This is a genomic window from Kitasatospora aureofaciens, from assembly GCF_019192735.1.
GTDB classification, from domain to species: Bacteria; Actinomycetota; Actinomycetes; order Streptomycetales; family Streptomycetaceae; genus Kitasatospora; species Kitasatospora aureofaciens_A.
This window is the reverse complement of the sequence record NZ_JAHTKP010000004.1, coordinates 113,410-228,752: the sequence shown is the minus strand read 5'-3', so window position 1 is coordinate 228,752 and position 115,343 is coordinate 113,410. Positions and strand designations below refer to the sequence as shown.

Here is a 115,343-nt window from a genome sequence, read left to right as displayed (position 1 = left end):
CACCGCCGCGAGCGACAGCCCGACACTGGCCAGGTCCAGCCGCCCGGCCCGGTCGCTGCGGAACTCCGGCAGCAGGACCGGCCCGGCGAGCAGCAACAACGCCATCGCGGGCACGGCGGTCAGGAACACCGATCCCCACCAGAAGTGCTGGAGCAGGAACCCGGCGAGCACCGGTCCCAGCGCGCCGCCGGTGAACTGGCAGGTCGCCCAGATCGCGATGGCCCGGCCGCACTGCCGTTCGTCGCGGAACATGTTGGTGATCAAGGCCAGGGTGGCCGGTGCCAGGGTCGCGCCGGCGACGCCCAGGAGCGCACGCGCGACGATCAGCATCAGCGGGCCGGTCGCGAAGGCGGCCACGACCGACAGCACCGCGAACGCCGCTCCGCCGATCATCAGCAGCCGCCGGCGGCCGATCCGGTCACCGAGCGTGCCCATCGTGATGACCAGGCCGGCCACCATGAGCCCGTAGCTGTCGCTGATCCACAGCTGCTGGACGTTGGTGGCTCCCAGATCGGCGCTCAGCCGTGGGAGCGCGAGGAGCAACGCCGTCATGTCCATCGCGACGAGCAGTGTCGGCAGCATGAGGACGACCAGTCCCAGCCATGCCCGGTTGACTCGCATCTCGGAAACTCCCTGTTCTCTCGACGTTTCGCCGGTTGGTCGGAGCCGGCGGGAGCTTCTTGACAGGTCGACGATGCAGTGGCGGGAGAATCATGCGAACTTTCTCGCGCGGGATGTCAAGACGACGGCGGCGGCTCCGACCAACCCGTAGACCAACCGGTCGAAGGGCCCTGCCGGGGCTCGCGAACCACGAGGAGTACGCGATGAAGTTCCTGATCAGCCTGCACATCAACCCGGCCGTGCTGGACGCGCTGACCGACGAGGAGAAGGCGGCGATCGGCGCCGGCCACGGCGCGTTCATCGAGGCCTTGAAGTCGTCCGGCGAGCTGATCACCACGCAGGCGCTGGTCGACCCGTCCCAGGCCGCCGTGGTGACCGTGCGCAACGGCCAGCCGGTGGTGACCGACGGCCCCTTCCTGGAGGCCAAGGAGTACCTGGGCGGCTTCTACCTGATCGACTGCGAGAACAAGGAACGGGCGATCGAGCTGGCGGCGCAGATCCCGGACGCCGCGATCGCGGGTCTGGGGGTCGAGGTGCGGCAGGTCATGTTCGCTGACGGACAATTGGAGGCATGACAGCACCAGACTTCGAGGGCCTGCTGCGTGAACTCACGCCGCAGGTCCTCGGCACGTTGGTACGGCGGTACGGCCAGTTCGAAGGGTGCGAGGACGCCGTCCAGGAGGCCGTCCTCGCCGCCACCCTGCAGTGGCCGGACGAGGGCGTGCCGAACAACCCGCGCGGCTGGCTGGTGACCGTCGCGTCCCGGCGGCTCATCGACCAGATGCGCAGCGACCACGCGCGCCGCGAGCGGGAGTCGGCGACGGCCTACGAGGTGGTGCCCGAGGACGTACCGGACACCGACGACACGCTCGTCCTGCTCTTCCTGTGCTGCCATCCGACGCTGACCGCGACCTCCCAGACCGCCCTGACGCTGCGGGCGGTCGGCGGCCTGACCACGGCCGAGATCGCCCGCGCGTTCCTGGTGCCGGAGGCCACGATGGCGGCCAGGATCAGCCGGGCCAAGCAGCGCATCAAGGCCGCCGGCAGCTCGTTCGCCCTGCCGGAGGGCGCGGAGCGCGAGGAGCGGCTCCGGGTCGTCCTGCACGTGCTCTACCTGGTCTTCAACGAGGGCTACACCGCTTCCTCCGGCAGCGAGTTGCACCGCGCCGACCTCGCGCGCGAGGCGATCCGGCTGACCAGGATCGTGCACGCGCAGTTGCCGGAAGACGGCGAGGTGGCCGGGCTGCTCGCGCTGATGCTGCTGACCCACGCGCGCCGGGAGGCCCGTACGACGGCGGCCGGTGACCTGGTGCCGCTGGACGAGCAGGACCGTACGAAGTGGGACCGCGGACTGATCGACGAGGGGATAGCGCTGGTCAAGGCGTCGCTGGCCGGCCCGACGCTGGGGCCCTACCAGCTGCAGGCCGCCATCGCCGCCACGCACGCCGACGCGGCCACGGCCGAGGAGACCGACTGGCCACAGGTGCACGCCCTCTACCTGGTCCTGGAACGGATCGCCCCCAACCCGATGGTCACCCTGAACCGGGCGATCGCCCTCGCCGAGACCGAGGGCCCGGCGGCCGGGCTGGCCCTGCTGTCCACCCTGGACAGCGACGAACGGATGGCCCGCCATCACCGGCTGCTGTCCGTCCGGGCGCACCTGCTGGAGAGGACCGGCGACAAGGCCGGCGCATACGACCACTACCGCCGCGCCGCGAAGGCCACCGCCAGCCTCGCCGAGCAACGCTACCTGGAGTCCCGCGCCGGCCGGGTGAGACCGTAGATTCGCTCGCATCCCCACTGGGGAGTGCGTGCGGCTCAACGAGCCCACGGGCCCCACCACTTCGGCGGCAGCGGGTCCGCCGGCGCAGATGTCGGCTGGTCCGGATGCAGCCCGAGCCGCCGAAGAGCATCCGCCCGGAGGCGGACGGCATACGTGCCGTGCCAGTGCCCGTCCGAGCGCACACCGCACATCAGGTCGATCCTGACATCACCCTCGGCGAACGGGTGCCAGTCGATGCCTCGGTCACGCAGTCAAACCGCGATCAGCCGGCCCGGCCGCGGGCAGCCGGCAACGTTCTCGTAGCAGAAGAGGGTCACCCATTCGAAAGCCTGATCGTCCATACCTGCCATCCTGCCGCACCGCTGGAACCAGCTGCTCGGCTTTTTGGGCCTGAAGTCGGCGGGGCCGACTTCCCACTCCTCCCGTCAGCGCAGGTGCAGGGCTGCCATCGTCCGGTCGGCCATCTTCGACTCGCCCAGTGGGTTGGGGTGGACGAGGGCCAGGCTGGTGCTGAACAGCAGCGGTTCGATCCAGCGGGTGCCGATCGGCGCGCAGGCGTCGTGGCCCTCGGAGGCGGTGGCCATGTCGACGAAGACAGCCCCTGTGGCGGCTGCCTCCTGCTGGACGACCCGGTTGAGGTGGCCCTGCAGGGCGCGCAGGTAGGGGACGTCGCCCGAGGCCACCGGCATCTTCGGGTAGCAGGACGGGTCGGCGGTGGCGGGCACGATCCACGGGTAGCCGAGGATCGCGACCTTGGCCCGGGGTGCCTTGTTCTTGACGGCCCGCAGGGCGGCCTCGACGGCGGGGCGGGTCTTCGACTCGATCGCGTCGTCGAAGGTGCTCCCGTACACGTCCTTGCACGGGCTGCCGTAGCCGGCGGTGAGGACGCCGAGGCTGCCGCAGGCGAGGATCGAGCTGATGAAGGTGTTGTTGTCGTTGCCGCCTATGGTCATCGTCACGACGTCGGTGCCAGGCCCTACGGCATCGAGCTGCGGCGCCACGCCGAGGTACTGCGACCCGGCGAAGTCCTTGGTCTGCGCGCCACCGCAGCTGACGTCGGTGAGCCGCGCGCCGATGCGGCCGGCGATGACGTGCGCGTAGTTCTTCGTCGACCGGGCGCAGAGCAGCGGGGCGGACGGGTCGAGAGGGAAGTTCCCGGAGGCGGCGCTGTAGCTGTCGCCCAGGGCAACGTAGGACAGGTTCGCCGCGGAGGCCGGGGTCGCCCCGGTGAGGGCGAGGGCGGCGGCGGTACCAGTGGCAACGGCGACGGCGGACAGACGGGTTGCGGCAGCGCGGAACGGCATCGGGCGCTCCTTCGGATGTGTCAGGCGCAGGTGGGGGAAGCCGCCCGTCCGGAGCTGTTGGGGGATGCCGGGTGGGGGCGGCACGAAGTGCGGCGCCGGCTCAACTCCCCCGCTCGTGGCGGGGTTTCGCTGGCATGTCCTTGAAGTTACCGACGGGTTAGACAGCGCGTCAATAACGAGGACAGGACCGGCGATCCGTCAGATCTGAGAGGAGCCCGGCGTGATCAACCCCCTCAGGTTCCTCCAGCGCGGGCTGTACACCACCCGGACGCGGTCGCCGACCGCCACCTGCGCCCACTGCTGCCGGTCGACCTTGAAGGACCACGCCTGCGCCCGCTCGCCGTCGTCGAACGCGCAGTAGTACACCGTCGTGGTCTGCGACTGCGCCGCACGGTGGATGCCGGTCCAGCGCCGCACCACCACCGCGTCGAAGGCCTCGCACTCGGGCAGGGCGCAGATCCGGCGGTAGGCGGGCACCCAGAAGCCGAAGAGGACGGCGAAGAGCGCGACGGGGATCGCGGCGGCGACCGGGCCGATCGCGGCCCCCAGGATGATCGCGGGCACCACGGCCGGGATGGCGAGCATCACGAGGGCGCCCGGTTCACCCCAGAACGGCGGCACCGGCGGCGCGCCCACCTCGACCACGCGCCACCGGCCCCCGAACGAGGACCAGGCCTGGTTCTCCGGCAGCGTCTCCACTGCGGGCGCGGGTACGTCCGCCGTGGGCACGTCCGCCGTGGGCTCGGAGGCCCTGCTTTCGGTTCCGGCGGTGCGCCACCACTCGGCGGCCTTGCGGCCCGGCTCGGGGAGAGCGGGCGAGGCCGTGCCGTGGTCGATCGGGATGTAGAGGAAGATGAGGCTGAGGACGGCGAGAAGAACGTCGAGGACGAGGGGCATGCCGATCCGGTAGTAGAGGTAGACGAGCGCGAGTCCGGTCAGCCCCAGTGCCGACGACTCGGCCGCCTTCTCGACGCGGTCCGGCTTCGGCCAGAGCACGCCCAGTGCGACAGCTTCGCTCCGGACGTCCGCCTCGAACTCCTGCCACCAGCTCCCGAAGTCCTCCTTGTCCGGGCCGAGTGCGGAGGCCGGCATCCACTCGGAGCCGCCCTGGCGCTGCTCGACCTGCCGGAGCAGCAACCGCTCGCACTCCCGCAACGGGCCGTCGCACGCCCCTTCGACCGCCGCGACGACGAGGCCGCCGCTCTCCGAACGGGCGGTGCGGAGGCGGCCGGCTGCGGCCAGGTCGAGGGCGACGGCAACGATGGCGCCCGTGGGGAGCTTCCCCTCGCCGAGCAGCAGTTGCACCACGGCGGGCGGGAGCTCGTCGGCGGGCGGCGCGGGAGGGAGGGCAAGGCGCGAACGCCGACGCCTGAGCGCCAGGCGGACGACCGTGCAGAGCAGGATGCAAGCCATCACGAGAAGCAGTGGATTGTCCATCCGAGCAGCATCGAGCTGGTCTGATGCAGTGTCAATTGCCGTGCAAAGGCGGAGAAACGGGATTGACCCGGCGGCCCGCTGCTGTGGGGGGGTAGCGAGCGGACCGCCGGGGCGTACCGGCCGGAAGGGGAGAACCGCCGGCACGGTGGGATACGAACGCGCTCGGGGCAGCCCCATCTTGCAAGCCCCAGACCCTCGCTGCAGACCCTCCAGCCGCGACGAGGGCCGCGCTCGTTCCCACGCCTTGGAGACCCTGGCCGGTCTCGCGGATAACACTTTTCTTCAGCGATTGGCGGGAGGGCTGGTCGGGGCGGGTGGCGGTGGTGATCGGTGATGGCGATGGGCGATGGGGTAGGCCCAGGCGATGAGGGCGAGGAGGAGAGTGAAGGGGAGGACGGTGTAGGTGGCGGCGCTGGCGGGGGTGACGTCAGGACGCATCGGCGGCGGGGAGGTCGAGTTCGGTCCAGATGGTCTTGCCGTTGGGGTGGCGCGGGATGGTGCCCCAGCGGTCCGCGAGAGCGTTCACGAGGGTGAGGCCGCGGCCGGACTGGGAGTTGGGGTTGAGTCTAGCGGGCAGGACGGGGAGGCGGTCGCCCCGGCAGTCGGAGACCTCGATACGCAGGGTGGTGGTGCCCCGGCGCGCGGAGGTGGTGACGGAGAGGTGCAGCTCGAAGCCGCGCCCCGGAACGCGTCCGTGCGTGATCGCGTTGGCGGCGAGCTCGGCGACGATCAGGAGGGCGGCGTAGTACGGCTCGGTGTGGCTGAAGTTGAGCCCCCAGGCGGTGAGTTGACGCCTGGCGATCCGCCGGCCGATCGCCGCGCCCTTGGGAGAGGCGGCGAGGACGGAGGTGTGGCGACGGGGGTTGTCGAGAGACGTTTCGGACTTCATGGACCAAAGCGTGGACTCTGCGACGTACGCTGACCATGAACTCGGCGAGCACGGAGAGTGCTTGTGCGAGTGCCGAGGGTTGGCTTGTCGGGCGGCCCGGATCAATCGGTCGAAAGCGCAGCAAGGGGCGGGTGATTGCCATGGGCAGCGTCGAGAAGACGGTCTTCGACGACGGCGAGACGGCGGAGAACTCCGACGGGGTCGCGGAGTTCTACAGCGCGATCGGGAAGCAGATCAAGATCTTCCGCGAGCGGGCCGGCCTGACGCAGCGCCAGCTGGCGGAGAGGATCGGGTACAGCGAGGACATGGTCGGGGCGATCGAGCGCGGCACCCGGACTCCGAGGGTGGAGTTTCTGACGGCGGTGGACGAACTGCTCGGCGCCGGAGGGATCTTGAAGGCGGTCGCGGATGACGTGATGAGGGCGAAGATCCGGGTGAGCACGCGTCACCCCGCCTTCTCCAAGGCCTTCACGTACGAAGAGGCCAGGGCCATCGAGATCCACGACTACAGCACGATGGTGATTCCAGGCCTGCTCCAGACGGAGGCCTACATCCGCGCGCTGTACGAGATGCGCCGACCGCTGCTCTCTGGCGAGCAGATCGACGAGTGGGTGGAAGCGCGACTGGCACGGCAGGAGATCCTCGCGAAGTGGCCGCTGCCAGTCATCAGTTGGGTGATCGACGAGAGCGTCCTGAGGCGCCCGCTGGGAGGCTGGGACGTGCAGAAGGAACAGCTCGAACACCTGCTCAAGGTGGGGCAGATGCGAGGACCTGAGCTTCAGATCATGCCGCTGGCCCGCATGTCACACGCTGGCATGGGGGGATCGTTCATCCTGCTCACGCCCAACGGCAGCCCCCCTATTGGGTATGTGGCAGCACAGCACGTCAACCGGCTGATCACCGACCCGGTGGAGGTACGTAATATGGCCGCACGGTACAGCAGTATCCGAGCCCAGGCCCTGAGCCTGAGCGAGTCCCTGGCCCTGATCGAGCAGATTCTGGGAGAGCGGTGAGCATGGCCGAGTTGGCATGGTTCAAGAGCAGTCACAGCACCAACGAAGACGCAGCCTGCATCGAAGTCGCCGAGACGCCCGGCGTCGTTCACGTTCGCGACTCGAAGGACAAGAGCGGCCCGCAGCTGGCGTTCGAGCCGGCGGCGTGGAAGGCGTTCGTAGACTTCGCCGCGACCGCCGAGGTCTGAAACCGGCCTCCCGCTGGCCCGCCGCTTCCGAGCGTCGGGCCAGCGGCGTACCGTCAGAACCATGACCGACGAGCTGACCTGGTTCAAGAGCAGCCACAGCGGCAACGAGGGTGCCAACTGCATCGAAATCGCCTGGCGAAAGAGCAGCTACAGCACCAACGAAGGCGCAGAGTGCGTCGAGGTCGCCGAGACCACCACCGCCGTCCTCGTCCGCGACTCCAAGGACAAGGCCAGCCCGCACCTCACCTTCTCCCCCACCGCCTGGCAGGCCTTCGTCGACCTCGCCCGCACCCTCTAACCTCCGCCCGACAACCGGCCCTTGTACGGCTCAGGTCACTGGCCCACCCTTCCGTCGATGCACTCGCGCAACAGGTCGGCGTGCCCGCAGTGGCGGGCGTACTCGTCGATCCTGTGCACCATCAGCTCCCGAACTGCGATCCTGCTCTTCCCCACACGCGCGCTCAGGTCCGGGTGCTCGGCGAGCGCAGCGTCGGTCGCGGCCTGCTCGCGCTCCAGATCGCCGAACGCAGCGTCAACCACGGCCTGCTCGGCGACAGCCCCGTCGAAGTCCGCGTCGCGCTTGCCGTACAGCTTCGGCAGCGGGTCGCCGTCGGTGATCCAGTTGCGCCAGTCCCGTTCCACCTCGGCGAGGTGCCGCACCAGGCCGAGCAGCGACATCGTCGACGGCGGGACCGACCGACGGACCAGTTGCTCCGCATCAAGGCCCTCGCACTTCATCCGCAGGGTCATGCGGTAGTTCGTCAGGAAGTCCTGCAGCGTCGCAAGCTCGCCGTCCGGACTGTTTTCGCTGTTGCGGGGGTCGTCATCCGGATCGGCCCACATGTCGCGGTAGACGGTTGCCTGGCTCCATCGCGCGGGTTGGTCACTCATGCGTTGCATGCTCGCCCGTAACGGCCCAAGATCGCTACTGAGTTACGAAGCCCTCCAGGACGCCGGGCCGGTACGCCGGACAGGACCCAACCCCCGCCCGACAACCGGCCCTTGTACGGCGCAGGGCCCACCCCCGTACGGTCCGGGGGCGCAGCAGGCACCGGCGCCCGGCTGGTGGCCGGGCGCCGATACCCCGTCACGTCAGGCCGATGGCGTGGCGGCCCGGGTGAGGTGGCGGGCGAAGAAGTGCACAGCGCTGTCGGCCTCGAACCTGGGCAGTTCCTTGTGCCGGCCCGCGTTGGCGTGCAGCGTCTTCTCCTTCGAGGCGAAGGCGTCGAACAGCGCGAGCCCGGCCTCGCGCGGGATGTGCTCGTCGTCCCACTGCAGGTCGAACTCGATCGGGATGGTGATCTGCTTCGCCTTCTCGACCAGGACATCGGGCCAGTGCTGGCCGAAGACCGCGGCGGTGATCCTGGGTTCGATCGCCACGAACGGCACCCCGATCGCGGTGCCCATGTTGAGGCCGAAGTAGCCGACCGGGCCGTCGGCGCCGATCTCCGGAAGTGCCTGGAGGGCGTCCAGGGTCGCCTGCCACTCCGGCACCGCACGCTCCGCCAGGTGAGCGTTGTAGCGGACGACGATCGGGCCGACCGGCTCGCCCGCCGCCATCGTCCGCTGCATCACGGCGATCTCTTGCTCGTCGTGCGCCGTGAGCGGCCGGCCGCCGTGACCGGGCGCGTCGATGGTGGCGACGTTGAAACCGCACTTGGTCACGAGGCGGTGTGCCCGCCCCGTCATGGCCGGTGACTTCCTGTGGTTGCCGCCGCCGTGCCCCATCAGCACCAGGGGCGCGCGATCGGCGCCGGATGCCGGCGACCAGAGCGCGCCGGTGATCTCACCCACGGTGAAGTCGCGTTCGATGACACCGTTCGACGATGTCTCAGCAGTGAACTGTACAGAATGCATGGGTTGTTGCCCTTCGGGAGTGCCTTGTTGTCAACGGCGCTCCCGGGCGACGCTACGTCAGCCGCCCGACCGTGAGGGAAGAGGGAGCACCCATATGCCTACAGCGTTCACGGGTCTCACCTCCTTGCACGACGTCACGATCTTCAGAACGGGACACTACCAGCGGAGTGTCAGCGCGCCCAAGCCCTTTTTCCTCAGAGGAGGTCGGCCACGCCGACGTCCTGCTCCGGGCGGGTGCCGCCCCTCCAGCCGCCCACGCCGCCTCTGCTGCTCGGAAATTGATGGGCAACCCCTGGTAAAAGCAGCGAACGTGGCCTTGTAGCCCCCGACTGCCAGCCCTAACCTCAAGGCCGCAGCACTCGGCAACAACCCGATGTGGTGCGGTCCCTGACATGCGATCACATGTCATGAACCTGGCATTCCGTTCTCGTGAACGCCCAGCTCCCGTACAGCGCGAGCACACCGCCGGCCCGCGGCCGTCCCCATCGGCCGAGGCCGGCCAGCACCTGCCGAGATCCGTCAGCACGGGCCCGAGCCCGTACCGGCGAGAACCCCCTGCCGGCACCGGCTGCGCCCTCACCCCCACCGGAGGGTCGACTCTTGCGCTCCCACCTCCCCCGCAGCCCGCGGCTGCCCAGAGCCCGCAGACTGTCCGCCGCCCTGCCGGCCCTGGCCCTGGTGGCCACCGGCCTGCTCGCGGTCACCGCCCCCACGGCCACCGCGACCGACGCCGCGCCGCACTCCGCCGCGACCACCAAGCGGCTGTGCGCGGCCCCGAGCCACCCCGGCGAGATGGCCTGCCTCGCGCTCGCCCGCACCGACCTCGCCCAGCACGACCTGGCGCCGAACCTCACCCCGTCCGGGTACGGCCCGAGCGACCTGGCCTCCGCCTACAACCTGCCCACCTCGGCCGGTACCGGCGCCACCGTCGCCATCGTGGACGCCAACGACGACCCCAACGCCGAGTCCGACCTCGCCGCCTACCGCTCCCAGTACGGCCTGCCGGCCTGCACCACCTCCAACGGCTGCTTCAAGAAGGTCGACCAGCGCGGCGGGACGACCTACCCGACCGCCGACAGCGGCTGGGCGGGTGAGATCTCGCTCGACGTCGACATGGTCAGCGCGGTCTGCCCGAACTGCCACATCCTCCTGGTCGAGGCCGACAGCGCGACCATGGACAACCTGGGCACCGCCGTCAACACCGCCGTCAGCATGGGCGCCAAGTACGTGTCCAACAGCTACGGCGGCCCCGAGGACGCCACCGACACGACCTCGGACTCCAGCTACTTCAACCACCCCGGCGTCGCCATCACCGTCTCCTCCGGCGACTCCGGCTACGGCGCCCAGTACCCGGCCGCGTCCCAGTACGTCACCGCGGTCGGCGGCACCAGCCTCAACCGCGCCTCCAACGCCCGTGGTTGGAGCGAGACTGTGTGGGGCAGCAGCGCGGGCGGCAACGGCGCCGGCTCCGGCTGCTCCGCCTACGACCCCAAGCCGAGCTGGCAGAAGGACACCGGCTGCGCCAACCGCACCGTCGCCGACGTCTCCGCCGTCGCCGACCCGGCCACCGGCGTCGCCGTCTACCAGACCTACGGCGGCAGCGGCTGGAACGTGTACGGCGGCACCAGCGCCTCCTCCCCGATCATCGCGGCCGTCTACGCGCTCGCCGGCACCCCGGCCGCCGGCACCAACCCGGCCTCCTACCCGTACGCGCACCCGGGCTCGCTGAACGACGTGACCAGCGGCGCCAACGGCAGCTGCTCCCCGTCCTACCTGTGCACGGCCGGCGCCGGCTACGACGGCCCGACCGGCCTCGGCACCCCCAACGGCACCGCCGCCTTCACCTCCGGCGGCAGCACCGGCGGCAACACCGTCACCGTCACCAACCCGGGCTCCCAGACCACGGCCCAGGGCTCCGCGGTCAGCCTGCAGATCAAGGCCAGTGACTCGGGCTCCGGCCAGACCCTCACCTACAGGGCGACCGGCCTGCCCGCCGGGCTGTCCGTCAACTCCTCCACCGGCCTGATCACCGGCACCGCGAGCACCGCCGGCACCTCCACCGTGACGGTGACCGCGACCGACGGAACCGGCGCCGCCGGCTCCACGACGTTCAGCTGGACCGTCACCGGCAGCGGTGGCGGCTGCACCGCCGCCCAGCTGCTCGGCAACCCCGGCTTCGAGACCGGCACCGCCACGCCCTGGACGGCCACCGCCGGCGTCATCGACAACTCCAGCAGCGAGCCCGCCCACAGCGGCAGCTGGAAGGCCTGGCTCGACGGCTACGGAACCACCCACACCGACACGCTGTCCCAGTCGGTGACCATCCCGGCCGGCTGCAAGGCCACCCTGAGCTTCTACCTGCACATCGACACCGCCGAGACCAGCACCACCAACGCGTACGACAAGCTGACCGTCCAGGCGGGCTCCACCACCCTGGCCACCTTCAGCAACCTCAACGCGGGCGCCGGGTACACCCTGCGCAGCTACGACGTCTCCTCCCTCGCCGGCCAGACCGTCACCGTCAAGTTCACCGGCACCGAGGACAGCTCCCTCCAGACCAGCTTCGTCATCGACGACACGGCCCTCACCACCTCCTGACGCCCCAACCACAGGGAGCCGCGGGGTTCGCCCCGCGGCTCCTCCGCGTTCACGGGTCTCGGGACTGGGGTGTCGGGACGCTACGGTCCGACGACGGCGGTCCAGTTGGGCGCCGGGAATTGTCAGACACGCCCTTGGGCGCGAAGGTGGTTCAGGACGGCCGGATCCTGGGCGTCGAGCCAGTCGGCGAGCTGGCGGAAGGAGACGCAGCGCACCCCGTCGCGGTGGCAGAGGTCCTTCATCGTGGCTTCGGCGACCTGGAGTTGGGAACTGTTGCCGGGGTCGAGCCGGGTGTCGATCACGAGCGGCGCGCGGCTGCCGTGATAGCTCCGTTCGAAAGCGTTGAGGTAGGTCTGCTCGGTCTGGTCGGCCGAGAGCACCTCGCGAGCCCCAGAGGCGTCGGGGATCCGCTGGAGCGGGAAGTCCCAGATCCCGTCGGTCTGCGCCGGCCAGTGCTGAACGTCGCCCGGCGAGCCGGCGTCGTACCGCCAGCCGGCCTCCTTCTCCGCCGGGAGCAGGTTCTGCCGCCCCTCCAGGCACGGGGCGCGGCCGCCGACCAGCTCGGTCTGGTAGTCGAAGGGCAGCGGGGGGAGGTCGGTGAAGCCGGTCCCGGTCTTCCAGAAGTTCACCATCGAGTAGCCCTGGCCGATCTCGCTCTGCCAGTCGGCGGTCGACCAGTCGCGGCCGCCCTTCGGCCCGCAGAACTGGCCGATGAAGCCGTCGGCGATCTCGTCGCCCGCCAGCCACGCCTGGCCGAGCTGTTGCAGGGTCGCGCGGACCTGGGCGTCGGCGGGGAAGGGGACGGCGGCGGTACCGGCGTCGTGCTGCGGCGGCTGGTACTGCCAGCGCGCGGCGGCGGGAAGCAGGTCGATGCCGCGCAGGAAGAAGGTCACCTGGGCGCCGCTCGCCCCGGCCGCCAGGCGCGTGCGGGAGAACAGGTGGTTGTCGTCCTCGGTGGGGGCGTCGAAGGAGAAGACCACGAACTGCGGTGGCACCTCACCGGGCTTGAGCCTGGCCACGGGTGGCTGCGCCGGCTGCGGGCCGGTGTCGGAGGTCGAACCGTCGCCGAGCACGGTGACCGTGGAGCCGGCCGCCTCGGCGCGGGGTGTCGGCGAGGCGTCGGGGGCGGCGGGTGTGCTCCGGCGGTCCGGGGTGGCGGGCATGAAGGCGAGCGCGACGGCCACGCCCAGCGCGAGCAGCGCGGCGGTGCCGCGGTGGGATCCCATGCGTCCTCCGGTCCGGGCTGACGGGTGCTCGCTCAACGGGTGCTCGATCAAAGGGGGCTCACTCATACGGATCGCCCGGTTCGGTGATCCCGCGGACCCGGTCCGCCGTCAGGACGGGGACGGCGCTGTCCTGGCCGGTCCGCCCGTCCGGCTGCCAGTGCCCGGTCACCTCGACCCAGGCGCCCTTGGGCGGTGCGTCGCCGCCGCGGATCTCGACCTTGCTGGTCAGCGCGTCGGCGGCGCAGCAGGTGATGGTCAGCCGGGTGAGGTACCAGCCCCCTGCGCCGGCGGCGGGGGTGGCGAAGCCGGTGAGGACGACCTGCCGGCCCTTGAGCGAACCACCGGTGTCCCAGACGGCGCGGGCGTCGAAGTCGGCGAGCCGCATGGGGACCGGGCCGGTCGCGGGCAGCGGTGCGAAGCCGCCCGTCGCCGCTGCGGGCCTGACGGTGGTGCTGTCCGAGTGCTGCGCGGTGTAGGCGCCGAGCGCCTGGGGCTGGAGCAGGTAGATCGCGAGGACGGGCAGGAGCAGGAGCCAGGCGGTGCGGGGCGTGCCGTGGCTGTGCCCGTGGTGGGCGTCGTGCCCGCTGTGCCCGTCGTCGGTGGGCCGCAGCAGTTCACGAGCCGCGACGGCCGCGCCGACCAGGCCGACCACGACGAGCAGCGCGCCGCTCGCGATCAGGTACGGCCGCAGGCCCCTGCGCACGTACCGCAGATAGAGCTCGCTGAAGAGCGAGATGTGCAGCACCGCCGCACCGACCAGGATGTGCAGCAGCGCGCGGACCTCGCGGCTCACAGCAGCCACCAGCCGGTCAGGGCCGCCGCCGTCACGGCGACGGCGAACGTGGCGGCGGAGAAGCGCCAGGCGAAGGCCCGTCCGAAGGTGCCGGCCTGAAGGGCGATCAGCTTGGCGTCCACCATCGGCCCGACGACCATGAACGCCAGCTTGGCGGTGGTGGAGAAGCCGCTGAGTCCGGCCGCGACGAAGGCGTCCGCCTCCGAGCAGACCGCGAGCAGGACCGCCAGCACGGCCAGCACCAGGACCGAGACGCCGGGCAGCCCGGCCAGGTCCTTGAGCAGCCCGCGCGGCACGGCGACGTTGAGGGTGGCCGCCGTCATCCCGCCGATCACCAGGAAGCCGCCGGCGTGCAGGAAGTCGTGTTCCAGCGAGGCGCGGAAGGCCGCCCGGCCGGTCGGGCCGTCCGACGGTACCCGGGGCCTCAGCCACTCGGGCCGGCCGAACCGTGACCAGAGCAGCCCCATCACCACGGCGGTGGCGAGGGAGGCGAGAAAGCGTGCGGCCACCAGCTCGGGCTGCCCGCGGAAGGCGACGGCGGTGGCCACCAGGACCACCGGGTTGATGGCGGGTGAGGAGAGCAGGAAGGCCAGCGCGGCCGCCGGAGCCACCCCGCGCGCGATCAACCGCCCGGCCACCGGCACGGAGGCGCACTCGCAGCCGGGCAGCACCACCCCGGCCGCGCCGGCGATCGGCACGGCGAGCAGCGGGTTCCGCGGCAGCGCCCGCTCCAGCAGCCGGGCCGGGACGAACGCGGCGATCGCGGCCGACAGCACCACACCGAGCAACAGGAAGGGCAGCGCCTGCACGCAGACGGCGACGAAGACCGCCCCCCACGCCTCCAGCCACGCCGGGCCCGTCCAGCCGTCCAGGAAGCGGCGTCCGACCAGCACGGCCAGCATTCCGGCGACCAGCGCGCCGAGCGAGCCGCCCCGGAGGCGGGCGCGGCCCGCGGGGGCCGTGGGGACCGCGTCCGGGTTCGGCCGGGCCTCGACGGTGATCTCGTCAGCCATGGCGGCCGGACGCTCCTTCACTCGGCGTGCTGGGGTGAAGCCGCACCCCCGTGCGGCCGGGGGCGAGTCTAGGGGGTCACCTCTGCCATGCGTCCCCCAGGACGGGGTGGGCGGGCTTCCAGCCGTGAACGGCCGGAGCAGGAAGTCGGCCTGGCCGACTTCCTGCTCCAGGAACCGGGACTCAGCGAGCCGCGTAGACGTCCTCGACGTAGCGGCCGGCCTCGATCAGGCTCTGCAGCCAGGCCTGGGCCTGCTGCTCGTCGACGCCGGGGGTGTGGTGCAGGTAGAGCGAGCGGAATGCGGCGCGGACGCCCGGGGCCATGCGGGCACCGTCGCCGCAGACGTACACCTCTCCCCCGGCGTCCAGCAGCTCCCAGACCTCCGCGCCCTCGGCCGCGATGCGGTCCTGGACGAAGCGCCGGCCCTCGACCGGCGCCTCGCTGAAGGCGGGCCGCATCGAGACGGCGCCCGCCTGCTCGGCCGCGTGCAGCTCGTCGTGGTGGAGGTAGTCGGCGTCGGGCGCGTCGCAGCCGAAGTAGAGCAGGGCCGGGGCGAGTTCCACCGCGTCACGACGCAGCGTGCACCGGTCGGCGACCGCGCCGCGGAACGGGGCCAGGCCCGTCCCGGCCGCGATCATGATCACCGGGGTGGCGCGGTGGTCGATCCGGAACGCCTCCCGGCACGGCTGCACCCGCGCCAGCACGGTGTCCCCCTCCGCGACCCGGGCGAGGTAACCCGAGCCGGTGCCCCGGAAGGTGCCCCGGCCCGAACGGGCGGGGGCGCTGAGCACGGAGACCATCAGGTCGACGTGCGCGGGGTCTCCGCTGGGCGAGGACGAGATCGAGTAGTGCCGCGGCCGGATCGGCGGCAGCAGCTCCAGCAGCACCGGCCAGGTCAGGGCCTCCCGCAGGGCCGGGTGGTCCTCGATCAGGTCGAGCAGCGTGCGCGGGTCGTCGTCCGGCAGGGCCCGCAGCGCGGCCTGCTCGGGCGGGCACGGGTTGAGGGCGGCCAGCGCGGCCCGCTGCCCGGCAGTCGGGCGGTCCTGCAACTCGACGTGGTGGGTGAGGAGTTCGCGCACCGTCAGCGGCCGGTCCACGGCGAGGCCGTTGCGCCGGTGCGACACGACGGAGAGCACGGTGTCGGCGTCCGCGCCGAACAGCTTCGCGGCCCGCTCGACGAGGGCCGGGTCGTTGGCCGGCAGCACGGTGAGGTGGTCGGCGGTGCGGTAGTCGACCCCGTCGGGCAGGGCGAGCCGCACCAGCCGCTTCACCCGCGGGTACGCCGGGTCGGTGAGGCTGCCGACCGCCGTCACCGTCAGCGCGGTCATGCCGTGCCGCGCGGCCAGGGCGTCCAGCGGCCCGCCGACCACCTCGGTCACCGTGTACGCCGCCTCCGGCTGCCCGGACGCGGCGGCGGGGGCGTCCGTGTCGCCGTACCGCTCCAGCAGCAGAGTGCGCAGCGCCGTCGTGAACGCCCGGACCCCGCCCGCCAGATCGCCCGAGGCGTCGGCCTCGCCGGGGGCGAGCAGCCGGGTGCCGCCGAGGGCGGCGAGCCGCTCGTCGATCAGGGTCGGGATGCGCTGGTAGGTGGCGGCGTACGTCCGGTCGCCGATGCCGAGCACCGCGAAGTCCACGCCGCCGGCGGCCCCCTCCTCGGCCTCCTGGAGCCACCGGACGAAGGCCGCTGCGTCGTCCGTCGGCTGCCCGTTGTAGGAGGCGGCGGTGATCACCACGGGACGGTCGGTGGGCAGCCCGCCCGCGTAGGCGTCCAGCGGGGCGACGGCGGTGTCGCAGCCGAGTTCGGCCGCCGTCTCGGCCAGCTGCCGGGTGAAGTCGCGGGAGGCGCCGTAGTTGGAGCCGTGCAGGAACAGCACCCCGGCGCCCTGGCGGACCCGCCCGGGCAGTTCGGCGGCACGGGCGGCGGCACGGCCCGGCGCCTCGGTGGCGGCCGGGGGTACAGGCGTGCGCGGGGCGAGGGCGAGGGTGAACTCGTCCGGCTTGATCGTGAGCGTCTGCTTGATCGTCAGTTGGTAGTCGGCGTGGTCGATCAGCCGGTAGCGGTGGACCAGCATGCCGAGCAGCATCGTCGCCTCGTGCAGCGCGAACTGCCGTCCGATGCAGGCGCGTTCGCCGGTGCCGAAGGGCTTGAAGGCGTGCGGCGAGCGGACCGCCTCGACCTCCGGGTCGAAGCGGGACGGGTCGAACAGCTCGGGGTTGTCGCCCCAGGCCGGGTCGCGGTGCAGCATCGTGGTCGCCACCATGACGGTCTGCCCGGCGCGGAGCGGGATCCGGCCGCCGAGCAGGGTGTCCTCGCGCGCCTCGCGGCCGAACGCGGGGGCCGTCGGCCACAGCCGCAGCGCCTCGTTGAGCACCTGCCGGGTGTAGCGCAGCCGTCCGACGTCCTCGTACGACGGCTCCGGGTCGGCCTGGTCCCCCCAGAGCGCGTCCACCTCCCGCTGCACCTCGCGGAGCACGGCCGGGTGCTTGGCCAGGTAGTACAGCGCGAAGGACAGCGCGCCCGAGGTGGTCTCGTGGCCGGCGATCAGGAAGGTGATCACCTGGTTGCGGATGTTCTCGGTGTCCAGTCTGCTGCCGTCACCGGGGTGCACGGCGCCGAGCATCAGGCCGAGCAGGTCCTCGGCCGGACCCTCCTCGGGGCTCCCGGCGCGGGTGGCGATCACCTCGTCCACCACCGCGGCCAGGTAGTCGGCGTCCGCCCGGAACGCCGCGTCGCGCTCGCTGTGGTCGAGCTCCGGCGAGCGGATGATCTTCGTCATCGCCCACTCCAGGCAGTTGACCATCGCCTCGACGAAGGGATGCGGCTCGTCCCGCTCGAACGAGCCGAAGTCGAAGCCGAAACCGGCCAGGCCGATGGTGTCCAGGGTCATCCGGGTCATGTCGCCGGGCACGTCCACGGGCAGCCCGGCGGCCGAACTGCGGTCCCACGCGTCGATCAGGCGGCGGGCCACCTTCAGCATCACCGGGTGGTACGTGCGCATCGAGCCGAGCGCGAAGGCGGGCATCAGGATGTCGTGCGCCCGGGCCCAGCTGGGCTCGTCGTTGTACGCCGTGAAGAGGCCGTCCCCGGTGAACTCGCGGACGTTCACCAGGCCCGGTCCGATCGACTTGGTGAACCGCTCCTCGTCGGCCAGCTCGGTGACCAGGTCCAGGCCGCTGACCATCAGGAGGTCACGCCCGTGCAAACGCTGGACGAAGGCGGAGCCGTACTTCCGCGCCAGCTCGATGGTGCGCAGCACGGGGGCGGCGATCGGCGGCGCCGAGGAGATGTCGACCAGGGGGACGGTGTCCTCCAGGGGGGCGGTGGCAGTGGCGGCCCGCACGGGTTCCAGGGTGTCGGTCATGGGTGAATCGCCTTCCGTGGCAGGAGATATGTCGACGCTTTCCACTCTGCACCTGCGATGGATGGTGCCCACCCCCGGCGACTACATGATTGTGTAGTACCGGCACCGTCGAGAGCCTTGCCCACCGACCGTCAGATCTGCCCTGGAGGGGAACCGGCATGCAGCTGACCGACTGCGGTCCCGGCGCGACCACCTGGTACGACCGCGCCGTCGTCTGGCGCAATCGGACGCTGCGCCTGCTCGACCACATCCCGGTGCCGATCGCGGTGTGCGAGTTCGGCGGCCGGATCCTGATCGTCAACCGCGCGATGGCCGCCGAGTTCGGGTTGCTGACCGGGCAGTTGCACCACCGCAAGATCCTGGAGTTCTTCACGCTCCACGACAGGGCCACGCTCCAGGGGCTCGCCGAGGCCGTCCGCCTGCACCGGCGCTCGCAGTTCGCGGCCCGGGTCTCCTGGACGACCGGCGACGGCGCCGAGCGGCACGGCGAGATGACCGTCGCCCTGACCAGCGACACCCCCGAGGAGACCCCGACCTTGCTGCTCTCGCTGCGCACCCTCGACGAGCCCGCCGCCGCACCCGCCGCGCCGCCGGCCGTACCGCGCGCCGAGGTGAGCCCGACCGAGGCCCGCATCCTCGCTGCCGCCGCGCGGGGCGCCACCACGGCCCAGATCGCCAAGGAGATCGGCCTCACCCCGGACGGCGTCAACTACCACCTCACCCGCCTCACCCGGCGATGGCACGTCCCCAACCGCACGGCGCTGGTCGCCCGCGCGTACGCCACCGGCGTGCTGGCCGCGGACACCTGGCCCCCGGAGCCGGCCTGCATGGAGTGATCACCATGGCTCTACGCCGGGGTGACCGGTCGCCGGGGGACCGATGCGGTGGGGCGTCACTATTTAGGTTAGCCTTACCTCATGAGCACTGCCCTGTTGGCCGCGAACACGGCCGGATACGCCATGCCCCAGCTCTGGCGGATCCTCACCAAGACCGGCTACTTCCTCGGCCTCAGCGGGGCCATCGGCGCCACCGTCACCTACGCCACCACTGTCCGCCCGGCACTCCGCGCGCCGGAGAGCACGGCAGAGGACACCGCGGTTCTCCGTGGACGATCGGCGGCCTGCCTCGGCTGGGCCGGCGTGGTCCTGCTGGTCGCGGGCTACTTCCAGCTCGCGGCCCGCGTCGCCCGCGCCGGCAAGGGCATGCCGTTCGGCGATGCCCTCGGCCCGGGCCGGATATGGGACTTCCTGCGGGCGCCCGCCGCCAAGGGCGCCTGGATCGCCCAGGGCACGATCTACCTCGTCCAGAACGCGGTCCTCGTCGCGACGGCCGCCGCCCTGATCGCCCTGTTCGCGCCCGCCGCCCGACGTCACGTGGACCGGATCGCCCTCATCGCGCTGCCGCTCTCACTGGCGGTCACCCTGATCGCCGCCGTCCCGGCCACCGCCCCTGCCACCACCGATCAGTGGCTGAACATCCTCTTCGACCAGGCCCACATCGTCTCCGGCACCGTCTGGCTCGGCGGCCTCGCCCTGCTGGCCGTCCTGGCCGGCACGCGCAAGCGTCTCGGCGACGGCGCCGGCCTGCTCTGGGCCGACCTGTGGCGCCGCTTCGGGCTCGTCGCCATGGTCTGCGTCGCCGTCGTCGTCCTCTCCGGCCTCTGGCTGAGCTGGAATCACGTCGGCGGGATCTCCCAGCTGTGGACCACCGGCTACGGCATCGCCCTGCTCGTCAAGATCGTGCTCGTCCTCGCCCTCGTCACCGCCGGCGCCTTCAACCAGTTCTGGCTGATGCCCCGCATCGCCCGGGCTCGCCGGGCCGACGACAGCGCCTCACTGCTGCACCTGACGCTGCGGCACTTCCCCGCGGTGGTCTGGGGCGAGGTGGTCCTCGGGGTCGCCGTGCTCGCCGTCCTGCCGTTCATCTCCGGCTCGGCCCGTACCGAGGCCGGCAGCCCGAAGGCCGTCTCCTCCGGCACCGTCTTCGCCGGGGGCGCCGCCCTCACGCTGGCCCTGGTCCTCTCGCTCTACGCCACGGCCAAGGCCTCCGAGGCGTTGTCCCGGCGGCAGGCCGCCGCCGTCTGACCCATCCCCCGACGCCCCTCCGGCCCGTGCCGGAGGGGCGTCCGGCGCGGGCGCGGTCAGCAGGTCTGGCGCAGGTGGCCGGACTTGCCCTGGGGCTGGACGTTCCTGTCGCGCCGCACGATGCTCAGCTTGTCGCCCCAGCCCTTGCAGGCCTTCGACAGGCCCTTCTCGGTGTACTCGATGACGTACACCAGGTTCCCGAACGCGTCGACGTAGCCGTTGCACTCGTCCTGCTCGCCGCACTCCTCCGCGACGGCGAAGTCCAGACCGACCTTCTGGCGGTCCCCCGCCAGCTCCACCGTGTTCTTCTGGCCGATGGCCAGCTTCTTCTCGTGCGCGTGCGCGGCGATCACGGTCTCCAGCGCCTCGACGTCGGCCGCCGTCAGCAGGCCGGCCGAGCGCGTGTAGCTGTCGTAGTTGTCCGGCTCGACGGCGTTGTAGCCCTTCGCGGCGCACTCGTCGATCCAGGCGTCCACCTTCTGGGCCACCCGCTGGCGCTTGGCGTCCGTCCGGATGTCCAGGACGGCCTCGTTCCAGTTCGTGTCGTAGACGATCTTGCCGTTCGCCTCGCGCAGCAGCAGATCCGGGTCCCACTCCTTCTCGGCGCCGGACTGGGCCTGGAAGGCGTTGACGTAGCAGATGTTGTACATGCCGGGGGCCGGGGCCACGGCGTGGTCGCGGCTCACCACCGTCACCCCGGCGGGCGGCTGGTAGGGCCCGGCGATCTGGTAGTCGAACCCGGCGTGCGCCGGCGGCAACGTCACGCTCGACGGCGGCGGCAGCGCCGGGCCGGAGGACGACTCGGTGGTGTCCGGCTCGGAGGTGTCGCCGTCGTCCGAGGACGAGCTGCACGAGGAGAGCACGAGCGCGGCCGCCGCGGAGACCGCCAGCGCGGCGGCCACCCGGCGCCGCGAACGACCGGAACGGACGGGGTGGTTGGACATCGTCGGACTCCAGGGAGGACAGGCCCCCGCAGGTGCTGCCCTCGACGGTGATGGCGGCCCGGTCGGGGCGTACGGCGCTGAGGCTCACCTTACCGGCCGGCGGATCGTGTCCGAGCGGTCGTACCGGACTGGGACGAAATCCCAATGACCGCTTAACACTCCGTTCACTCCGCGCCCGGCCCTGGGAGGCCCTGAGACTCTCAGGCCTCGGGGCCGTAGGCGCCGAGGCCGCGGCAGACCAGATCGTCGCGGAAGGTCAGAACCTCGGCGACGGGGCGGCCTTGCTCGTTGCGGTAGTTGATGACCAGCGTGTCGACGGAGGCGCGGACGTCCTCGATCGTGAAGTGCAGGTCGGGGAGGTGCTGGAGGCCCTTGGCCCAGTAGGCGCGCAGGGCCTCCTTGCCGCGGACCTCACCGGACGGGTCGCCGAGGATTTCGAGGATCCGGGGGGAGGCGAAGACGACGTCGTCGGTGAAGTGGGCGAGGATGCGCTCCAGGTCGTGGGCGTTCCAGGCGGCGGCCCACTCCTGGGCGAAGGTGGTGGCGAAGGCGTGATCCATAACCGTGGACGGTACGACAATCGGGCTACGCCTGCTGGGCATTCCGGCATCCGGTCACCAGGTGACCGGCAGGTGGTCGGCCGGGGCGGCTGCGCGGGGGTGAAGGGGAGCCGGTGCAGCGGGGGGAGGGTGGAGCCGGGGGTGGCGGGCGCGATGGGGAGCCTCCTGGTTCGGCGTGCGGGGTGTACGGGACGGGAGGGTGACGGAAGGGTCAATGTCCAACTGTCGTATTTTCACCGGCACTTGGCTCATCTGCGGTGCTTTTGACCTTCCGCCCAGATGGTACCGAAAGATCACGATCCGGTCCTTCAGTGCGCTACGGGCCAGCGCGCCGACCGGTCGGTGCGGCCCGCGTTCTTCTCCCGCAGTCGGCAGTGGCCGCGCACGGACGGGATCACTGGGCGTCCCTGCGCAGGTGGCCGCCGTCGGACCTCTCGCACCGTTCGAGCACCTCGGCACCGTCCCAGGCCAGGCGCTCGACCCCGTGCGAAGGTTCCGGGACCGTCACTGGTGCGTCACGGCGGCCGTTCAGCGGTGTGCATGGACGGTGACGCCGCCGTGATGGCCGGTGCGGACGGTAGGCGGTACTGCGGTACTTGCGGTACTGACTGCGGGCGTTGCGAAGGCCTTGCGAAGCCCTTGCGAAGGGAGCCACGATGCCCATCAGCCCCACCTATCCGGGCGTCTACATCGACGAGCTGCCGAGCGCGGTGCGCACCATCGTCGGGGTGCCGACCTCAATCGCCGCCTTCGTCGGCACGGCGCCGCGCGGATCGGTGACGGACCCGGTGCACATCACCAGCTGGGCGGACTACGAGCGCGAGTTCGGCGGCCTCGACCCCGCCAGTGACATGAGCTACGCGGTCTACCAGTTCTTCCAGAACGGGGGCGCGGAGGCGGAGATCGTCCGCATCGTCGCCGTGAAGCCGGCCAACGCCTCGGCCGACGCCTTGACGGACGCGCCCACGTACCCGGCGTACGCCACGATCGTCCTCGCCGCAGCCTCCGGCGCCGCAGCCGACGCGGTCACCCTCACCGCCGTCAGCCCCGGTGACTGGGGCAACCACCTGCGCGCCCGGGTCAACTACCAGACCCGGGACAAGGCGGCGAACCCGGCCGACCAGAAGAGCTTCAACCTGACCCTGCGCGACACGGTCACCGGCGTCACCGAGAGCTACCTCAACATCGGCACAGCGCTCGGCAGCGTCGACCGGCTGAGCGTCGCGCTGGCCGCCTCCGCGCTCGTCACCGTCCCGGCCTCGGCGGACGGCAGGCTGCTCGCGAGCAACGCGGACGTCCCGGCCGGCCAGGATCCGTTCCCCGACGGCAAGGGCGCCGGCCACGGGGACTGGTACGTCGACTCCAAGGGCGGCCTGGACGGCACCGCCACCCCGGTCAGCGCCGACTACCTGGGCGACAGCTCCCCGGTCAAGGACGGCAAGCAGGGCATCTACCAACTGCTGAAGACCGACATCTTCAACATCCTGTGCCTGCCGGGACCGCCCGGCCAGGTCGGCGACACCGCCCATCCGGCCGGGATCCTCACCCAGGCCGCCAAGCTCTGCCTGGACCGGCGGGCGATGCTCCTGGTGGACCCGCCCGACGCCTGGCACAGCGTCGCGGACGTCGCCAGGGCCGCCGCGCCCGGCGGCAGCGGGCTACCGCTCACCGGCGACGTCGCCCGCAACGCGGCGGTCTACTTCCCGCGCGTCCTGATCGCCGACACCGAACAGCAGAACCTCGTCCGCGACTTCCCGCCCTGCGGGGTCGTCGCCGGCGTGTGGGCCCGTACGGACGTCGCCCGCGGCGTGTGGAAGGCCCCGGCGGGGACGGACGCGGGCCTCAACGGCGTCATCGCGCCGCAGGTGCCGATGACCGACCCGGAGAACGGCATCCTCAACCCGCTCGGCGTCAACTGCCTGCGCCGGCGCCCGGTGTTCGGCAACGTCGTCTGGGGCGCGCGCACGTTGCGCGGCGCCGACGTCCTGGCCGACCAGTGGAAGTACGTACCGGTGCGGCGGCTCGCGCTGTTCATCGAGGAGAGCCTCTTCCGGGGCACCCAGTGGGTGGTCTTCGAACCGAACGACGAGCCGCTGTGGTCCTCGATCCGGATCAACGTCGGCGCGTTCATGAACACCCTGTTCCGCCAGGGCGCCTTCCAGGGCCGCACCCCCGGGGACGCGTACCAGGTGGTGTGCGACGCGACCAACAACCCGCAGAACGACATCGATCGCGGGATCGTCAACATCCAGGTCGGCTTCGCCCCGCTCAAGCCCGCCGAGTTCGTGATCATCCACATCCAGCAACTCGCCGGCCAGATCCAGGTCTGAGCCATATCCAGGTCTGAGCCAAATCCAGGTCTGAGGAAAGGCACGTCATGGCCGACAGCAGGACCAAGCGCCGCGACCCGTACAAGAACTTCCGCTTCCGGGTGAAGTTCGGCGGCGGCACCGACTACATCGCCGGTGTCAGCAAGGTGACCGGGTTCAAGCGCAGCACCGAGGTGATCAAGCACCGCAGCGGCGGCGACCCGGCCACCAGCACCAAGCTCCCCGGGCGCACCGAGTACGACCCGATCATGCTGGAGCGCGGGGTCACCAGCGACAAGGTCTTCGAGCAGTGGGCGAACCGGGTGTGGAGCCTGCACAACTCCGGTAGCGGGCTGGAGTCCTCGCTCAAGGACTTCCGCCGCGACATCATCGTCGACGTCTTCAACGAGGCCGGCCAGAAGGTGCTCTCCTACCAGGTGTTCAACTGCTGGGTGTCGGAGTACCAGCCGCTCTCCGACCTCGACGCCAACGCCAACGCCGTCGCCATCCAGCACATCAAGCTGGAGAACGAGGGCTGGGTCCGCGAGGACCTGCCCGAGCCCGTCGAGTCCGGCTTCGAAGACCCGGCCTGACGGATGAGCGCGCTCACCGAGGCGGGACTGCACACCGACGCTGGACCGCTCACCGAGGCGGGGCTGCTCACCGAGGCGGGACTGCTCGCCGTCTGGGAGGCCGGGCGCGGCCAGGACGCCGTCCGCCGCGCCCTCGTGCTCGCCGCGGCCGGCGGCGGCGACCCGTCGGCCGTCGCGGACCTCGCCGTCGGCCGGCGCGAGGAGCTCGTCCTCGCCCTGCGGGAACGCTGCTTCGGGCCGGGGCTGCCGTGCGCGGTCACGTGTCCGTCCTGCCGCACGGAACTCGAACTGGAGCTCACCGCCGCCGACGTGACCGCCGGACCGGCCAGTGGCTCGCATCGGATCCAACTGGGCTGCTACGAGGTCGATTTCCGCCCGATCACCAGCCGGGACCTGCTCGCCGTCGGATCCTCGCCCCGCGACGCCGCCCGGCGGGCGCTGCTCGGACGGGTCCTCACCTCGGCCACCGCGGACGGCGCGCCGGTGGCCGCCGGAGACCTCCCGGCGGCCGTCCTGGACACGCTGGCCGGCGCCCTCGCCGCTCACGACCCCCAGGCGGACATCCGCCTGGACCTGGACTGCCCGGACTGCGGCCACACTTGGACGTCCCCGTTCGATGCCGCCGCCTACCTGTGGGCCGAACTCGACGCCCACGCACGCCGGTTGCTCCACGACGTCCACGTCCTCGCGACCGCCTACGGCTGGTCCGAGGCCGAGGTGCTGGCCGTCGGACCCGAACGGCGGCAGCTCTACCTGGAGTTGGTGACGGGATGACCGATTTCGTGAGCCGCCTGCTCGGCCACACCGACGCGGGCGCACCGCCGATCCGGCCGCTGATCGGGTCGATCTTCGAGCCCCGGCGGGGGCGAATGCGGTACGCCGAAGGCGAGTTGACATCGCTGACGGGTGGAGCGGACGGCCTGTCCTGGGCCGTCGAAGTGCCGCAGCTGGCGGGCCCGGCTGGGGCGGCCGAACGTCGGGCGGCGTCTGATGCGCCACCGATTCGCGCCGAGGCCTCGCCGGCGGAGCGTCCGGTGCAGGACGGGACGGCCCTACGGGGACGGGAGTCCGTAGCGAAGGAGGGAGCCGGAACGCCGGGAGAGCCTGTGCCCGAACGGCAGCAGGAGACCGTCGCCCTGCCGAAGCCCCGGCGGGGGCCGTACGCCGAGGACGACTTGCCGCCGCTGACGGGCGGAACGGCCGGCCTGCCCGAGGTGCCGGAGGAGCACGCCACGCCCGTCGAGCCGGCCGGTACGGACGCGCCGACGCCAGCCGCCTCCCACCCCATCCGGGCACAGCACTCGGCCCCACCGCACCCCGCCACCCCGCCGCCCACACCCCGGCGCGAGCGCGCCGCCGCGCCGAGCGTGCACATCACCATCGGCCGCGTCGAGGTCCGGGCGCAGCGCGAGGCCCCCGTGCCGCCGCCGCGCAAACTGCCCGAGCGGCGGCCCTCGATGAGCCTGGAGGACTACCTCCGCACCCGCGCGCAAGGGGAGGGCCGATGAGCGAGCACAGCGAGCGACCCATCGAACGGCGCGTGCAAAGCGAGGCCGGCGCATGAGCGACGAGGAGGCGATCGCCGCCGTCACCAAGACCCTCAGCGGCCTCATCCTCCACGCCCTCGCCGACGTCCCCGGGGCGGGCGTGGACACCCGGCCGCTCGACGAACTCGCCGACGGCACCCGGGACAAGCTCGTCAACGTCTACCTCTTCCAGGCCGACGTCGACGGCTCCCTGCGCAACGCCGACCGGCTCGACCTGGCGCCGGGCGAGAGCGGCGGCCCGCCGTTCCCGCTCGTGCTGCACTACCTCGTCACGCCGTTCGTCAAGCGCGACCCCGGCCTCGACGCGCACCGGCTGCTCGCCCGGGCCGTCCGCGTCCTGCACGACAACCCGGTGCTGCAGCGCAGCGAACTGGCCGCGTTCGCACCCGAGAGCGACGTCGCCAAGCAGCTGGACCGCATCAGGATCACGTGGCAGCCGTTCGGAGAGAAGGACATCTACTCGCTCTGGACGGCGTTCCAGACGCCGTACCGGATGTCGGTGGCCTACGAGGTGAGCGCGGTGCTGATCGACGGCCACCGCCCGCCCGCCGCGCCGGTGCCGGTGCTCAGCCGGGGGCCGGACGACCGCGGTCCAACCGCGCAGGCCGGGCTGCCGCTCGGGCTGCCGGCCCTGGCCGGGGCCGTGCCGCCGGACGGGCAGCCCGCGGTCCGGCCCGGCGATCGGGTCGTGCTGCGCGGCGGCGGCCTGACGGCCCGGTCCGCCGAGGCCCGGCTGAACCATCCGATGCTGCCGGCCCCGGTCGTGGTGCCGCTGGCGCCGGGGTCGCTCACCGATGGCGAGGCACGGTTCACCGTCCCCGCCGGGACCCCGGCCGGGCTCTGGTCGGCCGGGCTCGCCCTGACCCGGCAGGTCACCGAGGGCGGGGTGTCCCGGCAGGTCGTGACGGTCACCAACGAGGTCCCGCTCGCGGTCGCACCCCGGATCACTCACCTGCCCGCGCAGGTGCCCCGGACCACCGACGGCAGCGCGGTGATCGAGCTGCGGTACTCCCCCGCCGCGCTGCCCGGCCAGCCGGTGCTGCTGATCTTCGACGGCCGCGCGATCCCGCCCGACCTGCCCGGTCACGGCGCGCCCCGGCCGCCGGACCACCCCCGGTTCACGGTGCCGCACGCGGCCACCGGCCGGCACCTGGTGCGGCTGCGGGTGGCGGGCGTGGACAGCCTGCTGGTCGACCGCTCGGGCCCCCGGCCGGTGTTCGACCCGACCCAGGCGGTGACGGTGACATGACCGAGCAGAGGGAGGCCGCCAACGGCCGGTTCCTCGCCGCGTCGCTGGCCTGGCTGCGCCTGGTGCTGCGACGGGCGATCGCGGAGAGTCCGACGCCCCCGCAGCCCGCGGCCACCCGTCCCCGAGGCTTCCGTCGAACCGAGGCACCGCCGCAAGTTACCAACAGAGAATCGAAAGTGACTGATCGTCACATCACCGATGCCACCGAGGCCGTACGCGCAGCCGAAGCCGAGGCGACCCCGCCCCTCGCCGAACTCGCCGACCGCCTCGGCCTCTCCCGCTTCGAGCGCGACACCCTCCTCCTCTGCGTGGCCGTCGAGTTGGACCCGTCCATCACCCGCCTGTACGCCCTCGCCCACGGCGACGAGCGCATGACCTACCCCACCTTCGGCCTGGCCCTCACCGCCCTCCCCGACCCCGCCTGGGAGGTGGTCTCCCCGCAGGGCGGCCTGCGGTACTGGCGGCTGGTCGAGCTCGCCCGGCACCCCGGCCAGAGCCTGGTCGGCAGCGCCCTGCGCGCCGACGAGCGGATCGTCCACCACGTCAAGGGCCTGAACGACCTCGACGACCGACTCGCCCCGCTGGTCGAACGCCTCACCCCCGGCTCCCCGGCGGACCTGCCGCCCTCCCAGCAGGCCGTCGCCGACGAGCTCGCCCGCGCCTGGCGGCGGCCCGGCGCACCCGTCGTCCAGCTCGTCGGCCCCGACGGGCCCGGCAAGCGGCTGGTCGCCGCCCGGGCGGCGGCGGAGCGCGGACTGCTCGCCTGCCGACTGCCCGCCGCGCTGCTGCCCGCCGAACCGGCCGAACTCGACCACCTGGCCCGGCTGTGGCGGCGCGAGGCCGCGCTGCTGCCGCTCGCGCTCTACCTCGACGCCGAGGACGCCGACCCCGCCGACCCCCTGCCCGGCCGGTTCCTCGCCCGCACCGGCGGCGCCCGGCTGCTCGCCGTCCGGGAGGGCCGCCCCGACCCGGAGGGTGGCGCGCAGCTGCTCGACGTCGCGCCGCCCACCCCGGCCGAACGCGCCCGCGCCTGGCGGGAGTTCTACGGCCCGGGGCCGGACGCGGACGCGCTCGCCGCCCAGTTCGGGCTGGCCCTGCCCGCCATCCGGGAGGCCGCCGCCACCGCCGACGGCGACCCGGCCGGCGCCTGGCGGGCCTGCCGGATCCGCACCCGGCCCCGGCTGGACGCCCTCGCGCAGCGCCTGGAGCCGAAGGTGAGCTGGGACGACATCGTGCTGCCCGCGGACGCCCGCCGGGCGCTGGAGCGGATCGCCGACCAGGTCGCGCACCGCACCACCGTCCACGAGGCCTGGGGCTTCGGCGCGCGCATCACCCGGGGGCTCGGCGTGGGCGCCCTGTTCGCCGGGCCGAGCGGCTCCGGCAAGACGATGGCCGCCGAGGTGCTCGCCCACCACCTGCGGCTCGACCTCTACCGGATCGACCTGTCCGCCGTCGTCAGCAAGTACATCGGCGAGACGGAGAAGAACCTGCGCCGCCTGTTCGACGCGGCCGAGGACGGCGGCGCGCTGCTGTTCTTCGACGAGGCGGACGCGCTGTTCGGCAAGCGCAGCGAGGTCCGCGACGCGCACGACCGGTACGCCAACATCGAGGTCGACTACCTGCTCCAGCGCATGGAGGGCTACCGGGGCCTGGCCGTGCTGGCCACCAACCTGCGCTCGGCGCTGGACGGGGCGTTCCTGCGGCGGCTGCGGTTCGTCGTCGAGTTCGAGTTCCCCGGCCCCGAGCTGCGCCGCACGATCTGGGCGAAGGCCTTCCCGCCCGCCGCGCCGCGCGACGACCTCGATCTCGACCGGCTCGCGCGGCTCCAGGCCAGCGGCGGCATGATCCGCAACATCGCGGTCAACGCGGCCTTCCTCGCCGCCTCGGCGGGCACACCGATCGGCATGCCGCACGTGCTGGCGGCCGCCCGCAGCGAGTTCGAGAAGCTCGAACTCCCCATGACCAAACGGGACTTCCGCTGGGAGGGGGCTTCCTCGTGACGAGCATCGAGCTGCACATCGACCACCTGGTCCTGGACGGTGTCGACGGGGACCCCGGCGAGATCGCCGACGCCCTGCGGTCCGAGCTGGCCAGGCTGCTCGCATCGGCGCCGGCGGCGGACTGGCGGCCGGGACGGGCACACCTGCGGCGCGGCCCCGAGGTCAGCGTCGGCCCTGCGGCGACGACCGGCCGCGACCTCGCCGCGTCCGTCTACCGGGCGGTGCGCGATGGGCACTGAGCACCTGCCCGAACGCCGGCCCGCCGGTCGCGCCCCGGAGAAGGCCGGGACCGCCGGAGCCCCGCTTCCCGCGCAGGCCGCGGATCGGATGGGGGCGGCCTTCGGCCAGGACTTCAGCGAGGTCCGCGTCCACACCGACGCCGCAGCCGACCGGGAGGCCCGCGCGATCGACGCCCAGGCCTTCACCGTCGACCACGACATCGTCTTCGCCGCCGGCGGCTTCGCCCCGGACACCGAGCACGGCGAGCGGCTGCTCGCCCACGAGCTCGGCCACGTCGTCGAACAGCGCACCACCGGCCCCCGGCTCGCCCGCCAGCCGGCCGGGCAGGTGGTCACCCCGCCGCAGACCGACCGGCGCAGCTACGTGGAGTCGGCGATCGGCTGGCTGCGCGGCTCCGCCGAGTTCCACGGGCAACCGGGCCTGCCGGACGCCGCCCACGGCCCGCGCCCGCTGGTACGGGTCGAACCCGGCGCTGTCCCGGGGCGGTTGACGGCCTACCTCCGGATCCGCGACGACGCGGCCACCACGATCACCGCCGCGCTCGGCGGCGACCAGGCGCTCACCGCCGACCTGCGCGCCGCCTACCGGGACGCCGTCCGCGCCCTGCTCACCGCTGCGGGCGCCACGCCGTCCGGGCCGTCCGGGCCGTCCGGGCCGTCCGGGCCGTCCGGGCCGTCCGGGCCGTCCGCCGACGAGTTGTACCTGCGGCACCAACAGCTGATCCATGCGTGGGCCTGGCCCACGGCGCGCCCGGACCCGCGCCGCAACGAGCTGCTGGACGCCGTTCCGCAGGCGGAGCGGGCCCGGGTCCAGGTGGACACCAGCGACCTCACCATCGACGGGCTCGCGAACGTGTTCGACCCGAACGCGGTCATCCCCGACCTGCCGGCGCACACGACCGTCACCGTCGCACCCGGCGTGCCGACCGGACAGCGGGCGGGCCTGGCCAACCTGGCGCGCTTCCTGGTCACCGGCAGGCCGCCGCTGCTGGCCGTCAACCGCAGCACTACGCTGCGGCTCGACGTCGGCGGGAAGGGCACCTACCGCTTCACCCAGGTCCAGCACCAGGACGAGCGGGGGCGGCCCACCGGGCGGGAGGTGCTGGTCGAACACCTGGCCACCCTCGGCCCGGAACGGGACGCGGCCGCACCGGGGCCCGGCGGCACGGACGTGTTCGCCCGGCACCACTTCCGCCGGGACGCGAGCTGGACGGACGACGGCCAGTTCGCCCAGCTGCTCGGTGCTCTGGCCGTCGTCCCCGAGGAGCTCCTCGCGCGGATCGACGGAATCACCTTCGCCCGGGTGCCCACGATCCCCGGCCACGAAGCGCGGTACCAGCTCGCGGACCACACCGTCGCGGTCGCCGACAGCGCCTTCCGCCCGCCGTCGCTCCGCGCCTTCCAGGGCCCGGACCGGACGGCGAACGGGTTCCAGCGGCTCATCGCGCACGAGCTCGGGCACGCGGTCGACTGGGCGGTGCTGCGCGGTGCGCAGACCGCCGCGGACGCCCGGGTGGCCCTTCGCACGGCCCGCGCCGAGTCCGGCGCCCGCTTTCAGGGCGGCACGCTCACCGACGCGCTGCCCGCCCGCGAGGCAAACGAGTTCCGCACCGCCGCAGGGCAGGACGGCGGCGCCCGGATCACCGCGTACGCCGACCACGACTGGCGCGAGTTCTACGCCGAGGCGTTCTCCCTCCACGTCACCGACCCGGACACTCTGCGGCTCCTGCGCCCGCACCTGTACGCGTACTTCACCCGCCACCTGCCCGCTCCGGGGAGGCAGCCATGACCGCCCAGGCCGAACCGCCCGCCCCGCGCCCCGTCCTCCGCCGCTGCGCGTGCGAGCCCGACGAGACCCACCTGCGGCGCTTCGCCACCTCCACCGGCCCGGCGCACGCGCCGCAGGCCGTCCACGACGTGCTCGGCACCCCGGGCGTCCCGCTCGACTCCGGTGCCCGCGCCGCGCTGGAGCCCCGCTTCGGCCGGGACTTCAGCCAGGTGCGCGTGCATGCCGACGCCGCTTCGGGCGCCTCGGCGCAAGCCGTCGGCGCGCGGGCCTACACCGTCGGGCAGGACATCGTGTTCGCCGCCGGCCGGTACGCGCCGGGCACCGCCGAGGGGCGGCGGCTGCTGGCCCACGAACTGACGCACGTCGTGCAGCAGAGCGCCGCCGGCCCGGCCGTGGCCACCTCGCCGCTCACGGTCGGCGCCGCCAACGACCCCGCCGAGCACGAGGCCGAGCGGGTCGCGGACCGCGTGACGGCCGGCCATTCCGCCGCCTTCACCGCGGCCCCCGCCGCCCGGGTGATCCGCCGCCAGGCCACCGGGACCTCCGTCATCGTCGACACCATCGCACCCGGCGGCCTCACCAGCCACGGCTTCGTCTTCGACGCCCGCGTGGACCGCACCCAGTACCGCAACCAGACCGACGCGGACCGCGCCCGGGCCAACCCGGCCGCCAACGTGCCGATCATGGACACCGGCCACGTCCGGGTCCGCTACGACGCGCTGAACCACCGCCTGACGCTGCCGCTCCAGGTCGCCGTCCGGGGCGCGACGCCCGCCGACATCACGGCTGCGGGCAAGCTCGTCAGCCCCGGCCAGACCGCCCCGGCCACCGTCGACCCGACGCTGGTGGAGCGGGTCGCCACCGAGTACATCACCGCGTGCAACAGCGCGCTCAACGGCTGGTACGAGGTGGTCCTCGAAGGCGGCACGGGGCTCTGCGCCGGTCCGCCGATCCCGATCGTCGCCGAGGTCACCCGGGTCACCGGCGGGACACCGGACTACACGATCGTCGTGAGCAACCTCCGGGGCCGATCCTCCGTCTCCCCCGGCGCCGGCCGGGTGCTGCTGCTCTCGGGCAGCACCGACCGGCTGACGTTCGCGCACGAGGCCACCCACATGGTGCTGGGCCACCCCGACGAGTACCGCGAGGACGACGCGCAGCTGCGCCGGGACTTCCCACTGCAGAAGGGGGACGAACGCGTCCGCACCGACTGGTCGCTCTCGGCGAGCCAGTTCGACGTCGGCAACTGGTTCCTCCTCCACGAGCGGCACTTCTCCTTCGTCCCGGTCTTCCTGCACGCCGTGTTCACCCAACTCGGCCAGCCGCAGTGCAATCCCGTCCTGCGCCCGGTCCGCCGCCCGGTCCTCCCCGAGTTCCGGATCTCCCTCGGCACCGGCTACGCCTCCTACGGCGGCGGCGCCGTCTCCGTGTCCGGCGGGCTCGACCTCGGGCTGGAGCTCAACCGCACGCGCGAGTGGCAGTTCTTCCTCGGCGCCCACGCGACCCTGCTGAGCGCCCTGGACTACCGCAGCGCCTCCGCCTTCCTCGCCGGCGCCCGCTTCGGGCTCGGCTACCGCTACCGTCCGGCGGATCAGGGGTTCCAGCTCGGCGGGTACGGCGAACTCGGGGCGGCCACCGAGTTCGGCGCGCGCACCAACCGCCCGGCGGCACCGTTCGTCGGCGGCGGCCTGCGGGCGGGCTACCACACCCCGCGGTTCGGCGGCGGCACCGCCATCGACGTCGGCCTGGACGTCGGCGCGGGGACGCGCCTGGAGGCCGATCCGGTGCGCTGGTACCGGATCGGCCTGGAAGCCGGGGTGTCCTTCTGATGCGAGCGACGGAGACGAACCCGATGGAGGTCACCAAGTGACGGCGTTCCCCGAGGCGTTCACCCCGGTGCGCGGCGGCTTCGTGCTCGTCGACCCCGACCGGGGCACCGTACTGCGCACGATCCCGTTCCAGTACAACCCCGACACCCTCACCCGCACGCTCACCCCGCAGGGCATCGGCAACGAGCCCGGCGACCGCCTGGAGGTGCTGCGGCTCAAGGGTCCGGCCCAGGAGCAGTTCCGGTTCGACGCCGAGTTCGATGCCACCGACGCACCCGAGAAGTACCCCGACGGGCTCCACCCGGTGCTCTCCGCCCTGGAGTTGAGCATGTACCCGACCGTGCAGCAGCTGCGGCACGAGGACGCCCTGGCGCGCAACGGGCAGATCGAGGTGGCGCCGATGGAGTCGCCGCTGCTGGTCCTCGTCCTCGGCCCCAGGCGGGTGGTGCCGGTGCGGATCACCGAGTTCACCGTCACCGAGGAGTTCTTCGACCAGGCCCTCAACCCGGTCCGGGCGAAGGTCGGCGTCAGTGTGCGGGTGCTCACCGTGGACGACCTCGGGCACCAGCACCACGGCGGGGTGCTCTACCTGACCTACCAGGGCCGCAAGGAGGGCTTCGCCCAGGCCGTCCGCAACCCGATCTCCGACGTCGGCACCCCGCGCGTCTGACCAACCCGCCGAGACTCGCCGTGACTTGCCGAGAGGAAGCCCATGTTCGCCCTCACCAGCCGCTACCGGTCCCTGCCGACCGCCACCCACCGCCTGCCGGACGGGCGCACGGTGACGTACGTCCGGCGCCGCTTCCTGCCGCACCCGGAGGAGCTGACCCTGCTGCGCGAGCACGTCGTCACGGCGGGCGAGCGGCTGGACCGGATCGCCTTCGCCGAACTGGGCGACGCCGAACTCGCCTGGCAGCTCGCCGACGCGAACCGGGCCGTCGACCCGGACGAACTCGCCGTCACCGGACGGCGGTTGCGCATCACCCTGCCCGCCACGGCCGGACCGGGCGCCGCCTCGCTGCTCGTCCCGGGAGCGCTCAATGGCTAGAAGTGTCCAACTCCTGCTGCGGATCGGCAACATCATCACCGCCCCCGCGCCCCAACCCCTCATGGACGCCCTGCAGTCCGTGCAGGTGACGTCGAGCACCGGCTCGCGCAGCGGCTTCCAACTCGCCTTCGCCGTCAGCAAGAAGTCCGTCATCACCCAGGTTCTGCTGCCCGCCGGACTGCTCGACCCGCCCGCCCGGGTGGTCATCGCGGCGATCGTCGCCGGCTCCACCGAGGTGCTGATGGACGGCGTGATCACCCGGCACGAGCTCAGCCCCGGCGACGCACCCGGCACCGCGACCCTCACCGTCACCGGTGAGGACCTCACCCTCCTGATGGACCTGCGCACCGAGCACGCCTGCTACCCGGCCATGCCGCACAACGTCCGGGCGACCCTCGTCCTGCTCAAGTACGCGCTGTACGGGGTGGTTCCGGTCGCGATCCCGCCGGTCATCCCGACCGTCCCCAACCCGCTCGACCAGATCCCCGTCCAGTCCAGCACCGACCTGGAGTACCTGCGCAGCCTCGGCGAGGAGGTCGGGTACACCTTCTACCTCGTGCCCGGCCCGGCCCCCGGCGCCAGCATCGCCTACTGGGGGCCGGAGATCCGCGTCGGCGTCCCGCAGCCCGCGCTCACCGTCGACTCCGGGGCGGCGGACAACGTCGAGCAGCTGTCCTTCACCTTCGACGGCCTGGCCCGCACCCAGTACACCGTCCGGATCACCGAGCCGAACACGAAGATCGGCATCTCCGTCCCGATCCCCAGCCCCAGCCTCCTCAAGCCGCCGCTCGCCGCCCGCCCGGCCGTCGCCCTCCGGGAGGAGCCGATCGTCAAGCTCACCGATCGCTCGATCACCGACGCGATGCTGCGCTCCGTCAGCGTCACCTCCAAGGCGGCCGACGCCGTCACCGGCCAGGGCAAGCTCGACGTGCTGCGCTACGGCCGGGTCCTCGCCGCCCGCGGCCTGGTCGGCGTCCGCGGCGCGGGCCTCGCCTACGACGGCCTGTACTACGTCAGCAGCGTCACCCACGACATCAAGCGCGGCGAGTACACCCAGAGCTTCAGTCTGGCCCGGGACGGCTTCGTCCCCTTCTCCGACCGGGTGGCACCATGACGGCGAGCAGCGCCAACCAGCAGCCGGACTTCCGCGACCTCTACCGGGGCGTCGTCGTCTCCAACTTCGACCCCCTGCAACAGAACCGGATCATGGTCCGGGTCGACGACGTGCTCGGCAACGACCCGTGCATCTGGGCCGTCCCGCAGTACGCGACGGCCGGCATGCACGTCGTCCCGTCCGTGCAGTCCGGCGTGTGGATCAAGTTCGAGGACGGGGACGTCAACCGGGCCGTGTGGACCGGGTTCTGGCGCGGCGGCACGATCGAGCAGCCGCCGGTCGCCGCGCTCGTGCCGCCCGAGGTGCCGCAGGTCGTGCTCAGCACGCCGGCCGGCAACTACGTGCTGCTCACCGACGCCACCGAGCCGACCGGCGGCATCCGGCTCCAACTGCGCGGCGCCGCCGGGCCGTACATCAAGCTCAGCGAGGCCGGCATCGAACTGTCCTGCGGCCCCGGGCTGGCGAGCATCCGCCTCGCCGGCACCTCCGTGATCATCAACAACGGCACCCTCGTCGTACCGAAGTAGTCGCACCGAAGTAACTGGGGGACCCATGCCCGGCCTCGCCCTCCACACGGGAATGACCATGACCTGCCCGCACGGCGGCACCGCCACCGTCCTGCCCGCCGGCCCGCCCGGCGCCCTGGTCGACGGACTGCCACTGGCGACCAGCGCCAACCGGATCGTGGTCGCCGGCTGCGCCGTGACGCCGCCGTGCGCGACGGTGCAGTGGGCCAACGTGTCCTCGGTGCTGGTCAACGGCGCGCCGCTGCTCACGCAGGCACCGCCACCGACCCCTCCCCCGGTCCCCGGCGGCGGCGTGTGCCTCGGCTCGCCCACCCCCGGGCCGCCGCTGGTCCTGGCGATGCAGACCCTCGTCACCGGGCTCTGAGCGGAGGACGCGCCATGGACCTCGCCTTCCCGTTCCGCATCGACGCCCGCGGCCGCACCGCCGAGGCCGACTACCCCGGCCACGTGCTCGGGATGATCGAGCAGCTGCTGTTCACCACCCCCGGCGAGCGCGTCAACCGCCCCGACTTCGGCTGCGGTCTGCTCGACCTGGTCTTCGAACCCGACAGCGTCGAACTCGCCGCCGCGCTCCAGGTCTCGGCCGAGGGCGCCCTGCACCGCTGGCTGGGCGACGTCATCGTGGTCGACTCGCTCCGGGTCACCGCCGAGGAGAGCACCCTGCGGATCGAACTGCGCTACCTGCTCATCGCCACCGGCGAGGTGCGCACCGACGTCCTCGAAGGGAGCGTGACCCGATGAGTGAGCCGATGACTGACCCGATGGGTGAGCCGATGACTGACCCGATGGGTGAGCCGATGACTGACCCGATGGGTGAGCCGATGACGTGCTCCGACGAGCGGCGGCGGGCCCGGCTGCGGGCGAGCGGCTTCAACGGCATCGACAGCGTGGACGTCCTCGACGAGGGCCCGGGCGACGAGCTGGTGGTCGTCCTGTTCGGCAAGGCGCCGGAGGGCCTGGCCCCGGCCAACTTCCGCATCGACGGCGGGGAGCGGATCACCGGGATCACCGTCCGGGAGGTGCGGCGCGAGGCCGCGGAGGACCGCGAGCTGGCGGACCGGCTGGTGCTCACCACCGACCGGCCCGGCGACCTGTCCACCTACCGGCTGAGCGTCGTGCGCACCGACCCGCACGGCCGGCCCGGCACCGACCCGTACCCGGGCTTCGACCCCCGGTACGCGAGCGCCGACTTCACCTTCCGGCCCGAGTGCGCGACGCTCGACTGCGCCGCGGACGACGGCTGCGCGCCCTCGTACCCGCCCGCGCCGGAGATCGACTACCTGGCCAAGGACTACCAGAGCTTCCGCCAACTCCTGCTCGACCGGCTGAGCCTGACCATGCCGGCCTGGATCGAGCGGCACGTGCCCGACCTCGGCATCACCCTGGTCGAGCTGCTCGCCTACGAGGCCGACCGGCTCAGCTACCGCCAGGACGCGGTCGCCACCGAGGCCTACCTCGACACCGCCCGGCTCCGGGTCTCGGTGCGCCGCCACGCCCGGCTGGTCGACTACGCGATGCACGACGGCTGCGCGGCCCGCGCGTGGGTCTGCCTGGAGACCGACGAGGACCTCACCCTGCCCGCCGGGGACTTCCGCTTCGCCACCCTGGCCCCCACCGTGCTGCCCGACCTCGGCGCCGCCGTGCTCACCTCCGACCTGGAACGCCGCCACCTGCCGCCGTACCAGGTGTTCGAGCCGGTCCACGACGAGGACGTCCCGCTCCACGCCGCCCACAATCTGATCCACGTCTGGACCTGGGGCGACGCCGAGTGCTGCCTCCCTACGGGGACGACCTCGGCGACGCTCGTCGACGGCACCTCGGGCGCTCGCACCCTTCGGCTCCGGCCCGGCGACGTCCTGGTCTTCGAGGAGATCCTCGGCGCGAGGACCGGCACGGCCGCCGACGCCGACCGCACCCACCGCCAGGCCGTCCGGCTGGTCTCCGTCACCGAGGACGTCGACCGGCTCTACGACCAGCCCGTCCTGCGGGTCGCCTGGGCGCGCGAGGACGCGCTGGCCTTCCCGTTCTGCGTCAGCGCCCGGGGCGGCCCCGGCTGCACGGATCTGGAGGTGGGCGTCGCCCGGGGCAACACCGTGCTGGTCGAGCACGGCGCGCGCATCGACTGGTGCCACCGGCCGCCCGAGACGATCGACGTCCCCGTCCTGCCGCCGAACGAACCCGGCTGCCCGGACCGGACGGGCTTCGGCTGCCCCGAGGACGGCACCGCCGGACGCCCGGCGTACCCGCCGCTGCCGGTCCGCTTCGCCCCCGCGCTGCGCCAGTCGCCGGTGACGCAGAGCGCGCCGTTCCCCACCGACGCCGTCATCGCCGCCGCCCAGGCCGACCGCCTGCTCGGCCTGCCCGAGCGGGCCCGGCGCCGGATCACCGCGATCTGGCACCGGCTGCCCCCGCAGGACGGCCGGCTCACCCCCGCCGAACGCGCCTATCTGGTCGTCCTGTTCGGTGAGGCCGTGCTGCAACGGGTCGACGCCGACGGCCGTCCGCGCGAGGCCCTGCGCACGCTGCTCGCGCGCTTCGACGAGCTGCTCGCGGCGAAGCTCGCGCGCTGGGCCGAACTCGTCCGGCGGGCGCGGGCCGGCCACGTGCTCCGGTGGGACGCCGAGGGCTGGGAGATCGGCCAGAGCTGGGGCGAGCACGAGCGCGAGCGCCTCCGCGAGAGCGACCCGGCGTTCCGGGGCCCGGCCGCCACGGCCACCGCCCCCGACCCCCGGGCCGCGTTGCCGGCCGTCCGGCTCACCGACCAGGACGGCCACGACTGGCGGCCCCGCCGCGACCTGCTCGACAGCGGGCCCGCCGACCGCGACTTCGTCGGCGAGACCGACGACGACGGCGTCCTGCGGCTGCGCTTCGGCGACGGCCTGGACGGCGCCGCATTCCCGCCGGCCGACGCCCCCGGCGTGCGCTGTACCGTCCGTTACCGGGTCGGCAACGGGACGGCGGGCAACGTCGGGCCCGAGGCGATCAGTCGGGTCGTGCTCTGCTCGACCCACCAGCACGGCATCCGCCTCGTCCGCAACCCGCGGCCCGCCACCGGCGGCGTCGACCCCGAACCCGTCGACGACGTCCGCCGCCTCGCCCCGATCGCACCGACCACGCGCCTGCTGCGCGCGATCACGGCGGACGACTACGCCACGCTCGCCGCCGCCGTCCCCGGCGTCCGGCGCGCGGCGGCCGACCTGCGCTGGACCGGCAGCTGGTACGAGGCGCAGGTGGCCGTCGAGGCCTTCGGCACCGAGACGGCGCCCGACCGGCTGCTCGACGCCGTCCGCGCGTCGCTGTTCCGCTACCGCCGGATCGGCCACGACCTCGCCGAGTTCAGCGCCACCCTCGTCCCGCTCGACGTCGCCCTCCGGGTGCAGGTCGAGCCCGACCACGTCGCCGGGCACGTCCGGGCCGGGCTGCCGGCCGCCTTCGCCGCCCTGTTCGCCCCGGACGCGCTGACGTTCGGCGCGCCCGTCCGCGTCAGCCGCCTGGTCGCGGCGGCGGTGTCCGTCCCCGGCGTGCAGCACGCCGAAGTCACCCGCCTGGACCGCCTGTTCGCCGGCCCCGCGGACCCCGGCGACGCCCTCACGACCGGCGTGCTGCCGATCGGGCCGCTGGAGGTCGCCCAGCTCGACAACGACCCGTCCCGGCCCGAACACGGCCGCCTCACCATCGACTTGGAGGGCGGACAATGACCTGCGACTGCGGCTGCTGCGCCGGTGTCGAAGCCGTCACGCCGACGCCGATCCTCAACCCGCCCGGCCTGCCTGCGCTGACCTACCGGGCCGGCACCTACGCGACGTTCCGCGCCTCCATGCTCGCCCGGCTCGCCGGCCGCCGCGCGCTCGACCCTCTCACCACCCGCGAGCCGGACGACCCGGCGATCGCCCTGCTCGACTGCTGGGCGATGGTCGGCGAGGTGCTGACCTTCTACCAGGAGCGCATCGCCAACGAGGGCTACCTCGGCACCGCCACCGAGCCCGAGTCCCTCGACCACCTCGGCCGGCTCGCCGGGCACCTCCCCCGCCCGCCGCTGGCGTCCGGCACCTACCTCGCGTACACCCTCGACCCGGGCGCGCGCAGCCTCATCCCGGCCGGGTCCGGCGTCAGGAGCCAGGCGGCGAACGGCCAGTTGCCGCAGACCTTCGAGACAGCCGAGGACCTCGTCGCCCGCGAGGAGTGGAACACCCTCGCCGTCCGGCTCACCGACCCGCCGGACATCACCCTCGGCAACGTCGACTCCGCCCTCGTCTCCTTCGCCGTGGACGGCACCACCGCGAACCTCCGCAAGGGCGACCGGCTGCTCTTCGCCTTCGCGCCCAGCGGCCTCGCGCCCGACCTCCACGCCCGCACCGTCGCCGACTCCACCGTCGACTTCCTCGCGAGCCGGACCGACGTGACCCTGGTGTCCCGCGCCACCCCGCTCGACGCCTTCACCACCGCCGTCACCGCGCTCGCCGACGCCGTGCGCGTAGCGACCGGGGACCCGGTGACGGGCGTGGACCCGGCCGCGGCCCGGATCGTCACCGACATCCTCACCCCGCTCGCCGCCCTCCTCACGCCCACCCTCACCCCGGCCGGCGCGCTGGGCACGGTCGCCGACTACCTGCAACGGCTGCCGGAGGCGATCGCGCTCGCCGCAAGGGGTGCCACCTGCGCGCTCACGGACTGGCTCGGCGGCGACCTCGACACCGTCCAGCGCGACGGCCGCACCCTGCTCACCCTCGCCGCCCAGCTCGCCCGCCGCAGCGACCCCGAGATGGCCCAACTGCGCGCGCTCGCCCGCTCCTTGGTCTGTCCGGACAACTGCAGCGGAGACTCCCAGCAGGACGAGGGCGGGCCCACGTGCAAGGACCCGTACCAGGCCGTCGGCCTGGTCGCCCTCACCCCCGTCCTCCCGGCGCTGCGCCGCCCGCCCTCCCGCCCGCCGCGCTCCGCCCGCGCCCTCGACACGCCCGTCCAGCAGCTGTTCCGGCCGGACTCGGACGTCCACCCCCGGCTGCTCGCCGCCGCCGACCCCCGCCTCGCCCCGGTGTACGACGCGTGGCGACGCGAGCGGATCACCGACCCGCCGCCGCTGGCCGGGCTGACCGTGCTGCGCCTCCGCGCGGCCATCGCGCTGGCCCGGAAGAAGCCGCAGCCGGCCGCGGCCGACACCCGGGTGGACCAGATCCTGCTCGACGCGGTCCACGACACCGTCCTGCCCGGCCGGCCGGTCCTCGTCGGCACCGGCGACGGCACGGACACGGTGGTGCTGTTCCCCGACCGCGTCCTGCCCGCCCAGCTCGACGTGACCGACCCGAGCGGCAGGAAGATCGGCGAAGTCACCGTCACCATGCTGGAGTTCGACACCCCGCTCGACCCCGCCAAGGGCCCGCTCGGCAAGGGCACCCCGGTGTGGGCGCAGGGCGAGCCGCTCACCCCGGTCGGCGCGCCGATCCCCGACGACGTCGGGCAGGCCGCGATCGACCTCGACCGGTGCCACGACGGCCTCAAGCCCGGCCGCTGGGTGATCGTGTCCGGCGAACGGACCGACGTGCCGCACACCAGCGGCGTGCGGGCCGCCGAACTCGCCATGGTCGCCGGGGTGAGCCAGCGCCTGGACCGGACCGTCGACGGCCGGCCCGTGCTGCAACGCGGCCAGGGCCCGCAGACCCGGCTGCTGCTCGCGGGCGACCTCGCCTACACCTACCGGCGCGCCACCGTGAGGATCCACGGCAACGTCGTCGCCGCCACCCAGGGCGAGACCCGCGACGACATCCTCGGCAACGGCGACGCGGGCGTGCCCGGCCAGGTGTTCCCGCTGCACCTGGTCGCCGACGCGACCCCGCTGACCTGGACCGCCGCCGACAACCCGCTCGGCGCACAGAACTCCCTCACCACCCGGGTCAACGGCGTCGCCTGGCACGAGACCCCCGCACTCGCGCTCTCCGGCCCGAACGACCACACCTACGAACTGCACGGCGCCTCCGTGGCGTTCGGCGACGGCGTGCACGGCGCCCGCCTGCCCTCCGGCAGCCAGAACGTCACCGCGCGGTACCGTACCGGCGCGGGCGCCTCGGGCAACCTCCCCGCCGACCGGGTCAACCAGCTCGCCGCCCGCCCGCTCGGCGTCAGCGCGGTCACCAACCCGCTGCCCGCCACCGGCGGCGCCGACGGGGACGGTCCGGAGGACGCGCGGACGGTCATCCCGCTGCGACTGCGCGCGCTCGACCGGCTGGTGTCCGTCCAGGACTACGAGGACTTCACCCGGGCCCGGGCCGGCATCGGCAAGGCGAGCGCGGTCAAGCTCTTCGACGGCACCCGCGAGGTCGTGCACATCACCGTCGCGGCGGTCGGCGACGCGCCGGTCGACCCGCTCTCCGATCTGTTCACCATGCTCGAACGCTCCCTGGTGGACTTCGGGGACGCCGGGGTGCCGGTCCGGGTGGCCGCGCGGGAGCTGCGGCTCATCGTGCTCGACGCCGGGGTCAAGGTGCTGCCCGACTACGCGTGGGAGCTCGTCGAACCGGCCGTCCGGGCCGCGCTGGCCGCCCGGTTCGGCTTCGCCGCGCGCACCCTCGGCCGGCCCGCGTTCCTCAGCGAGGCGATCGCCGCGATCCAGGCCGTCGAGGGCGTGGACTACACCGACGTGCACGTCTTCGCCGACGTCCCGGGCGACGTCACTCCGATCCAACTGGCCCAGCTGGCCGCGCAGTTGACAAACGCCAGTCCGTGCCTCCCTGCTCTCCCTGCCCACTTCGAGCAGACCGAGTACCGCGTCACGTCCGGCGACACCCTCACCACGGTGACCCAGCGGTTCGGCCTGCACCTCGACGAACTCGCCGCGCTGAACCCGCCGTTGACGAGTACCGACCTCCATCCCGGGCAACTCCTCACGGTCTTCCGCGGTGTCCGCCCCGCCCAGCTCGCCGTGCTCCCGGCCGACGTGCCGGAGGCGCTCACCCTGCGGAGGATCCCGTGACCGCCGACCGCGACCGCCTTTACGCCCTCCTCCCGTCCGTCGTCCGCCGCCGCGACGCCGAGCAGGGGTGGCCGCTGCGCGCGCTGCTCGGCGTGGTGCAGGAGCAGGCCGACGTCATCGAGGCCGACATCGAGCAGCTCTACGACGACTGGTTCATCGAGACCTGCCAGGGCTGGGTCGCGCCCTACCTCGGCGAGTTGGTCGGCTACCGCGTCCTGCCCGGCTCCGCCGAGGCGCTGACGAGCCCGACCAAGGCGGCGCAGCGGCTGCTCGCCGCGATCGCCGGGCGGCGCGACGTCGCCCACACGGTCGCCGACCGGCGCCGCAAAGGCACGCTCGCGCTGCTGGAGCAGCTGGCCGCGGACGTCGCCGGGTGGCCCGCCCGGGCGGTGGAGTTCCGCACCCTGCTCGGCCTCACCCAGCCGGTCCGGCTGCTCGGGCGCGACCCGCGCGCCGACCGCCGCAGCCTCGCCCGGGGCCGCACGGTGGACCTGCACGCGGTCGACGCGCTGGACCGGATCGACGGCCCGTTCGACCGGCTCGCCCGTACGGTCGACGTCCGACGCATCAACTCGGCGCGCACCCAAGGCCGTTACAACCTCCCCGAAGTGGGCCTGTTCCTGTGGCGGCTGCGCCCGTACCCGGTGACCCGCGCGCCCGCCCACTGCGACGACCGGGCCCGCACCCACTTCACGTTCAGCGTGCTCGGCAACAGCGCACCGCTGATCGTCAAGCCGGTCGGCGGCCCGTCACCGGCGCACCTCGCGGACGAGAGCACCGTGCCCGCATTCATCCGCCGCCTGGCCTTCGCCGAGCGGACCGCGCAGTTCTACGGACCGGGCAAGAGCCTGTGCGTCTACGTCGGCGGCGAGCCGGTGCCACTGCACCGGATCGTGCCGGCCGACCTGACCGGCTGGCGCCACCACCCGGCCAACGACCAGGTCGCGATCGACCCGGTGCTCGGCCGGATCGCCTTCCCCGCGCGCCACGCGCCGACCGAGGGCGTGTGGGTGGACTACCACTACGGCTTCAGCGCGGACCTGGGCGGCGGCGAGTACGTCCGGCCGCTCGACCTCCGGCGCCCGGCGGCGTTCTACCGGGTCGGCCGGAACGGCGAGTTCACCGAGATCGGCGCTGCGCTGCGCCAGTGGCAGGCCGACAAGGCGGCCGACCCCGGCAAGCGCGAGGCCGTCATCGAGATCACCGACGCCGGGGACTACCTGGAGCGGCTCGCCATCACCCTGGAACCGGACGACCGCCTCACCCTGCGCGCCGCGCAGGGCGCCCGCCCGGTGCTGCGGGTCCTGGACTGGAACAGCAACCGCCCGGACGCGTTGCACGTCGTGGGCCCGCCGGCAAAGGCGGCCGGGAAGCCGCCGCGGATCACGTTCGACGGTCTGCTCGTCGCCGGGCGCGGCCTGCGGATCTCCGGCGGCGTCGGCGCGGTCGTGCTGCGGCACTGCACCCTGGTACCCGGCTGGTCGCTCGACCAGGAGTGCAACCCCGAGCACGCCGAGGAGGCGAGCGTCGAACTGGCCGACACCCCGGCCTGCCTCCAGGTCGAGCACAGCATCCTCGGCCCGATCCTGGTCAACGCCGACGAGGTGCACGCCGAGCCCAACACGGTCTGGCTCTCCGACAGCATCCTCGACGCCACCGGCCCCGGCCCGGCCGCGCTATCCGCCCCGGACCGCCGACCCGCCCACGCCGTCGTCAGCATCCGCCGGACCACCGTGTTCGGCGCCGTCCTCACCCACGGCGTCGGCCTGGTGGAGAACTCGATCGTCACCGGCTGCCTGCGCGTGGACCGCCGCCAGTCGGGGTGCGTACGGTTCTGCTGGCTCGGACCGGGCTCGCGCACGCCCCGCCGCTTCCACTGCCTGCCCGCCGCGCCACCCCCCGGCGCCCCGCAGCCCGTCGTCCCGAGGTTCACCAGCACCCGGTACGGCACCCCCGGATACGCCCAACTCGCGCCGGACTGCCCGGAGGAGATCCGGCGCGGCGCCGACGACGGCTCCGAACCCGGCGCCTTCCACGACCTGTTCCAGCCGCAGCGCGAGGACAACCTCCGGCTGCGGCTCGCCGAGTACGTGCCGGCCGGCTGCGACGCCGGCCTGGTGCTCGTGACGTAGCTCGTGACGTAGATCTTGACCTAGATCGTTACCCAGGAGACAACCATGCAAGGCGACTTCTCGCGGACGACCTTCGACCCGCGCAAGCACTACTCGGCGGTGCTCGCCCAGCAGGGCCGGGTCCAGCTCGACGCCGACCTCAACGAGCAGGGCGCCCTCCTGCTGCACCAGCTGCGCACCACGATCGCCGACCTCCTCGGGCCCGCCGCGGCACCGGCCGTCGGGGGCGGCTTCGCGATCGACGCCGTCAGCGGCCGGAAGCCGCAGGAGGACCTGAAGATCTCGGCGGGACGCCTGTACGTCGACGGCATCCTGCTCGAGAACGAGGCCGACGCCACCTACTGGACCCAGCCGGACCTGCCCCTCGACCCGACCGATCCCACCGCCCAACTGCCGCAGGACAAGCCCTTCGTGGTGTACCTGCGGGTGTGGGAGCGGCTGATCACCGCCCTCCAGGACCCGGCGATCCGCGAGGTCGCGCTCGGCGACCCCGGCCCCGACACCGCCGCCCGGGCGAAGACCGTCTGGCAGGTGGCCGCGCTCCCGGTGGCCGCCACCACCACGGCGGACGCGCTGACGGAGTTCTCCACCCGGCTGGCCGCCTTCCGCCCGACCGGCCAACTGCGGGCCCGGGCCAAGCACCCGCCCGCCCCCTCGGAGGTCCGGTGCCAGCTACCGCCGGACAGCCGGTTCCGCGGCCCCGAGAACCAGCTGTACCGGATCGAGGTGCACACCGGCGGCCCCGCCTGGCCCGCCGGGACCACGAACAGGCGCCGCGGCACCCTCGCCGGCGCCACCTTCACGTGGTCCCGGGAGAACGCGTCCGTGGTGTTCCCGATCGCGTCGCTCCACGGCGCGGTGGCCACCGTCACCGCCCTGGGCCGGGACGGCAAGCTCGGCCTGGAGGTCGGCGACTGGGTGGAGCTCGTCGACGACACGATCGCCGGGCACGTGGCCGACGACGTGGTGCTCACCGACCCGCCGCGCCCGGCACCCCGGCTGCGGCAGGTCCTCGCGATCGACGCCGTCGACCTGCTGGTCACCCTCGACCGGCAGGACGGCGACGAGGACTGCGGGCTCGGCGCGCACCCCTTCCTGCGCCGCTGGGACCAGCGCCCGACGGCCCCCCTCGCCGACGACGGCGCCCTCCCGCTGGTCGAGGGCGTCTGGCTGGACCTGGAGGACGGCATCCAGATCTGGTTCCAGCCCGGCCAGGGCGCCAAGAAGGGCACCTACCGCCGCGGCGACCACTGGCTCGTCCCGGCCCGCACCGCCACCGGCGACGTCCTCTGGCCACAGGGCCCGGACGGCCCGGCCGCCGTCGACCCCGACGGCGTGCGCTACCAATACGCGCCACTCGCCTACGTCAACGGTTCGACCGTCGACCCGTCCCCGCGCAAGACCTTCCACCCCCTGGGAAGCTAGGCGAACCGGGCGCGGGCGGCCTCGCCGTCCGCGCCGGGGGCCGCCTCGACGGCCGCGTCCAGCAGTCGCCGCATCCCCGGGGACGGGTTCACCCCCAGCTCGCGGCTCAGCAGGATCCGGTACGCGTGGTAGGTGTGGATCGCCTCGCTGTAGTTGCCCTCGGCGAGGTGGATCTCCAGCAGCAGCCGGTGCGGGCTCTCCCGCAGCGGCTCGGCGCGCAGCGCGACGAGCACCGCCTCCATCGCGCCCGCGAAGTCCCCGGCCCGCAGGTCGCGCAGCGCCAGCTTCTCCATCGCGTGCAGGTAGAGCTGGCGCAGCCGCTCCCGTTCCAGCAGCACCCAGTCGTCGTACCAGCCCGGCAGCAGCTCGCGCGGCCCGCCGCTGTACAGCGCGCGGTGGTCGCCCGCTCCGCAATCGCGGACGCTGCGCAGCAGCTCGTCGACGTCGACGCGCACCGACGCGTGCAGCCGCAGCGTCTCGCCGTCGGCGGCGAGCACCGGCGCCCCGGACTGCTGCAGGCGCCACAGCGCGGTGCGCAGCCGGCCGAAGGCCTTGGCCTCGTCCGACTCCGGCCACAGCGTGCCCGCCACCACCGCCCGGTGCGCCTCCCGCCGCAGCGCGACGAACGCGAGCAGCCGTTGCAGCGTCCTGGTCAGATACACCGGCTTCGCGCCGCAGTCGAGCGCGAACCCGTCGAGCAGCCTCAGCCGAGCGAACTCGCCCACACCCCGCCTCCCGTCCCGTCCCCGGATCACGGTCACAGGCACCCCGGCTACGATCATGCCCCGCGGCCGCATCCTCACCCCCAGCAGCGGAAATTCACCCGCACGAGCGATGGCATTCGCATGACATGACGTCAGGCCTCATTGCCCGCCTGTGCCTGAGCCTGTGCCTGTGCCTGTGCCTGCGCCTGCGCCTGCGCCTGCGCCTGCGCGTACGCGGCCAGGACGGCCAGGTAGCGGCGGCGGACGTCCTCGCGGTCGGCGGCCTCGGCCACCGACTCCCGGTTGAGGCGTTCGATCATCTCGGCCTGGACGAGGAGCACCCGGCGCTGCCGCTCGGTCGTGGTCTCCGCCATGATCTCGGCGAGCGCGTCGAGCTGGCGGATCAGGACGGCCGGCATGCCGTGGGCGGCCTGGCGGATCTTCTCGAAGGCGCGCTGGACCAGCCGCTCGTAGCTGACGGGGACGGTCATCACCCGGATGTATCCGTCCTCGTCGCGGTGGACGGGGTTCGGGCTCCAGCGGGCGGCGATCCGGCACAGGCCCTCGCCGAGCCAGTCGACGCAGGTCAGCGCGGTGAAGGTGTCGTTCACCGCGCTGGAGAGCGCCCGGATGGCGATCTCCACGAGCTGGTCGACGGCGAAGGCGATGTCCTGGGCGAGCGTGCGGGACGAGCCGGTGATGTGGGCGCGGGCGAAGCTGCGGGCCACCTCGGGCGCCGCCTCGGCGGGCCAGACGGTGGCCAGCTGGTGCCCCTGGACCAGGAAGTGCCCGGGCCGGTGGTCCAGCCGGATGACGGCGTCGAGCCCCGCCGCCATCCGCACCAGCGTGCGGTGTCGGACGAACTGCAGGTAGCCGCTGGCCGGCGCCGGGACGGTCGCCCCCGAGGTGTCGAGCCGGACGTTCAGCTCCGCCACGCTGGGCCCCCGTGCGAGCGCGCCGACCGGCTCCGGCTCGCCCGCGCCCGCCTCGATCGCCTCGGACAGCTCCGCCGCGATGCTGGCGATCACCCGGGGCAGCTGGATGGAGGTGGCGATGTGGTGGATGAAGTAGATCAGGATGGCCAGGTCCGCCATCACCAGGACCATGCACACGGTGATCGACAGGTGCGGCACGAAGTCGCCGTGCGAGCCCGGTCCGATGACGACGAGCGAGAGGATCGCATAGGCGAACGTCCCGACGAAGGTGCCCAGTGTGAGCTGGGTGGTGCGGTCCCGGATGAAGGTCCGCAGCATTCGCGGGCCGAACTGGGTGGAGGCCAGCGTCAGCGTCACGATCATGATCGAGAAGACCACGCCCACGACCGTGATCAGCGCCGCGGCGATCGCGGCGAGAATCTGCCGAGCGGCGTCGGCCGTCCCGCTGATCACCCAGGACGGCAGCCCCAGGTCCCCCCGGTACGCGGCCTTGTCCAGGGCCAGGGTGGCCACGAACAGCACCCCGGCGAGCACGACCTCCAGGATCGGCACGACCCACAGGTTCGTCCGCAGCGCCTCCCGCCGCCACTGCGCCTCCAGGTGGACCCCACGGATCACCTCGCCCACCTCCCGGCACCGGCCATAGCGGAACATCTCCACCCTAAAGTGCCCGAATCGGTACCACCGCGCCGACGGCGAACGGCCTCCTCCCGGCTTGCGGGAGGAGGCCGTCATCGGGTTGTCGCGCGGATCAGCGGATCAGTCGGGCAGTTGGCGCTTCAGGAGGAAGTTCCAGCGGTCTCCGGTGTAGGGGTTCACCGGGGCCACCACCTCCCAGCCCTCCTTGCCGAGCTTCTCCAGGTCACCGACGTTCTTGCCGCCGGGCTGGGCGATGGCCCAGCGGTACTCCCAGTGCGGGACGGCCTGCGGCTTGGCGGCCGCGGGTGTCGACGCCGGGGTCGTGTCGGCCGTGGCGGCCACGGTGCCGGCGCACGCGAGCAGCACGGTGGCCGCGGCGCCGAGGACGGCGCGGCCGAGGTAGCGCCGGGGCGAGCGGACGGGGGATTCGTTCACGGGATCTCCGGGCTTCACGGGGTTCGCGGACTCCTGGGTAGGCATCAGGTGATGGTGATCGCGAAGGCGACCTGGGCCTTGTCGCCGGCGCTGGCGGTCACAAGATCCGGCCCGGCGTGACCGGCGGCGGTCAGGTCGGGCGCGGTCGCGTAGCCGTCCTGGTCGGTGACGACGGAGGCGTCGTCCGTGCCGTCCGGGAACTTCAGGCCGGGGCCCGGGGTGGAGAACCTGATGGTGGCGCCCTTGACCGCCTTGCGGTTCTTGTCGACGGCCTGGACCTTGAGGCGGACCGGCGCCTTCTTGCCGCTGGGCACCTTCTGGTCGTCGCCGTCGACCGCCCACAGCCGGTCCACCTGGGCGGTGGCGTCGGCGGCGGCCCGTGCGGCGGGCGCCGATGCGGCGGGGGCGGAGTGGGCCTGGCCGCCGGTGGCGGTCAGGACGACCCCGAGCACGGCGGTGGCCACGGCCGCCGCGCTGCGCTTGAGGGGGAGACTCACGGGCATTCCTTCCGGGGGCTGGAGAGGGCGGGAGCCGGGGTCAGCACGGCTTGAACGACTTCAGCGCGTCGTTGGGCTTGATGTGGTCCTCCTTGCCGAAGGCCGCGAACTCGTGGGAGCTGCCCTGGAACCCGGTGCTCTCGTACCAGCAGTAGCGCACCGGGGAGTTGTTGACCCAGGAGGAGACCCCGTCGCCCCCGGTGAAGGACCCGCCGTTGGTGAACCTGATCCGCTCGATGTTCTCGACCTGGCTGCCGGGCAGGACGGCGATCGCCCCGTACGAGTAGTCGAAGCCGCCGTAGAGGCACAGCCATCCCGCCGGGCACGGCGTCGTGTCGGTCTTCTTCATCTCCGGGTTCAGCAGGTGCACGCCGGGCGGGTTGCTCCCCTGGGACGTGTCGGCGGCGGCGGACGTGCCGCAGGTGAGTGCCGCCGCACCGGCCAGCGCGAGGGCGGCCTTGGCCAGGCGCGCCCCTCGGCCGGTGCGGGGGCGATCGATCGTCGCTGTGGTCATCTGGCTGCTCCTCACTTCGAGTTGGGCAGGGTCTCGGTCCACACGGCCTTGCCCTTGAGGGGCGCCTCCTCGGTGACCGGGCCGATGCGCTGGTAGCGCTGGCTCTTCTTGTCGCAGTCGAGGATCCGCTCGTAGTAGCCGGTGACCTGCACGGTCTCGATGCCGACGTAGCGCGTGTAGCCGACCCCGGCGCCGGCGGTCAGCCGGATCTCGGTCTCCTTCTCCACCGAGTTGGTCTCGGAGAAGGCGAAGCCGTAGGAGGCGGAGAACTTGCTCTTCACACTGGCCGAGAAGATGCCGAAGCTGGAGCTGGCCTCGGCCTCGACCTCGTAGCCCAGGTCGACCTTGTGGGAGAACTTCCTGGTCAGGGACTCCTTGGTCTTCACCGTCTGGTCCAGAGGTTCCGGCCCGTTGCGGTTGTCGAGGGTGAACTTGTCGGCGATCTCGCGCTTGAAGACGGGGTCGCCGACCGGGTCGAAGTGCCACTTGCCGTCGCACTCGACGGTGGGCTGCTGGGCCACGGCACTCTGCGGCGCGGCGAGCAGCGGGACGGAGCCGACGAGCAGTGCGGCGGCGAGCGCCGCGCGCGAACGGGTCAGGAGTTCCATGGCGTCCCCAGGAGCTTGAGGTCGGTGGCCTGGTCCGTCCGGTCGGCCGTCCACCAGACCTGGGCGTTGGAGCCCTTCTTGATGTCGAAGTCGGCGTGGACGCTCTCCTTCGACCTGATCTGCCGCCACATGACGTCGTCCATGCTCTTCATCGACTGCGCGCACTTCTTGAGGTCGGCGTTGGGCGCCTTGCCGCCGTCGCAGTCGTAGATCACCAGGGAGAGGTCGCGGTACGCGCGGCCGGTGTTGGTGAAGGTCAGCCGGCCACCCGCGGCGGTCGGGCACCAGGTGACGGTGCCGCCGGTGACCTGCATCTCCGGGCTCGCCTTACCGGTGCAGGCCGGTTCGTCGGCCGGGGTCTGGGCGCCGACGGCGGGTGCGCCGGTCGAGATGGCGAGTACACAGGCGGCGCCGGCCGCGGCGGCGATGATGCGGCCGCGGCGTCCGGGCATGGGGGGTGAGGGGAACACGGTCCTCCCAGGACGAAGGGTGGGCCCCGGGACTGCCGCGTGGAGCGGTCGGCCGCCACGTGCGGCCGGTCCCAGGGGGTGAGCACCCTGCCTAAGTGGGAGGAGCAGGTTGGAGTAACGGATGATCACCCTCCCGGTGATCATCGCAAGAACTGCTGTTCCCCTGATCTTCTGCTCACCTGCCGGTTCGCAGGCGCGATCGCAGACGTGTGCGAGGACTTGGGCTCGTCCTTGACAGCCAGAGGGGTGGGCTGACCGGGTCCGGCCGAGGAGGCCTACCGGTCCGAGTGGATCACCGCGAGGGCGTGTTCGCGGGCGCCGGTGCTCAGCATGGCGTTGAGTTCGTCGAACAGGGCGCCGGCGCTCACGCCGTTCCAGCCCGGGGGGAGCAGCGACAGCGGCAGTCCCGGGTCGCGGTAGGGCAGGCGGCGCCACTGGGTGAGCATCGGGACGTAGACCTGGAAGGCCTCCAGCGGCGACAGCCCGGAGGCCTTCGCCCTGTCCAGGACAGGGCGGTAGCGCCCGAGGAAGTCCGCGTACAGCTCGGTGAGTTCGTCGAGGTCCCACCAGCCGCGGACCTTCGAGCGGAGGTCGCCGAAGCCGTAGTGCTCGCCGGTGAACAGGTCGACGTAGGCGGAGAGCCCGCGGCGCTCCAGCGTCCGGCGGGTCTCGGCCGCCAGGTTCCCGGAGGCGACCCACACGCCGGGGGCGGCGGTGCCGAAGCCGAGCTGGGTCAGGGTGGTCCGGAGTTCGTGGCGCTTCTGGCGCTCGGACTCGGGGACGGAGAAGATCACCACGATCCAGCCGTCCTCGGCGACGGCCCGGACGCGCTCGAAGATCCGGACGTCGCCCTCGGCGAGCGTCTCCAGGACCGACGGCGCGAGGGAGTAGCCGGCCGCGCCCGCCTGGCGCTCGCTCTCCAGGACGCCGCGCCGTTTGAGGCGGGAGACCGACGAGCGGACGGCCGGCGGCTCGACGCCGAGGTCGCCCATGAGGCGGACCACCGACGCGACGGAGAGCCAGTTCTCCTCGCCCCGCGCGTACAGGCCGAAGGTGGTGATGATCAGCGGGCCGTGCCGCGCGTCGCGGCCGGCCCCGGGGGATTCCGCAAGCCCGGCCGTCACTCGTGTGCTCTCCTCGCCTCGGGCCGGTCACAGCCTCGGGACCCGTCGCCGGGCAGCCTATCGTCTCTCCCGATCACCCGATCACTCGATCGGAGCAGGTCAGACCAGGGATGTCCGCACCACCCGGTTGCGCAGCTCGCCGAGGCCGCCGACCCGGGTGACGACGGTGTCGCCGTCGCGCAGGAAGACCTGCGGGTCGCGCGCACTGCCGATGCCGCTCGGTGTACCGGTGAGGAGGACGTCCCCCGCGCGCAGGGTCATGCCGTGGCTCAGCTCGGCGATGAGCCGGGCGATCGGGAACGCCATCTGGGCGCTCGACGCGTCCTGCCGCAGCTCGCCGTTGACCTCGCACTGCACCCGGAGGCCGCCGGGGTCGGGCACCTCGTCGGCGGTGGTGAGCCAGGGGCCGAGCGGCATGGTGGCGTCGATGCTCTTGCCCTTGAGCCACTGCCCGCCGTGCGCCCGCTGGAGGTCGCGCTGGGAGACGTCGTTGGCGACGAGGTAGCCGAAGACGTGCCCCAGCGCCTCGGCCTCCGGGATCGACCGGCCGTCGCGGCCGATGACGAGGGCGATCTCGGCCTCGTAGTCCCACCGGTCGGAGAGCGCGGGGTCGTAGGCGATGTCGTCGGACGGGCCGATGACGGTGTCCGGGCCCTTGGTGAAGAAGGTCGGGCGGGTGGGGCGGTCGGCCGGGTCCTGGCCCCCGCGCTTGCCCCGGGACTCCTCGAAGTGGTCCCAGTAGTTCCAGCCGGTGCACAGGATGTCGCGGTTGAAGCGCTGCAGGGGCGCCTCCAGGCGGACGGCTGCGAGCGGCACCGTGGGCGCGCCGTCCACGGCACTCTGCGCCGCCGCCATGGCGGACGGGCCGCCGCGGACGAGGTCGTCGACCGTGCCGAGCGCCTCGGGCAGCAGCGCCACCGCCGTCCCGGCCTCGACGAGGACACCGGCCCGCCGGGCGCCGTCGATCGTGAGAGCTGCGAGTTTCATGCCTCCGCCTTTGTGAATATTCGTGTCGACCGTCGGAGAAGATCGATCAGGCCGGACGCACCAGCCGCTCGTCCGGGATCACGGCGACGCCGAGGATCTCGATCAGGGCCTCGGACTGCCAGAGGGCGGTGCAGCCGATGCCGGCCATGGCCGGGTAGACCGGACCGGCCAGTTCCCGCCAGACCTTGCCGATCTCCTTGCCGTGGGCCTGGTAGTCGGGGATGTCGGTGAGGTAGATGGTGATGCTGACCAGATCCCGCGGTTCGCCGCCCGCCTCGCGGAGCGTGGTGAGCAGATTGCCGAACGCCTGGCGGAACTGCTCGACGATGCCGCCCGGGACGATCCGCATGTCGGCGTCGAGGGCGGTCTGGCCGCCGAGGTGCAGGGTGTTGCCGGCCAGCGTGCCGTGCGAGTAGCCGCTCGGGGCGGGAAGGGAGCCGGGGTTCACGGGGACGGGCGTCATGCCACCTCCGGTCGGGGGGCGCGTCGGGCCGGTTCCGCCCGATCGGGGCGGGGCGCACGCGCGAGGTGTATTGACTGTAGATGACGGTCGTGAAAGAAACGAGATACCGATCGCGTCGACGTCCGCCCCCCAAGGAAAGTCCGCCCCAGGAAACGGAGCCGTCCGCATGGAGCCCGATCTCAGCAAGTACCGCCTTGAGGGCGACAATTCGATGTACCGCCTGCCGAGCGGCCTCGTCGCCCCCGTCGTGACGCGCCGCGGCCAGGAGGATCCGAGCACCGCCGACTCCGGCGGCGCCGTCCGGATCTCGGGCGTGAGCATCCAGCACACCCCGGCGCGCCGGCTCTGGTTCGGCCAGGTCAGCAACGAACCCGGCTACCGCTCGGTCACCCACCACCACGGCGAGGCCGAGACCGGCGGGTACGTCCTGTCCGGCCGCGGCCGCATCTACTTCGGCGAGCGGTTCGAGGACTACGTCGACATGGAGGAGGGCGACTGGGTCTTCGTACCGCCGTTCATGCCGCACATCGAGTGCAACCTCTCCCGCACCGAGCGGCTGGTGTGGATGACCACCCGGACGCCCGAGAACATCGTCGTCAACCTGCCGGATGTCGACGACGCCGACCTGCGCGACTGGACGGACCGTTGACCACCACCGACGGCCTGGTGACCTCCGCGGTCTTCACCTCGGCCGTCACCCTGACCCCGGCCGAACCCGAGCACTTCGACCTCGCCTTCACCGCCACCACCCAGCCCTGCCCCTGGCCCAAGGCCTACGGCGGCGACCTCGTCGCCCAGGCCGCCGCCGCGGCCATGCGCTCGGTGACCGACGGCAAGTCCCTGCACTCGATGCACAGTTACTTCCTCCGCCCGGCGGACATCGGCGCCACCGTGCGGTACGAGGTGGAGCTCCTGCGGGACGGCCGCGGCTACAGCACCCGCCAGGTGCGCGCTTTCGGGAACGGCAAGCCGGTCTACGTCTGCCTGGCCAACTTCGCCGCCGGCGAGCCCGGCGGGAGCTTCCACGCCGGCTTCGAGGACGATGTCCCCGCCCCGGAGGAGCTGCCCAGCTCGGCCGAGTACCTGGCGGGGCGCAGCGGCGGCACCATGACCGACGCCTCGAAGGCGTACTGGTCGGGCGGCCGCAGCTTCGACATGCGGCACGTGCCCGGCCCGGTCTACCTGACGGTCGAGGGCAAGCAGACACCCCACCAGGCCGTCTGGCTCAGGCCCTTCGACCGCCTGCGGCCCGTCGACGGCCTGAGCGACGCCCAGCGGGACCAGGCCGCCCTGGCGTACGTCTGCGACTACACAATCCTGGAGCCGGTCCTGCGGGTGCTCGGCCTGCCGTGGGCGAGGCCCGGGCTGGTCACGGCGAGCCTCGACCACGCCATGTGGTTCCACCGGCCCGGGCCGGTGGACGACTGGCTGCTCTACGTCCAGGAGGCGGTCGCCGCCGACACCGGGCGCGGTCTCGGCACCGGCCGCTTCTTCACCCGCGACCGCCGGCACCTCGCCACCGTGGCCCAGGAGGGCATGATCCGCACCGCCTGACCCCGCCGCGCCCCACGCGCCGGCGAGCCCCCGGAAGGACCCGTCCGTTGTCCCTGTCACCCTCGGCCCACCTGGACACCTTCACCCGCGACCACCTCCCGCCGGCCGAGCTGTGGCCGACGATCGAGTTCACCACGCCGGCGCTGCAGTACCCGGACCGGCTCAACGCCGCCACCGAGCTGATCGACCGCCCGGTGCTGACCCACGGCCCCGACCTGCCGGCGCTGCGCACGCCGGACGGGGAGACCTGGTCCTACGGCCTCCTGCAACGGCGGGCCAACCAGGTCGCCCAGGTGCTGACCGAGGATCTGGGCCTCGTCCCCGGCGGGCGCGTGCTGCTGCGCTCGCCGAACAACCCCTGGGCGGTGGCGGCCTGGCTGGGCGTCCTGAAGGCGGGCGGCGTGGCCGTGACCACCATGGCCGCGCTGCGCGCCCGGGAACTGGTACCGATCGTCGAGCGGACCAGGCCGTCGATAGCCCTGGTCGACTGCCGCTTCACCGAGGAGGTCGAGCACGTCCGGGAGACCACCCTCCCGTCGCTGACGGTCGTGGCCCACGGCAGCCGCAGCGTGAGCGACCTCCTGGCCCGCGCCGGCGCGAAGTCGGGCGAGTTCACCAACGTGCCGACCGCCGCCGACGACGTGGCGCTGCTCGGTCCGACGTCCGGCAGCACCGGCGTCCCGAAGATCACCATGCACTTCCACCGCGACGTGCTCTCCATCGACCACACCTTCGGCCGCCCGCTGCTGGGCCTCGCGCCCGGCGACACCGTCGCCTGCTCGGCGCCGCTCGCCTTCACCTTCGGCCTCGGCATGCTCGTCGTCTTCCCGCTGCGGGCGGGCGCCTGCGCGCTGCTGACCGAGTCGGCGACGCCGCCACAGCTCGCGGAACTCGTCGAGCGCCACGGCGTCACCGTCCTGGCCACCGCGCCCACCGCCTACAAGGCGATCCTGCGCGAAGGGCTGGAGCACCGGCTCTCGGGGCTGCGGGTCGCGGTCTCCGCCGGCGAGCACCTGCCGCAGAGCACCTGGGAGCAGCTGCGCGACCGGCTCGGGCTCCGCGTCATCGACGGCATCGGCGCCACCGAGCTGCTGCACATCTTCATCTCGGCCGCCGGCGACGACATCCGTCCCGGCGCCACCGGCCGCCCGCTGCCCGGCTACCGCGCCACCATCCTCGACCTCGACGGCCGCGAACTCGGCCCCGGCGAGCCGGGCCGGCTCGCCGTCATCGGCCCGGTCGGCTGCCGCTACCTCGACGACCCGCGCCAATTCGACTACGTCGTGGACGGCTGGAACGTCACCGGCGACCTCTTCTACCGGGACGGCGACGGCTACTTCTTCTACCAGGCCCGCAGCGACGCCATGATCGTCTCCTCCGGCTACAACATCGGCGGTCCCGAGGTCGAGGCCGCCATCGACACCCACCCGGACGTGGTCGAGTCCGGCGTGGTCGCCAAACCCGACCCCGAACGCGGCTCGATCGTCTGCGCCTTCGTCGTCCTGCGCGACGGCGTGCCGGGCGACAGCGCCAAGGCCAAGGAGATCCAGGACCACGTCAAACAGGTGCTGGCCCCCTACAAGTACCCGCGTGAGGTGCGCTTCTGCGAAGCCCTGCCGCGCAACACCAGCGGCAAGCTCCAGCGCTTCGTCCTGCGCCGGATCGTCGACGACCAGCATGACGGCCAGCATTGAGAAGAGGAACCCCGTGAAGATCGCGATCGTCGGCGGCGGGCCGGGCGGCCTCTACCTCGCCGCGCTGATGAAACAACTCGACCCCGCCCACGAGGTCACCGTCTGGGAGCGCAACGCCCCCGACGTCACCTTCGGCTTCGGCGTGGTCTTCTCCGACGAGACGCTCGGCGGCATCGAGAACGCCGACCCCGAGTTCGCCGCCGCCATGGCCGACCGCTTCGCCCGCTGGACCGACATCGACATCCACGTCGGCGGCCGCAGCCACACCGTCGGCGGGCAGGGCTTCGCCGCGATGAGCCGCCGGGAGCTGCTGCACCTGCTCCAGGAGCGCTGCCGGGGCCTCGGCGTCGACCTGCGCTTCGGCACGCCCGCCCCCGACACCGCCGTGCTGCGCGCCGACCACGATCTGACGGTCGCCGCGGACGGGCTCAACTCCCAGATCCGGCAGGCCTGTGCGGACGTCTTCCGGCCCAGCGTGGACACCCGCCGCAACAAGTACATGTGGCTCGGCACCGACCGGGTCTTCGAGGCCTTCCAGTTCTTCATCAAGCAGACCGAGTGGGGGACCATGCAGGTCCACGCCTACCCCTACTCCGCCACCGGCTCCACCTTCATCGTGGAGATGCACGAGGACGTCTGGCGCCGGGCCGGCTTCGACGCCACCGAGGGCGCCGACCTCCCGCCCGGCGCCTCGGACGAGCAGGCCGTCGAGCGGATCCGCGCGCTGTTCGCCGAGGAGCTCGACGGGCACCGACTGTCCGCCAACAACTCGAAGTGGCTCAACTTCTCCACCGTCCGCAACGAGCGCTGGCACGACGGCGACCTCGTCCTGCTCGGCGACGCCGCCCACACCGCGCACTTCTCGATCGGCTCCGGCACCAAGCTGGCCATGGAGGACGCCCTCGCGCTCGCCGCCTGCCTGCACGAACACCCGGGCCTGGACGAGGCGTTGACGGCCTACGAGACCGAGCGGCGCCCGGTCGTCGAGTCCACCCAGCGGGCCGCCCAGGCCTCGCTGGAGTGGTTCGAGAACATCGGGATGTACGTCCACCAGGAGCCCACGCAGTTCTGCTTCAACCTGCTGACCCGCTCCCGCCGCATCACCTACGACAACCTGCGCACCCGGGACCCGCAGTTCGCCGACCGCGTCGACGCCGCCTTCGCCGCCGCCCAGGGGGCCGCCGAGGTCGTCCCGGCGATGTTCCAGCCGTTCCGGCTCGGGCAGTTGGAGCTGAAGAACCGGGTCATCGTCTCCCCCATGGACATGTACTCCGCCACCGACGGCGTGCCCGGCGACCTCCACCTCGTCCACCTCGGCTCCAAGGCCATGGGTGGCGCCGGGCTGGTGATGACCGAGATGGTCTGCGTCTCCCCCGAGGGCCGCATCACCCCCGGCTGCACGGGCCTGTGGAGCGACGCCCAGCGCGACGCGTGGGGCCGGATCGTCTCCTATGTCCATGGGAACTCCACCGCCCGCATCGGCCTCCAGATTGGCCATTCGGGCCGCAAGGGCTCGACCCGGCTCATGTGGGACGGCATGGACGAGCCGCTGGCGGAGGGCAACTGGGAGGTCGTCGGGCCGTCGGAGGTGCCCTACGGCTTTGGGTCCGCGGTGCCGCGCGAGGCCACCCGCGCGGACCTCGACCGGATCACCGCCGAGTTCGTCGCCGCCGCCCGCCGGGGCGCCGAGGCCGGCTTCGACCTGCTCGAACTCCACTGCGCGCACGGCTACTTGCTCTCCTCCTTCCTCTCGCCGCTGGCCAACCGCCGCACCGACGAGTACGGCGGCCCGCTCGCGAACCGGCTCCGCTACCCCCTGGAGGTCTTCGACGCCGTCCGCGCCGTCTGGCCCGCCGAACGGCCCATGATCGTGCGCATCTCCGCCACCGACTGGGCGCCGGACGGCAACACCGAGCACGACGCCGTCGAGATCGCCCGCGCCTTCATCGCCCACGGCGCCGACGCCATCGACGTCTCCACCGGCCAGGTCACCAAGGACGAGCGCCCCGCCTACGGCCGCTCCTACCAGACCCCGTACGCCGACCGGATCCGCCACGAGGTCGCCGCCGCCACCGGCACCGCCGTCATCGCGGTGGGCGCCATCGCCTCCTACGACGACGTCAACTCCATCCTCATGGCCGGGCGCGCCGACCTCTGCGCCATCGGCCGCACCCACCTCTACGACCCGCACTGGACCCTGCACGCCGCCGCCGAGCAGAACTACCGTGGCCCGGCGGCCGATTGGCCCCTGCCGTTCCGCGCCGGGCGCCGCAAGCCGCCCACCTCCCGGACCGACGCCGTGCGCCCGCGCCTCACCCTGCTCCGGGCCGAGGACCCCGACCGCACCGTCCACCTGCGCTGGACCCCGCCCCGTGAGCCGGCCCCCGTCGCCTGACCCGGTGGACGGCACCGGGCTCGCCCGGGCCGTCCACCGGTGCCGCGTCGAGTGGATGGACACCGACGCGGCCGGCCACCACCACAACACCGCCGTCGTGCGCTACGTCGAGGCCGCGGAGGCCGCCCTGATGCGCGCGTACGGCGTCACCGGGTACTTCGGCGCCGCGCCGCGCGTGCGGTACGAGGCCGACTTCAGCGCGCCGCTGTGGTTCGGGCAGGAGGTGACGACGGTGCTCGCGGTCGAGCGGATCGGGACCAGCTCCGTCACCTTCCGGTTCGAGGTGTGGGGCGACGGGCAGCTCGCCGCCTCCGGGCGGTACGTCGCCGTCCACGTGCCGGCCGGCCTGCGCGCCAGCGCGCCGTGGCCGGAGGCGTGGGTCAGCGCCTGGACGTCCGGGGGCGGCCGGGACTCAGGGGGCGGGGACTCAGGGGGCGGGGACGATGTGCAGCCTGGCGAGGTACCCGCCTGAGGAGCCGGCCGCGTAGAGGGTGCCGTCCTGCGCCGAAGGGTAGTTGCCCGGGCAGCCGGTCCGGTGCGGTCACCGCTTGCTCCCGGTCAGCCACTCGGCGAGGACGGCCGCCTGGCTGTGGTCGACGTCCTTGGTGGCGGTGACGAGCGTGAGTCCGCCCTGGTCCGCGAGGTCGCGCAGGTGCCCGGCCGCCTCACGGTGCCCGGCGTCCCGCAGTTCGGCGCGGTAGCGGCGACGGAACTCGGCGAACCGGCTCGGGTCGTGGCCGTACCACCGGCGCAGCTCGGTCGACGGGGCGACGTCCCGCAGCCACTCGTCGAGGTGCGCGTCCTCCTTCTTCATCCCGCGCGGCCAGACCCGGTCGACGAGCACCCGCTGCCCGTCCTGGGGCGAGGACTCCTCGTAGATCCGCCGGTAGGCGATTCGTGCGGCCATGGCGGCACCCTCCCGGGTCAGTCGGCCGGTCCGGTGGCGGACCGGCGGGTCGGCTCCCGCCGGTCCGTGGGACGGCGGGGGACGCCGGGCGGCTCCGATCCGCGGCAGTGCGGGTCGGGCCAGCGTTCGGCCTGCCTGACACGGGTCCGGCGGCCGGCCCGGACGTCGCCCTCCACGAGAACCCAGCGGCGCGGGTGGCCACAAGCCGGGCACGGCCGCGCGAGTGTGCGGGTCGGGGCGGAGTGGGTAGCGGGTGTGATGATCACGACGGGCGCTCCTGAGGGCTCGGGCCAAGGGGGGACACCAGGGCGTGTGCCCAGTCCGGAGGGATCCGTGCACCTCCGGCGGACACTCGTCGGCCTGGCGGGAGGCGAACCGGTCAGGAGATGCGGCGGTCGGCGCGCCGTGAGTCCCTGGACTTCGGACGGACGGAGCGATCGGCGGAGGAGATGAGGAACCGATGGGCCTGCCCCTTCCAGCAGGTCGTGGCCGTAGTGGTTGCGGTGCGGCGTGAAGCGCAGGGGCGTGTGGAAGTCGAGGGCGTCGCGCAGCAGGGCCTTGCGGGTGCGCAGCGGCAGGCGGGTGGTGTCCCGGCCGTCCAGGCGCAGCAGGTCGAAGAGGTAGTACGTGACGGCGACCGGGCCGGCTCGCGCGGCGCGCGGGTCGGCTTCGTCTTCACCGCGGGCGGCGCCGGAGACCGCGGCCGGTGGTACCGATGGTGACCACCGACCGTATTCCCCGCCGGGCCCGGCCGTGACCGGCCCCGGCCCGGGGACAGCCCGGCGCCGGACTCGTCGGGACCGCTCTCCAGCGGGAGCGCCCGGCCCACGAGCCCGGCGGCGAGCGTCCGATCGGCGACTACTTCGCCGCCCTGCTGCACGTCGCCCGGGCCGGCCTCCAGGACCTCACCGGCCGACCTTCCCGCTTCCTTCCGATCGCCCGGCCTGCAAGGGAGTTGTAGAGATTTCGGGCCCGGGAGGCTGGCCGCCGACGCATCGGGTAGTCGCCCTCAGGTACGCCGGCCCCGCCCCGGGAGCGGCGTTGTCGTGATCGCAGGAGGCCGATTCGATGCAGATGTCCACGGTCCGCCCGATGCCCGTCACGTTCCCCGACAGTTCCCTGCCCGACGTCCCGGTCGACGCGGAACTCCGTTTCGACACGAGCCTTCCGTACGCGGCGTGCCTGGCGTTCCCGCTGGCTCCGTGCACGTGCACGGGCGACGACGCCCGGATCTGCTGGTACTTCAGCCGCGAACTGCTGAACGAGGGCCGCCATGTCCCCGTCGGCAGCGGCGACGTGAAGGTCCGCCCCGGGCCGGAGGGCGAGGTCCTCATCACCCTGTGCGGGCCCACCGGCAAGGCCGCCGTGCTCAGCGCCCCGGAGGACGCCGTCACCGCGTTCCTCTCGGACTCCTTCGCGCTGGTGCCCGCGGGGTCGGAGTCCGAGCACCTCAACATCGATGCCGCCCTCGCCCGGCTCCTCGCCGCCGACTGACCGACCCCACCGACTGACCGACCCCGCTGACGGACAGCCCCGCGCGTTTCGCCGTTGGAGTGTTCTGCCGCCGCGCGACGGAGGAACCACAGTGCTCGGCCGCTTCGTGTCCGCCCTGCTGCGGAAGGGAGTTGGATACCCCGTCGGACCGCCTCACCCCCAGTCGACGGTCAGCCGACCGGCCCGCTCCCCCACGTCGGTGCCGAACTCGGCGCAGGCGCTGGTGAATCGGTCGCGGATCCACTCCCGCTCCTCACCCCGGGCGAGGCGGGTGTGGCAGAAGTCGAGGCGCAGGGGCACCGCCTCCAGCCGGACCGGCACCGGGTGCGCGGGGTCCGGACCGTCCAGGGTCACCAGGAAGAGCAGCCCGAGGTCGTTTCGGAGCACCGGGTCGACGGCGTAGTCGTCGACGAAGTCGCCCAGGTCGTACAGGACGCGGTCGGCGACGCCGTGGAAGACGTGAGCGGAGTGTCCGGCGACCAGGATCGCCCCGGCGTCCAGGAACTCCCGGGCCGCCGCGCGGACGTGCGGGGGCGGGCGGGAGGTCATGTTGGGGCCCCAGTGCGGGGTGACCAGCACGGCGTCGGCACTCCGGGCGGCCCGGGCCACCAGCGCGGTGAGCCAGCCGGGCACGCCCGTCCGGAGGTCGGCCCAGGCCACTCCGGGGATCTGCGCGCGGGCCGCGTAGTCCTTCGGGTGGTCGGTGACACCCACCACCGCCAGCCGCGTCCCGCCGGCCTCCAGCACGGCGAACTCGCGGGCCGCCGACACGTCCCGCCCGGCGCCGACCGCACGGACGCCCGCCTGCTCCAGCAGGTCGCAGGTGTCGGCGAGGGCGTCGAGGCCGTAGTCCAGGGCGTGGTTGTTGGCCAGTGTCACACAGTCCACCCCCAGCTCGGCCAGGACGACAGCGGCCTCGGGCGGAGCGCGGAAGAAGAACGGCTTGAGCGGGTCGGGCCAGTGCTCTCCCCGGCCGGAGACGCAGCACTCCAGATTGAGCACCACGAGGTCGGCCGCCGCCAGCGCCGACCGTACCTCCGGGGAGAACAGCGTCCCCGGCCTCGGGGAACGGCGCAGCTCCTCGGCGACACCACGCCCGAGCATGGTGTCGCCGGCCAGTGCCACTGTGAGTGCCATCGTCCCCGGTCCACCGCGTGTGCTCTGCTCCCTACTCCTCCAGGCTCGTCCCGCGCGCCGCCACGGGCAAACCCGCCCCGGCCCGCCGCCTCACGCGGGGCGGCTGCCGGGGACCTTCCACCAGAGGAGCCAGGCGCCGGTGGAGACGATCAGCATGTTGACGGCGATCTCGTACGGGGACCCGCCGAAGCCCAGGGTCGGGATGCCCAGCAACCACACGGCGACGACCTGCGTGGTGACGAAGAACAGCACCACGTCGAAGGCGAAGAGGAGGAACCACGCCAGCGCCGGGTTGAGGCGTGGCCGGGGCAGTGCGTGCAGGAGGGAGATCACGGCCGTGGTGCCGAGCGCGGCCGGCATGAAGGAGGACGGCATCCGGCCCAGGTAGTTCCACGGCAGCATCGTGCCGACGACCCACAGCAGCCCCATGCAGCCGATGAAGCGCACCAACCGGGCCACGGCCGGGCCGGCCTGGGTAGTCGTGCTCCCCGTCCCGGCGGCGGTCGGTGCCACGGCCGGCGGGTAGGGCGCGACGGCGGGCTGCTGCTGGGGCACCCAGGCACCCCCGGCCTGCGGCTGCCCGGCCCACGGCTGCGGCGTCCGGTACGCGACCGCGCCGGGCACCGGCGGCGGCGCGGTCGGGGCGACCGGTGCGGGGTACGCCGGAGCGGGCCCGAACCCGGCAGGCGCCGGCGCCTCGACCTGCGTCGGCGGCGGGACGACCGGGGCCGCCCCGGTCCGCACCACCGACTCCAGCGCCGCGAGCGCCTGTTCCGCCGTCAGCCGCTGCGCCGGGTCCTTGGTGAGCAGCCCGGCGAGCACCGGGGCGAGGGCGCCCGCCCGCTGCGTCGGGCGCGGGGGCCGGGTGACGACGGCGATGCACAGCGCGCTGAACGTCTCCGCGTGGAACGGCGCCTCGCCCTCCACCGCGGCGTACAGCGTCGCGCCGAGCGACCACAGGTCGTTGGCGGCCGTCGGCGGCTTGCCCTCCAGCTGCTCGGGGGCCATGTAGGCGGGGGTGCCGATGACCGCGCCGGTGCGGGTGAGCGCCGTGGTCGCGTCGGCCATGTGCGCGATGCCGAAGTCGGTGAGGACCACTCGCTCGTCCATCAACAGGACGTTGTCCGGCTTGAGATCCCGGTGGACGATCCCCGCGGCGTGCGCCTGCTGCAGGGCCTTGAGCATCGCGACGCCGATCTCGGCGACCCGCCGGACCGGCAGGGCCCCGTCCCGGTCGAGCGCCGCGGCGAGCGAGGCGCCGGTGACGTACTCCATGACGATCACCGGCGCGCCCTCGTGCTCGACCACGTCGTGCACGGTGATGATGCCCGGGTGGTTGAGCCGCGCGGCGGCGAGCGCCTCACGCAGCGTGCGCTGGAGGAGTTGCTCGCGGTGCTCGTCGGTGACGCCCGAGGGGAGGAGCACCTCCTTCACGGCGACGTCCCGCCCGAGGGTCTCGTCCCGCCCCCGCCACACGCGGCCCATGCCGCCCTGCCCGATGAGGTCGAGGAGCCGGTAACGCCCCCCGACGACTGACCCGTTCGTTGCTGTCACGGGTCCATACCTTAGTGCCGTGATCGAACTGCCGGACATGTCGCGGCGCGGACCCGCTGTGCGAGGGCCCGCGCCGCGGTCGGTAACCGGGTTTTCCAAAGACGCCAGTTGACGCCCTGAAGCGGTCGGACCAGAACTTCGTGGTGGAGGGCGCCCACACCGGCAAGGTTCGGGGCCGAGCGCCGGGCTGTTCACGGCGGCGACCGTGAACAGCCCTTCCTGCTCCCGGCGTTCAGCGCCAGTACCGGCGCCAGAGTCTGCCCGGACGCGGTGGGCGGGCGGACAGGAGGACGGCGAGCGCCGCGGCCGTCACCGCCTTGAGCAGCCAACGGGTGAGCAGCCGTGGGCCGGCGGCCATGCGGTGGTGGAGGGGGTCAAGGGTCATGGTCGGCTCCGGTACTGCACGGTCGGCGCCTTCGGCGGGCGCCGCTGTGTTCACGGCACCATCACCACCAGCACGGGCCCGGTGGCGAAGGGCATGACGCTGCCGTCGGGCAGGGTGAACGACGTGCCGGCGGCCGGGTCGGGTCGGCTCCAGTTCACGGTCCACTCCTTGCCGTCGCGCAGCACGTCAGCCTGTCCGGATCCGGTGGTCTGCGTGAACACCTCGTTGTCAGGGTGCCCGGCGTTGAAGTCGGTGAACGCGCCGGGGACGATGCTGAGGTGCTGGACGACGACGGTGGCGGTGCCGGACCACGCCGGACGGCCGTCCACGGCGACGTCGTACGTGCTGCCGTCGAAGCGCACGCCGATGGCTGCGGCGGGCAGGTGCCAGGTCATGCTGCCGAGCGCGCTGCCACCGCCCGGTGCGGCGCCGAACTCGAAGCCGGGAGAGCGGGCGGGCACGGACGGGAACCGGGCGAGGATCCGGTGCGGATCGATGAAGGTGGGGTCGATGGCGTGGTTGGTGAACGCGCCGGGGTCGGTGAACGGGGTGACGTTCTGCAGGTCGGCGCGGTTGAGGAGCGGGACGAGCCCGCTGATGGCACCGCTGTAGGCGAGGTCGAGGTGCCCGTACTGCTGGAGGAGCGGGATGTCGGTCTGCCGGGCGGAGCGCACGGGGCCGACCAGCGCGGGCAGGTGGTTGGCGTCGTAGACGGCGAGGAACCGGGACTGGCCGCCCTCGACCTCGATCCAGTACACGATGTCGGCCTGGGCGAGCCCGTGCTGGATCGCCTGGACACGGGCACCGACGTTGTCGATCTTCACGGCAAGGGTGTTGCCCGCCGTTCCGACGTTGTCGAGCGGGTTCGAGAGCCGGACGGGCGGAGGCGGAGGCGCGGACGGTGGCGCGGGCCCCGGGTGGGCGCTTCCGCAGCCCTGGAGAGCGGCGAGCCCGATCGCCGCCCCGGCCGCCGCGAGTACCACGACGACCTTGGCATGAGTGCGCACTCCCGCTGTCGGCGCACGGGCCGTGGTGCGGATGGTCACCGAGGCTCCCTCTCCCATGGGCGGATGCCCTCACTCACGGTTACGGATGACGGCAGCGGATCACTCAACCGGGCAGGCCGTCCTCCCACCGAGGACGTGCAGCGGCGCAGGCGGTACGCGGGGCTGATCGGCTCCGGAGGTCACCGCCGTGGCGATGGTCGTGGTGGCCGAGCCGCCGCCGGTGCCGACGGTCGCGGAGGCCGGGCTGTCGCTGATGGAGAAGTCGTCGGCCGTCGTGCTGCAGCCGCGCCCGCCCGGTCCTGGTGGGCCGGGCGGACGCGTGTCGTGCGATGCGTCAGTGTCCGCCCGTGCCGGGGATCGGGAGGGTGCGGCCGGGGACGGAGGCGGGGATGGCGGGGCCGGTCGGGCCGGGCTGGTCGGTCGGGCCGGGGCCGGGGGCGAAGCGGTCGGGCTCGGCGTCGACGGGGTTGTCGGCGTCGTGGCTCGCCGAGGCGGCCGGGGACGGCGCGGCGGGCCTGGCGGGGACCCGGGTGGCGCCCACGCCCTGGGGGAAGGTCGGCGTCGCGGTCGGGCGGGGCGAGGGCTGTGCCGTCGCAGGCGCGGCGGGAACGCCGGTCGTGGCGGCACCGGGCTGGGGCGGTGCGGGCGCAGGTGTGGTGGGCGCGGGTGTGGTGGGCGTGCTGGATGCGAGGGCGGTGGGCGCGGCCTGGCCGGCGGCGGCCGGGCGGGTCCAGGCGGGGCCGTGCGGGGTCGGCCGGTCGTCGTCGCCGAGCAGGGCGTACGTGGTCGCGCCGCCGCCGAGGGCGAGGAGAACGGCGGCGGCGGTGAGGATCAGGCGCTTGCGCATGCCTGGGAGCTCCTAGCGGGAGGGCGGGGAAGGGAGGAAGAAGCGGAGTGGTGCGGCCTCGCGAACCGGCCGCACCACCCCGCTCACGGGTCAGGCGGCGGGTTGGGGAAGGGCCCAGGTCCAGGCACCGCGTCCGTGGGTGGAGACCAGCAGGTACGAGCTGTCCGGGGCGATGGCGAGGTCCGAGACCGGGGCGTTCGGCAGGCCGGTGCCGAGGCGGTACCAGCTGTTCGGGGTGCTCGGCGAGGCGGCCAGGACACCGTTGTCGGTGCCGACGATCAGCGAGCCGAGGCCGATCTTGACGGCGTTGACCGGGGCGTCCGGCAGGTTGCCGCTGATGTCGGTCCAGGTGGCGCCAGCGTCGTGGGACTCGAAGACGTGGCCCACGCCCGCGCCGTCGATCCAGTGCCGACTGTAGGAGCCGTAGCCGGCAATGACGTGCGAGGCGTCGGCCGGGTCCACCGAGAGCGCGGTGACGACGCGGTTGGGCAGGTTCGGGGCCTTCACCTGGTGCCAGCCGCCGCCGTAGTTGGTGGCGATGCCGGAGACGAACGGCGAGCCGCCGCCCGGGTTGCAGCCGTTGCCGGTGCCGCACCAGCCGGCGTAGAGCGTCTGGCCGTTGGCGGCGACGGCGGTGGTGGCGTTGCCCGCGCCGAGGTCGAAGACGGGCTGCCAGTCGCAGGTGGCGCCGGAGCAGGCGGTGGACCAGCCCTTGCCCTGGTTGTCCCAGACGTAGCGGCCGCCGGCCACCCAGTGCTGGACGTTGGCGACGTCCGCGCCGAACGGGGCGACGAAGCGGCCGTCCTTCTCGCACGGGGTGCCGGTCGACGTCGGCTTGAAGTTGGTGCAGTTGGGGCTGATGTTGTACCAGCTGTGGCCTCCGTCCAGGGTCTTGGCGAGGGCCAGGTTGGTGTACTCGGCGACGGCGTAGCGCCCGTCCTGCGGGGCGACGATCACGCCGAACCCGTCGCCGCCCTTGGGCTCGTACATCGCGGGGTCGCTCGGGTTGGAGACCGAGTAGCCGTTGTCCTGGAGCCCGCCCCAGAAGATGTCGCCCGCGCCGGTGGTGTCCTTGCCGGTCTGGCCGCCGTAGTACTGCAGGGTGCGCAGGCCGGAGTTGAGGCTGGTGAAGCCGCCCACCTGGCCGCGGGTCGCGGCGGCGCGCGAGTAGACGCCGCCGTCGCTGCCGAAGTAGGCGGTGCCGTCGCTCGCGACCACCGCGGCGTGGTGGTCGGGGTGGGTGGTGTTCGGGCAGCTGTACTGGTTCGGGTCGTAACTGAAGCAGCTGTAGGTGTTGTTCCACCAGTACGGGCCGATGGCCGTCCAGGTCGCGCCGGAGTCGGAGGTCTCGTACAGGTCCTCCAGGCCGACGTACAGGTGGGTGTCGTCGGCCGGGTCGACCGCCACGTACTCGTCGTACCAGGCCTGGCCGCCGACGGTGCCCGCGGTGGCTCCGGCGTTCTTGAGCGCGGTGGCGTCGGCGAGTCTGGTCCACGGGCCGTTCGGGTCGCCGTTGTTGGAGGCGTAGACGCCGGCCAGCTGCACGCTGGTCGGGTCCTCGACGACGGCGTACAGCTTGCTCGCGTCGGAGGCGAAGGCGAGGCTGGTGCGGCCGATCTGGGACTGCGTCAGATCACCGCTGACGGCGGCCTTGTTCCAGGTGCCGCTGTCGCCGTTCGCGGTGGAGTAGTAGACGCCGTTGTAGGCCAGGTCGTCGGCTGTGGTGCCGCCGCGCCAGCCGAGGACGGCCACCAGGCTCTGGCCGTTGCTGCCCGGCTGGACGCGGACGTCGGTGATCCAGGAGGTGCGGTAGGGGGAGTTGCCCGGGTTGGGGTCGGGCTTGAGGACGGTCTCCCACGCGCCGTCCGCCGTGGTCGCGTCGTGGCGGACCAGGCCCTGGTTGGTCGCGACGTAGACCTTCCCGCCCGCGAACTCGATGTGCGTGACCAGGGTGTTGGTCAGCCCGGTGCCCGCCTGGGCCCAGGTCTGGCCGCCGTCGGTCGAACGGTACACGCCGGTGCCGCTGATCCCGTCGGAGTTGGAGTTGCCCTCGCCCGTGCCGACCCACACCGAGTGGTCGGCCGGGTTGACGGCCACCGCGCCGATGGCCAGCGACGGCTGGTTGTCGAACAGCGGGGTCCAGGTCTGCCCCTGGTCGGCGGTCTTCCACACGCCGCCGCCGGCCGTGCCCAGGTACACCGTGGTGCCGTCGGCGGCGAGCGAGGTGGCGCGGCCGGAGACCACGTCGTGGCCGGCCCACCAAGGCCCCTGCGCGTAGGCCGAGTTCTGGGACTGGTACGGCCGGTCGTTCTTCTGTGCCCAGGCCGTGCCGGCACCGGCCACCGGCATCGCGGCGGTGTCGGCGGCCGCGGCCACGACGGCCTGCGAGCTGACGTTCGTGCCCGGCGCGGTGCGGGTGGCGTTGAACTGGGCGGAGGCGGCGAGGATGTCCGCGCTCTCGCCGGAGGGGCCGCAGTTGCCAGGCTTGGCGTCGGCGTCCCGGTCGGCGTCCGGGTCGTGCGGCGCGCCGCAGGCGGCGGCCCGGTCGTGGTCGAAGAACCGGTCGAGATCCGGCCCGTAGGCGGTGACGGTCGCGGCGACCAGCAGGGCGGGCAGGGCGGCGGCCATCACGAGCCGCCGTCTGCGCCGTTTCCGGTGCGGTGATGACATGGGCGCTCCAGCGAGTGGGGGAATGGACGCCCGATTCTCAGGAAACTCCCAGGTTCGCGGCTAGATGTCTGATGAATCCGTTATTCACAGAATGCGACTCGGAAAACTGAAGGCCGAAAGCGGCACGGCCGAGCGGTCGCAGAATTTGCTCAGGAGACACCCAACACCGGGAGAATCTCCTGATACAGGGCGGTGTTGACGAGAGAAGTTATTCCCTCCGGCATTTTCCTGCGACGGCCCGGGTGGCTGTGATGTGAATCACGAGACCGCTCCTATGGCGCCCGTCGGTGGCGTGCGATACGGCGCCCGGGTGTGCCGCCTCCCGCCTTTGTCAGGATTATTCCGGTGAGTTTCCCGCCATCCGGACAGCGGTGCCCGCGATCAGCTCCTCGGCGCGCTCGGGCGGATCCGTGACCAGTGCCTGGCCGGGCAGGCGGTCGCCGCCTGCGGATGCTGGAGGGCGCGGCGCGCCTGCCCGGCCGCCGGTCAGCTGACGGGCAGCCGCAGGTCGCACCAGACCGCCTTGCCCGGCCCCAGCGGCCGCCAGCCCCACTGCAGGGCGAGCCGGCCCAGCAGGAACAGTCCGAGGCCCCCCGGCTCGCTCGGCGGGCCGTGCGGCAGCCGCGGCAGCGGTGGGCGCGGACTGGAGTCGCTGACCTCGATCCGCAGCAGACCGGCCACGCGGACCAGCAGCAGGGCCCCCGGCCCGCCGGTGTGCCGCACGACGTTCCCGACGAGCTCGGAGACCAGCAGCACGGCGTCGCCGACCACGACCGGATCGGTGACGTCGGCCAGGAAGTCGGCGGTGAAGGCGCGCGCCTCGGCGACCGTCCCGGGGGCGGCCGAGAGTGCCAGCCGCCGCGCCGACGGCTCCGTGGGGAGCGGACGCGTCAAGGGGAACCGTGCCCCGTTCATCCGGTCGTGCCTCCCTCATCCTCCGCACGTCCGTCATCGTCGAGCGGCCCGGCCCCGCCTGCGGCCGGCGCGGCCCTCAGTGGCCGAACAGGTGCCGGATCCGGCCGCCGCTCGGCGGCCCCGCCGGCATTCCGGCGGCCCGGCCGCCCTGCTCCGCGGCCCGGCCCCCCTCCCTCCACCGCGTCGCGCCTACCCGGGCCGCTCCGTCCCTAACGCTCCGCGACGGAGGACCGGGCCTCCGGGTCGCGCAACAGGTGGACCGAGAACTCCCTCCCCCGCCCGTTACCGCTCCGGCGGGTACCCGGACGGCCCGGACTCACGCGGCGCGGGGCGCCTACTCCACCCGGACGGCGACCAGGCAGGTGTCGTCTTCGGTGTCGGCCGGGCTGAGCTCCAGCAGGCGGTCCAGGTAGCGCTCCAGGTCCGGGCCCGGGGCACCGGCGACGCGGATCAGCTGCTCGACGGACTCCTCGACCGGGCGGTCCCGACACTCGACCAGGCCGTCGGTGTAGAGCAGCAGGACGTCGCCCGGGGCGAGGTGGGCGGTGTGCTCCTCGTACCGGCCCTCCTCCAGGGCACCCAGCAGCACGCCGTGCGGCAGCGGCAGGACCTCCGCGCCGTCCGGGCCGAGCCGGATCGGCGGAAGGTGGCCGGCCCTGGCCCAGCGCAGCTCGCCGCCGGCCGGGTCGAGCAGGACGCAGACCGCCGTGGCGGTGACCCGGCCGGGGTCGCGCAGGGCCACCGTGTTGGTCCACTCCAGCAGCCGGGCCGGGCCCGCTCCGGTGGCGGCGAGGCCGCGCAGCGCGTGCCGCAGGGCGACCATGTCGGTGGCCGCGCCGACACCGTGGCCGGCCACGTCCCCGACCGCGAGCAGCACGCGCTTGTCGGGCAGCGGCAGGACGTCGTACCAGTCCCCGCCGACGCGGTCGCGCTGGGCGGCGGGGCGGTAGCGGACGGCGGCCCGCAGGCCGGTGAGGCCGAGCGGGGGCAGCGCGGCGGGCAGGATGGCCTGCTGGAGCCGCAGGGCCAGCCGCTCGCGCTCCGCGGCCTCCTGCTCGCTGTCGGCGAGGCGCTCCCGGGTGGCGCCGAGCGCGACCTCCGTCCGGTGCTGGGCGGACACGTCGTGGTAGGCGCCGCGGACGGCGATGAGCCGACCCTCGTCGTCGAGCTCCGGTTCGGCGATCACGCGGGTGTACCGGTGGGTGCCGTCCGGCTGGACCAGCCGGAGGACCGCGGACGCCGTCCGGTGCCGATGCCGGACGATGTCCAGCAGCCGCCGGACGGCGGGCACGTCGTCGGGGTGGGCGTGCCGGGCGAGCCGGGCCAGCGGGACGGGGTCGGCGTCGGGCGGCAGCCCGTAGAGCTCGCGCAGGCCCTCGCTCCAGCGGATCCGGCCGCCCGGGGGCCGTTCCTCGAACCCGGCCACCCCGGCGAGCCGCTGCGCCTGGTGCAGCAGCAGGGCGGCCTGCTCGGCGTCACCCGCCTGCTCGGCGGGCCCCTGCTGCCACTCGACCAGCAGCCGCCCGCCGAGTGGGGCGATCGCGAGCAGCACAGTGGCGGGAACGGCGGACTCGCCCTCCTGGAAGACCAGCCCCACGCGCTCGCCGAGCTGCGGGGAGCCCGTCTCGTGCACCCGCAGCAGCCGCTCGAACAGGCCGGTGGCGCAGGCGACCGGATAGGTCTCCAGCAGCGAGGTGCCCTCCAGAGCCGCCCGGGGGCGGCCGAGCGGGTCGCGGAACCGCGCGTTGACGCGGAGAAGCGTGAAGTCCACCAGCCGGCCGTCACGAAGGACGGACTCCAGCAGCAGCGCCGAACCGAGCAGCCCCTCCAGGAGCACGGTGGTGTCGTCGGCCGGCTCGGGAGCCCGGCCGTGGGCGAGGAGGGTCGCGCAGAGATCGGCGATCGCGCCGAGCTGGCGGCGCTGGGACCCGCCGAGCACGGGGGCGGGCTCCGGCCACAGGACTTCGAGTGCGCCCCGGCGGCGGCCGGCGTCGTGCAGCGCGAGAACGGCCCGCGCCGAGCCGGCGCCGACCGACGGGCCCGCCGTCCCCGGATCGCCGGGCCACAGGTCGCCTCCTCCCGCGACGACCCGCTGCGCCGGGGTGTCCACGCCGGGCGGGACCCGGCTCCAGGCGGCGGCCTCGGCGGCGGGCAGGCCGGCGTGCGCGGCGAGGGCGAGCGCGCCGCCGGGAAGCCGCTGCCAGACGGCAACGGCATGGGCGCCGAGCGCCTCGCCCGCCTGTTCCAGCACGGTCTCGGCGGCGTGCTGGAGGTCGGGGACGGCGGCGAGCCCGGGAATGACGGGCGCGGCGGCGAGCGCGGGTGTGACGGGCGCGGCGGCCTCCGGCGGAACGGCCGGTGACGCGACCTCGGACAGCCCGGCGATGTCGGCGGCCAGTGCCGCCACGGGGACACCCGCCTCCCCGGCGAGCCGGGCGAGGTCGGCGGCGGCCTCGGCGGGCGGGACGTCGAGGCGCTCGGCGAGCATGCCGGTGGCGAGGTCGACGACGGCGCGGGTGCGGGCCTCGTCGTGCATCCGCTCGGCCGCGTCCTGGAGGCGGCGGACGGTTCCGGCCAGGACCCGGGCGGTGGGGTCCGAGGGCTCGTGCCCGGCGGTCATGACGCGTCCAGCCGGTGCCGCATCAGGTCGAGCAGGCCGGGGACGTCAACCGGTTTGGTGACGTGGTCGTCGGCGCCGGCCGCCAGGCTCTTGTCGTGGTCCCCGGGCATGGCCTTGGCGGTGACGGCGACGACCGGCAGGCGGGCGAAGCGGTCGTCGGCGCGGATGGCGGCGATCGTGGCGTAGCCGTCGAGACCGGGCATCATCACGTCCATCAGAACCAGGTCGGTCTCGGGGTGCGCGCGCAGCAGGTCGAGGCCGGCGTGGCCGTCCGCGGCGTGCAGGACGGTCAGTCCGCGCTGTTCCAGGGCGGCGGTGAGTGCGAAGACGTTGCGGACGTCGTCGTCGACGATCAGGACGGTCCGCCCGGCGAGTGTCTCGTCCGCGGCCGCGACGACCGGGCCGGCGTCCTGCGCGACGGCCGGGGCGGCGCGGTGCCGGCCGCCCAGCAGGTCGATGACGCGCCCGCGCAGGTCGTCCAGCCCGCGGGCGAGCTCGACACCCCCGGGCACGGTGTCCGACGGGCCGCCGGCGCCCCGGTACCCGAGGACGGGCGTGCCGTCCGCCAGGGCGTCCAGCAGGGTGGGCGCGAGGTCGCCGGTGCCGGTGAGGTCGAGCACGGCGCAGCGGTACGGGCCGTCGGCCAGGGCTTCGCGCAGTGCCGTTCCGTCCCCGACGCTGCTCACCCGCACGGGCGTGGCCGGCTCGCCGAGGGCGGCCACGGCGACGCGGGTGAGCAGGGTGAGCAGGGCCGGCGGGTCGGGCTCGACCACCAGGACCCGCGGCTCGGACTCCGGTGCGCCGTCCGGCCGTTGCTGCTCCGCGAACGGCAGGTAGAGGGTGAAGCGGCTGCCCCGTCCGGCGGTGGAGCGGACGGTGATGGTGCCGCCCAGCAGCCGGGCGAGCTCGTGGCTGATCGACAGGCCGAGGCCGGTGCCGCCGTAGCGCCGGCTCATGGTGCCGTCGGCCTGCTGGAAGGCGCCGAAGATGGTGTCCAGGTGCGCGGGATCGATGCCGATCCCGGTGTCCTCGACGTGGAAGGCCACCGCCCTTGCCGTCCGGCCGAGTTCGGCGGGCAGGTCGGGGCCCTCGGCGCGCTCGACCCGCAGCTCGACCCGGCCGGTGTCGGTGAACTTGACGGCGTTGGACAGCAGGTTGCGCAGCACCTGGCGCAACCGCGCCTGGTCGGTGACGAGTTCCTCGGGAACCGCCCGGTCGACGGTGGCCTCGAAGGCGAGGCCCTTCTGGTCGGCGAGGGGCTTGAAGGTGGACTCGACGTACTGCAGCAGCTCTCGCACGGCGAAGGGTTCGGGGGTCAGCTCCATCTTCCCGGCCTCGACCTTGGAGAGGTCGAGGATGTCGTTGATGAGCTGGAGCAGGTCGGTGCCGGCGGAGTGGATGACGCCCGCGTACTCGACCTGCTTGGGGGTGAGGTTGCCGCCGGCGTTCTGGGCGAGCAGCTGGGCGAGGATGAGCAGACTGTTGAGCGGGGTGCGCAGTTCGTGGCTCATGTTGGCGAGGAACTCGGACTTGTACATCGAGGCGAGGCTCAACTGCCGGGCGTGGTCCTCAAGTTCCTGGCGGGCCTGCTCGATCTCCAGGTTCTTGGCCTCGATGTCGCGGTTGCGCTCGGCGAGCAGGGCCGCCTTCTCCGCCAACTCGGCGTTGGAGCAGCGTAGTTCCTCCTGCCCTTCCTGCAACTCCTCCGACCTGGTCTGGAGTTCGGCGGTGAGCCGCTGGGACTCGCCGAGCAGTTCGTCGGTGCGCGCGTTGGCGAGCAGGGTGCCGATGTTGACGCCGCAGGCCTCGGTGAACTGCTCCAGGAAGTCGCGGTGAGCCTGGGTGAACGGGTGGACGGAGGCGAACTCCATGACGCCGAGCAGCCACTCCTCCAGCGCGATGGGCAGGACGACGAGCGAGCGGACGTCGCCGGCTCCCGCGCCGGAGGCGATGGGGGCGTAGCCGGACGGCAGGTCGTCGACGGCGATGATCCGGCGGCTGCGGGCGGCCTGGCCGACCAGGGATTCGCCCAACTTCAGCCGCTGCTCCGCGAGTTCGTCGACCGAACGGCCGTAGGCGCTGATCAGGGCCAGTTCGGTGGCGCCCTCGCGCTCCTCGGCGAGGAAGAAGGCCCCGTACTGGGCGCCGACCAGCGGCGTCAGCTCGTCCGTGATCATCTCGGCGACGGCCCGGATGTCCCGGCGGCCCTGGATGGCGGCGGAGAAATGGGCGAGGTTGGTCTTCAGCCAGTCCTGCTCCTGGTTGGCGAGGGTGGTGTCGCGCAGCGACTCGACCATCGCGTTGATGTTGTCCTTGAGGTCGGCGACCTCACCGGAGGCGTCCACGCTGATCGAGCGGGTCAGGTCGCCCGCGGCGACGGCACTGGTCACCTCGGCGATCGCCCGGACCTGCCGGGTGAGGTTGCCGGCCAGTTCGTTGACGTTCTCGGTGAGCCGCTTCCAGGTGCCGGAGACGCCCTCGACCCGGGCCTGGCCGCCGAGCCGGCCCTCGCTGCCGACCTCGCGGGCCACCCGGGTGACCTCGGCGGCGAAGGAGCTCAGCTGGTCCACCATCGTGTTGATGGTCGTCTTGAGCTCCAGGATCTCGCCGCGCGCGTCGACGTCGATCCTGCGGGTGAGGTCGCCCTCGGCGACGGCCGTGGTGACCTGGGCGATGTTGCGCACCTGGCTGGTGAGGTTGTGCGCCATGAAGTTGACGTTGTCGGTGAGGTCCTTCCACGTCCCGGCGACGTTGGGGAGGCGGGCCTGGCCGCCGAGGATGCCCTCGGTGCCGACCTCCCGGGCCACCCGGGTCACCTCGTCCGCGAACACCGACAGGGTGTCCACCATGGTGTTGATCGCATCCGCGAGCGCCGCCACCTCGCCCTTGGCCTCCACGGTGATCCTCCGGGACAGGTCGCCGCGCGCGACCGCCGTCGCCACCTCGGACATCGAGCGGACCTGGCCGGTGAGGTTGGAGGCCATGACGTTGACGTTGTCGGTGAGGTCCTTCCAGGTGCCGGAGACACCCCGGACGGTGGCCTGCCCGCCCAGGTTGCCGGCCGTGCCGACCTCCCGGGCCACCCGGGTCACCTCGTCGGCGAAGGCGGAGAGCTGGTCGACCATCGTGTTGATGGTCTCCTTGAGCTCCAGGATCTCGCCGCGCGCGTCGACCCGGATCTTCTGGGTGAGGTCGCCCTCGGCCACCGCCGTCGTCACTTCGGCGATCGACCGGACCTGCGCGGTGAGGTTGTCCGCCATGACGTTGACGGACTCGGTGAGGTCGCGCCACGTCCCGGAGACGTCCCGCACGTCCGCCTGGCCGCCGAGCCGGCCCTCGGTGCCGACCTCCCGGGCCACCCGGGTCACCTCGTCCGCGAACGCCGACAACTGGTCGACCATCGTGTTGAGGGTCGTCTTGAGCTCCAGGATCTCGCCGCGCGCGGCCACGTCGATCTTGCGGGTGAGGTCGCCGCGGGCCACCGCGGTGGCGACCTGGGCGATGCCGCGCACCTGGGCGGTGAGGTTGCCCGCCATGAAGTTCACCGAGTCGGTCAGGTCGCGCCACGTCCCGGCGACGCCCTCGACCCGGGCCTGGCCGCCGAGGCGGCCCTCGGTGCCGACCTCCCGGGCCACCCGGGTCACCTCGTCCGCGAACGCCGACAACTGGTCGACCATCGTGTTGACGGTGTTCTTGAGCTCCAGGATCTCCCCCCGGGCGTCGACCTCGATCTTCTGGGTGAGGTCCCCGCGGGCCACCGCCGTGGTCACCTGGGCGATGTTGCGCACCTGCCAGGTCAGGTTGCCGGCCATCGCATTGACCGAGTCGGTGAGGTCCAGCCACGTCCCGGTCGCGTCCGGCACCTGCGCCTGCCCGCCGAGCCGCCCGTCGGCGCCCACCTCCCGGGCCACCCGGGTCACCTCGGAGGTCACCCGGGCGAGCTGGTCGGCCATGCCGTTGAAGACCGTGGCGATCTCCCCGAGCACGCCGGGCTGCTCGGGGGTGAGCCGGGTGCGGAAGTCCCCGTCGCGCACGGCCGTCAGCCCGGCGAGGAGCCGCCGAAGCGCCTGCTCGGCCGGGTCGGCCACGGGCTGCTCGTCCATCCGTGTCACCGTCCGGATCGGCCACACGGCCGGATCGCCGCCGTCGCGGCGTTCCGGCCCGCGAGGCGGCGGGGCCGCCGCCCTGCTCCCACTGTGCCACCGGACACCGGAGGGGGACAGAGGGGGCCTGACGTCAGCCCGGGAGCCGGGCGAGCAGGCCGCCGTCGAGCTCGGCCGGCAGCTGGGCGGGGTCGCGGAGGGTGCCGTCGACGTCGGAGAGTGCCGCCGCGGCTTTCACGGGCTTCTCCTTCCCGTCAGCCGGGCACGGTGCCGCGGATGGGGAAGGCGTCGGTGGCGCCGGTGAGTTCGAGCATCCGCAGGAGCAGCGTCCGGGGGCGGGCGAGTTCGATCCGGCTGTCGTCGGCCACCGCGTCGGCCTGGGCGCGGAGCAGGGCGTTCAGTCCGGTGGAGTCGCAGAACTCCAGCCCGGCGCAGTCGATCACGACCACGGTGCCGGGCACGGCCAGCGCCTGGTCCAGCGCCGCGCGCAGGTCGGCGACCGTGCCGAGGTCGAGTTCGCCGTACACGGCGAGCACGGTGCCCTCGGCCCAGGGCTCGGCCTCCACGCGGAAGCCCGACGCCTGGTCGGCGGTGCCGTTCCGGGTCTTCGGCGAGTGGTGTGTCATGGCTTCGGGCTCCTTTCGTTCCGGGCGCCGCCCCGCGGCTCCCCCGGTCCCGAGGCCGGTGTGCGGCCCGCTGACGGCCTCGGCGAGGACCGCCGGGACCAGGCCCACGCGCCCTCCGCCCGGACGCGATCCTCGCCGGCGGATCAGTCCCGCTCCTCCGGCGGGTCGTCCGACCAGCCCGGGGCGTCGCGGTCCTCCATCTGCTCGCGCAGCCGGGCCAGCGTGGCGCTGAGCAGCCGGGAGACGTGCATCTGGGAGACGCCGATCCGTTCGGCGATCTCGGACTGGGTCCAGCCGTCCCAGAAGCGGAGTTTGAGCACGGTCTTCTCGCGCTGGGGCAGTTGCGCGAGCAGCGGGCGCACGGCGGTGCGGAAGTCGGCGAGTTCGATCCCCGGATCGCAGCCGCCGAGGCGGTCGAGCATCGCGCTGCCGGTCTCGTCGATGTCCTGATCGCGCAGCGCGTCCAGCGAGTTGGGGCGGTAGACCCGGCCGGCGACCAGCCCCTCGGTGGTCTGCTCGACGGTCAGGTGCAGGTCCTTCGCGATCTCCTCCGGCTGCGGGAGGCGGCCGAGTTCCTGCTCCAGCCGGTCGGAGCCGCGGGCCACCGTCAGGTACAGCTCCTGCATGCTGCGCGGCACGCGGACCGGCCACGAGGTGTCGCGGAAGAACCGCTTGATCTCCCCGGCGATGGTGGGGATGGCGTAGGTGACGAACTCGACGCCGCGCCGCGGGTCGTAGCCGTCGACGGCCTTGATCAGGCCGATCGTGCCGACCTGGAGGATGTCGTCCATGTCCTCGGCACGGTGGCGGAAGCGGGCCGCGATGAAGCGGACCAACGGCATGTTCAGCTCGATGATCGTGCCGCGCACATAGCTGTAGGCGTGCGTCTCGCGGGCGAGCCCGGCCAGGCGCTCGAAGAGCGCGTCGCTGAGTTCGCGCGCCTCGGTCCTGCCCATCGCCCGCAGCTCGGCCTCGGTGGGCCGGGGCGGCAGGTCGGGGGGCAACCCGGACGGTCCGGCAGCCGCCCGGTCCGCACGATGCGCGGTTTCCAGATGGGTGGACACTTGCATCTCCTGGGCATCGGGGCGAACGCCCGGCATCGCGGACGAGCTCTCGCTCGCCTGCTGCAGGCTTCTCTTCCCCCAGGACCTGGTGCCTGCGCTTCCTCGGGCGACGGTCCCGGTGGCACCCAGCGGGTGCCGACGCGGCCGGCGGATCGTCGTCGGCCGCCGCATCCGTGTTCTACCCGACGTACGACATCGGATTCATGTTGCGGCTGGTTTGTTGTCTTTTCTCCGAGTGCACAGGACATGTCCTCCGGTCGCCGCGGCGGACAGCGCTCGCACGCAGTGACGTCCGCCGGGGCTCAGCCCCGGCGGACGTGACGGTCGAGCGGGGACGGCACCTCCAGCCAGACCAGCTTCCCGTCCCCCTCCGGCACCGAGCCCCAGGCCCGGGCCAGCCGGTCCACCACGCGCAGACCGTGCCCGCCCGGCCGGCCCGGGTCCGCGTACGGGCGCAGCCGCGGCGGCACCGGGCTCTCGTCCGCGACCTCGACCCGCAGCCGGGTGCCGTTCCAGCTGAGCCGCAGCTCGCGGGGACCTCCGGGGGCGTGCAGGCAGGCGTTGGTGACCAGCTCCGAGACCATGAGCAGGATGTCCTCGGTGACGGCCTGCTGCTCGTCGTCCGCGGCGGGCAGCCAGCTCCAGGACAGCAGGGCCGCCCGGCTGAACTCGCGGCTGCGCTGCACCGGGCCGGCAGCATCTCCGAGCGCGAGCCGTCTGGTCTGCTCAGGGCTCGGCGGCGGATTCGCCCCGGGAGTGGCCATCCTGACCTCCTCACTCATCCGGGCCTCCGCGCATCGGTCCGGGCGCGGAAGCGTCGCCCTGGGCGCCCGGTGCCGAGTCCGGAGCCGGGCCCGGCGCCTTCAGGGCCGATCCCGGATCGGGATGGATCCTGAACACGCTGTCCGCTCCGGTGATCGCGAACAGCCGCGCCACGACCGGGCGCGGACCGGCGAGTTCCAGCCGCAGTCCGGCCGTCTCGGCGTCGAGGCGGGCGCGCAGGAGGATGTTGAGACCCGTCGAGTCGCAGAAGCGCAGTTCCCCGAGGTCGACCACGATCCGCTGGATGCCGTCGTCCGCGGATCCGGTGAGCGCGGCCCGGAGGCCGTCCGCCGTGTCGTGGTCCAGCTCGCCGGCCACGGTGACGATCCGCACCGGCCCTTCGCGGTCCACCGCGACCCGCAGGTCGCCGCGTTCGCGTTCCTTCTCCCCCTCCGCGGGGTGCTCGGCCGGCCGTGGCATGACGGGCTCCCGATCCGGTCGGGACGGCGGCGTGCCGTCCCGACCGTCATCCCGCGCGACACCACGGGCCGCCCGGACGACCGGGTTCCATGGCGCTGTCCCACGTGCGGCCAGGCGGACCGCCTGCTGGTCGTCCATGACCCGCGTTTGCCCTTCCCGGGCCGGGCTACACGCACGGATGAGCAGGAGGCGGAGGCGATCCCATTGGCGACACCGAACACCGGCCGGAGCGGACACGTCCGCCCGCCCCGGACCGGCCGGCAGGAGTCGGCCGAGGAGCGGGCGGCCGGTCCTCCTGCAACGGCACGCCACACCCGTCCTCCCCGGCTCCGGCGGCGGGCCGCACCCGGTCCGGTGAGGGGGCGGGCGCCGACCGGCGGGTCACAGCGGTGGAGCCGCCCGCGTCACGTCGGCAGGCCGGCCAGTGCGGAGCGTGCGCGGTCCGCCAGCCCGTGAGCGCCGCAGCTGACCGCCAGGTGCAGCGCCCGATCGAGGTGATGGCGTGCGTCGGCCCGCCGGCCGGTCTCGGCGAGGGCCGAGCCGAGGTCGGCCAGGGCGACGGCCCTCTCGTAACCGCTGGGGGATCCGGCCAGCCGGTGGACGGCCTCCTCCAGCATCGCCAGGGCGGGCGGTCCGTCATGGACCGCCGCACACAAGCGCAGCGCGCTGCCGACCGCCGTAACGGGACCGAACTCCCGCGCGCGTCGCACCGCCTCGGCGCCGAGTTCCCGGGCCCGGTCCGGGTCCGACGGTGCCACCGCGAGCGCCAGGTGGCCGATCCACGACGCCCACACCGGGTTGCGCCAGCCACGGGCGTCCAGGGCCGCCCCGGCGGCCGCCAGCGCCTCGGCCGCGCCCGCGTGGTCGCCCTTGGCGAGCAGCAGCCTGCCGTAGAGCGTGGGGGCGTCGGGCAGCACCATGACCGTGGGGTACGGCGGTCCGAACGCGTACGTCTGCGCGAGCTCCCACGCCTCGTCGGCCCTGCCGCGGGCGAGCAGCGTGTCCGCCAGGACTCCGACGGCGAACCATTGCAGGGGGATGCCCGGTCCGATGCGCTCCGCCAACCGCAGCGCGCGCCGCAGGAACGTCTCGGCCTCGTCGAGGGCGCCGCTCCTGAACCTCAGCAGGCCCATGAGGCAGAGGGCGAACCCCAGGTGGGCGCCGCTCCACCCGGCGACCTGGTAGGCCAGGACCGCTTCACCGAACAGTGCCTCGGCCCGGTCCACCCGGTCCGCGTACAGGTAGCTGATGCCCAGGATGCCGGGCAGCTCGAAGCCCCAGGTCGTGTCGGTCCAGCCGAGGCCCGGCGGGAGCCGCCCCTCGTCGGTCACCGACTCGGCGAGCGCCATCGCCTCGGTGACGTCGCAACCCCGCAGGACCAGCTCCCAGCAGCGCAGGACGGACACCGCCGCGGTCAGGCCGTCGTCCCCGGGCAGGTCGTCCTCGGGCAGGTGCCGGCTGTACTCCGCCAGCCGCCGCGACCGGTCCGGGCCGTCCTGCTCCACCGCCTGGAAGGCCGCGAACATGAAGGTCGCCACCTCCAGGCGCCGTCGGCCCGGGCCGGCGGCGGTGCGCTCCGCCTCCTCGGCACAGACCGCCGCGGCCTCGCCGAGCCGGTTGCTGTGGGCCAGCGCCTGGGCGAGCCGGAAGGTGGCGTCCACCCGGAGTTCGGGGGTGAGCCCGTACTCCTCGCCGAGGGCGAGCCGCAACTGGTTGACCGTGGCGGCGGGATCGGTCAGCAGTGCCGAACAGCCCAGCTCGTACAGGACGGCGGCCCGGTCCTCGTCGTCGGGCGGCTCGCTCATCGCCCGGCGCAGGCAGCGCTGCGCCGCCTCGGGGGCGCCGATGGCCAGGTGTTCGGCGGCTGCCAGCCGCAGCTTGCGGACGGTCTCGTCGTCGCCGTCCGGGTGGGTCTCCAGCAGGTGGCGGGAGGCCACCAGCAGGCCCAGGCCGGCGTTCTCGACCTCGGTAGCGGCGACGCCGTGCATGCCGGTGCGGGTGGCGGGCGGCATCGACTGGTAGATCGAGCTGGCGATCAGCGGGTGGACGAACTCCAGGCGCCCGTCGGCCGTGGAGGTCAGAACCCGGTGCCGGCGCAGTTCCCGGACGGACTCGGCGGCGGCATCCGGCCCCTGGACGCAGATGGCGCCCGCGAGGTCCTGGCGGATGCCGGTGCCGAGCAGGGACGCGGCCCAGGCGAACCTGAGGGTGCTCGGGCCGAGCCTGTCGAGCCAGTGGCCGAGGGTCATTCCCATGGCCTCGGCGGCGAGTTCGCGCAGCTGGCCCGCGTTGGTGTCGACCGGGTCCAGCCGCTGGTCACGGACCTCGCGCAGCAACTCGGCGGTCTCGTAGGGGTTTCCGCCGGTGACCGCCCACACGTGGCGGCAGAACGCGTCCTCGGCGGCGTCCCCCAGCGAGGCGCGGACCAGGCCGGCGACGGAGGCGGGCTGGAGCGGGCGGAGTTCGTGCAGGCGGTCCGCCCGGCCGAAGACGTTCCGGCGGAAGTCCGAAGTGCCGTCGGGGAATTCGTCCCGGCAGGCGAACACGAGCAGGACCGGGAGCTCCCGGGAGCGGACGGTGAATCCCGCCAGCCAGCCGAGGGACTCCGGATCGGCCCAGTGCAGGTCGTCGACCATCACGGCCAGTGGCGCCCGCCGCCGCAGGAGCTGGATCAGGACGAAGTCCAGGCCGTCGCGCACCCCTTGGGGATCGAGTCGTCCGGCGGGTGGCAGCAGGCCCACCGCCGGTCCGACGATGTCGAACCAGTGCCCGAAGACCTCCTCCCGCTCGCTCGCGGGCAGTCCGGCGAGTGCGGGCTGGAGCAGCTGGCGCACCACGTGGAACGGCTCGTTGCGGCGCTGCTCGCCGCCACGGGCGAAGAGCACGGTACAGCCGGCGCGCTTCGCCAGCCGTCGCGCCTCGGAGAGCAGGGAGGTCTTGCCGAGGCCGGCCGGGCCGACGTAGAGCAGCAGTTCCCCGACGGCGACGTCGCCCTGCACCTCCGCCGTCCGGCAGACGGAGCGTACCGCCTCCGCGGTCGACCTGATCTCCGCCTCCCGCTCGTGCAGCGCGGGCCGGTCCGGCCCTCCGGACCCGGCCACATCGCTGTCCCGCCCCGGGAGCCCGTTCACTTGCTCGGCCACCGCCGTCCCTTCCCCGTTCCTGCCCCGTGCGGCGAGGCTAGCGCCATCCGGCTGTCGGCGTGGCGGCATTCGCCGGGAGAAACGCGTACACGATCGGCGAGGACGGTACGGACGAGCCGGTGCCCGGCACACGCGAGCGGGTCGCGTGTGCCGGGCACCGGCGGTGTGGTGGTCCGTCAGACCTGGACGAACACCCAGCGCTGCAGCGGGCTGCCGGTGATGTCCCACAGGCCGACCCGGTTGCCGTTGCCGCCGCCGTCGGAGGCGTAGGCATCCATGTCCAGGCCGCCGCCCCCGCTCTCGACGGAGACCTCGTAGTTGTCGGTGTCGCTGTGGTAGTACGGCCAGAAGTGCTGGCTGAGGTAACCGTTGCAGTCCCACAGCCGGAACTGCAAGCCCTTCGCCCCGCCCGGATAGTCCAGGCAGCGGCCGCTGCGGGCATTCACCATCACCATGTTGAAATACCCGCCGGAGGTGGTGTAGCTGATCTGCCACTGCTCGCTGATACCGCCGTTGCAGTCCCACAGGCCGACGGGGTTGCCGTTGTCCCCGCCCCAGCTGTAGAAGGCGTCCAGGCAGCGGCCGGTGCCGACGTTCTTGATGTAGTAGGTCCCGGGGATGATCCCGGTGTCCGCGAGGCGGTCGGAGTCCGACGCCTTCGCGGGCGCCGCGTTGACGGGCGCCGCGTTGACGGGCGCCGCGTTGACGGGCGCCGCGTTGACGGGCGAGGCCAGCGCGGCCGAGCCGGTGGCCAGGAGTGCGGCCGCGGCGGTGGCCACCGCAGTGCGCTTGAACAGGCTGAACATGGTTCCCCTTTGTCGTTGCGTTCCGGAGGTCCCCCGATCGGGGCTGGGCACGATGCTCACCGCGACCCCGACCGCCCGGACAGCCCCGCCGGCCGACCCGTTGCCGATTTCTGCAACGCCCCCGAAAACGCCCCCGGAACGGCCCGGACACCGGCTCCCGCCCGCGCTACGGTGTCCCTTCCGGCGACGGGGACGGGGCAGGGGCAGGGGACATCGACGGGTCAGGGGACGGGGCAGGGGCCGGCAGGGCGGAGGCCAGCGACGGCAGCCCCGTGGCCAGCACGACCCCCAACTGCAGCCGGTTGTCCACCCCGTACCGGTCCATCAGGTGCCGCAGCGTGTACCCCACCGTCCGCACGCTCACCCCCAGCCGCCCCGCCGCCGTCGCGTCCGAGTGCCCGGCCAGCAGCAGTTCCACCAGCCGCCGCTCCCGGCCGGTCAGCACCACCCGCACCGACGGTCCCGGATCGCGCGCCCGCTCCCAGGCCCGCTCGAACACCCCCACCAGCGTCGCCACCAGGGTCGGCTCGGCGACCTCCAGCACACCCCGCTCGGCCCGCAGTGGGTCGGCCGGCAGCAACACCACCCGCCGGTCGAAGATCATCAGCTTGGTCGGCACCGCGTCCGCCACCCGCCGCACCCCGCCCAGCCGCACCAGCTCCGGGCAGCGGTCCAACTCCGTGTCCCCGCAAGCGGTTCCGAGCGTACGGACGGCCACGCCGCGCGCCAGCAGCCGCAGCGTCTCCTCGCCCACCACCACAGCCTCCGCGGACGGCCGCCCGTCCGGCGGATGGCTGGTCAGCAACTCGGCGCGCTGCCGCTCCCGCAGCACCTCCACCCGTTGCCGTATCGCCTCCGCACTGCCCAACGTCCGCACGCGCGGCGCCGGACCGGCCGGCCAGGACAGCTCGGTGCCCGTCACCGCCTCCAGGTGCCGACGCGCGACCGCGAGCGGATCCACCACTGGCCGCCCACGCTGCCGCAACCGCTCCAGCAGGACCGGCGGCGCCACCGCGCACCACCGCCGCGCACCAGCCGTGCCGGTGCCGGGGGTGACCGCCCCGGCGGCGGCCAGTTCCTCCAGCGCCAACGCGACCCGGCGCCGCGCCATGCCCAGCTCGCGCGCCGCCGAGGAAGGATCCAGCGGGCCGTTGTGCACCAGCAGCCGGTACACCAGGTCCGCGTCGGGCGACAGCGCCCAGCGGGTCAGCGAGGGCACCGGCGGCGCGGACGTCACCACACGCCCGGGTTGCACGCCGAGCCGCCGTCCGGCCCCGGCCTGGCGAAGCCGCAGTACGGCGGCTCGTCCACCGACAACACGCTCAGGTCCGTCATCGGCGCGAAGGAGAACTGCGGTGGGAGGGTCTTGCTCGCGGTCACCGTCCAGCACACCGCGTACCCGGTCACGTGCGCCGCGTCGACGCTGTTCGGGCGCCCCAGCACGCACAGCCCGGCGGTGCCCGTGTCGAACGGGATGTGCGCGTCGATCGCGCCGTACGAGCTGAACTGCGCCGCACTGGGCGGGTCCACCTGCCAGCGGCCTGGGGTCGTGGGGTCCGGGTGGTAGGTGATGACCTTCAACTGGGCCTGATCCGGGGCCACTTGGCAGCCCTGGGTGAGCCCGCTGTTCGGCGGGTCCGCCTTGCCGGTGATCGCCGCCACCCCGCCCGTCTCCACCGGCGTGTCCGGATAGATCCCGTACGAGGCGCACAGCGCGCGGTAGTTGACGTCCGCGCCCGCCGCCGGAACAGCACCCGCCGGAGCAGCCCCCGCCCCGCTCACGGCCAGCGCCAACATCAGCGCCTGGGCAGCGCGACGCGGACTTGTCCCCCTGGACAGCATGATTCCCCCTCGCGACACCGGGCGACCCCAACCCCCGTGGCGGGCCGTCCCGGGACAACAGGCACCAGTGTCCGCCGACCGATCCGGCGGACACAAGCATTCCGCCCGCCCTGGCGATCGCCCTGCGCCGTTTCAGCCGGCTGCCGCGCGGCGGCCGACGGACGGCCACCCCGCCCCTGGTTGGGCTACCGCGCCAGCCGGCCCAGCAGGGCGGAGGCCGCCGTGATGCCGAGCAGGGTCGCCAGGGTCAGCACCGCGAAGTCCAGCGGGAGGTGGGCGCGGGTGCCGATCAGCAGGCCGCGCAGCGCGTCGACCTGGTAGCTGAGCGGGTTCGCCTTGCTGACCGCCTGCAGCCAGCCGGGCATCAGGTTCACCGGGTAGAGGGCGTTGGAGCCGAAGAACAGCGGCATGGTGATCGCCTGGCCGATGCCCATCAGCCGGTCCCGGGTGAGCACGATGCCGGCGATGGCCATCGACAGGCAGGAGAAGAAGGCCGAGCCGAGCAGCACCACCGCCACGACCCCGAGCAGCCGCAGCGGGTTCCACGTCATGGCGACCCCGAGCACCGCGGCGATCAGCACCACGACGACGGCCTGCAGGACCGCCTTGACCCCGGCGGCGAAGGCCTTCCCGGTGACCAGCGCGGCCCGCGGGGTCGGGGTGACCAGCAGCTTGGTGAGCACGCCGGAGTCCCGCTCCCAGATGATCATGATGCCGTAGAAGATCGCGATGAACATCGCGGACTGGGCGATGATCCCGGGGGCCAGGTAGTCCAGGTACGGGATCCCGCCGGTCGGGATGGCCTTAAGCCGGGTGAAGGTCTCGCCGAAGATCAGCAGCCACAGCGCCGGCTGGACGGCCCGGGTGTACAGCTCGGTACGGTCGTGGCGCAGCTTCTGCAGCTCGACCGCGCACATCGCCACCACCCGGGCCGGCACCAGCCGCCAGCCGGTGCGGGCGCGCGGGGGCACGAGCAGCAGGCCGAGGTCGGGGCGGTCGTCGGTCGGGGCGGCGGCGCCGTGGGTGGTCGGGGCGGCAGGTTCAGCCGACGCGGTTGGCCGTGCGGCGGGTCCGGCGGACATCGCTGAAGTCTCCTTCCGAGGCCTCGCCGCGGGCCAGGTCACGGCCCGCGAAGTGGCGGAACACGTCGTCCAGACTGGGGTCGGTCTGGTGCGGATCCTGCTCCCGGACCTGGGCCTTCAGCTCCGCCGGGGTGCCGAGCGCGCGGATCCGGCCGCGGTCCATGAGGGCGATCCGGTCACAGTGGCGGTCGGCCTCGTCCATGTAGTGGGTGGTGACCAGCACGGTCATGCCGGTGGCCCGGCGGACGGCGTCGACGCGCTCCCAGACGCCGGTGCGGGCGATCGGGTCCAGGCCGATCGTGGGCTCGTCCAGGACCAGCAGCCGGGGCGCGCTGACCAGGGCCTGGGCGAGTTCCAGGCGGCGCACCATGCCGCCGGAGTAGGTGGCGGCCATCCGGTCGGCGGCCTCGGTGAGGTCGACGGCGGCCAGGGCCTGGGCGACCCGCTCGGCGCGCTCGGACCGCGGCACGTCGAAGACCCGGGCGAACAGTGCCACGTTCTCCCGTCCGGTCAGCCCCGCCTCGGCGGAGAGCTGCTGCGGCACGTAGCCCAGCAGGCGGCGGACCTCCATGCGCCGCCTGGCCGCGTCGTGGCCGAAGACCCGGACCATGCCGCCGGGCACCGGCAGCAGTGTGGTGATCGCGCGGATCGTGGTGGTCTTGCCCGCGCCGTTGGGGCCGAGCAGGCCGAACACCTCGCCGGTGTGCACGGTCAGGTCGATCCCGTCGACGGCCCTGGTGCTGCGGCCCTTCCCCCGGCCGTGGTGGAACGTGTACTCCAGGGCGCGGCAGACCACCGCGTCGTCCTCCGCAGGCGTCATCGCTCCTCCTCCCCCGCCGGGCCGCGCAGGCCCGCCGCGACACCGCGCAGCGCGGGCAGCGCGGCGGCCAGCGCCGCCCGGTCCTCGGCGGGCAGCTCCGCCACCACCTCGCCGACCAGTGCACTCCGGCGGGCCTGCCAGGCGGCGAGCCGTTCGACGGCCTCGTCGGTCGTGTGGAGCAGCGCGGCCCGGCGGTCGGCCGGATCCACCTCGCGCCGCAGCAGTCCCTGGGCGACCAGCTGGTTGACCAGGGTGGAGACCGAGTTCCCGGCCAGGCACAGTTCCTCGGCCGCGTCCGAGACCCGCAGCCCCGGGGCGTCCATGACCAGCCGCAGCAGTTCGACCTGTGCGCCGCGCAGCCGCGGCTCCGCCAGGCCCTGCCGCAGCCGGCGTCGGACCAGGCGCTGGATCCCGACGAGGAGCGTGGTGAACTCGTCGGCCAGCGCGGCGTCGAGCGTTTCGTCGCGCCCTTCATCGAGCGTTTCGTCGAACGTTTCGTTGAGCGTTTCCGGGGCCGCCGCACTCATACCGCCATTTTAGCTCTCAGTCAGAGGTATCTGTCCAGAGTCCGGGTCTGGGCGGTGTCAGTTGGGATCGGCGGACGTCCCGTCGTCCGGCGCGCCGAGCAGCGCGAGGAGGCTGCGGCGGGCCACGTCGACGTGCTCGCCGGCGAGCCGGTCGAGCTCCTCGGCCGCACCGCCCTGCCGCAGCAGTCGGGCCAGTTCACGGTGTTCGTCGACGACGAGGGCGCGGTACTGCCCCCGGGCGTGCGAGACCCGTTGCAACTGGAACAGGAACACCTGGGACCGCACGGCCTGCCAGGCCTCGGTGAGCCGGCGGTTTCCGGCTGCGGCGTAGATCTGGTCGTGGAACGCCATGTCCAGGGCGAGCAGGCGCGGCACCGCGGCGTCGGCGGCCAGTTCGGCGGCCATCTCGTCGACGAGCCGGTCGAGTTGGTCGAGCTGCCGCGAGGTGGCCAGGCGCATGGCAGTGACGGCGGCGAGCCGGTCGAGTGCGACACGGACCCGGTAGACCTCCTCCACGTCGGTGACGGTCGCCTCCACCACGGTGGTCGGACGGTGCCAGCCGGTGCGGATCAGCCCCTCCCGTTGCAGCTGGGCGAGCCCCTCGCGCACGGCGCCGCGGCTGACGCCCAGGGACTCGGCCAGCTCGACCTCCCGCAGCGGCGCGCCGGGCGGGAAGCGGCCTTCGAAGATCGCGTCGCGGACCCGGTCCGCGACCTCGTCGGCCAGCCCGCGTCGGGCCGCCTTCGGCAGGGGTTCATCCTTCATGTTCGAATGTTGACATTCGGACACCGCGGGGATCAAGGTGGGGGCATGACCCGTCCTGCCTTCCATCTCGCCATCCCCGTCGACGATCTGGCCCCGGTCCGGGCCTTCTACGGCGATCTGCTCGGCCTCGAAGAGGGCCGCTCGACCGACGGCTGGGTCGACTGGGACTTCCACGGACACCAGGTGGTGACGCACGTGGTGCCGGGTCCCCGTCCGGAAGCCGCCGGGCACGGCACCGTGGACGGCACCCGCGTCCCGGTCCCGCACTTCGGGCTGGTGCTGAGCGTCGAGGACTTCCAGGAGCTGGCCCGACGACTGACGGAGGCCGGTACCGATTTCGTCATCGAGCCGTACCTGCGCTACGCCGGGAAGCCGGCCGAGCAGTGGACAATGTTCCTGCTCGACCCGGCCGGCAACGCCCTGGAGTTCAAGGCGTTCCGCGACGAGACCCGGCTCTTCACCCGATGAGGGGCGTCCTGGTCACCGGGGCGTCGCGGGGCATCGGCCGCGCCGTCGCGCACGCCTTCGCCGCCCGCGGCGACCGGGTTGCCGTGCACTACGGTTCGAGCGCCGCGGAGGCCGAGGCGACGCTCGCCGCGCTGCCCGGCGAAGGACACGTCCTGGTGGGCGGCGACCTGAGCGATCCCGCTGCGGCGAAGCGGGTCGCGGACGTCGCGGAGGCGGCGCTGGGCGGGGTGGACGTCCTGGTCAACAACGCCGCCGTGGCCACCTCGGCGGCGAACGCGCACCCGGTCGCCGAGGTGTCCTACGAGGACTGGCAGCGGATCTGGCGGCAGATGATCGACGTGAACCTGCTCGGCGCGGCGAACCTCAGCCACTGCGTCGCGCGCCACCTCATCGCCCGCGGCGCGCCCGGCCGGATCGTGCACATCGGCTCGCGCGGGGCCTTCCGCGGCGAGCCGGACCACCCCGCGTACGGCGCGAGCAAGGCCGCGCTGCACGCGTTCGGCCAGTCCCTGGCCGTCGCGCTGGCCCCGCACGGGATCGCGGTGACCTCGGTCGCGCCCGGCTTCACCGCCACCGAGCGGGTCGCCGACCGGCTGACCGGCCCGTCGGGCGAAGTCCTGCGCGGGCAGAGCCCGTTCGGCCGGGTCGGCACCCCGGAGGAGGTCGCCGCCGCCGTGGTCTACCTGGCCTCGGCCGAGGCGACCTGGGCCTCCGGCACGGTCCTCGACCTCAACGGGGCGTCACACCTGCGGCTGTGACTCCGCGCCGGCCGTCCCTGCGGATGGCCGGCGCGGACGGTCAGCGGTAGCCGTACGCCTGCCAGTTGTCCAGGACGTGCCGCTGGAGCTCCGGGGACCAGTTGTGGGCGAAGTCCGAGGCCACCGGGCGCTCGTCGGCCAGGTCGGTCAGGGACACGTGGCCCTCGATGATGATCTCCGCGGTCGCCGGCACGAGGAGGTCGACGGTCTCGGCCCGCACCATCTCCAGCGGTTCGCCGAAGTAGGCACCCAGGAAGTGCGACTCGTCCTCGCCCTCAGGGACCGGCATGCCGCCGACGTACGGCAGGCCGGGCTCCACGCCCAGCGCGACGGGCTTCGCTGGGTCGCTCGCCACCGGTTCCATCCCCCGCGTGCCTGACAGTGCGTCAGCGACTGTGGTTACGGGTGGGATCACCGACAAGGGGCGTCCACTGGCGGCCGCTTCGGCCGCTGCGAGGACTACGCGTGTTCGTCGTGTTCCGTTCAGATGCCGCTTACCCCACCATGGAACGGTGTCCGACGCGCCTACGCGCGTAGCACCGCCCCCTGCTTCCCCCACGACACAAGGAAACTGACGCATGCCCAGCATCAGGTACACCCTCAGACCCCTCGCCCTGACCGCCGCCGCCCTGACCGTGCTCGCCGGCGCGAGCGCCGTACCCCGCCAGGTCGCGGCGGCCGCGACCCCGACCACCGCCGCGACGACGACCACGCCGCACCGCGTCCTGTTCGACAACAGCAAGGCCGAGACCGCCGGAAACGCCGACTGGATCATCAGCACCAGCCAGCCGGACCCGCTCGCGCAGAACCCCAGCCCCCAGTCCGAGAGCGACTGGACGGGCGCCATCTCCAGCTGGGGCGTCGCCCTGCAGAAGACCGGCCAGTACAGCCTCAAGACCCTGCCGAGCGGCTCCGCCATCACCTACGGCACCGGCGGCGCGCTGGACCTCGCCAACTTCGACGAGTTCGTCCTGCCCGAGCCCAACATCCGGCTGAGCGACGCCGAGAAGACCGCCGTCATGACGTTCGTCCAGAACGGCGGCGGGCTCTTCCTGATCTCCGACCACACCGGCAGCGACCGCAACAACGACGGCTGGGACTCCCCCGCCATCATCAACGACCTGATGACCACCAACTCGGTCAACTCCAACGACCCGTTCGGGCTCTCGGTCGACCTGCTCAACATCCAGACCGACAACCCGAGGGCGATCAGCGACGCCACCGACCCCGTCCTGCACGGCCCGTTCGGCACGGTCACCGGCAGCATCATCCGCAACGGCACCACCTTCACCCTCAAGCCCGCCGACAACCCCTCGGTCAAGGGCATCGTCTACCGCACCGGCTACTCCGGGAACACCGGCGCCTTCTTCGCCACCAGCAGCTTCGGCAAGGGCCGGGTGGCCCTCTGGGGCGACAGCTCGGCCATCGACGACGGCACGGGCGAGGCCGGCAAGACCCTCTACGACGGCTGGAACGACCCGGCCGGCACCGACGCCGCACTCGGCCTGAACGCCACCGCCTGGCTCGCCGCCAGTGGCGGCACCAGCACCGGCAGCGTCGGCCTCACCAACCCGGGCGCCCGGACGGCCACCGCCGGAACCGCCACCAGCCTCCAGCTCTCCGCCACCGACACGGCCGGGGGCACCCTGAGCTACGCCGCCACCGGCCTGCCCGCCGGCCTGGGCATCAACACCGCGACCGGCCTGATCAGCGGCACCCCGACCACCGCCGGGACCTCCTCCGTGACGGCCACCGCCACCGACTCCACCGGCCCCTCCTCCTCCGCCACCTTCACCTGGACCGTCCAGCCCACCGGCGGCGGCAGCACCTGCACCGCGGCCCAGCTGCTCGCCAACCCCGGCTTCGAGGCCGGTACGACGGCCGGCTGGACCGAGACCAACACCAGCGGCACCAGCACCATCAACAGCAGTTCCAGCGAGCCGCCGCACTCCGGCACGTACGACGCCTGGCTGGACGGCTACGGCACCACCAACACCGACACCCTCGCCCAGACGGTGACCCTGCCGGCCGGCTGCAGCAGCTACACCTTCAGCTTCTGGCTCCACATCGACACCGCCGAGCCCACCACCTCCGCCTACGACAAGCTGACGGTGACCGCGAACGGCACCACCCTGGCGACGTACTCCAACGTCAACGCGGCCGCCGGCTACCAGCAGCACAGCCTCAACCTGGCCGCCTACGCCGGGCAGACGGTGACGCTCAAGTTCACCGGCGCCGAGGACTACACCAAGCAGACCTCCTTCGTCCTCGACGACACCGCCGTCAACGTGGCGTGACGCACACCTGAAACCGTCGGCGGTGTGCCCTCCCGCTCAGGAGGGCACACCGCCGCTCAGCCGTCCCCGGCGACGTCGCGGCAGGAGTCCAGCAGAACCGCGAGGCCGCGCGCGGTGGCGCCCTCCCGGACGGCCAGGAAGGTCGGCATGGTCGGCGCCGGGTCCGCGAGCGGGCGGAAGACCGTCCGGGTGGCCGGGAGGACCTCGGCCTGACCGGCGTAGAACACCGTCCAGTGCGAGCCGCCGGCTCCGATCGCGGCGAGGGTGTCCTGGTCGGTGGTGAACGCCGGCCCCAGGACGGGCTCGAAGCCGGCGCTCCGGCAGGCGTCGGCGATCAGGTCGACCAGGTGCGGGTTGGTCTCGCGGGGTGCGATCCGCAGCGGCATCCCGGCCAGGTCGGCGAGGTCGACGCGCTCGTGCGCGGCGAGCGCGTGCCCGGCGGGCAGCGCCACCACGAACCGCTCCCGCCAGACCGGCACCAGGTCCAGCCCCGGACTGCGGGTGACGCCGCGGACGAAAGCGGCGTCGAGCTCCCCGTCCCGCACCCGCTGCAGCCGGTCCGCCGGTGCGGCGCTGACCAGTTCGACGGTGAGGTCCGGCGCCCGGCGGGCCACCGCGGCCAGCAGGCGTTCGAGGCGGGCGCCGAGACCGACGTTGGTGCCGATCCGGAGCAGCGCGGTGCGTTCGGCCCGTACCGCCGCCATCGCCTCCAGCGCCGCCCGTTCGGCGGCCAGGACGGCCCGGGCCCGGTCCACGAAGACACTGCCGGCCGGGGTCAGCACCACGCTGCGGGTGTTCCGGTCGAAGAGTTCGAGGCCCAACTCCCGCTCCAGTCGCCGAATCTGCTGGCTGACCGTGGACTGGACGATGTGCATCCGCTCGGCGGCGCGACCGAAGTGCAGTTCCTCGGCCACCGCGAGGAAGTACCGGATCTGACGAAGTTCCACCTGATCCCCACCCCTGGATTCATCACGTTCGCCGATCAGTGTAGGTGCGGAACGCTCCTTGGTCGCGGCCGCCCGCGTTGCTGTGATGGTCCTGCGCCACCGCACCGGCGGTGGCCCGGGATCGAGGACGGGAAACCATGTCGTTCGCGCACGTCAACGGGATCGAGCTGCACTACGAGGACCACGGCCAGGAGGGCCACGGCCGGCAGGAGGCCCACGGGACCGGCCGCCCGCTGGTGTTCCTGCACGGCTGGGGCACCAGCGGCCGGGCCTGGGACGCCCAGCTCGCCGACCTGGCCCGGGACCACCGCACGGTCACCGTCGACTGGCGGGGCTGCGGCCGCTCCGACCACCCGGTCACCGGCAACGACGTGGCCGGCAACGTCGCCGACGTGCTGGCCCTCGTCGACCTGCTGGCCCTCGACCGCCCGGTGCTGGTGGGCAGTTCGATCGGCGCCAGCTTCGCCCTGGAGGCCGCGCTCGCCGCGCCGGAGCGCGTCGGCGGAGTGGTCTCGGTGGACGGCCCCGGCCACTGGCCGAGCCAGGGCATGGCGCCGGAGCTGAACGCCCTGATGGCCGGGCTGGCCGCCGACCGGGCCGGGACGGTGGCCGACTGGGTGCCCAACTGGTACGGCCCGGCGACGAGTCGGGCCCTGATCGACCGGACCGTGCGGCAGCTCCTCGACTCGGGCGTCTTCATCGACGCCCTGTTCACCGAGGCCCTCTCCTACGACCCGCGGCCCGCCCTCCCCCGGCTCGCCGTCCCCGCGGTCTTCGTACACGGCCGCCTCGACACCGAGATCCCGGTCGAGGTCTCGGAGGCCCTCGCCGCCCTCGCTCCCCACGGCGAGATCCAGGTCATCGAGGACGCCGCCCACATGCCGCACCAGGAGCGGCCCGCGGCCTTCAACGCCGCCCTGCGCGCCGCACTGGCCCGGATGGCGCTCGTCACGGCGTGACCTCGCTGGACGGCCGCGGTCTCGGCTGCACCGGACCTCAGCGGAGCGCGAGCGCGATGGCGCGGGCGATCGGCTGGTCGGTGCAGGATTCGAAGTAGGAGAAGGCCGGGCTGGGATTGACCTCGAAGCAGTAGACCTCGCCGTCGTCGGCCAGGAGCAGATCGATGCCGGCGAGGGTCAGTCCCAGCTGCTCGGCCAGCAGCAGACACCGCGCGGCCAGGTCGTCGGGCGGCTGCCACGCGGAGAGTTCGGCCCGGCCGCCGTCGCGGTGGGCGTAGCGGTAGTCCACCCGGTCGGTCTCGATCCGCGTGGCGAACACCTCGCCGGCCACGGTGTGCACCCGGATGTTGGTGCCCGCGATGAAGCGCTGGAACTGCACGGGGCAGGAGCGGATGAGGGACAGCCGGTCGATGGCGTCCTGGTCGAGGAACCGGACGATGGACCGGATGCCGCTGATCGACTTGTAGACCAGCTCGCCGTGGCGCGCCCTGAAGTCGTGGACGAGCTCGGGGTCGTTGGTGACCAGGGTCTCCGGCACCCGGAATCCGGTCCGGCGGATCAGCTGGGCCTGGTGGGGCTTCGACAGGTTCGACGCCGTCGCGGCCACCCGGTTCATCACGCAGCCCTGGGCGAGCTCGATCCAGGTGCCGAGGGCCTCGTGCCAGGACTGGCACCTCCGCACGGTGTCCTCGCTCGCCGCTCGCACCTCGGGCAGCCCGCGCCAGTCCATCAGCCGGGTGTAGATGCCGGTGACCGTGGCGCAGTCGACGGCGCGGCCGTTCTCCATCAGCCGTCCCCGGATTCCGGTGCCGGTGACCTCCAGCTCGAACGGCAGCTCCAGGAAGCGTCGTTGGTGGAGAACCGTATAGGGCGAGCCGAGCTGGTCGAGTGCCGCCGTCACCCGGGCGATCGGCGACTCGCTCGCGATGCCGCAGACGATGATCATCGGGTTCCTGCCGACAGCCCGGTGAGGTGGTCGAGCAGACGGTCGAGGAACGCGTCGCCGCCGAGCCGGAGGTCGGGCAGGGGGTTCGCTCCTCCGAAGGCCACCCGGTGCCCGCCGTTCCGGTGAAGGTCGATTCCCAGCAGGTCGATTCCCAGCAGGTCGGTGCCGGCGAGCCGGGCGAGTTGTCCGCACGCCTTGGCAAGGTCGCGGGACTCCCCGTCGTGACTCACGTGCTCGCCGAAGACGTGCTCGCCGAGGACCAGAACCCAGCCGGAGCCGTCCGCCGCCCGCCCCGGCTCGACGCCGGGGCGGCTGGACAGCCGGGCCGGCGGCACCGGCAGCCCCGCCCTGGCCGCGAGCACGGTCCACTCCGCGGCCGAGCGCCAGGCTCCGCACAGTCCGTTCGCACAGGGACGGTTGACCGAGACCGGGGCGATGCACGTGAGCAGGCTGAGCAGGAGAGCGCTCAATTCCTCCCGCGCGTACAGAGCGTCGGCCTGCGTTGCGAACGGGAGGGGCCCGACAGGTGCGAAGGCCACCCGGTTGAGCACGCCGTCGATGTCACGGCTGGCCAGAACGCGCCCGTCGGGCAGGCCTATCTCGAAGCGCGCGCCAAGCTGATCGATGCGATGCGCCGACCTCGTGGAGCTGATCAGGGTGTGCGGCGAGAGCAGCTCCAGAGGGTCCAGTCCGCGCTCCCGCAGTCCCGCGTACGCCCACAGCGCCGCCTGGTCGCCGGGATCGCAGAGCACCAGCCACATGCGACGTCTACCCCTCGCCCTGCCCCGTCCCGGGGTCCTCGCCGCTGAGGGCGCTCTCCGACAGATCGGGCCGCAGCTCCGGGCTGATGAAGTGAGCGGACGGTCCGCCCGCCGGAGGAGTGGCGAGCATGGCCTCGGGCGGGCCGGTCTCCTTGAGCGAGTCCTTGTCCTCCTTGCCATCCTTCTCCTTGTGATCCTTCCCAGCCTTCTCCTGCCGGCGCGAGAGCTGGAGCGTCTTCTCCTGATCCACAGGGTCGTTGCACAGCAGGACGTGACTGGCCGTCTGATCCGGTGCGGCGAACGGGCCTGAAGCGGGGGTGACCCCGATCATGAGTTTGTCGCACGCGTTGGGGGCGACGCTGTTCGGAAGATTCTTCAGGACGAAGCCGGCGCCCAGGTCCGCCTCGGCCTGCTCGGCGAACGTCAGCGTTCCCGTACCGATGTTGGCGACGGGCACCGGGATGTCCTCGGTCGCGAAGCCCGCCCGCACGGTCACCTGAACCGAGGTCTTCATCACGATCCGCGGCTGCTGGGCGTCCGCGACGGTCCCTGCCGAGGTCCACACGAACCCGAGCTCCTCGGGGTCGTTGTTCGTGATCCGCACACGCCACGTGCGAATGTCCGGGCTGGAGATGTCCAGCTGCACCGTGAAGACATCCGTGGGCTCCCGCGTCCAGGACGCGGTCGCGACCTCCCGCCCGGTCTCGTCCGCGATGGCCGCCTTGTCGGGAGAGCCCGGGACGGCCGTGATCAGCCCAGTGCCTGCCCGGAGCTCGATGGTCGGCGCTCTCCCGCCCAAGGGCTCGCACTTCGGTCCGCCGGGCACAGTTGGCCCGATGGCCACCACCCGCAGGAACCAGCTCGACGCCGTGGAATCCACGTCGAAGGGGGCCAGCCCGCTGGCGGCCTGGGTCGCGAGCCTGAGCTGGCCGGAAGCGGGGAACATCTGAAATACGGGTTTCATGATCGCCTTCTCTGGCTGTCGAGCTGCGGCGCCTCACCACGTCCCGAGCGGTACGACGTCGACGTAGACGGGTCGCCCCGTCCCGTCGCCCGTCACGGGGAGGGGTTGGGTCTCGAATTCCCGGACGACGAGGCGCTGGGCCCGTTGCCCGGTGTCGGGGAGGCTGATGACGCTGGTCTGGCCGAGGACAGCGGAAGCCGTGAAGATCGTGGACCAGCCGACGACGTCGGCCGCCGTGGTCACGACGGCATCCCGGACCTGGAGTTCGGTCCGGACCAGGTTCCCGGGACCGCCGGGCCCGAGACCGTCCAGGACCACGGTCGCCTGCCCGGCGCTCCGGGTGACCACCAGCCTCCGGTGCGGCGGGAGTTGGACGGGTTCCGTCAGGACCGTCTGCGACACGGCGGGGACGTCGGTGGCGGTGTACGGCTGGTACCGGGCCAGCGCGAGCCGGACGAACGGGAAGTAGGACGAGGAGACGATCGGGGACAGGTCGAGGTCGGCGTACCAGCGGTCGCCCTGCTCGTCGAACTCGACCTGGTACAGGGCCGCGTCCAGCAAGCGCTGCAGTTCGGGAAGGCTCACCTGGGCCCGGTCCGGCGCGTTGACCTGGTCGCGCGTGAGGACGCCCGGCGGTGCCCCGGTGTCCCGGATCGGGTCGCGCCCGGCGACGCCGACGAAGCGGAGGGCCTCGGGGGGCGCCAGTGCGGTGGGAAAGGTGAGCACGGCCAGCGCCTCGCCGTCCCCGGAGACGAACCAGGGCCGGTCGAAGAAGACCCGCAGGCCGCCGCCCTGGCGCAGCCGGGTGAGCGACTGCTGCCCGTCGACGGTCCGGGTCCAGCGGAACGTCGGCATGGCGTACTGGAACTTCGGCGCGGGGGGCCGTACCGAACTCGGCACGTCCGTGTCCGTGAGCGCCCCGGTGGCGAGGCAGGCGCCGGGGTCGGCCGCGAGGACGCGCCCGAAGCAGTCCTCGAACCGCGACACGCCCGTCACCGTGTAGCTCACGCGGTGGTGGCGGGTGTCGCCGAACTCCTGGCGGATCACCGGGAGTGCGTCCCTCGGCGCCAGGTGCTGGACCTCGTAGGACCCGATGTGCGCCATCCGCTTCCGAACGGTCGGCGCGGCCGGCGCGCTGTCGTCGCGGTCGGTCCACTCGGCGTGGATGTCGATCCGTCCCGTGCTCGGCACGTCGATCGAGAGCCCGTCCGTCCCGAGGACGGTGTCGTTGTCGCCGGGCTTCCGTTGGGCGGTCAGCTGCCCGCTCGGGTCCAGTAGCGGGCGTTGCACCGCGTGGACCAGGGTGACCGTCCGTGGCGGTGTGATCAGGCGGTTCTTCCCGAGGACGAGGTCCTGGAACGTCGCCGGGTTCTGCGGGTCGACGCCCAGCCAGATCGCGATGCCGAACAGCTGGACGTGGGCGTACTGCAGGCACGACGGAATGTCGAAGGTCACCTGTTCGGCGGGGCCGAGGGCGACCGTGAGGTGGCGGGCGTCCAGCCTGCTCACCGTGCAGCCGCTCGCGGCCGCCGTCAGCCGCACGGCCGCCGTCCGGCGGTCCGGCCACGCGCCCTGCCAGATGGCGATCACGGGCTTGTCGGGCGGGACGATCTCCCCGGGCCGCCCGTTCGGGCCGATCGGCCGGGGCCGCGCGTTCATGGCGATGAACGCGCCGCTCGGGTCGGCCAGCCACGGCAGCACCGGGTCGGTTTCGGGCACGACGACGTACGGCGACGGCACGCCGGAGCCGGGGTCGGCCCCGACGACGTGCGCGCCGTGGACGTCCAGGAGCTCACCGTCCGCCCGCTTGGCGACCTCGAACAGCCGGTTGACCTCCGGGCCGGGGACCGCGGGGCCCAGCGCGGTGTCGAATCCGCCGTCGTACTGCATCGCCAGGGCGAGCGAGCACTTCGGGGGCAGGAGGTGCCGCAGATCGTAGGAGCGGTAGCCGTGCAGGGCCGCGTAGTCGGTCGCCGACACGCCGCGGTCGCTGCGGATGACCATGCGGTCCTGGCCCTCGCCGTCGGCGAACTCCCGGGTCGGCACGAGTTCCGGCGGTGGTAGCGGCTCGAAGCGCTGGTACGTGAGTTCCTTCGTCTGTTCCTCGGCGGGACCGACCTCGTCGGCCCGCAGGCCGCCCCCGGCCAGGTCGGCGATCCTGACCCGCAGCCGGTAGTCGCGGCCGAACCGCAGCCGTGGCAGCGAGCCGGGCTCGCACTCCACCACCGCGTCGAGGGACGGTGCCACCGGCTCCGGCGGCATCGGGTCCCCGGTGTCGACGATCCGCTCGGGCCGCTGGGCCACCAGGCTCCAGCCGTCCCAGCGCGCCACCGTCTGGTGGAGGTAGAGCACGTCGGCCGGGCCGGCGCCGGTGGCCACCGGGCCGGGCCTCAGGTACCCCTCGTCGAGCAGGCCGGTGGGGGAGGCCGGTCCGAACGGCACACCGCCGATCGTGTAGCGCACCCGCCGCTGACACAGCGAGTGCCACTTCCTGGTCGTGGTGTCGAACACGTCCACCCGGTACCCGCCCAGGAGGGAATCCGCCAGCAGGGCGGACGAGAGCAGGCCGCCGGCCGTCGCGCGCTGCTGTGCCCGCAGGAGTTGCTTCCGGTGCTCCTCCTCCCGGCCGTGGTCCACGAGGGCGAACCCCGTCGAGTGCAGCGCGGGCAGTGCCCCGGCCGGGCTCGTGCCACCGGCCGGGGCCGACGACCCGTCCGACCGGGCGGCGCTGACCAGCCGAAGGGCGGCGCCGTCCACGTCGAACGACATCACCTCGAACCGGGCGTTGCCGGAGGGCGCCGGACCGGCGTTGGCCAGTGGGAGGAGTCCCTCGCTGAAGCCGGTGGAGGTCGGCCCGTCGACGGACGCCGGCACGAAGCGCGTCCCGGTCAGCGTGTAGGCCGTGGACGGCGAGAGATCGGTCTGCGTGGCGGCGGTCCAGCCGGAGGGCGGGTTCGGGTCCGGGCTCGGCCACCGCGGCACCGTGCGCAGTTCCGCCGGGTTCGCCTGGGCGAGCCGGGAGGCGGGCACGGCCAGATCCGTCAACAGGCCGAGCGCGCGCAGCAGGACGGGGTGGTCGGCGAGGTGCACGACGGTGTCGTGGAACTCGCGCTCGGGCGCGGCCGTGGTACGGCGGCTCAGCGGGGTGAACTGGGCGGGGCCGCGCCGGTAGAAGGCGTAGGCCCGGGCGAGCGCCGGTTGGTCCGCGGGGGCACGCGCGGCGTCGTCGTCGAGCGGCAGCAGGCCGGTCTGCCACAGATCGCTGATCGCCCGTAAGGCGGCCTGGAGTCCGGCATCGCTCTCCGGTGCGGCTCCCTGGTGCTCGGAGTGGGCCTGGGCCGTGGCCGTGTAGATGCCGCGGACCTCCGCACCGGCTTGGCCGGCGGGGAAGGCGCGGGTGTCGCGTCCGTCGTAGGAGGTGGCCAGGTAGGGCCGGACCAGCATGTCGGCGGCGAACAGCGCCTCCCAGGCGGCGAGTTGCTCGGCGAGCGAGAACTGCACGGTGCTTCCGTCGAGGGCGACGAACGGGACCCGCGACGACGGGAGCGGTTGCCGGCCGCGGAAGGCGTCGAAGCTCACTGCGGCGAGCCGCTCCGGCCACCTCTGCATCCCGAAGTCCGCCACCGTGAGCCGGGTTCCGTCCGGCCCGAGCAGGCGCGGCGTCAGCAACACCGAGAGCAGCGCCATCGGCTCGGACTGGCCGGGGATCGACACCACCCGGCCGGCCGGAATCACGGTCCAGACGAACTGCCTCTCCAGGCCGGTCGACGACATGAGCTACTCCCCTGCGAACGCCCGGCAGTAGGTCTGCCACGGGAACGACTGCCCCTGGGGCCCGAGCGCGGTCTCGACCGACGATGCCCCTGTACCGGCCGCCGGCGCGAACCGGCGGTGGTCCGCACCGGAGGCGAGCGAGGACCCCGTGAAGCTCTTGTGGCACTCCAGCGTGACGGACGTGGACCAGAAGGTGAGGTCCACCGTGATGACGAGCTTCGCCGAACCGCTCAACACGTTGGTGGTGTCGTCGTACTCCAGGCTGAGGGTCAGCTCGATCGAGACACTGATCAGCCCCAGCACGGACACGCTGCCGCCGATCCGGAGGTAGCCGGTGATCTCGCTGGAACCCCCGCGCTTGGTGAAGACGACTCCGCCGAAGACGTGGACCTCCGCGGACGCGATCGTGAAGTCCATGACGACGGCGGCGCCGAACTCGATCCCACCGGTGACCTGCTGCAGGCCGCTGTCCGGACCGCCGGCGCTCAGCTCGATCTCCAGATATCCGCCGCCGCCGAACCCCGACACGGTGACCAGGAAAGGCCGCTCACGGGTGCCGAAGGCGAAGTCGATGACGATGGGCCGGTTCGTCATGGACAGCGTGACGCCGATCTGCACGGTGAGGTTCTGCAGACTGAACACCATCAGGCCGGCGCCGGGAACGGCGAGGGTGTACGACGCCTTGATCTCGGTGGCCGACACGTCGATCCGCGGCCCGCCACGCCCGGCCTGCGGGATCAACTGCGCCAGTGTGCGAAGGAATTTCAGATTGCCGTTGAGTTCGACGTTCGCCAGTTTGACGTCGAGGTTCAGTCGTTGGCCGGGATCGGCGGTGAAGCGCACGGAATCGAAGGTGAGGGTGACGAGTGCGGCGTCGCCCTTCTCGGGGATCACCAGATCGAAGTTGTCGATCACGCCCGTCGTGTGCAGTTCGGGCCGCCCGCCCACCAGTCGGGACACCGCTTCGAGGCTCACCGACGAGGCGGCTCTGGGGTAGAACGGCGCGACTGGCGGCCCCAGCCCCTGCTTCCAGGTCAGCTTCGCCGACGGGGTGTCCGTACCCTCCCCGGTCCAGAGGAGCTTGGGCTGGTCCGTGACGACGGAGATGAGGTCACGCAGCGGGACCACGCCGAACAGGGTCGCGTCCGGGTCGAAGAGCTTCCGCGGATCCGTCGGGAGCGCGTCGCCGACGGCCGGCCCGAGTGTGCGCGAGATCTGGGTCATGGTCATGTTGGGGGCGGCCAGCGTCCCCGCCCGTGCCCCGGCGGCGCCGAAGTCGATCGTTCGCGGTGCCACGAGGTCGAGCAGCGCGTCGGCCGGCGGAGCGCCCCACGGGGTGTTGACGAGCGCGGTCGAGAACGTCGCCGGCACCGCCGGGATCGGGCCGAGCAGCTGTCGGGCTGCCGGCAGCCCCACCGCCAGCTGAGTCACCTTCGGGTAGAAGCCGACTCCGGTGGGAGAGAGCCCCGCCCCGAGTCCGCCGAAGGTCATCGACTGCACTTCCTGCACCGCGCCCTCCGCCACCTGGGTCGGCGACACCATGGCGAGCGGGATGCGGCTGCCGACGTCCGAAACGGGCCGTCCCAGGGCCGCCTGGCGTCCCGTGCTCGGGCCGCTTCCGTACAGCGCGTCGAGCGCCGCGGCGCAGCCGGCGCCGGTTGCCGCGTCCTCGGCGAACAGCAGCGGCAGGTGCAGTTCCACGGACTCCTGGCCTGCCCGGGCCTGAAGGGTGAACCGGACGGGCTGTCCGCCCCGCGTCGGCCAGAAGCACTTCGCGTTGCAGGACGCGGGGTCCAGCTGGATCCAGGTCGCGGTGTCCAGGTCCGTGGCCTGTCCGGGGTCGATCGCGACTTGCTGGAACGGGAACGTCCGCTCGTGCCGGCCGCCCGCGCCGATGCCGTAGTCGTCGCGAACGGGCTCGGTGACGATCAGGAAGCTCCGCCGGTGCAGCGCGGCCACGGCGGGATCGGTCGGATCGAACCGCCGCTCGTCCAGCTCGACGTAGGCCGCCCGGTGCCCGAACGGGAACAGGGCGCCGGTGACGGAGACCCGGACGTAGAAGTCCCGGCCCAGCGCGGCGTCATGGGTCCATTCCAGCTCGGGCCAGTGGGCCGAGGCTGAGAACCGGGCTCCGTAGGCGCTCAGGATCAGACGGTCGACCGCCACCGGTCGGTTCGGATGCCGGGCCGCGGCCGCGACGATCCGGTCCACCCAGGCGTCCAGCGGTGTGTTCAGGTCGGTCCTGCCGGCCAGGGCTTGGACGGGGTGCACCGCCAGGCGCCCGTCGGGGCCCGCGATGCGGCTGTGCCACAGCTCGGTACCGCCGCCGGTGCCCGGGGCGGGCAGAGTGCGGTGCGCGCACCGGACCCCTTTCTCCAGGGCGGGCTGTTCCAGGGCGAGCACCAGGCGCCACGGGAGTTCGAGACTGGTCACCGCCCCTCCTGCGGAGGCCGCGGTGGTGGCCAGAGGGAGCCGGTTCATCGCGTCGAGCAGACCGGCGACGGTGAGCGTGACCGGGTCCTGGCCGACGGTGAAGCAGAGGTTCGACGGTCCGGCGAGGAAACCCTGGCTCGACGAGCCGGAGCCCAGCACGGTCTCGGCCAGGTGTTGCGGAGGGAAGCCCACGATCAGGCGCCCGCCGGCGGAACCGGCCACCAGCTGCACGGTGCCGTCGGGCTGGGTCCGCTCCTGAAGGCCCTCGCCGCGGACGGTCAGGGTGACGAGGTCCTCCGGGCGCAGCACGGCGTAGCTGCCCGGAGTCCCGCTCAGCAGGTCGACCAGATGCCAGTCGGACCACGCGGTGTCGGACCACCGGTGCATCAGCGCGACACCGGCCCAGACGGCGAACACGTCGGTCCGGCCGCTCCCGGACGAGACCGCGGCCAGACGGGGTCGGGCCTCGCCGCGTGCGGCGAGGTCACCGCCGAGGTGCTCCCAGCCGAGCCATGTGTCGAGGGCGGAGTGCCACAGGCCGTTGTCGCCGCCCAGGAAGACGTCGCGCTCCGTCGCCGCGAAGCACGTGAAGGACCGTCCGCCCCGCTCGGGCAGGTTCCCGAGCTCGTCCCAGACCGGCGGCCCGTCGGCGAAGTGCCCGCGGATCAGGCGCCGCTCCCGGGTGTCGGCGACGAGGAGATCGACCCGGCCGGGCGCGACGGCCACCGCCCCCAGCTGCCCGGGTGTCCGGTCGCCCGGACGGAGCAAAATTGGCCCGCTGCCCGGGCGCCAATGCACGATCTCGCCGCTCGGCGCGCCCGCACTGCAGAAGACGTGCAGATCACCGGGCTGAGTCGTCACGGCCGTGAAACCGGTCGCCGCGGAAGCCTCGTTGAGTACGCCGAGTGACGTCCACTCCGGTCGGTCCTCGCCCAGCTCCTCGCCCTGTTCCTCGCCGGCCACGCGGAGTCGCCAGAGCTCCCCGACGGAACTGAGGGCGAAGAGCTCAACCGGGCCGCCCTCGGCCGCCGTTGCGCTCAACCAGTCGAAGCCCGGAGCCCCGGGCGAGGGCCAGGGGCGGCCGAGCTCACGCCATGCGCTCCACGCACCGTCGAACACCTTGTGCCGTACGGTGCCGTCGTGGGCGCCGAGGAAGAGGTCGAGTCTCCCCCGCTCGGGGGAACAGACGGCCAGGGCCTGCGCCGAGTGGTTCTGCATGGGTTGCCCCCAGCAGGTGAGCGGCGGTCAGCGGTGCCGGGCCTGCAGCAACCGCCGACTCCTGGTTCTCAGGCTATGCCCGGTTCGCCCACGCATCAATATATGCGGGAGCGCGCACGCGCCTCCCCGACGGCCCCGCTACTCCCTGTCAGGAGATGGCAGGGCCGTCGGCCGGCGGCCGTTACGGCAGCTGCACCGGCGTGAAGGTGCCGGCCGGGACGCCGTCGAGGGCGCCGGTGATCGCGCCCTGCCAGATCGGGCCGGCCAGCGTGCCGCCGAAGGCCTGGTCCACCACCTTGCCCCCGATCCTCTGGCCGTCCAGCGGCTTCGGGTTGTCCGAGTCGCTGACGACGGTCGCGCCCGCCATCTCGGGGGTGTAGCCGACGAACCAGACCTGCCGGGCCTTGTCGGTGGTGCCGGTCTTGCCCGCGCTGTCCCGGTCGGTGAGACCGGCCGTCTTGCCGGTGCCATCCTCCACGACGCCCTTGAGCATCGCGGTGACGGTGTCCGCGGTGTTCGCGGACATCACCGACGAGCAGTTCGTCTGCGGCACCGCCAGCTGCTTGCCGTCCGGGCCGGTCACCGAACTGACGGCGGTCGGCGCGCAGTAGGTGCCGTGGGCGGCGAACGCCGCGTAGACGCTCGCCATCTGCAGCGGGGTCAGGCTGTTGGTGCCGAGCGTCATCGACGGCACCACCTGCAGCTTCTCACCGCCGGCCTGCTCGGTGATGCCGAGCTTGTTGGTCATCTGGGCGACGTTGCACAGCCCGGCGTCGGCCTCCAGGTTCGCGAAGTAGGTGTTGACCGACTGGGCCATGGCGGTCTTCATCGTGAAGGCACCGGTGAGGCTCGTGCTGTCGTTGTGCACCTGGCCGCCCGCCTTGAACTTGCCGCCCGCACAGTCCTTCATCGCCGGCCACGGCATGCTGTAGTCGGTGGTGTAACTCTGGCCCGGCGAGATGCCGTTCTCCAGGGCCGCCGCCGCGACGATCGGCTTGAAGGTCGACCCGGTCGGGAAGCCCTCTCCCCCGCCCATCGCCTTGGTGACGTTGTAGTTGATCTGGGTCTGGTTCTTGCTCTGCTCGACACCGTACGGGCGGCTCTGGCCCATCGCGAGAATCTTTCCGGTGCCCGGCTGGACGATGCTCATCGCCGTCGCCGCCTGGTCCCCCGGGAACACATGGCTGGTGACCGAGGAGTTGAGGGCCGCCTGGGCCTTGGGGTCGAGCGTGGTGTGGATCTGCAGCCCGCCGCGCTTCCACACCGCCTGCCGCTCGGCCGCCGACTTCCCGAAGGCCGGATCGGTGAGCACCGTCGTCCGCACGTAGTCGCAGAAGAAGCCCTCGCCCTGCTGCGCCAGGATGCAACCCTGGTGCGGCGCCTGGACGTTCAGCCCCAGCGGGGCGGCGATCGCCTGCTGCTCCTGCTCCTTGGTGATGTGCCCGTACTCGGCCATCTTGCGCAGCACCGTGTCCCGCCGGTCCTTCGCCGCGGTCGGGTTGACCACCGGGTCGTAGCCGGTCGGCGACTGCTCCAGACCGGCCAGCAGCGCGGCCTGCGGCAGGGTGAGGTCCTTGGCGTGCACGCCGAAGTAACGGTGCGCGGCCGCCTCGATGCCGTAGGCCTTCTCGCCGAAGAACGTGATGTTCAGGTAGTTGGTGAGGATCTGGTCCTTGCTCAGGGTCTCCTCGACCTTGATCGCGTACTTCAGCTCCTGGATCTTGCGGCCGACCGTCTGCCGCTGCGCCTCCTGCACCTTCTTCGGGTCGTCGCCCGCCTCGTCCACGAAGACGTTCTTCACGTACTGCTGCGTCAGCGTGGACGCCCCCTGCGCGGTGCCCGAGGTGGCGTTCTTGTTCAGCGCCCGCAGCACACCCTTGAGGTCGATCGCGCCGTGCTCGTAGAAGCGGTTGTCCTCGATGTCCACCAGCGCGGTCTTCACCAGCGGGGACATCTGGTCCGCCGGGACCACCGTGCGGTCGCGGTCGTAGAGCGTGGCGATCGTCCCGACCTGCGCGTCGTACACCGTCGAGGCCTGCGAGAGCGGCGGCGTCTTGAAGTCGTCCGGCAGGCTCTGGAAGTCGTCCGCCGCCGACTGCGCCCCGAGCCCGGCCGCCGCCACCGCGGGCAGGGCTATCCCCGCGACGACCACCCCGGCCAGCGTGCTGACCCCCAGCAGCCGCGCGCCGCTCCACACCTTTTCCACACCTGTCCCCCGCTGCTTCTCTCCCATGCACCCGACCCTATGTGCACGACATGAGAGAACCGAACGGGTTTCCGCTCCGCTCTGTCACAACCTTGCGACAGCCGATGCCGAGGAGGGCGGTGTGGTGGCAGCTGGCGCGCTGCTGCCACCACAGGGCCGGTCAGTTGCGGGCGGCGTCCTCGATGCGCTCCTTGACGGCCTGCATCTGCACGACCGTGTTGGCCTTCAGGTGCGCGGCCATCTCCTCGTCCCCGAAGGGCAGTTCCGCACGGACGTGGAAGTCCTGGACCCACCGCATCAGCACACCCTCCGGAATCTCCCGGTAATCCCAGAAGATGTTCATGTACTCGAAGGGTCCGGTCTCCACCCGGCGTGCCCGCACGCTCCGGGTGGTCCGGTCGCTGGTGCGCTCGGAGACCCAGGAGCGCACCACGCCCTGGTCGTCCGGATGCATGGTGAGCCTGAACCGCACGGTGTCGCCCTGCTGCTCCAGGATCTCGGCGTCGGCGTACTCGGTGAACAGCTGCGGCCAGCCGGCCACGTCGTTCGTCATCTCCCAGACCAGGTCGAACGGTGCCGCCACGACCGTGCTCGACTCGGTGTGCCCGTGCTCGGTGTGCCCGTGCTCGGTCATCGCGCTCACGCCTCCGTGCGCTGCCGGTTGACGTAATCCAGCAGGGCGGCGGGGGTGCGCAGGTCGTCGATCACCTCGTCCGGGATGCCGACGCCGAGCCGGCCCTGGACCTGCGTGACCACCTCCAGGACGGCCAGCGAGTCGTAGCCCAGCTCGCCGAAGTCGGCGTGCAGGATGTCGCCGTCGAGGTCGACGGCCTCGCCGGTACCCACGCACTGGCGCATGATCTCGCGAAGTCCGTCCAGGTTCAGGGTGTCCATCGCTTCAACTCCCTCTCTGATGGCTCTGATTGGCTGGTGTTCACACGGTTCAAACGGCCTTGACGACGACCGCGGCGTTGAAGCCGTTGTGGCCGCGGGCGATCACGAGCGCGGTGCGCACCGCCGTCTCCCGCGGGTCGCCGAGGATCAGGTCGACCGGGCAGTCCGGGGACGGGGCGGTGACGTTCACGGTCGGCGGCACCACGCCGTGGCGGACGGCCAGCAGGGCCGCCACCAGGTCCACCGTCGGACCGGCCGCGTAGAGGCGGCCGGTGGTGGTCTTGGGCACGGTGACCGGCACCGCGGCGGGCCCGAACACCTCCGCCAGCGCCCGGCACTCCAGCCGGTCCAGCTCCGGAACGCCGTAACCGTCGGCGAAGACCACGTCCACGTCGGCCGGCGCGCACCGGGCGTCGGCCAGCGCCCCTTCGATCGCCCGGCGCAGGTTGGGCCCGCGACCGGTGCCCGGGCGCGGGTCGAAGGCGGTGGCGTAGCCGGCGATCTCGCCGTACGGGCGCACGCCGCGGGCGCGGGCCGACTCGGCCTCCTCGACCAGCAGGATCGCGCCGCCCTCCCCCGGCACGTAGCCAGAGGCCGCGGTGTCGAAGGGCAGGTACGCCCGGGCCGGGTCGTCGCTCAGGCTGACCAGTCCGGGCGGGATCTGGCCGACGAGGCCCGAGGGCGAGAACGAGGAGTCGGTGCCGCCGGACAGCACGAAGGTCGTGCCGTTGCGGATCACCCGCCGGGCCTGGCCCACGCACTCCAGCCCGCCGACCTGGTCGGCGATGAAGACCCCGCTCGGCCCGCGCATGCCGTGCCGGATCGAGATCTGGCCCGAGTTGGCGGCATAGAACCAGGCGATCGCCATGTACGCGCCGACCTGGGACGGTCCCTTCGCGTAGAGGTTCTGCATCTCGCGCTGGCCGAACTCGGCGCCGCCCGTGGCGTTGGCGGTGACCACGCTCATCTGGTACTCGGGCTGCTCGGCCGGGTCCAGCTCGCCGTCGAGCAGCGCCTCCTCGGCGCAGACCAGGCCGAACTGGGTCATCAGCGCGGTCTCCACGACGACCCGGCTGGGCAGCAGCGCGTACGGGTCGAAGTCCGGCACCTCGCCGATCACCTTGATCGGGTAGCCGGACGGGTCCATCCGCGTCATCGGCGCGAGCGCGCTTCGGCCGTCGAGGGTGTTGGCCCAGTAGGTCTTCACTCCGATCCCGGTGGGCGCGACGACCCCCAGGCCGGTGACGACCGCGCGCTTACTCGGTCCCGTGTTCATCGGCGGGCCTTCCCTTCGCCGGCCAGCACGATCGCGCTCTGGAACCCGCCGAAGCCGCTCCCGACGCTGAGGACCACGTCGGTCCGCTGCTCGCGGGCGACCTTCGGCACGTAGTCGAGGTCGCACTCGGGGTCCGGGGTCTCCAGGTTGGCCGTCGGCGGCACGGCGTCGTGCTCGATCGCCAGGCAGCAGGCGGCCACCTCGATCGCGCCGATCGCGCCGAGCGAGTGCCCGATCATCGACTTGATCGAGCTGACCGGGACGTCGTACGCGTGCGCGCCCAGGGCGCTCTTGAAGGCGGCGGTCTCGTGCCGGTCGTTCTGCCTGGTGCCGGAGCCGTGCCCGTTGACGTAGTCGATCTCGTCCGGGTTCAGCCGGGCCTGGTCAAGGGCGACCCGGATCGCCTCGGCCATCTCCCGGCCGTCCGGCTTGAGACCGGTCATGTGGTAGCCGTTGGCCCGGCTCGCGTACCCGACCACTTCGCAGTAGACGTGCGCGCCGCGTCTGCGGGCGTGCTCCAGCTCCTCGAAGACCATGACGGCCGAACCCTCGCCCAGGATCAGGCCCTTGCGGTTGCGGTCGTACGGGCGGCAGGCGTGCTCGGGGTCGTCGTTGGCGGTGGACTGGGCGCGCAGGGTGTCGAAGCAGGCGACCGTCACCGGGGAGACCGGTGCGTCGGTGCCGGCCGCGAGCACCACGTCGGCGCTGCCCTCGCGGACCAGTTCGAAGGCGTGGCCCAGCGCGTCGATGCCCGAGGTGCAGCCGGTGGAGACCAGCGCCACGGGGCCCTCGGCGCCGCAGGACCAGGCCAGCTCGGCCGCCATTGAGCTGGGGACCATGACGTCGTACAGGTGGGGGACGGCGTACTCGGGGTCCACGAGCCACTTGCGGCCGCCGTCGCTGAGCACCACGTACTCGCGTTCCATCAGCTCGGTGCAGCCGATCGCGTTGCCCAGGGAGACGCCGACGCGCGCCGGGTCCAGCGCGCTGCCGGCCAGGCCGCTGCCCGTCAGCCCGCTGTCGGCCAGGGCCTCGCGGGCGGCGACCAGCGCGAGTTGGCCGGCCCGGTCCATGCGGCGGGCCTCCTGCGGTGAGAGGCCGACGGCCAGCGGGTCGAAGTCGATCTCGGCGGCGACCTGGCAGCGGAAGTCCGCCGGATCGAAGTGGGTGATCCGGCGGGTGGCGGTGCGGCCGGCCATCAGGGTCTCCCAGAACGCGGCGGTGCCGATGCCCCTGGGTGCGATCACCCCGATCCCGGTCACCGCGACACGGCGCTCGGTCATGACGTCACAGCTCCAACCTGCGGCAACTCGCCGTCGGCAACAGGGAGTTCCTCGGTGTCCACGTGCCCGAGCTCCGGGCGGGGGGCGAGCGGGCCCAGGAAGAACACGGCGAACATCTCCTCCTCGCCGGAGTTGTCCATCCGGTGCCTGAGCCCCTTGGGGATCATGAAGGAGTCACCCGCCGACAGCACGATCGGCTCGCCCTCCAGGCGCAGCGTCATCCGGCCGCTGACGATGTAGAAGTACTCCTCGGAGTACGGGTGGTAGTGCTCGGAGACGAACTCGCCGGGCATGAGCGACCCCGCGCCCAGGAAGCCCGCGGTGGCCCCGCAGGTCCTCGGGCTGAGCAGGACGCGCAGGTCGCCGCCCCGCCGCCGGTTCGGCGGGACGTCCGCGAACGCGACCTTCCGGGGTTCGCCGACAGGGGTTGAAGTCATGACCTCTCCTTCTTGGAAAACCGATGAAGAACCGATGAAGAACTGATGTAGCGTCAGATAGCCAGCTGTACGCGGTACTCGGCCAGCCAGGTGTTGAGCTGGAGCGCGAACTCGATGTTGGTACGGCCGAGCCAGTCCTGTCCGTCGTGCCGGTCGGCGCCGACGGCCGCGCGCGCCGCGGCCGGGTCCAGCAGCGGAGCCACCGGGGCGGCCGGGTCGTCCAGCACGGCGGCCAGCTCGCGCTGGAGCATCCGGGCGTAGACCGGGTCCTGGTTGACCGGGAACGGGCTCTTGCGGCGCTGGGCGACGGAGCGCGGCAGCAGCGGGGCGACGGCCGCCCGCAGCAGGCTCTTCTCGCGCCCGTCGAAGGACTTCATCCGCCAGGGCACGTTGAACGCGTACTCGACCAGGCGGTGGTCGCAGAACGGCATCCGGGCGTCCAGTCCCGTCGCCCTGCCGATCCGGTCGTCGCGGTCCAGCAGCCGGGGCAGCCACCAGGTCAGGTGGAGGTGGCAGTGCCGGCGCATCAGCTGCTCGTGGCCGCTCTCGCCGTCCAGCTGCGGCACCTCCCCGATCGCCCGGCGGTAGCTGTCGGCGCCAAAGCCACGCAGGTCCAGGTCGCGCAGCAGCCCGCGGTCGAACAGGCCGAGCCCGAGACCGTCCCGGGACTTCTCGTGCGCCTGCTCGTACGCCACCCACGGGAAGTGGCCGGCCCGCACCAGCGCGTCGTCGTGCATCCAGGGGAAGCCGGCGAACAGCTCGTCGGCGGCCTCGCCGGAGAGCGCCACCTCGGCGCGCTCGCGCACCGCGGCGAAGAGCAGGTAGCCGGCGACGTCCATCTCGGCGAACGGGGTCGGCCTGTCCTGGGCGCGCAGCACCGCCAGCCGGGTCCGCGGGTCGACCAGATCGGCCGTGCCCAGCACCACGTCGACGTGCTCGGAGCCCAGATGGCGGGCCAGCTCCGCCGCGTACGGGGCGTCGGCGGTGGCACGGACGTTGTCGGGGCGGAAGTTCTCCGCGTAGCCGAGGAAGGTGCCGGTGGCGGTCAGCAGCGGTTTCGCCTCGCGGGCCGCCATGGTGCGGGCCGCGAGCGCGGCCACCGCGCCGGAGTCCAGGCCGCCGGAGAGCAGCACCGAGGGCGCGGGCTCGTCCGGCAGCACCCGGTCCACCGCGTCGCCCAGCAGCCGGCGCACGGTCGCGACGGTGGTCTCCAGGTCGTCGGGGTGGGGACGGCTCTCCAGCCGCCAGTAGGTGTGCCTGGTGAGCCGCCCGTCGGCCAGCACCACCGTGCAGCCCGGGCGGACCTCGTCGATGCCCCGGAAGACGCTCCGGCCCGGGGTCTTGATCTGGGTGAACAGCTCGCGCAGGCCGTCCGCGTCGGCTGTAGGGGCGACCAGGGAGTCGACCAGCAGGGCCTTGGGCTCCGAGGCGAAGGCCAGGCCCTCGCCGAGCCGGGCGTAGTGCAGCGGCCGCACGCCCAGCCGGTCCCTGGCCAGCAGGAGTCGCCGGCGGCGGACGTCCCAGACCGCGAAGGCGAAGGCGCCGTCCAGATGGACCGGGCAGTCGGCGCCCCACTCCTGGTAGGCGTGGAGCACGGTCTCCGGGTCGCCGCCGGGGCCCCACCGATGGCCGCGGGAGCTCAGCTCCCGGCGCACGTCCTCGGCGCCGTACAGGGTGCCGGCGAAGGCGATCACGGCGACCACTTCGCCGTTCTCGACCAGCGCCACAGGCCGGTCCCCCGGCGGGCCCGGGAAGCCCAGCGCGGCGCCCTCGCCGAGCCAACTTCCGTGGACCACTGGGCTGTTGGGCGTCATCGCGGCGGTCATGGCGGCCACGGTCGACAGTCTCCGGTCCGGGTCGGGGCCCTGCCCGACCCACCCGGCGATGCACGTCATACGGGTCCCCTCACTCGCAACTGGCCCGGCCGATGTCGCTACGCAGCATGGGGACCCGCTCTCTCGGGTGGATCGAACCCGCCTGAACGCCCGGCGCGGCCGACGGGGCTCAGTGCGCTTCCAGATCTCCTCGATCGGCAGCCGGAACGCTGTGCCCGACAGCACCGCAGCGCAACCTCACGCAGCGCAGCCTCACGCAGCGCAGCCTCACGACTTGAAAACGGGCACCCTCACGTAAAGAGGCTTCAACCGTGTCGACTTCCACCAGCCGGCCTGTCGGACTCCCGCACTACGCGGTCGCGGGCATCGGTGCGGGCCCGGCCAACCTGAGCTTCGCCGCCCTCGCCGAGGGAGCCGTACCCGGGCCGGTGGCCCTCTTCGACCGGCGGCAATCGCACGCCTGGCACCCCGAGTTGATGCACCCGGGCGTCCGGCTGCAGACCTCCTGGGTCAAGGACCTGGTCACCCTGGTCGATCCGCGCAACCGGTTCTCCTTCCTCAACTACCTGGTCACCACCGGACGGATCTACGCCTTCCTGAACGCCCAGTTCGACGCCATCCCCAGGCTGGAGTACGACCGCTACCTCGCGTGGGCCAGCGGCGAGTTGGGGACCATCCGGTACGGCGTCGACGTCACCGGGGTCCGGTTCGACGAGGTCTTCGTCCTGCTCGCCGACGACCGGCCGGTCGCCACCAGCGACCACCTGGTGCTCGGGCTGGGCACCCGCCCGTACGTACCGGACTGCTTCGCCGACCCCGGCCTGCCCGGCGTCCCGCTGCCCGGCGTCCTGCTGGCCGAGCAGTTGGCCGAGCACTTCGCCGGCTGTCGCCCCGAACCGCACGAGACCGCCGTCGTGGTCGGCGGCGGCCAGACCGGCGCCGAAGCCGTGCTGTCGCTCCTGCGGCTGGGGCTGCGGGAGATCCGCTGGATCGGCCGGCGGCCGTGGTTCGCGCCGATGGACGACTCGCCACCCGCCAACGACTTCTACCGGCCCGCCTACGTGCGCCACTTCCAGAGTCTCCCCGCGCACCTGCGCGACCGGTTCGTCTCGAACCAGATCCTCACCAGCGACGGCGTCTCGATGACCACCCTCCAGGAGCTCTACCAGGTCAACTACGAGATCTGGCTAGCCGACGGACGCTCGCCGGTGATGATGCTGCCCGGCCGCGACGTGGTCGGGGCCGCCGAGCGGCACGGGTCGGTGGTGCTGCGCTGCCGCCGGCTCGGCGGCGGGCAGGAGCAGCACTCCGCCCGGCACGTCGTGCTGGCCACCGGCCGGCGGCCCGCGCCGCTGCCGCTGGCGCCGGAGCTGCTGGACCTGGCGGAGGGCGAGGAACCGGCCATCGAGCCGGACTACTCGCTGCGCTGGAAGCACGGCGACACCAACCGGATCTTCGTCCAGAACCGCGCCCAGTCCAGCCACGGCGTGGTCGACCCCAACCTCAGCCTGCTGTCGGTGCGCAGCGCTGTGATCATCAACTCTCTGCTCGATCGCTCGGTGTTCAGCATCCGCGACGAACAGGTGCACACCCTGTGGGCCTGACCGGCCCGGATCCCCGCCCAACGGCCCCAGGAGGAAGACGAGATGCCCGACGAACGGACCGAAGTGCTCATCGTGGGCGCCGGGTTGGCCGGCCTGACCGCGGCCGTGTTCCTGGCCTGGCACGGGCTGCGCCCGGTCCTGGTCGAACGCCACCCGCAGGAGCTGATCCACCCCCGCGCCCGGGGGATCAACGCCCGCTCGGTGGAGGTGTTCCGCCAAGTCGGCCTGGAGGAACGCCTCTTCGCCGCCCGGGGCGAGGGCATCGTGGCCTCCGACCCGGACTCCTCCCGCATGCTGATCGCCGGGACGCTGGCGGACCGGGACGCGGACTTCGTCGATCTGGCGCCCGGCTCCGCCGAGGGCGTCAGCCCGACCGAGTGGTGCCCGATCGACCAGGACCGGCTGGAGGTCATCCTGCGCGACCGGGCGCGGGAGCTGGGTGCCGACGTGCGCTACGGCGTCGCGCTCACCGGCCTCACCGAGCACCCGCAGGGCGTCACCGCGCAGTTGCGCGAGGTGGCGAGCGGCGCGGAGTCCACCGTGGAGGCCCGGTACGTGGTGGCCGCGGACGGCCAGAAGAGCACGGTGCGACGGCTGTTGGACCTGCCGGTCCAGGGTCCCGGGGTGCTGCTCAACACCCTGTCGATGGTGATCGAGGCCGACCTCGACCGGGTGGTCGCCGGTCGCCGCTTCGGCTTCGCCTACCTGGGCAGCCCGCGGCAGGGCACGGTGATCTTCCCCCACGACGGGAAGGACCGCTGGTGCTTCGGCCTGCCGTTCGAGCCGGACGAGGGCGAGACGGTCGCCGACTACCCGGCGGAGCGCTGCCTGGAGCTGTTCGGCGAAGCGGTCGGTGTCCCGGGCCTCACGGGCCGGCTGATCCCGCAACTGCCGGACGGAACGACGGTGCTGCCGTTCGCGATCGGGGCCTACTGCGCCGAGCGGTTCGTCCACGGGCGGGTGCTGCTGGCCGGCGACGCCGCCCGGATCGTGCCGCCGACCGGCGCGTTCGGCGGCAGCACGGGCATCCAGGACGCGCACAACCTGGCCTGGAAGCTGGCCGCCGTCGTCAAGGGCGAGGCCGGTCCCGGGCTGCTGGCGACCTACGACGCCGAGCGCCGCGCGGTCTCCGAGTTCACCATGGAGCAGGCGATGGCGCAGATGGTCTGGCGCACCGGCACCGCGTCCGGCGAGGTCGACGGGATGCGGGTCTGGGACTGGTGGTCGGTGATCCTGGGCTACCGCTACCGTTCGACCGCCGTGATCCCG

97 protein-coding genes and 1 pseudogene (2 of these 98 only partly in view) are annotated in these 115,343 nt (G+C 73.0%); 39 read left to right on the top strand and 59 right to left on the bottom strand.

The genetic code is table 11. The features are described 5' to 3' along the window. Positions 1–621 carry the start of an MFS transporter gene (locus KV557_RS06680; RefSeq protein ID WP_218198798.1) on the bottom strand. Its footprint begins 873 nt before the window's first position, so only the first 621 of its 1,494 coding nucleotides appear in the window; the start codon lies at positions 619–621; its stop codon lies beyond the left edge, outside the window. Positions 622–824: 203 nt separating this feature from the next. Between KV557_RS06680 and KV557_RS06675 the strand changes: the two genes are divergently transcribed. Further along, entirely contained in the window at positions 825–1,196 is a 372-nt protein-coding gene (locus KV557_RS06675) for a YciI family protein (RefSeq protein WP_218198797.1), read from the top strand. Beyond that, positions 1,193–2,404 carry an RNA polymerase sigma factor gene (locus tag KV557_RS06670; RefSeq protein WP_218198796.1) on the top strand — a complete coding sequence of 404 codons (1,212 nt, stop codon included), beginning with the start codon at positions 1,193–1,195 and terminating at the stop codon, positions 2,402–2,404. Before KV557_RS06675 ends, KV557_RS06670 begins: the two co-directional genes overlap by 4 nt. 425 nt (positions 2,405–2,829) lie before the next feature. Here KV557_RS06670 and KV557_RS06665 read toward each other — a convergent pair whose 3' ends face one another. The 3 genes from KV557_RS06665 to KV557_RS06655 all read right to left on the bottom strand — a co-directional run bounded on the left by KV557_RS06665 (position 2,830) and on the right by KV557_RS06655 (position 6,034). Next, positions 2,830–3,708 (bottom strand): SGNH/GDSL hydrolase family protein, encoded by an 879-nt coding sequence (locus KV557_RS06665; protein WP_218198795.1) that lies wholly within the window; start codon positions 3,706–3,708, stop codon positions 2,830–2,832. Positions 3,709–3,906: 198 nt separating this feature from the next. Next, positions 3,907–5,145, bottom strand: a complete 1,239-nt coding sequence (locus KV557_RS06660; RefSeq protein ID WP_218198794.1) for a DUF2207 domain-containing protein — start codon at positions 5,143–5,145, stop codon at positions 3,907–3,909. Between the two features lie 427 nt (positions 5,146–5,572). Next, positions 5,573–6,034: an ATP-binding protein gene (locus KV557_RS06655; RefSeq protein ID WP_218198793.1), complete on the bottom strand. Its 462-nt coding sequence runs from the start codon at positions 6,032–6,034 to the stop codon at positions 5,573–5,575. A 140-nt stretch (positions 6,035–6,174) separates the two neighbouring features. Here KV557_RS06655 and KV557_RS06650 point away from each other — a divergent pair, with 140 nt between their 5' ends. The 3 genes from KV557_RS06650 to KV557_RS06640 all read left to right on the top strand — a co-directional run bounded on the left by KV557_RS06650 (position 6,175) and on the right by KV557_RS06640 (position 7,533). After that, entirely contained in the window at positions 6,175–7,047 is an 873-nt protein-coding gene (locus KV557_RS06650; protein ID WP_218198792.1) for a helix-turn-helix domain-containing protein, read from the top strand. A gap of 2 nt (positions 7,048–7,049) precedes the next feature. Continuing rightward, a complete protein-coding gene (locus KV557_RS06645) occupies positions 7,050–7,235 on the top strand; it encodes a DUF397 domain-containing protein (protein ID WP_218198791.1) in 186 nt (61 codons plus the stop codon). 61 nt (positions 7,236–7,296) lie between these two features. Next, on the top strand, positions 7,297–7,533 hold the full coding sequence (locus KV557_RS06640; protein ID WP_218198790.1) for a DUF397 domain-containing protein: 237 nt from the start codon (positions 7,297–7,299) through the stop codon (positions 7,531–7,533). A 35-nt stretch (positions 7,534–7,568) separates the two neighbouring features. On the opposite strand, the gene KV557_RS06635 is transcribed toward KV557_RS06640, so the two are convergent. Together KV557_RS06635 and KV557_RS06630 are read right to left on the bottom strand one after the other, a co-directional pair. After that, complete coding sequence (locus tag KV557_RS06635; protein ID WP_218198789.1) at positions 7,569–8,135, bottom strand: DinB family protein; 567 nt, start codon at positions 8,133–8,135, stop codon at positions 7,569–7,571. 192 nt (positions 8,136–8,327) lie between these two features. Next, positions 8,328–9,092 (bottom strand): alpha/beta hydrolase, encoded by a 765-nt coding sequence (locus tag KV557_RS06630; protein ID WP_218198788.1) that lies wholly within the window; start codon positions 9,090–9,092, stop codon positions 8,328–8,330. 600 nt (positions 9,093–9,692) lie between these two features. Between KV557_RS06630 and KV557_RS06625 the strand changes: the two genes are divergently transcribed. Continuing rightward, the gene (locus tag KV557_RS06625) at positions 9,693–11,690 is read left to right on the top strand and encodes a putative Ig domain-containing protein (RefSeq protein ID WP_256177013.1); all 1,998 of its coding nucleotides are present in this window, start codon (positions 9,693–9,695) and stop codon (positions 11,688–11,690) included. A gap of 122 nt (positions 11,691–11,812) precedes the next feature. Here KV557_RS06625 and KV557_RS06620 read toward each other — a convergent pair whose 3' ends face one another. The 4 genes from KV557_RS06620 to KV557_RS06605 all read right to left on the bottom strand — a co-directional run bounded on the left by KV557_RS06620 (position 11,813) and on the right by KV557_RS06605 (position 18,083). Next, positions 11,813–12,916, bottom strand: coding sequence for a hypothetical protein (locus KV557_RS06620; protein WP_218198787.1), 1,104 nt, complete (start codon positions 12,914–12,916; stop codon positions 11,813–11,815). 58 nt (positions 12,917–12,974) lie between these two features. Next, positions 12,975–13,709 carry a TIGR03943 family putative permease subunit gene (locus KV557_RS06615; RefSeq protein ID WP_218198786.1) on the bottom strand — a complete coding sequence of 245 codons (735 nt, stop codon included), beginning with the start codon at positions 13,707–13,709 and terminating at the stop codon, positions 12,975–12,977. Then, the gene (locus KV557_RS06610; RefSeq protein ID WP_218198785.1) at positions 13,706–14,722 is read right to left on the bottom strand and encodes a permease; all 1,017 of its coding nucleotides are present in this window, start codon (positions 14,720–14,722) and stop codon (positions 13,706–13,708) included. The genes KV557_RS06615 and KV557_RS06610 overlap by 4 nt, the downstream gene beginning before the upstream one ends. 181 nt (positions 14,723–14,903) lie before the next feature. Next, complete coding sequence (locus KV557_RS06605) at positions 14,904–18,083, bottom strand: bifunctional cytochrome P450/NADPH--P450 reductase (protein WP_218198784.1); 3,180 nt, start codon at positions 18,081–18,083, stop codon at positions 14,904–14,906. A gap of 158 nt (positions 18,084–18,241) precedes the next feature. Here KV557_RS06605 and KV557_RS06600 point away from each other — a divergent pair, with 158 nt between their 5' ends. Together KV557_RS06600 and KV557_RS06595 are read left to right on the top strand one after the other, a co-directional pair. Continuing rightward, positions 18,242–18,919 (top strand): LuxR C-terminal-related transcriptional regulator, encoded by a 678-nt coding sequence (locus KV557_RS06600; RefSeq protein WP_218198783.1) that lies wholly within the window; start codon positions 18,242–18,244, stop codon positions 18,917–18,919. An 81-nt stretch (positions 18,920–19,000) separates the two neighbouring features. After that, complete coding sequence (locus KV557_RS06595) at positions 19,001–20,167, top strand: CopD family protein (protein WP_218198782.1); 1,167 nt, start codon at positions 19,001–19,003, stop codon at positions 20,165–20,167. Between the two features lie 56 nt (positions 20,168–20,223). Here KV557_RS06595 and KV557_RS06590 read toward each other — a convergent pair whose 3' ends face one another. Further along, positions 20,224–21,111, bottom strand: a complete 888-nt coding sequence (locus tag KV557_RS06590) for an endo alpha-1,4 polygalactosaminidase (protein ID WP_218198781.1) — start codon at positions 21,109–21,111, stop codon at positions 20,224–20,226. Positions 21,112–21,311: 200 nt separating this feature from the next. Next, the gene (locus KV557_RS06585; protein ID WP_218198780.1) at positions 21,312–21,671 is read right to left on the bottom strand and encodes a nuclear transport factor 2 family protein; all 360 of its coding nucleotides are present in this window, start codon (positions 21,669–21,671) and stop codon (positions 21,312–21,314) included. Between the two features lie 656 nt (positions 21,672–22,327). Here KV557_RS06585 and KV557_RS06580 point away from each other — a divergent pair. The 19 genes from KV557_RS06580 to KV557_RS06490 are packed head-to-tail and all read left to right on the top strand — an operon-like array spanning position 22,328 to position 46,439. Next, positions 22,328–24,001 carry a phage tail sheath family protein gene (locus KV557_RS06580; RefSeq protein ID WP_218198779.1) on the top strand — a complete coding sequence of 558 codons (1,674 nt, stop codon included), beginning with the start codon at positions 22,328–22,330 and terminating at the stop codon, positions 23,999–24,001. 47 nt (positions 24,002–24,048) lie between these two features. Next, the gene (locus KV557_RS06575) at positions 24,049–24,573 is read left to right on the top strand and encodes a phage tail protein (protein WP_218198778.1); all 525 of its coding nucleotides are present in this window, start codon (positions 24,049–24,051) and stop codon (positions 24,571–24,573) included. Positions 24,574–24,576: 3 nt separating this feature from the next. Next, positions 24,577–25,347, top strand: coding sequence for a hypothetical protein (locus KV557_RS06570; protein WP_218198777.1), 771 nt, complete (start codon positions 24,577–24,579; stop codon positions 25,345–25,347). Beyond that, on the top strand, positions 25,344–26,081 hold the full coding sequence (locus KV557_RS06565; protein ID WP_218198776.1) for a hypothetical protein: 738 nt from the start codon (positions 25,344–25,346) through the stop codon (positions 26,079–26,081). Before KV557_RS06570 ends, KV557_RS06565 begins: the two co-directional genes overlap by 4 nt. Before the next feature lie 52 nt (positions 26,082–26,133). Then, positions 26,134–27,369, top strand: coding sequence for a DUF4255 domain-containing protein (locus KV557_RS06560; RefSeq protein WP_218198775.1), 1,236 nt, complete (start codon positions 26,134–26,136; stop codon positions 27,367–27,369). Next, complete coding sequence (locus KV557_RS06555; protein ID WP_256177012.1) at positions 27,366–29,369, top strand: ATP-binding protein; 2,004 nt, start codon at positions 27,366–27,368, stop codon at positions 29,367–29,369. Before KV557_RS06560 ends, KV557_RS06555 begins: the two co-directional genes overlap by 4 nt. Next, positions 29,366–29,608, top strand: a complete 243-nt coding sequence (locus KV557_RS06550) for a hypothetical protein (RefSeq protein WP_218198774.1) — start codon at positions 29,366–29,368, stop codon at positions 29,606–29,608. Before KV557_RS06555 ends, KV557_RS06550 begins: the two co-directional genes overlap by 4 nt. Further along, positions 29,598–31,397 (top strand): eCIS core domain-containing protein, encoded by a 1,800-nt coding sequence (locus KV557_RS06545; RefSeq protein WP_218198773.1) that lies wholly within the window; start codon positions 29,598–29,600, stop codon positions 31,395–31,397. Before KV557_RS06550 ends, KV557_RS06545 begins: the two co-directional genes overlap by 11 nt. Further along, positions 31,394–33,226: an eCIS core domain-containing protein gene (locus KV557_RS42275; protein WP_256177011.1), complete on the top strand. Its 1,833-nt coding sequence runs from the start codon at positions 31,394–31,396 to the stop codon at positions 33,224–33,226. The genes KV557_RS06545 and KV557_RS42275 overlap by 4 nt, the downstream gene beginning before the upstream one ends. 37 nt (positions 33,227–33,263) lie before the next feature. Further along, positions 33,264–33,896 (top strand): hypothetical protein, encoded by a 633-nt coding sequence (locus KV557_RS06535; RefSeq protein WP_218198772.1) that lies wholly within the window; start codon positions 33,264–33,266, stop codon positions 33,894–33,896. Between the two features lie 42 nt (positions 33,897–33,938). After that, entirely contained in the window at positions 33,939–34,274 is a 336-nt protein-coding gene (locus KV557_RS06530) for a hypothetical protein (RefSeq protein ID WP_218198771.1), read from the top strand. After that, a complete protein-coding gene (locus KV557_RS06525; protein WP_218198770.1) occupies positions 34,267–35,388 on the top strand; it encodes a hypothetical protein in 1,122 nt (373 codons plus the stop codon). Before KV557_RS06530 ends, KV557_RS06525 begins: the two co-directional genes overlap by 8 nt. Then, positions 35,385–35,915, top strand: coding sequence for a phage baseplate assembly protein V (locus KV557_RS06520; RefSeq protein WP_218198769.1), 531 nt, complete (start codon positions 35,385–35,387; stop codon positions 35,913–35,915). The genes KV557_RS06525 and KV557_RS06520 overlap by 4 nt, the downstream gene beginning before the upstream one ends. Positions 35,916–35,973: 58 nt before the next feature. Further along, complete coding sequence (locus KV557_RS06515) at positions 35,974–36,279, top strand: hypothetical protein (RefSeq protein ID WP_218198768.1); 306 nt, start codon at positions 35,974–35,976, stop codon at positions 36,277–36,279. A 14-nt stretch (positions 36,280–36,293) separates the two neighbouring features. Beyond that, positions 36,294–36,656, top strand: a complete 363-nt coding sequence (locus tag KV557_RS06510) for a GPW/gp25 family protein (RefSeq protein ID WP_218198767.1) — start codon at positions 36,294–36,296, stop codon at positions 36,654–36,656. 56 nt (positions 36,657–36,712) lie between these two features. Beyond that, positions 36,713–39,613, top strand: coding sequence for a putative baseplate assembly protein (locus KV557_RS06505; RefSeq protein ID WP_256177010.1), 2,901 nt, complete (start codon positions 36,713–36,715; stop codon positions 39,611–39,613). Beyond that, a complete protein-coding gene (locus KV557_RS44405; RefSeq protein WP_218198766.1) occupies positions 39,610–42,882 on the top strand; it encodes a putative baseplate assembly protein in 3,273 nt (1,090 codons plus the stop codon). The genes KV557_RS06505 and KV557_RS44405 overlap by 4 nt, the downstream gene beginning before the upstream one ends. Continuing rightward, complete coding sequence (locus tag KV557_RS06495; RefSeq protein ID WP_218198765.1) at positions 42,879–45,014, top strand: hypothetical protein; 2,136 nt, start codon at positions 42,879–42,881, stop codon at positions 45,012–45,014. The genes KV557_RS44405 and KV557_RS06495 overlap by 4 nt, the downstream gene beginning before the upstream one ends. Positions 45,015–45,059: 45 nt before the next feature. Then, positions 45,060–46,439, top strand: coding sequence for a DUF6519 domain-containing protein (locus KV557_RS06490; protein ID WP_218198764.1), 1,380 nt, complete (start codon positions 45,060–45,062; stop codon positions 46,437–46,439). Here the strand turns inward: KV557_RS06490 and KV557_RS06485 are convergent. The 10 genes from KV557_RS06485 to KV557_RS06440 form a co-directional block, all read right to left on the bottom strand. Beyond that, complete coding sequence (locus KV557_RS06485) at positions 46,436–47,164, bottom strand: AfsR/SARP family transcriptional regulator (protein WP_308129789.1); 729 nt, start codon at positions 47,162–47,164, stop codon at positions 46,436–46,438. The genes KV557_RS06490 and KV557_RS06485 overlap by 4 nt on opposite strands. A gap of 131 nt (positions 47,165–47,295) precedes the next feature. Continuing rightward, on the bottom strand, positions 47,296–48,696 hold the full coding sequence (locus tag KV557_RS06480; protein WP_218198762.1) for a DUF2254 domain-containing protein: 1,401 nt from the start codon (positions 48,694–48,696) through the stop codon (positions 47,296–47,298). A gap of 141 nt (positions 48,697–48,837) precedes the next feature. Beyond that, positions 48,838–49,152 carry a hypothetical protein gene (locus KV557_RS06475; RefSeq protein WP_218198761.1) on the bottom strand — a complete coding sequence of 105 codons (315 nt, stop codon included), beginning with the start codon at positions 49,150–49,152 and terminating at the stop codon, positions 48,838–48,840. A 44-nt stretch (positions 49,153–49,196) separates the two neighbouring features. Beyond that, positions 49,197–49,655, bottom strand: a complete 459-nt coding sequence (locus KV557_RS06470) for a hypothetical protein (RefSeq protein ID WP_218198760.1) — start codon at positions 49,653–49,655, stop codon at positions 49,197–49,199. A gap of 34 nt (positions 49,656–49,689) precedes the next feature. Beyond that, entirely contained in the window at positions 49,690–50,163 is a 474-nt protein-coding gene (locus tag KV557_RS06465; RefSeq protein WP_218198759.1) for a peptidase inhibitor family I36 protein, read from the bottom strand. A gap of 11 nt (positions 50,164–50,174) precedes the next feature. Beyond that, positions 50,175–50,771, bottom strand: a complete 597-nt coding sequence (locus tag KV557_RS06460) for a hypothetical protein (protein ID WP_218198758.1) — start codon at positions 50,769–50,771, stop codon at positions 50,175–50,177. Then, positions 50,759–51,223, bottom strand: coding sequence for a hypothetical protein (locus KV557_RS06455; RefSeq protein WP_218198757.1), 465 nt, complete (start codon positions 51,221–51,223; stop codon positions 50,759–50,761). Before KV557_RS06455 ends, KV557_RS06460 begins: the two co-directional genes overlap by 13 nt. 293 nt (positions 51,224–51,516) lie before the next feature. Beyond that, on the bottom strand, positions 51,517–52,365 hold the full coding sequence (locus KV557_RS06450; protein ID WP_218198756.1) for a PaaX family transcriptional regulator: 849 nt from the start codon (positions 52,363–52,365) through the stop codon (positions 51,517–51,519). A 99-nt stretch (positions 52,366–52,464) separates the two neighbouring features. Then, on the bottom strand, positions 52,465–53,352 hold the full coding sequence (locus KV557_RS06445; RefSeq protein WP_218198755.1) for a fumarylacetoacetate hydrolase family protein: 888 nt from the start codon (positions 53,350–53,352) through the stop codon (positions 52,465–52,467). Positions 53,353–53,398: 46 nt separating this feature from the next. Then, positions 53,399–53,815, bottom strand: a complete 417-nt coding sequence (locus KV557_RS06440) for a RidA family protein (RefSeq protein ID WP_218198754.1) — start codon at positions 53,813–53,815, stop codon at positions 53,399–53,401. Between the two features lie 166 nt (positions 53,816–53,981). On the opposite strand from KV557_RS06440, the gene KV557_RS06435 reads away from it, so the two are divergent. Genes KV557_RS06435 through KV557_RS06415 form a run of 5 tightly spaced genes read left to right on the top strand, consistent with a single transcriptional unit; the run spans position 53,982 to position 59,930 of the window. Then, complete coding sequence (locus KV557_RS06435; RefSeq protein ID WP_218198753.1) at positions 53,982–54,464, top strand: cupin domain-containing protein; 483 nt, start codon at positions 53,982–53,984, stop codon at positions 54,462–54,464. Continuing rightward, positions 54,461–55,369, top strand: coding sequence for an acyl-CoA thioesterase (locus KV557_RS06430; protein ID WP_256177008.1), 909 nt, complete (start codon positions 54,461–54,463; stop codon positions 55,367–55,369). Before KV557_RS06435 ends, KV557_RS06430 begins: the two co-directional genes overlap by 4 nt. 47 nt (positions 55,370–55,416) lie before the next feature. Next, positions 55,417–57,063, top strand: a complete 1,647-nt coding sequence (locus KV557_RS06425; RefSeq protein ID WP_218198752.1) for an AMP-binding protein — start codon at positions 55,417–55,419, stop codon at positions 57,061–57,063. A 13-nt stretch (positions 57,064–57,076) separates the two neighbouring features. Then, the gene (locus KV557_RS06420; protein WP_218198751.1) at positions 57,077–59,458 is read left to right on the top strand and encodes a bifunctional salicylyl-CoA 5-hydroxylase/oxidoreductase; all 2,382 of its coding nucleotides are present in this window, start codon (positions 57,077–57,079) and stop codon (positions 59,456–59,458) included. Between the two features lie 4 nt (positions 59,459–59,462). Beyond that, positions 59,463–59,930 carry an acyl-CoA thioesterase gene (locus tag KV557_RS06415; protein WP_308129788.1) on the top strand — a complete coding sequence of 156 codons (468 nt, stop codon included), beginning with the start codon at positions 59,463–59,465 and terminating at the stop codon, positions 59,928–59,930. Between the two features lie 69 nt (positions 59,931–59,999). Here KV557_RS06415 and KV557_RS06410 read toward each other — a convergent pair whose 3' ends face one another. Both KV557_RS06410 and KV557_RS42270 read right to left on the bottom strand, forming a co-directional pair. Further along, on the bottom strand, positions 60,000–60,365 hold the full coding sequence (locus tag KV557_RS06410; RefSeq protein WP_218198750.1) for a DUF488 domain-containing protein: 366 nt from the start codon (positions 60,363–60,365) through the stop codon (positions 60,000–60,002). 488 nt (positions 60,366–60,853) lie between these two features. Beyond that, a pseudogene (locus tag KV557_RS42270) lies at positions 60,854–61,024 on the bottom strand (non-homologous end-joining DNA ligase); the annotation flags it as partial. 409 nt (positions 61,025–61,433) lie between these two features. Here KV557_RS42270 and KV557_RS06400 point away from each other — a divergent pair. Further along, positions 61,434–61,859 carry an SsgA family sporulation/cell division regulator gene (locus KV557_RS06400; protein ID WP_218198748.1) on the top strand — a complete coding sequence of 142 codons (426 nt, stop codon included), beginning with the start codon at positions 61,434–61,436 and terminating at the stop codon, positions 61,857–61,859. Between the two features lie 153 nt (positions 61,860–62,012). On the opposite strand, the gene KV557_RS06395 is transcribed toward KV557_RS06400, so the two are convergent. The 21 genes from KV557_RS06395 to KV557_RS06295 all read right to left on the bottom strand — a co-directional run bounded on the left by KV557_RS06395 (position 62,013) and on the right by KV557_RS06295 (position 89,014). Further along, the gene (locus tag KV557_RS06395) at positions 62,013–62,996 is read right to left on the bottom strand and encodes a CapA family protein (protein ID WP_218198747.1); all 984 of its coding nucleotides are present in this window, start codon (positions 62,994–62,996) and stop codon (positions 62,013–62,015) included. A gap of 90 nt (positions 62,997–63,086) precedes the next feature. Continuing rightward, entirely contained in the window at positions 63,087–64,550 is a 1,464-nt protein-coding gene (locus KV557_RS06390; protein ID WP_218198746.1) for a serine/threonine-protein kinase, read from the bottom strand. A gap of 232 nt (positions 64,551–64,782) precedes the next feature. After that, on the bottom strand, positions 64,783–64,935 hold the full coding sequence (locus KV557_RS06385; protein ID WP_218198745.1) for a hypothetical protein: 153 nt from the start codon (positions 64,933–64,935) through the stop codon (positions 64,783–64,785). 50 nt (positions 64,936–64,985) lie between these two features. Beyond that, positions 64,986–65,981, bottom strand: a complete 996-nt coding sequence (locus tag KV557_RS06380) for a DUF3048 domain-containing protein (RefSeq protein WP_218198744.1) — start codon at positions 65,979–65,981, stop codon at positions 64,986–64,988. 295 nt (positions 65,982–66,276) lie between these two features. Further along, positions 66,277–66,789: a hypothetical protein gene (locus KV557_RS06375; RefSeq protein ID WP_218198743.1), complete on the bottom strand. Its 513-nt coding sequence runs from the start codon at positions 66,787–66,789 to the stop codon at positions 66,277–66,279. Between the two features lie 90 nt (positions 66,790–66,879). After that, a complete protein-coding gene (locus tag KV557_RS06370) occupies positions 66,880–69,459 on the bottom strand; it encodes a hypothetical protein (RefSeq protein WP_218198742.1) in 2,580 nt (859 codons plus the stop codon). Between the two features lie 486 nt (positions 69,460–69,945). After that, entirely contained in the window at positions 69,946–70,374 is a 429-nt protein-coding gene (locus KV557_RS06365) for an ATP-binding protein (RefSeq protein WP_218198741.1), read from the bottom strand. Positions 70,375–70,708: 334 nt separating this feature from the next. Continuing rightward, entirely contained in the window at positions 70,709–72,994 is a 2,286-nt protein-coding gene (locus KV557_RS06360; protein WP_218198740.1) for a SpoIIE family protein phosphatase, read from the bottom strand. After that, the gene (locus tag KV557_RS06355; RefSeq protein WP_218198739.1) at positions 72,991–77,097 is read right to left on the bottom strand and encodes a HAMP domain-containing protein; all 4,107 of its coding nucleotides are present in this window, start codon (positions 77,095–77,097) and stop codon (positions 72,991–72,993) included. Before KV557_RS06355 ends, KV557_RS06360 begins: the two co-directional genes overlap by 4 nt. A gap of 254 nt (positions 77,098–77,351) precedes the next feature. Then, positions 77,352–77,723, bottom strand: a complete 372-nt coding sequence (locus KV557_RS06350; protein ID WP_218198738.1) for an STAS domain-containing protein — start codon at positions 77,721–77,723, stop codon at positions 77,352–77,354. 143 nt (positions 77,724–77,866) lie between these two features. Further along, positions 77,867–78,793, bottom strand: coding sequence for a SigB/SigF/SigG family RNA polymerase sigma factor (locus KV557_RS06345; protein ID WP_374106599.1), 927 nt, complete (start codon positions 78,791–78,793; stop codon positions 77,867–77,869). A 296-nt stretch (positions 78,794–79,089) separates the two neighbouring features. Further along, positions 79,090–79,551, bottom strand: a complete 462-nt coding sequence (locus KV557_RS06340; RefSeq protein WP_218198737.1) for an ATP-binding protein — start codon at positions 79,549–79,551, stop codon at positions 79,090–79,092. A 10-nt stretch (positions 79,552–79,561) separates the two neighbouring features. Then, complete coding sequence (locus KV557_RS06335; protein WP_218198736.1) at positions 79,562–80,029, bottom strand: STAS domain-containing protein; 468 nt, start codon at positions 80,027–80,029, stop codon at positions 79,562–79,564. A 404-nt stretch (positions 80,030–80,433) separates the two neighbouring features. Next, positions 80,434–83,172 (bottom strand): ATP-binding protein, encoded by a 2,739-nt coding sequence (locus tag KV557_RS06330; RefSeq protein WP_308129786.1) that lies wholly within the window; start codon positions 83,170–83,172, stop codon positions 80,434–80,436. A gap of 176 nt (positions 83,173–83,348) precedes the next feature. Continuing rightward, the gene (locus KV557_RS06325; protein ID WP_218198734.1) at positions 83,349–83,978 is read right to left on the bottom strand and encodes an RICIN domain-containing protein; all 630 of its coding nucleotides are present in this window, start codon (positions 83,976–83,978) and stop codon (positions 83,349–83,351) included. Between the two features lie 166 nt (positions 83,979–84,144). Beyond that, positions 84,145–85,233 carry a helix-turn-helix transcriptional regulator gene (locus KV557_RS44400; protein WP_218198733.1) on the bottom strand — a complete coding sequence of 363 codons (1,089 nt, stop codon included), beginning with the start codon at positions 85,231–85,233 and terminating at the stop codon, positions 84,145–84,147. Further along, positions 85,212–85,820: a hypothetical protein gene (locus KV557_RS06315; RefSeq protein WP_218198732.1), complete on the bottom strand. Its 609-nt coding sequence runs from the start codon at positions 85,818–85,820 to the stop codon at positions 85,212–85,214. Before KV557_RS06315 ends, KV557_RS44400 begins: the two co-directional genes overlap by 22 nt. 185 nt (positions 85,821–86,005) lie before the next feature. Continuing rightward, positions 86,006–86,902, bottom strand: a complete 897-nt coding sequence (locus KV557_RS06310) for an ABC transporter permease (RefSeq protein WP_218198731.1) — start codon at positions 86,900–86,902, stop codon at positions 86,006–86,008. Further along, positions 86,862–87,722 carry an ATP-binding cassette domain-containing protein gene (locus KV557_RS06305; RefSeq protein ID WP_218198730.1) on the bottom strand — a complete coding sequence of 287 codons (861 nt, stop codon included), beginning with the start codon at positions 87,720–87,722 and terminating at the stop codon, positions 86,862–86,864. The genes KV557_RS06310 and KV557_RS06305 overlap by 41 nt, the downstream gene beginning before the upstream one ends. Further along, the gene (locus KV557_RS06300; protein WP_218198729.1) at positions 87,719–88,249 is read right to left on the bottom strand and encodes a MarR family winged helix-turn-helix transcriptional regulator; all 531 of its coding nucleotides are present in this window, start codon (positions 88,247–88,249) and stop codon (positions 87,719–87,721) included. Before KV557_RS06300 ends, KV557_RS06305 begins: the two co-directional genes overlap by 4 nt. A gap of 57 nt (positions 88,250–88,306) precedes the next feature. Further along, a complete protein-coding gene (locus tag KV557_RS06295) occupies positions 88,307–89,014 on the bottom strand; it encodes a GntR family transcriptional regulator (RefSeq protein ID WP_218198728.1) in 708 nt (235 codons plus the stop codon). Between the two features lie 45 nt (positions 89,015–89,059). Here KV557_RS06295 and KV557_RS06290 point away from each other — a divergent pair, with 45 nt between their 5' ends. Both KV557_RS06290 and KV557_RS06285 read left to right on the top strand, forming a co-directional pair. Next, entirely contained in the window at positions 89,060–89,482 is a 423-nt protein-coding gene (locus KV557_RS06290) for a VOC family protein (protein WP_218198727.1), read from the top strand. After that, on the top strand, positions 89,479–90,240 hold the full coding sequence (locus tag KV557_RS06285; protein WP_218198726.1) for an SDR family NAD(P)-dependent oxidoreductase: 762 nt from the start codon (positions 89,479–89,481) through the stop codon (positions 90,238–90,240). Before KV557_RS06290 ends, KV557_RS06285 begins: the two co-directional genes overlap by 4 nt. Positions 90,241–90,280: 40 nt before the next feature. Here the strand turns inward: KV557_RS06285 and KV557_RS42260 are convergent, their stop codons facing one another. Continuing rightward, on the bottom strand, positions 90,281–90,595 hold the full coding sequence (locus KV557_RS42260) for a UbiD family decarboxylase domain-containing protein (protein ID WP_308129785.1): 315 nt from the start codon (positions 90,593–90,595) through the stop codon (positions 90,281–90,283). Positions 90,596–90,818: 223 nt separating this feature from the next. Between KV557_RS42260 and KV557_RS06275 the strand changes: the two genes are divergently transcribed. Continuing rightward, the gene (locus tag KV557_RS06275) at positions 90,819–92,537 is read left to right on the top strand and encodes a putative Ig domain-containing protein (RefSeq protein ID WP_218198725.1); all 1,719 of its coding nucleotides are present in this window, start codon (positions 90,819–90,821) and stop codon (positions 92,535–92,537) included. A gap of 56 nt (positions 92,538–92,593) precedes the next feature. On the opposite strand, the gene KV557_RS06270 is transcribed toward KV557_RS06275, so the two are convergent. Further along, entirely contained in the window at positions 92,594–93,484 is an 891-nt protein-coding gene (locus KV557_RS06270; protein ID WP_218198724.1) for a LysR family transcriptional regulator, read from the bottom strand. 137 nt (positions 93,485–93,621) lie between these two features. On the opposite strand from KV557_RS06270, the gene KV557_RS06265 reads away from it, so the two are divergent. After that, positions 93,622–94,443 (top strand): alpha/beta fold hydrolase, encoded by an 822-nt coding sequence (locus KV557_RS06265; RefSeq protein ID WP_218198723.1) that lies wholly within the window; start codon positions 93,622–93,624, stop codon positions 94,441–94,443. A gap of 37 nt (positions 94,444–94,480) precedes the next feature. Here the strand turns inward: KV557_RS06265 and KV557_RS06260 are convergent, their stop codons facing one another. From KV557_RS06260 to asnB, 12 genes are all read right to left on the bottom strand, one after another. Further along, positions 94,481–95,389: an ATP-grasp domain-containing protein gene (locus tag KV557_RS06260; RefSeq protein ID WP_218198722.1), complete on the bottom strand. Its 909-nt coding sequence runs from the start codon at positions 95,387–95,389 to the stop codon at positions 94,481–94,483. Next, a complete protein-coding gene (locus KV557_RS06255; protein WP_218198721.1) occupies positions 95,386–96,150 on the bottom strand; it encodes a hypothetical protein in 765 nt (254 codons plus the stop codon). Before KV557_RS06255 ends, KV557_RS06260 begins: the two co-directional genes overlap by 4 nt. Positions 96,151–96,157: 7 nt before the next feature. Further along, positions 96,158–97,114: a hypothetical protein gene (locus KV557_RS06250; protein WP_218198720.1), complete on the bottom strand. Its 957-nt coding sequence runs from the start codon at positions 97,112–97,114 to the stop codon at positions 96,158–96,160. 33 nt (positions 97,115–97,147) lie between these two features. After that, a complete protein-coding gene (locus tag KV557_RS06245) occupies positions 97,148–100,888 on the bottom strand; it encodes a hypothetical protein (RefSeq protein WP_218198719.1) in 3,741 nt (1,246 codons plus the stop codon). Between the two features lie 3 nt (positions 100,889–100,891). Beyond that, entirely contained in the window at positions 100,892–104,539 is a 3,648-nt protein-coding gene (locus tag KV557_RS06240) for a hypothetical protein (protein WP_218198718.1), read from the bottom strand. Between the two features lie 181 nt (positions 104,540–104,720). Beyond that, the gene (locus tag KV557_RS06235; RefSeq protein ID WP_218198717.1) at positions 104,721–106,772 is read right to left on the bottom strand and encodes a transglycosylase domain-containing protein; all 2,052 of its coding nucleotides are present in this window, start codon (positions 106,770–106,772) and stop codon (positions 104,721–104,723) included. Positions 106,773–106,905: 133 nt separating this feature from the next. Then, complete coding sequence (locus KV557_RS06230; RefSeq protein WP_218198872.1) at positions 106,906–107,379, bottom strand: SRPBCC family protein; 474 nt, start codon at positions 107,377–107,379, stop codon at positions 106,906–106,908. A gap of 5 nt (positions 107,380–107,384) precedes the next feature. Further along, entirely contained in the window at positions 107,385–107,639 is a 255-nt protein-coding gene (locus KV557_RS06225; RefSeq protein WP_218198716.1) for an acyl carrier protein, read from the bottom strand. Between the two features lie 49 nt (positions 107,640–107,688). Beyond that, positions 107,689–108,915, bottom strand: coding sequence for a ketosynthase chain-length factor (locus KV557_RS06220; RefSeq protein WP_218198715.1), 1,227 nt, complete (start codon positions 108,913–108,915; stop codon positions 107,689–107,691). Then, on the bottom strand, positions 108,912–110,198 hold the full coding sequence (locus tag KV557_RS06215; RefSeq protein ID WP_218198714.1) for a beta-ketoacyl-[acyl-carrier-protein] synthase family protein: 1,287 nt from the start codon (positions 110,196–110,198) through the stop codon (positions 108,912–108,914). The genes KV557_RS06220 and KV557_RS06215 overlap by 4 nt, the downstream gene beginning before the upstream one ends. Then, a complete protein-coding gene (locus tag KV557_RS06210; protein ID WP_218198713.1) occupies positions 110,195–110,635 on the bottom strand; it encodes a cupin domain-containing protein in 441 nt (146 codons plus the stop codon). Before KV557_RS06210 ends, KV557_RS06215 begins: the two co-directional genes overlap by 4 nt. Positions 110,636–110,688: 53 nt before the next feature. After that, entirely contained in the window at positions 110,689–112,530 is a 1,842-nt protein-coding gene (asnB, locus tag KV557_RS06205) for an asparagine synthase (glutamine-hydrolyzing) (RefSeq protein WP_218198712.1), read from the bottom strand. A 251-nt stretch (positions 112,531–112,781) separates the two neighbouring features. Here asnB and KV557_RS06200 point away from each other — a divergent pair, with 251 nt between their 5' ends. After that, positions 112,782–114,074 (top strand): lysine N(6)-hydroxylase/L-ornithine N(5)-oxygenase family protein, encoded by a 1,293-nt coding sequence (locus KV557_RS06200; RefSeq protein WP_218198711.1) that lies wholly within the window; start codon positions 112,782–112,784, stop codon positions 114,072–114,074. Positions 114,075–114,116: 42 nt separating this feature from the next. Then, positions 114,117–115,343 carry the 5' portion of an FAD-dependent oxidoreductase gene (locus KV557_RS06195; protein WP_218198710.1) on the top strand. The gene runs 405 nt beyond the window's last position, so the window shows 1,227 of its 1,632 coding nt (coding positions 1–1,227); its start codon is at positions 114,117–114,119; its stop codon lies off the right edge, out of view.

Excerpts from the sequence above, each read along its gene's own strand:
- KV557_RS06370 (WP_218198742.1), bottom strand. The coding sequence starts at position 69,459 with ATGTCATCACCGCACCGGAAACGGCGCAGACGGCGGCTCGTGATGGCC.
- KV557_RS06310 (WP_218198731.1), bottom strand. The coding sequence starts at position 86,902 with ATGTCCGCCGGACCCGCCGCACGGCCAACCGCGTCGGCTGAACCTGCC.
- KV557_RS06600 (WP_218198783.1), top strand. The coding sequence starts at position 18,242 with ATGCAGCTGACCGACTGCGGTCCCGGCGCGACCACCTGGTACGACCGC.
- KV557_RS06630 (WP_218198788.1), bottom strand. The coding sequence starts at position 9,092 with ATGCATTCTGTACAGTTCACTGCTGAGACATCGTCGAACGGTGTCATC.
- KV557_RS06620 (WP_218198787.1), bottom strand. The coding sequence starts at position 12,916 with ATGGGATCCCACCGCGGCACCGCCGCGCTGCTCGCGCTGGGCGTGGCC.
- KV557_RS06660 (WP_218198794.1), bottom strand. The coding sequence starts at position 5,145 with ATGGACAATCCACTGCTTCTCGTGATGGCTTGCATCCTGCTCTGCACG.
- KV557_RS06590 (WP_218198781.1), bottom strand. The coding sequence starts at position 21,111 with ATGTCCAACCACCCCGTCCGTTCCGGTCGTTCGCGGCGCCGGGTGGCC.
- KV557_RS06575 (WP_218198778.1), top strand. The coding sequence starts at position 24,049 with ATGGCCGACAGCAGGACCAAGCGCCGCGACCCGTACAAGAACTTCCGC.
- KV557_RS06285 (WP_218198726.1), top strand. The coding sequence starts at position 89,479 with ATGAGGGGCGTCCTGGTCACCGGGGCGTCGCGGGGCATCGGCCGCGCC.
- KV557_RS44405 (WP_218198766.1), top strand. The coding sequence starts at position 39,610 with ATGACCTGCGACTGCGGCTGCTGCGCCGGTGTCGAAGCCGTCACGCCG.
- KV557_RS06300 (WP_218198729.1), bottom strand. The coding sequence starts at position 88,249 with ATGAGTGCGGCGGCCCCGGAAACGCTCAACGAAACGTTCGACGAAACG.
- KV557_RS06345 (WP_374106599.1), bottom strand. The coding sequence starts at position 78,793 with ATGCAAGTGTCCACCCATCTGGAAACCGCGCATCGTGCGGACCGGGCG.
- KV557_RS06470 (WP_218198760.1), bottom strand. The coding sequence starts at position 49,655 with ATGCCCGTGAGTCTCCCCCTCAAGCGCAGCGCGGCGGCCGTGGCCACC.
- KV557_RS06570 (WP_218198777.1), top strand. The coding sequence starts at position 24,577 with ATGAGCGCGCTCACCGAGGCGGGACTGCACACCGACGCTGGACCGCTC.
- KV557_RS06655 (WP_218198793.1), bottom strand. The coding sequence starts at position 6,034 with ATGAAGTCCGAAACGTCTCTCGACAACCCCCGTCGCCACACCTCCGTC.
- KV557_RS42275 (WP_256177011.1), top strand. The coding sequence starts at position 31,394 with ATGACCGCCCAGGCCGAACCGCCCGCCCCGCGCCCCGTCCTCCGCCGC.
- KV557_RS06325 (WP_218198734.1), bottom strand. The coding sequence starts at position 83,978 with ATGTTCAGCCTGTTCAAGCGCACTGCGGTGGCCACCGCCGCGGCCGCA.
- KV557_RS06545 (WP_218198773.1), top strand. The coding sequence starts at position 29,598 with ATGGGCACTGAGCACCTGCCCGAACGCCGGCCCGCCGGTCGCGCCCCG.
- KV557_RS06585 (WP_218198780.1), bottom strand. The coding sequence starts at position 21,671 with ATGGATCACGCCTTCGCCACCACCTTCGCCCAGGAGTGGGCCGCCGCC.
- KV557_RS06295 (WP_218198728.1), bottom strand. The coding sequence starts at position 89,014 with ATGAAGGATGAACCCCTGCCGAAGGCGGCCCGACGCGGGCTGGCCGAC.
- KV557_RS06220 (WP_218198715.1), bottom strand. The coding sequence starts at position 108,915 with ATGAACACGGGACCGAGTAAGCGCGCGGTCGTCACCGGCCTGGGGGTC.
- KV557_RS06560 (WP_218198775.1), top strand. The coding sequence starts at position 26,134 with ATGAGCGACGAGGAGGCGATCGCCGCCGTCACCAAGACCCTCAGCGGC.
- KV557_RS06290 (WP_218198727.1), top strand. The coding sequence starts at position 89,060 with ATGACCCGTCCTGCCTTCCATCTCGCCATCCCCGTCGACGATCTGGCC.
- KV557_RS06650 (WP_218198792.1), top strand. The coding sequence starts at position 6,175 with ATGGGCAGCGTCGAGAAGACGGTCTTCGACGACGGCGAGACGGCGGAG.
- KV557_RS06435 (WP_218198753.1), top strand. The coding sequence starts at position 53,982 with ATGGAGCCCGATCTCAGCAAGTACCGCCTTGAGGGCGACAATTCGATG.
- KV557_RS06445 (WP_218198755.1), bottom strand. The coding sequence starts at position 53,352 with ATGAAACTCGCAGCTCTCACGATCGACGGCGCCCGGCGGGCCGGTGTC.
- KV557_RS06210 (WP_218198713.1), bottom strand. The coding sequence starts at position 110,635 with ATGACTTCAACCCCTGTCGGCGAACCCCGGAAGGTCGCGTTCGCGGAC.
- KV557_RS06455 (WP_218198757.1), bottom strand. The coding sequence starts at position 51,223 with ATGCCCGGACGCCGCGGCCGCATCATCGCCGCCGCGGCCGGCGCCGCC.
- KV557_RS06360 (WP_218198740.1), bottom strand. The coding sequence starts at position 72,994 with ATGACCGCCGGGCACGAGCCCTCGGACCCCACCGCCCGGGTCCTGGCC.
- KV557_RS06385 (WP_218198745.1), bottom strand. The coding sequence starts at position 64,935 with ATGACCCTTGACCCCCTCCACCACCGCATGGCCGCCGGCCCACGGCTG.
- KV557_RS06490 (WP_218198764.1), top strand. The coding sequence starts at position 45,060 with ATGCAAGGCGACTTCTCGCGGACGACCTTCGACCCGCGCAAGCACTAC.
- KV557_RS06340 (WP_218198737.1), bottom strand. The coding sequence starts at position 79,551 with ATGGCCACTCCCGGGGCGAATCCGCCGCCGAGCCCTGAGCAGACCAGA.
- KV557_RS06230 (WP_218198872.1), bottom strand. The coding sequence starts at position 107,379 with ATGACCGAGCACGGGCACACCGAGCACGGGCACACCGAGTCGAGCACG.
- KV557_RS06255 (WP_218198721.1), bottom strand. The coding sequence starts at position 96,150 with ATGTGGCTGGTGCTCTGCGATCCCGGCGACCAGGCGGCGCTGTGGGCG.
- KV557_RS06675 (WP_218198797.1), top strand. The coding sequence starts at position 825 with ATGAAGTTCCTGATCAGCCTGCACATCAACCCGGCCGTGCTGGACGCG.
- KV557_RS06315 (WP_218198732.1), bottom strand. The coding sequence starts at position 85,820 with ATGCTGTCCAGGGGGACAAGTCCGCGTCGCGCTGCCCAGGCGCTGATG.
- KV557_RS06375 (WP_218198743.1), bottom strand. The coding sequence starts at position 66,789 with ATGCGCAAGCGCCTGATCCTCACCGCCGCCGCCGTTCTCCTCGCCCTC.
- KV557_RS06510 (WP_218198767.1), top strand. The coding sequence starts at position 36,294 with ATGGACCTCGCCTTCCCGTTCCGCATCGACGCCCGCGGCCGCACCGCC.
- KV557_RS06260 (WP_218198722.1), bottom strand. The coding sequence starts at position 95,389 with ATGATCATCGTCTGCGGCATCGCGAGCGAGTCGCCGATCGCCCGGGTG.
- KV557_RS06275 (WP_218198725.1), top strand. The coding sequence starts at position 90,819 with ATGCCCAGCATCAGGTACACCCTCAGACCCCTCGCCCTGACCGCCGCC.
- KV557_RS06565 (WP_218198776.1), top strand. The coding sequence starts at position 25,344 with ATGACCGATTTCGTGAGCCGCCTGCTCGGCCACACCGACGCGGGCGCA.
- KV557_RS06335 (WP_218198736.1), bottom strand. The coding sequence starts at position 80,029 with ATGCCACGGCCGGCCGAGCACCCCGCGGAGGGGGAGAAGGAACGCGAA.
- KV557_RS06245 (WP_218198719.1), bottom strand. The coding sequence starts at position 100,888 with ATGTCGTCGACCGGCCTGGAGAGGCAGTTCGTCTGGACCGTGATTCCG.
- KV557_RS06640 (WP_218198790.1), top strand. The coding sequence starts at position 7,297 with ATGACCGACGAGCTGACCTGGTTCAAGAGCAGCCACAGCGGCAACGAG.
- KV557_RS06605 (WP_218198784.1), bottom strand. The coding sequence starts at position 18,083 with ATGACCGACACCCTGGAACCCGTGCGGGCCGCCACTGCCACCGCCCCC.
- KV557_RS06635 (WP_218198789.1), bottom strand. The coding sequence starts at position 8,135 with ATGCAACGCATGAGTGACCAACCCGCGCGATGGAGCCAGGCAACCGTC.
- KV557_RS06665 (WP_218198795.1), bottom strand. The coding sequence starts at position 3,708 with ATGCCGTTCCGCGCTGCCGCAACCCGTCTGTCCGCCGTCGCCGTTGCC.
- KV557_RS06515 (WP_218198768.1), top strand. The coding sequence starts at position 35,974 with ATGACCTGCCCGCACGGCGGCACCGCCACCGTCCTGCCCGCCGGCCCG.
- KV557_RS06305 (WP_218198730.1), bottom strand. The coding sequence starts at position 87,722 with ATGACGCCTGCGGAGGACGACGCGGTGGTCTGCCGCGCCCTGGAGTAC.
- KV557_RS06465 (WP_218198759.1), bottom strand. The coding sequence starts at position 50,163 with ATGACCACAGCGACGATCGATCGCCCCCGCACCGGCCGAGGGGCGCGC.
- KV557_RS06265 (WP_218198723.1), top strand. The coding sequence starts at position 93,622 with ATGTCGTTCGCGCACGTCAACGGGATCGAGCTGCACTACGAGGACCAC.
- KV557_RS06440 (WP_218198754.1), bottom strand. The coding sequence starts at position 53,815 with ATGACGCCCGTCCCCGTGAACCCCGGCTCCCTTCCCGCCCCGAGCGGC.
- KV557_RS06395 (WP_218198747.1), bottom strand. The coding sequence starts at position 62,996 with ATGGCACTCACAGTGGCACTGGCCGGCGACACCATGCTCGGGCGTGGT.
- KV557_RS06610 (WP_218198785.1), bottom strand. The coding sequence starts at position 14,722 with ATGGCTGACGAGATCACCGTCGAGGCCCGGCCGAACCCGGACGCGGTC.
- KV557_RS06525 (WP_218198770.1), top strand. The coding sequence starts at position 34,267 with ATGGCTAGAAGTGTCCAACTCCTGCTGCGGATCGGCAACATCATCACC.
- KV557_RS06520 (WP_218198769.1), top strand. The coding sequence starts at position 35,385 with ATGACGGCGAGCAGCGCCAACCAGCAGCCGGACTTCCGCGACCTCTAC.
- asnB (WP_218198712.1), bottom strand. The coding sequence starts at position 112,530 with ATGACGTGCATCGCCGGGTGGGTCGGGCAGGGCCCCGACCCGGACCGG.
- KV557_RS06235 (WP_218198717.1), bottom strand. The coding sequence starts at position 106,772 with ATGGGAGAGAAGCAGCGGGGGACAGGTGTGGAAAAGGTGTGGAGCGGC.
- KV557_RS06355 (WP_218198739.1), bottom strand. The coding sequence starts at position 77,097 with ATGGACGAGCAGCCCGTGGCCGACCCGGCCGAGCAGGCGCTTCGGCGG.
- KV557_RS06505 (WP_256177010.1), top strand. The coding sequence starts at position 36,713 with ATGACTGACCCGATGGGTGAGCCGATGACGTGCTCCGACGAGCGGCGG.
- KV557_RS06410 (WP_218198750.1), bottom strand. The coding sequence starts at position 60,365 with ATGGCCGCACGAATCGCCTACCGGCGGATCTACGAGGAGTCCTCGCCC.
- KV557_RS06460 (WP_218198758.1), bottom strand. The coding sequence starts at position 50,771 with ATGGAACTCCTGACCCGTTCGCGCGCGGCGCTCGCCGCCGCACTGCTC.
- KV557_RS06350 (WP_218198738.1), bottom strand. The coding sequence starts at position 77,723 with ATGACACACCACTCGCCGAAGACCCGGAACGGCACCGCCGACCAGGCG.
- KV557_RS06595 (WP_218198782.1), top strand. The coding sequence starts at position 19,001 with ATGAGCACTGCCCTGTTGGCCGCGAACACGGCCGGATACGCCATGCCC.
- KV557_RS06240 (WP_218198718.1), bottom strand. The coding sequence starts at position 104,539 with ATGCAGAACCACTCGGCGCAGGCCCTGGCCGTCTGTTCCCCCGAGCGG.
- KV557_RS06580 (WP_218198779.1), top strand. The coding sequence starts at position 22,328 with ATGCCCATCAGCCCCACCTATCCGGGCGTCTACATCGACGAGCTGCCG.
- KV557_RS06215 (WP_218198714.1), bottom strand. The coding sequence starts at position 110,198 with ATGACCGAGCGCCGTGTCGCGGTGACCGGGATCGGGGTGATCGCACCC.
- KV557_RS06225 (WP_218198716.1), bottom strand. The coding sequence starts at position 107,639 with ATGGACACCCTGAACCTGGACGGACTTCGCGAGATCATGCGCCAGTGC.
- KV557_RS06365 (WP_218198741.1), bottom strand. The coding sequence starts at position 70,374 with ATGAACGGGGCACGGTTCCCCTTGACGCGTCCGCTCCCCACGGAGCCG.
- KV557_RS06530 (WP_218198771.1), top strand. The coding sequence starts at position 33,939 with ATGTTCGCCCTCACCAGCCGCTACCGGTCCCTGCCGACCGCCACCCAC.
- KV557_RS06250 (WP_218198720.1), bottom strand. The coding sequence starts at position 97,114 with ATGAAACCCGTATTTCAGATGTTCCCCGCTTCCGGCCAGCTCAGGCTC.
- KV557_RS06645 (WP_218198791.1), top strand. The coding sequence starts at position 7,050 with ATGGCCGAGTTGGCATGGTTCAAGAGCAGTCACAGCACCAACGAAGAC.
- KV557_RS06555 (WP_256177012.1), top strand. The coding sequence starts at position 27,366 with ATGACCGAGCAGAGGGAGGCCGCCAACGGCCGGTTCCTCGCCGCGTCG.
- KV557_RS06670 (WP_218198796.1), top strand. The coding sequence starts at position 1,193 with ATGACAGCACCAGACTTCGAGGGCCTGCTGCGTGAACTCACGCCGCAG.
- KV557_RS06400 (WP_218198748.1), top strand. The coding sequence starts at position 61,434 with ATGCAGATGTCCACGGTCCGCCCGATGCCCGTCACGTTCCCCGACAGT.